101 protein-coding genes, 1 tRNA gene and 3 pseudogenes (1 of these 105 running past the window's edge) are annotated in these 115,343 nt (G+C 37.0%); 44 read left to right on the forward strand and 61 right to left on the reverse strand.

Features of this window, described 5'->3' with window-relative positions; all coding sequences use genetic code 11:
* From opcA to STA7437_RS14845, 8 genes are all read right to left on the reverse strand, one after another.
* Window positions 1-297, reverse strand: partial view of a glucose-6-phosphate dehydrogenase assembly protein OpcA gene (gene opcA, locus STA7437_RS14810; protein ID WP_015194203.1) — the start only. Its footprint begins 1,062 nt before the window's first position; only the first 297 of its 1,359 coding nucleotides appear in the window; the start codon lies at window positions 295-297; the stop codon falls past the left edge of the window.
* A gap of 103 nt (window positions 298-400) precedes the next feature.
* Window positions 401-1,930, reverse strand: a complete 1,530-nt coding sequence (gene zwf, locus STA7437_RS14815) for a glucose-6-phosphate dehydrogenase (protein ID WP_015194204.1) — start codon at window positions 1,928-1,930, stop codon at window positions 401-403.
* Between the two features lie 74 nt (window positions 1,931-2,004).
* Window positions 2,005-3,153 carry a transaldolase gene (gene tal / locus STA7437_RS14820; protein WP_015194205.1) on the reverse strand — a complete coding sequence of 383 codons (1,149 nt, stop codon included), beginning with the start codon at window positions 3,151-3,153 and terminating at the stop codon, window positions 2,005-2,007.
* 52 nt (window positions 3,154-3,205) lie between these two features.
* A complete protein-coding gene (fbp, locus tag STA7437_RS14825) occupies window positions 3,206-4,276 on the reverse strand; it encodes a class 1 fructose-bisphosphatase (protein WP_015194206.1) in 1,071 nt (356 codons plus the stop codon).
* A 372-nt stretch (window positions 4,277-4,648) separates the two neighbouring features.
* Complete coding sequence (locus tag STA7437_RS14830; protein ID WP_015194207.1) at window positions 4,649-4,861, reverse strand: hypothetical protein; 213 nt, start codon at window positions 4,859-4,861, stop codon at window positions 4,649-4,651.
* A gap of 51 nt (window positions 4,862-4,912) precedes the next feature.
* A complete protein-coding gene (locus tag STA7437_RS14835) occupies window positions 4,913-6,034 on the reverse strand; it encodes an FAD-dependent oxidoreductase (protein ID WP_015194208.1) in 1,122 nt (373 codons plus the stop codon).
* 23 nt (window positions 6,035-6,057) lie between these two features.
* Window positions 6,058-7,455: a YcjF family protein gene (locus tag STA7437_RS14840; RefSeq protein ID WP_015194209.1), complete on the reverse strand. Its 1,398-nt coding sequence runs from the start codon at window positions 7,453-7,455 to the stop codon at window positions 6,058-6,060.
* Window positions 7,456-7,496: 41 nt separating this feature from the next.
* A complete protein-coding gene (locus tag STA7437_RS14845; protein WP_015194210.1) occupies window positions 7,497-8,729 on the reverse strand; it encodes a methionine gamma-lyase family protein in 1,233 nt (410 codons plus the stop codon).
* Between the two features lie 245 nt (window positions 8,730-8,974).
* Here STA7437_RS14845 and STA7437_RS14850 point away from each other — a divergent pair, with 245 nt between their 5' ends.
* From STA7437_RS14850 to STA7437_RS14860, 3 genes are all read left to right on the forward strand, one after another.
* On the forward strand, window positions 8,975-9,808 hold the full coding sequence (locus STA7437_RS14850; protein WP_015194211.1) for an acyl-CoA desaturase: 834 nt from the start codon (window positions 8,975-8,977) through the stop codon (window positions 9,806-9,808).
* Window positions 9,809-10,359: 551 nt separating this feature from the next.
* Window positions 10,360-11,094: a lysophospholipid acyltransferase family protein gene (locus tag STA7437_RS14855; protein WP_015194212.1), complete on the forward strand. Its 735-nt coding sequence runs from the start codon at window positions 10,360-10,362 to the stop codon at window positions 11,092-11,094.
* 112 nt (window positions 11,095-11,206) lie between these two features.
* Window positions 11,207-13,165, forward strand: coding sequence for a PP2C family protein-serine/threonine phosphatase (locus STA7437_RS14860; protein WP_015194213.1), 1,959 nt, complete (start codon window positions 11,207-11,209; stop codon window positions 13,163-13,165).
* Here STA7437_RS14860 and STA7437_RS14865 read toward each other — a convergent pair.
* On the reverse strand, window positions 13,162-14,310 hold the full coding sequence (locus STA7437_RS14865) for a pyridoxal-phosphate-dependent aminotransferase family protein (RefSeq protein ID WP_015194214.1): 1,149 nt from the start codon (window positions 14,308-14,310) through the stop codon (window positions 13,162-13,164). The two genes, STA7437_RS14860 and STA7437_RS14865, sit on opposite strands and share 4 nt — an antisense overlap.
* A gap of 493 nt (window positions 14,311-14,803) precedes the next feature.
* On the opposite strand from STA7437_RS14865, the gene STA7437_RS14870 reads away from it, so the two are divergent.
* Both STA7437_RS14870 and STA7437_RS14875 read left to right on the forward strand, forming a co-directional pair.
* Window positions 14,804-15,487, forward strand: coding sequence for a MotA/TolQ/ExbB proton channel family protein (locus tag STA7437_RS14870; RefSeq protein ID WP_041620058.1), 684 nt, complete (start codon window positions 14,804-14,806; stop codon window positions 15,485-15,487).
* 23 nt (window positions 15,488-15,510) lie between these two features.
* Window positions 15,511-16,107 carry an ExbD/TolR family protein gene (locus STA7437_RS14875; protein ID WP_015194216.1) on the forward strand — a complete coding sequence of 199 codons (597 nt, stop codon included), beginning with the start codon at window positions 15,511-15,513 and terminating at the stop codon, window positions 16,105-16,107.
* A 183-nt stretch (window positions 16,108-16,290) separates the two neighbouring features.
* Here STA7437_RS14875 and STA7437_RS14880 read toward each other — a convergent pair whose 3' ends face one another.
* Complete coding sequence (locus tag STA7437_RS14880; protein ID WP_015194217.1) at window positions 16,291-16,872, reverse strand: globin family protein; 582 nt, start codon at window positions 16,870-16,872, stop codon at window positions 16,291-16,293.
* Between the two features lie 121 nt (window positions 16,873-16,993).
* Between STA7437_RS14880 and STA7437_RS14885 the strand changes: the two genes are divergently transcribed.
* The 3 genes from STA7437_RS14885 (at window position 16,994) to STA7437_RS14895 (ending at window position 19,310) form a co-directional block, all read left to right on the forward strand.
* Window positions 16,994-17,650 carry a HEAT repeat domain-containing protein gene (locus STA7437_RS14885; RefSeq protein ID WP_015194218.1) on the forward strand — a complete coding sequence of 219 codons (657 nt, stop codon included), beginning with the start codon at window positions 16,994-16,996 and terminating at the stop codon, window positions 17,648-17,650.
* Window positions 17,651-17,796: 146 nt separating this feature from the next.
* Entirely contained in the window at window positions 17,797-18,339 is a 543-nt protein-coding gene (locus tag STA7437_RS14890) for a phycobiliprotein lyase (protein ID WP_015194219.1), read from the forward strand.
* A gap of 161 nt (window positions 18,340-18,500) precedes the next feature.
* Window positions 18,501-19,310: a COP23 domain-containing protein gene (locus STA7437_RS14895; RefSeq protein WP_015194220.1), complete on the forward strand. Its 810-nt coding sequence runs from the start codon at window positions 18,501-18,503 to the stop codon at window positions 19,308-19,310.
* Here the strand turns inward: STA7437_RS14895 and STA7437_RS27135 are convergent.
* The 7 genes and pseudogenes from STA7437_RS27135 to psb32 all read right to left on the reverse strand — a co-directional run.
* Window positions 19,296-19,595 (reverse strand): annotated as a pseudogene (locus STA7437_RS27135) (zinc ribbon domain-containing protein); the annotation flags it as partial. The gene STA7437_RS14895 and the pseudogene STA7437_RS27135 overlap by 15 nt on opposite strands.
* Window positions 19,592-20,188, reverse strand: coding sequence for a reverse transcriptase domain-containing protein (locus tag STA7437_RS27860; RefSeq protein ID WP_083856864.1), 597 nt, complete (start codon window positions 20,186-20,188; stop codon window positions 19,592-19,594). The gene STA7437_RS27860 and the pseudogene STA7437_RS27135, both read right to left, overlap by 4 nt.
* A complete protein-coding gene (locus STA7437_RS14910) occupies window positions 20,189-20,521 on the reverse strand; it encodes a P-II family nitrogen regulator (protein WP_015194221.1) in 333 nt (110 codons plus the stop codon).
* Window positions 20,522-20,623: 102 nt separating this feature from the next.
* Window positions 20,624-21,754 (reverse strand): sodium-dependent bicarbonate transport family permease, encoded by a 1,131-nt coding sequence (locus STA7437_RS14915; protein ID WP_015194222.1) that lies wholly within the window; start codon window positions 21,752-21,754, stop codon window positions 20,624-20,626.
* A gap of 394 nt (window positions 21,755-22,148) precedes the next feature.
* On the reverse strand, window positions 22,149-22,358 hold the full coding sequence (locus STA7437_RS14925) for a hypothetical protein (protein ID WP_041619468.1): 210 nt from the start codon (window positions 22,356-22,358) through the stop codon (window positions 22,149-22,151).
* Between the two features lie 307 nt (window positions 22,359-22,665).
* Window positions 22,666-23,350 (reverse strand): annotated as a pseudogene (locus STA7437_RS27705) (ATP-binding cassette domain-containing protein); the annotation flags it as partial.
* Between the two features lie 285 nt (window positions 23,351-23,635).
* Window positions 23,636-24,361 (reverse strand): photosystem II repair protein Psb32, encoded by a 726-nt coding sequence (gene psb32 / locus STA7437_RS14935; RefSeq protein ID WP_015194224.1) that lies wholly within the window; start codon window positions 24,359-24,361, stop codon window positions 23,636-23,638.
* Between the two features lie 379 nt (window positions 24,362-24,740).
* On the opposite strand from psb32, the gene STA7437_RS14940 reads away from it, so the two are divergent.
* Window positions 24,741-25,340 carry a hypothetical protein gene (locus tag STA7437_RS14940; RefSeq protein WP_015194225.1) on the forward strand — a complete coding sequence of 200 codons (600 nt, stop codon included), beginning with the start codon at window positions 24,741-24,743 and terminating at the stop codon, window positions 25,338-25,340.
* A 49-nt stretch (window positions 25,341-25,389) separates the two neighbouring features.
* The gene (locus STA7437_RS14945; RefSeq protein WP_015194226.1) at window positions 25,390-25,596 is read left to right on the forward strand and encodes a hypothetical protein; all 207 of its coding nucleotides are present in this window, start codon (window positions 25,390-25,392) and stop codon (window positions 25,594-25,596) included.
* A 164-nt stretch (window positions 25,597-25,760) separates the two neighbouring features.
* Here the strand turns inward: STA7437_RS14945 and STA7437_RS14950 are convergent, their stop codons facing one another.
* From STA7437_RS14950 to STA7437_RS14965, 4 genes are all read right to left on the reverse strand, one after another.
* On the reverse strand, window positions 25,761-26,672 hold the full coding sequence (locus STA7437_RS14950) for an MORN repeat-containing protein (protein ID WP_015194227.1): 912 nt from the start codon (window positions 26,670-26,672) through the stop codon (window positions 25,761-25,763).
* A gap of 118 nt (window positions 26,673-26,790) precedes the next feature.
* Window positions 26,791-27,900, reverse strand: coding sequence for an energy transducer TonB family protein (locus tag STA7437_RS24970; protein ID WP_015194228.1), 1,110 nt, complete (start codon window positions 27,898-27,900; stop codon window positions 26,791-26,793).
* Between the two features lie 479 nt (window positions 27,901-28,379).
* On the reverse strand, window positions 28,380-30,269 hold the full coding sequence (gene ftsH2, locus STA7437_RS14960) for an ATP-dependent zinc metalloprotease FtsH2 (protein ID WP_015194229.1): 1,890 nt from the start codon (window positions 30,267-30,269) through the stop codon (window positions 28,380-28,382).
* A gap of 313 nt (window positions 30,270-30,582) precedes the next feature.
* Window positions 30,583-30,837, reverse strand: a complete 255-nt coding sequence (locus STA7437_RS14965; RefSeq protein ID WP_015194230.1) for a DUF1830 domain-containing protein — start codon at window positions 30,835-30,837, stop codon at window positions 30,583-30,585.
* A gap of 609 nt (window positions 30,838-31,446) precedes the next feature.
* Between STA7437_RS14965 and STA7437_RS14970 the strand changes: the two genes are divergently transcribed.
* The 3 genes from STA7437_RS14970 to STA7437_RS14980 all read left to right on the forward strand — a co-directional run bounded on the left by STA7437_RS14970 (window position 31,447) and on the right by STA7437_RS14980 (window position 36,573).
* The gene (locus STA7437_RS14970) at window positions 31,447-32,022 is read left to right on the forward strand and encodes a pentapeptide repeat-containing protein (protein ID WP_015194231.1); all 576 of its coding nucleotides are present in this window, start codon (window positions 31,447-31,449) and stop codon (window positions 32,020-32,022) included.
* A 142-nt stretch (window positions 32,023-32,164) separates the two neighbouring features.
* A complete protein-coding gene (locus STA7437_RS14975; RefSeq protein ID WP_015194232.1) occupies window positions 32,165-34,120 on the forward strand; it encodes a DICT sensory domain-containing protein in 1,956 nt (651 codons plus the stop codon).
* 572 nt (window positions 34,121-34,692) lie between these two features.
* Window positions 34,693-36,573, forward strand: coding sequence for a hypothetical protein (locus STA7437_RS14980; RefSeq protein ID WP_150109074.1), 1,881 nt, complete (start codon window positions 34,693-34,695; stop codon window positions 36,571-36,573).
* A gap of 302 nt (window positions 36,574-36,875) precedes the next feature.
* Here STA7437_RS14980 and STA7437_RS14985 read toward each other — a convergent pair whose 3' ends face one another.
* The 3 genes from STA7437_RS14985 to STA7437_RS25540 all read right to left on the reverse strand — a co-directional run bounded on the left by STA7437_RS14985 (window position 36,876) and on the right by STA7437_RS25540 (window position 38,434).
* On the reverse strand, window positions 36,876-37,805 hold the full coding sequence (locus STA7437_RS14985) for a nucleoside hydrolase (RefSeq protein WP_015194234.1): 930 nt from the start codon (window positions 37,803-37,805) through the stop codon (window positions 36,876-36,878).
* A 30-nt stretch (window positions 37,806-37,835) separates the two neighbouring features.
* On the reverse strand, window positions 37,836-38,207 hold the full coding sequence (locus STA7437_RS14990) for an ArsR/SmtB family transcription factor (RefSeq protein ID WP_015194235.1): 372 nt from the start codon (window positions 38,205-38,207) through the stop codon (window positions 37,836-37,838).
* Between the two features lie 65 nt (window positions 38,208-38,272).
* The gene (locus tag STA7437_RS25540; protein WP_015194236.1) at window positions 38,273-38,434 is read right to left on the reverse strand and encodes a metallothionein; all 162 of its coding nucleotides are present in this window, start codon (window positions 38,432-38,434) and stop codon (window positions 38,273-38,275) included.
* Window positions 38,435-38,577: 143 nt separating this feature from the next.
* On the opposite strand from STA7437_RS25540, the gene STA7437_RS14995 reads away from it, so the two are divergent.
* A tRNA-Phe gene (locus STA7437_RS14995) sits at window positions 38,578-38,650 on the forward strand.
* A 283-nt stretch (window positions 38,651-38,933) separates the two neighbouring features.
* A complete protein-coding gene (mfd, locus tag STA7437_RS15000; RefSeq protein ID WP_015194237.1) occupies window positions 38,934-42,452 on the forward strand; it encodes a transcription-repair coupling factor in 3,519 nt (1,172 codons plus the stop codon).
* 16 nt (window positions 42,453-42,468) lie between these two features.
* On the opposite strand, the gene STA7437_RS24975 is transcribed toward mfd, so the two are convergent.
* Window positions 42,469-44,031, reverse strand: a complete 1,563-nt coding sequence (locus STA7437_RS24975) for a serine/threonine protein kinase (RefSeq protein ID WP_015194238.1) — start codon at window positions 44,029-44,031, stop codon at window positions 42,469-42,471.
* A 598-nt stretch (window positions 44,032-44,629) separates the two neighbouring features.
* Complete coding sequence (locus tag STA7437_RS15015; protein WP_015194239.1) at window positions 44,630-45,118, reverse strand: DUF4079 domain-containing protein; 489 nt, start codon at window positions 45,116-45,118, stop codon at window positions 44,630-44,632.
* 157 nt (window positions 45,119-45,275) lie between these two features.
* Here STA7437_RS15015 and STA7437_RS26225 point away from each other — a divergent pair, with 157 nt between their 5' ends.
* Entirely contained in the window at window positions 45,276-45,422 is a 147-nt protein-coding gene (locus tag STA7437_RS26225) for a hypothetical protein (protein WP_216087049.1), read from the forward strand.
* A gap of 46 nt (window positions 45,423-45,468) precedes the next feature.
* On the opposite strand, the gene STA7437_RS15020 is transcribed toward STA7437_RS26225, so the two are convergent.
* The 3 genes from STA7437_RS15020 to STA7437_RS15030 all read right to left on the reverse strand — a co-directional run bounded on the left by STA7437_RS15020 (window position 45,469) and on the right by STA7437_RS15030 (window position 48,688).
* Window positions 45,469-46,824: an IS701 family transposase gene (locus STA7437_RS15020; protein WP_015191746.1), complete on the reverse strand. Its 1,356-nt coding sequence runs from the start codon at window positions 46,822-46,824 to the stop codon at window positions 45,469-45,471.
* 151 nt (window positions 46,825-46,975) lie between these two features.
* On the reverse strand, window positions 46,976-47,182 hold the full coding sequence (locus tag STA7437_RS15025) for a hypothetical protein (protein WP_015194240.1): 207 nt from the start codon (window positions 47,180-47,182) through the stop codon (window positions 46,976-46,978).
* Window positions 47,183-47,791: 609 nt separating this feature from the next.
* The gene (locus tag STA7437_RS15030; protein WP_015194241.1) at window positions 47,792-48,688 is read right to left on the reverse strand and encodes an AraC family transcriptional regulator; all 897 of its coding nucleotides are present in this window, start codon (window positions 48,686-48,688) and stop codon (window positions 47,792-47,794) included.
* A 274-nt stretch (window positions 48,689-48,962) separates the two neighbouring features.
* Between STA7437_RS15030 and STA7437_RS15035 the strand changes: the two genes are divergently transcribed.
* Both STA7437_RS15035 and STA7437_RS15040 read left to right on the forward strand, forming a co-directional pair.
* Entirely contained in the window at window positions 48,963-49,445 is a 483-nt protein-coding gene (locus STA7437_RS15035) for a response regulator transcription factor (RefSeq protein ID WP_051036065.1), read from the forward strand.
* 383 nt (window positions 49,446-49,828) lie between these two features.
* Window positions 49,829-50,053, forward strand: a complete 225-nt coding sequence (locus STA7437_RS15040) for a CsbD family protein (protein WP_015194243.1) — start codon at window positions 49,829-49,831, stop codon at window positions 50,051-50,053.
* A 143-nt stretch (window positions 50,054-50,196) separates the two neighbouring features.
* On the opposite strand, the gene STA7437_RS15045 is transcribed toward STA7437_RS15040, so the two are convergent.
* A complete protein-coding gene (locus STA7437_RS15045; protein WP_015194244.1) occupies window positions 50,197-54,642 on the reverse strand; it encodes a PAS domain S-box protein in 4,446 nt (1,481 codons plus the stop codon).
* Between the two features lie 448 nt (window positions 54,643-55,090).
* Here STA7437_RS15045 and STA7437_RS15050 point away from each other — a divergent pair.
* Window positions 55,091-55,558, forward strand: a pseudogene (locus STA7437_RS15050) (RNA-guided endonuclease TnpB family protein); the annotation flags it as partial.
* Between the two features lie 49 nt (window positions 55,559-55,607).
* On the opposite strand, the gene der reads toward STA7437_RS15050, so the two are convergent.
* The 7 genes from der to STA7437_RS15085 form a co-directional block, all read right to left on the reverse strand.
* On the reverse strand, window positions 55,608-56,969 hold the full coding sequence (gene der / locus STA7437_RS15055) for a ribosome biogenesis GTPase Der (protein WP_015194245.1): 1,362 nt from the start codon (window positions 56,967-56,969) through the stop codon (window positions 55,608-55,610).
* 168 nt (window positions 56,970-57,137) lie between these two features.
* Window positions 57,138-57,305, reverse strand: coding sequence for a DUF29 domain-containing protein (locus tag STA7437_RS26230; protein ID WP_150109075.1), 168 nt, complete (start codon window positions 57,303-57,305; stop codon window positions 57,138-57,140).
* Between the two features lie 494 nt (window positions 57,306-57,799).
* The gene (locus STA7437_RS15065; protein WP_015194246.1) at window positions 57,800-58,753 is read right to left on the reverse strand and encodes an asparaginase; all 954 of its coding nucleotides are present in this window, start codon (window positions 58,751-58,753) and stop codon (window positions 57,800-57,802) included.
* 42 nt (window positions 58,754-58,795) lie between these two features.
* Window positions 58,796-59,299, reverse strand: coding sequence for a CGLD27 family protein (locus STA7437_RS15070; protein ID WP_015194247.1), 504 nt, complete (start codon window positions 59,297-59,299; stop codon window positions 58,796-58,798).
* Window positions 59,300-59,325: 26 nt separating this feature from the next.
* Complete coding sequence (gene rsfS / locus STA7437_RS15075) at window positions 59,326-59,742, reverse strand: ribosome silencing factor (protein ID WP_015194248.1); 417 nt, start codon at window positions 59,740-59,742, stop codon at window positions 59,326-59,328.
* Window positions 59,743-59,821: 79 nt separating this feature from the next.
* Window positions 59,822-60,406, reverse strand: coding sequence for a bis(5'-nucleosyl)-tetraphosphatase (symmetrical) YqeK (gene yqeK, locus STA7437_RS15080; protein WP_015194249.1), 585 nt, complete (start codon window positions 60,404-60,406; stop codon window positions 59,822-59,824).
* A gap of 171 nt (window positions 60,407-60,577) precedes the next feature.
* Complete coding sequence (locus STA7437_RS15085) at window positions 60,578-61,840, reverse strand: glycosyltransferase family 4 protein (RefSeq protein WP_015194250.1); 1,263 nt, start codon at window positions 61,838-61,840, stop codon at window positions 60,578-60,580.
* Between the two features lie 402 nt (window positions 61,841-62,242).
* On the opposite strand from STA7437_RS15085, the gene STA7437_RS15090 reads away from it, so the two are divergent.
* Both STA7437_RS15090 and STA7437_RS15095 read left to right on the forward strand, forming a co-directional pair.
* Window positions 62,243-62,746: a hypothetical protein gene (locus STA7437_RS15090; RefSeq protein ID WP_051036066.1), complete on the forward strand. Its 504-nt coding sequence runs from the start codon at window positions 62,243-62,245 to the stop codon at window positions 62,744-62,746.
* Between the two features lie 54 nt (window positions 62,747-62,800).
* Window positions 62,801-63,691 carry a hypothetical protein gene (locus STA7437_RS15095; protein WP_015194252.1) on the forward strand — a complete coding sequence of 297 codons (891 nt, stop codon included), beginning with the start codon at window positions 62,801-62,803 and terminating at the stop codon, window positions 63,689-63,691.
* On the opposite strand, the gene STA7437_RS15100 is transcribed toward STA7437_RS15095, so the two are convergent.
* The 3 genes from STA7437_RS15100 to STA7437_RS15110 all read right to left on the reverse strand — a co-directional run bounded on the left by STA7437_RS15100 (window position 63,650) and on the right by STA7437_RS15110 (window position 66,083).
* Window positions 63,650-64,135 (reverse strand): ATP-binding protein, encoded by a 486-nt coding sequence (locus STA7437_RS15100; RefSeq protein ID WP_015194253.1) that lies wholly within the window; start codon window positions 64,133-64,135, stop codon window positions 63,650-63,652. The genes STA7437_RS15095 and STA7437_RS15100 overlap by 42 nt on opposite strands.
* A 157-nt stretch (window positions 64,136-64,292) precedes the next feature.
* The gene (locus STA7437_RS15105; protein WP_015194254.1) at window positions 64,293-65,267 is read right to left on the reverse strand and encodes an anti-sigma factor antagonist; all 975 of its coding nucleotides are present in this window, start codon (window positions 65,265-65,267) and stop codon (window positions 64,293-64,295) included.
* Between the two features lie 156 nt (window positions 65,268-65,423).
* Window positions 65,424-66,083: a DUF3318 domain-containing protein gene (locus STA7437_RS15110; protein WP_041620067.1), complete on the reverse strand. Its 660-nt coding sequence runs from the start codon at window positions 66,081-66,083 to the stop codon at window positions 65,424-65,426.
* A 137-nt stretch (window positions 66,084-66,220) separates the two neighbouring features.
* Between STA7437_RS15110 and STA7437_RS15115 the strand changes: the two genes are divergently transcribed.
* Together STA7437_RS15115 and STA7437_RS15120 are read left to right on the forward strand one after the other, a co-directional pair.
* Entirely contained in the window at window positions 66,221-67,201 is a 981-nt protein-coding gene (locus tag STA7437_RS15115) for an undecaprenyl-diphosphate phosphatase (protein ID WP_015194256.1), read from the forward strand.
* Window positions 67,202-67,210: 9 nt separating this feature from the next.
* Window positions 67,211-68,542 carry a TIGR03279 family radical SAM protein gene (locus tag STA7437_RS15120; protein WP_015194257.1) on the forward strand — a complete coding sequence of 444 codons (1,332 nt, stop codon included), beginning with the start codon at window positions 67,211-67,213 and terminating at the stop codon, window positions 68,540-68,542.
* A gap of 112 nt (window positions 68,543-68,654) precedes the next feature.
* Here the strand turns inward: STA7437_RS15120 and STA7437_RS15125 are convergent, their stop codons facing one another.
* The gene (locus tag STA7437_RS15125) at window positions 68,655-69,443 is read right to left on the reverse strand and encodes a biotin transporter BioY (protein WP_015194258.1); all 789 of its coding nucleotides are present in this window, start codon (window positions 69,441-69,443) and stop codon (window positions 68,655-68,657) included.
* 214 nt (window positions 69,444-69,657) lie between these two features.
* Here STA7437_RS15125 and STA7437_RS15130 point away from each other — a divergent pair, with 214 nt between their 5' ends.
* The 3 genes from STA7437_RS15130 (at window position 69,658) to STA7437_RS25895 (ending at window position 72,718) form a co-directional block, all read left to right on the forward strand.
* Window positions 69,658-70,638: a J domain-containing protein gene (locus STA7437_RS15130; RefSeq protein WP_015194259.1), complete on the forward strand. Its 981-nt coding sequence runs from the start codon at window positions 69,658-69,660 to the stop codon at window positions 70,636-70,638.
* An 89-nt stretch (window positions 70,639-70,727) separates the two neighbouring features.
* Window positions 70,728-71,945: an ATP phosphoribosyltransferase regulatory subunit gene (locus STA7437_RS15135; protein WP_015194260.1), complete on the forward strand. Its 1,218-nt coding sequence runs from the start codon at window positions 70,728-70,730 to the stop codon at window positions 71,943-71,945.
* 155 nt (window positions 71,946-72,100) lie between these two features.
* Entirely contained in the window at window positions 72,101-72,718 is a 618-nt protein-coding gene (locus STA7437_RS25895) for a response regulator (protein ID WP_015194261.1), read from the forward strand.
* 77 nt (window positions 72,719-72,795) lie between these two features.
* Here STA7437_RS25895 and STA7437_RS15145 read toward each other — a convergent pair whose 3' ends face one another.
* Entirely contained in the window at window positions 72,796-74,778 is a 1,983-nt protein-coding gene (locus STA7437_RS15145) for an ABC1 kinase family protein (protein ID WP_015194262.1), read from the reverse strand.
* Between the two features lie 140 nt (window positions 74,779-74,918).
* Window positions 74,919-76,511 carry a S8 family serine peptidase gene (locus tag STA7437_RS15150; protein WP_015194263.1) on the reverse strand — a complete coding sequence of 531 codons (1,593 nt, stop codon included), beginning with the start codon at window positions 76,509-76,511 and terminating at the stop codon, window positions 74,919-74,921.
* Between the two features lie 228 nt (window positions 76,512-76,739).
* Between STA7437_RS15150 and STA7437_RS15155 the strand changes: the two genes are divergently transcribed.
* Complete coding sequence (locus STA7437_RS15155; RefSeq protein ID WP_015194264.1) at window positions 76,740-76,955, forward strand: DUF4327 family protein; 216 nt, start codon at window positions 76,740-76,742, stop codon at window positions 76,953-76,955.
* Window positions 76,956-76,962: 7 nt separating this feature from the next.
* Here STA7437_RS15155 and STA7437_RS15160 read toward each other — a convergent pair whose 3' ends face one another.
* Entirely contained in the window at window positions 76,963-78,186 is a 1,224-nt protein-coding gene (locus STA7437_RS15160; RefSeq protein WP_015194265.1) for an FHA domain-containing serine/threonine-protein kinase, read from the reverse strand.
* Between the two features lie 44 nt (window positions 78,187-78,230).
* A complete protein-coding gene (locus tag STA7437_RS15165; RefSeq protein ID WP_015194266.1) occupies window positions 78,231-80,294 on the reverse strand; it encodes a serine/threonine phosphatase in 2,064 nt (687 codons plus the stop codon).
* Window positions 80,295-80,444: 150 nt separating this feature from the next.
* On the opposite strand from STA7437_RS15165, the gene fabG reads away from it, so the two are divergent.
* Window positions 80,445-81,140, forward strand: a complete 696-nt coding sequence (fabG, locus tag STA7437_RS15170) for a 3-oxoacyl-ACP reductase FabG (protein ID WP_015194267.1) — start codon at window positions 80,445-80,447, stop codon at window positions 81,138-81,140.
* A 37-nt stretch (window positions 81,141-81,177) separates the two neighbouring features.
* Here the strand turns inward: fabG and STA7437_RS15175 are convergent, their stop codons facing one another.
* Window positions 81,178-81,900, reverse strand: a complete 723-nt coding sequence (locus STA7437_RS15175; RefSeq protein ID WP_015194268.1) for a DUF1997 domain-containing protein — start codon at window positions 81,898-81,900, stop codon at window positions 81,178-81,180.
* A 115-nt stretch (window positions 81,901-82,015) separates the two neighbouring features.
* Here STA7437_RS15175 and STA7437_RS15180 point away from each other — a divergent pair, with 115 nt between their 5' ends.
* On the forward strand, window positions 82,016-82,675 hold the full coding sequence (locus STA7437_RS15180) for an SDR family oxidoreductase (RefSeq protein ID WP_015194269.1): 660 nt from the start codon (window positions 82,016-82,018) through the stop codon (window positions 82,673-82,675).
* An 84-nt stretch (window positions 82,676-82,759) separates the two neighbouring features.
* Complete coding sequence (locus tag STA7437_RS15185) at window positions 82,760-83,425, forward strand: glycoside hydrolase family 24 protein (RefSeq protein ID WP_015194270.1); 666 nt, start codon at window positions 82,760-82,762, stop codon at window positions 83,423-83,425.
* A gap of 179 nt (window positions 83,426-83,604) precedes the next feature.
* Here STA7437_RS15185 and STA7437_RS15190 read toward each other — a convergent pair whose 3' ends face one another.
* Window positions 83,605-83,997 carry a hypothetical protein gene (locus tag STA7437_RS15190; RefSeq protein WP_015194271.1) on the reverse strand — a complete coding sequence of 131 codons (393 nt, stop codon included), beginning with the start codon at window positions 83,995-83,997 and terminating at the stop codon, window positions 83,605-83,607.
* 97 nt (window positions 83,998-84,094) lie between these two features.
* Window positions 84,095-85,540 carry a pentapeptide repeat-containing protein gene (locus STA7437_RS15195; protein WP_015194272.1) on the reverse strand — a complete coding sequence of 482 codons (1,446 nt, stop codon included), beginning with the start codon at window positions 85,538-85,540 and terminating at the stop codon, window positions 84,095-84,097.
* Window positions 85,541-85,904: 364 nt separating this feature from the next.
* Between STA7437_RS15195 and hemL the strand changes: the two genes are divergently transcribed.
* The 3 genes from hemL to STA7437_RS15210 all read left to right on the forward strand — a co-directional run bounded on the left by hemL (window position 85,905) and on the right by STA7437_RS15210 (window position 89,425).
* Window positions 85,905-87,206 carry a glutamate-1-semialdehyde 2,1-aminomutase gene (hemL, locus tag STA7437_RS15200; protein WP_015194273.1) on the forward strand — a complete coding sequence of 434 codons (1,302 nt, stop codon included), beginning with the start codon at window positions 85,905-85,907 and terminating at the stop codon, window positions 87,204-87,206.
* Between the two features lie 119 nt (window positions 87,207-87,325).
* Window positions 87,326-88,861 (forward strand): bifunctional aminoglycoside phosphotransferase/ATP-binding protein, encoded by a 1,536-nt coding sequence (locus STA7437_RS15205; protein WP_015194274.1) that lies wholly within the window; start codon window positions 87,326-87,328, stop codon window positions 88,859-88,861.
* 138 nt (window positions 88,862-88,999) lie between these two features.
* Entirely contained in the window at window positions 89,000-89,425 is a 426-nt protein-coding gene (locus STA7437_RS15210) for a DUF29 domain-containing protein (protein WP_015194275.1), read from the forward strand.
* Between the two features lie 88 nt (window positions 89,426-89,513).
* On the opposite strand, the gene STA7437_RS15215 is transcribed toward STA7437_RS15210, so the two are convergent.
* Window positions 89,514-90,341, reverse strand: a complete 828-nt coding sequence (locus STA7437_RS15215; RefSeq protein WP_015194276.1) for an NAD-dependent epimerase/dehydratase family protein — start codon at window positions 90,339-90,341, stop codon at window positions 89,514-89,516.
* Here STA7437_RS15215 and STA7437_RS15220 point away from each other — a divergent pair.
* Window positions 90,340-91,641, forward strand: a complete 1,302-nt coding sequence (locus STA7437_RS15220) for a recombinase family protein (protein WP_015194277.1) — start codon at window positions 90,340-90,342, stop codon at window positions 91,639-91,641. The two genes, STA7437_RS15215 and STA7437_RS15220, sit on opposite strands and share 2 nt — an antisense overlap.
* On the opposite strand, the gene STA7437_RS15225 is transcribed toward STA7437_RS15220, so the two are convergent.
* From STA7437_RS15225 to STA7437_RS15250, 6 genes are all read right to left on the reverse strand, one after another.
* On the reverse strand, window positions 91,638-91,946 hold the full coding sequence (locus STA7437_RS15225; RefSeq protein WP_015194278.1) for a hypothetical protein: 309 nt from the start codon (window positions 91,944-91,946) through the stop codon (window positions 91,638-91,640). The two genes, STA7437_RS15220 and STA7437_RS15225, sit on opposite strands and share 4 nt — an antisense overlap.
* A 220-nt stretch (window positions 91,947-92,166) precedes the next feature.
* The gene (locus tag STA7437_RS15230; protein ID WP_015194279.1) at window positions 92,167-92,622 is read right to left on the reverse strand and encodes a GatB/YqeY domain-containing protein; all 456 of its coding nucleotides are present in this window, start codon (window positions 92,620-92,622) and stop codon (window positions 92,167-92,169) included.
* A 199-nt stretch (window positions 92,623-92,821) separates the two neighbouring features.
* Window positions 92,822-93,439, reverse strand: coding sequence for an aminoacyl-tRNA hydrolase (gene pth / locus STA7437_RS15235; protein ID WP_015194280.1), 618 nt, complete (start codon window positions 93,437-93,439; stop codon window positions 92,822-92,824).
* A gap of 10 nt (window positions 93,440-93,449) precedes the next feature.
* Complete coding sequence (locus STA7437_RS15240) at window positions 93,450-93,668, reverse strand: DUF2811 domain-containing protein (protein WP_015194281.1); 219 nt, start codon at window positions 93,666-93,668, stop codon at window positions 93,450-93,452.
* Between the two features lie 472 nt (window positions 93,669-94,140).
* Window positions 94,141-95,673, reverse strand: a complete 1,533-nt coding sequence (locus STA7437_RS15245; protein WP_015194282.1) for a bifunctional ADP-dependent NAD(P)H-hydrate dehydratase/NAD(P)H-hydrate epimerase — start codon at window positions 95,671-95,673, stop codon at window positions 94,141-94,143.
* Between the two features lie 123 nt (window positions 95,674-95,796).
* Window positions 95,797-96,858, reverse strand: coding sequence for an ABC transporter ATP-binding protein (locus STA7437_RS15250; RefSeq protein ID WP_015194283.1), 1,062 nt, complete (start codon window positions 96,856-96,858; stop codon window positions 95,797-95,799).
* 284 nt (window positions 96,859-97,142) lie between these two features.
* Here STA7437_RS15250 and clpS point away from each other — a divergent pair, with 284 nt between their 5' ends.
* Together clpS and STA7437_RS15260 are read left to right on the forward strand one after the other, a co-directional pair.
* Entirely contained in the window at window positions 97,143-97,436 is a 294-nt protein-coding gene (gene clpS / locus STA7437_RS15255) for an ATP-dependent Clp protease adapter ClpS (protein ID WP_015194284.1), read from the forward strand.
* Between the two features lie 4 nt (window positions 97,437-97,440).
* Window positions 97,441-97,728 (forward strand): DUF2103 domain-containing protein, encoded by a 288-nt coding sequence (locus tag STA7437_RS15260; protein ID WP_015194285.1) that lies wholly within the window; start codon window positions 97,441-97,443, stop codon window positions 97,726-97,728.
* A 154-nt stretch (window positions 97,729-97,882) separates the two neighbouring features.
* Here STA7437_RS15260 and STA7437_RS15265 read toward each other — a convergent pair whose 3' ends face one another.
* Complete coding sequence (locus STA7437_RS15265) at window positions 97,883-99,226, reverse strand: Mur ligase family protein (RefSeq protein ID WP_015194286.1); 1,344 nt, start codon at window positions 99,224-99,226, stop codon at window positions 97,883-97,885.
* Between the two features lie 78 nt (window positions 99,227-99,304).
* Complete coding sequence (locus tag STA7437_RS15270; RefSeq protein ID WP_015194287.1) at window positions 99,305-101,524, reverse strand: cation:proton antiporter domain-containing protein; 2,220 nt, start codon at window positions 101,522-101,524, stop codon at window positions 99,305-99,307.
* 534 nt (window positions 101,525-102,058) lie between these two features.
* Between STA7437_RS15270 and STA7437_RS15275 the strand changes: the two genes are divergently transcribed.
* The 5 genes from STA7437_RS15275 to STA7437_RS15295 all read left to right on the forward strand — a co-directional run bounded on the left by STA7437_RS15275 (window position 102,059) and on the right by STA7437_RS15295 (window position 106,616).
* Window positions 102,059-102,979: a J domain-containing protein gene (locus STA7437_RS15275; protein ID WP_015194288.1), complete on the forward strand. Its 921-nt coding sequence runs from the start codon at window positions 102,059-102,061 to the stop codon at window positions 102,977-102,979.
* A 202-nt stretch (window positions 102,980-103,181) separates the two neighbouring features.
* A complete protein-coding gene (gene dacB / locus STA7437_RS15280; protein ID WP_015194289.1) occupies window positions 103,182-104,069 on the forward strand; it encodes a D-alanyl-D-alanine carboxypeptidase/D-alanyl-D-alanine endopeptidase in 888 nt (295 codons plus the stop codon).
* A gap of 126 nt (window positions 104,070-104,195) precedes the next feature.
* The gene (locus STA7437_RS15285; RefSeq protein ID WP_015194290.1) at window positions 104,196-104,543 is read left to right on the forward strand and encodes a hypothetical protein; all 348 of its coding nucleotides are present in this window, start codon (window positions 104,196-104,198) and stop codon (window positions 104,541-104,543) included.
* Between the two features lie 67 nt (window positions 104,544-104,610).
* On the forward strand, window positions 104,611-106,122 hold the full coding sequence (gene ycf46, locus STA7437_RS15290; RefSeq protein WP_015194291.1) for a stress-responsive protein Ycf46: 1,512 nt from the start codon (window positions 104,611-104,613) through the stop codon (window positions 106,120-106,122).
* A 143-nt stretch (window positions 106,123-106,265) separates the two neighbouring features.
* Complete coding sequence (locus STA7437_RS15295; protein ID WP_015194292.1) at window positions 106,266-106,616, forward strand: DUF1257 domain-containing protein; 351 nt, start codon at window positions 106,266-106,268, stop codon at window positions 106,614-106,616.
* 63 nt (window positions 106,617-106,679) lie between these two features.
* On the opposite strand, the gene STA7437_RS15300 is transcribed toward STA7437_RS15295, so the two are convergent.
* Window positions 106,680-107,360, reverse strand: a complete 681-nt coding sequence (locus tag STA7437_RS15300) for a phosphoribosyltransferase (RefSeq protein ID WP_015194293.1) — start codon at window positions 107,358-107,360, stop codon at window positions 106,680-106,682.
* A gap of 129 nt (window positions 107,361-107,489) precedes the next feature.
* Between STA7437_RS15300 and prfB the strand changes: the two genes are divergently transcribed.
* Window positions 107,490-108,600, forward strand: a protein-coding gene (prfB, locus tag STA7437_RS15305; RefSeq protein WP_150109076.1) for a peptide chain release factor 2 whose coding sequence is annotated in 2 segments (ribosomal slippage) — window positions 107,490-107,561 and window positions 107,563-108,600 — 1,110 coding nt in all. Because the reading frame shifts where the segments join, the coding sequence is not laid out codon by codon here.
* Here prfB and STA7437_RS15310 read toward each other — a convergent pair.
* The 3 genes from STA7437_RS15310 to STA7437_RS15320 are packed head-to-tail and all read right to left on the reverse strand — an operon-like array spanning window position 108,597 to window position 113,055.
* Window positions 108,597-109,772: a glycosyltransferase family 4 protein gene (locus STA7437_RS15310; protein ID WP_015194294.1), complete on the reverse strand. Its 1,176-nt coding sequence runs from the start codon at window positions 109,770-109,772 to the stop codon at window positions 108,597-108,599. The genes prfB and STA7437_RS15310 overlap by 4 nt on opposite strands.
* 8 nt (window positions 109,773-109,780) lie before the next feature.
* A complete protein-coding gene (locus STA7437_RS15315; RefSeq protein ID WP_015194295.1) occupies window positions 109,781-111,823 on the reverse strand; it encodes an ABC transporter ATP-binding protein in 2,043 nt (680 codons plus the stop codon).
* Window positions 111,824-111,849: 26 nt separating this feature from the next.
* Complete coding sequence (locus tag STA7437_RS15320) at window positions 111,850-113,055, reverse strand: glycosyltransferase (RefSeq protein ID WP_015194296.1); 1,206 nt, start codon at window positions 113,053-113,055, stop codon at window positions 111,850-111,852.
* 316 nt (window positions 113,056-113,371) lie between these two features.
* Between STA7437_RS15320 and gloB the strand changes: the two genes are divergently transcribed.
* Complete coding sequence (gene gloB, locus STA7437_RS15325; protein WP_015194297.1) at window positions 113,372-114,145, forward strand: hydroxyacylglutathione hydrolase; 774 nt, start codon at window positions 113,372-113,374, stop codon at window positions 114,143-114,145.
* A 643-nt stretch (window positions 114,146-114,788) separates the two neighbouring features.
* The gene (rplI, locus tag STA7437_RS15330) at window positions 114,789-115,247 is read left to right on the forward strand and encodes a 50S ribosomal protein L9 (protein ID WP_015194298.1); all 459 of its coding nucleotides are present in this window, start codon (window positions 114,789-114,791) and stop codon (window positions 115,245-115,247) included.
* Window positions 115,248-115,343: the final 96 nt, after the last annotated feature.

Here is a 115,343-nt window from a genome sequence, read left to right on the forward strand (position 1 = left end):
TAATTTTGAACTAGATTTACCAGTAACTTCCATCCCATAAGCTTTCTCGGCAGCTTTGACTGCTGCTTCTGTTCGTGGTCCTGCAATACCATCAATCGGCCCTGTATAAAACCCTAAAGATGCTAACAACTGTTGTGTGCCATCTGGTTCGTAAACTACCAAACTAAAAGTTGCTGCTCTGGTTGCTGCCCCTTCTTCACTGGTAGAAAGCCAAAGTTGACGCAATTCGGCTTCAATTTCTTCAATGGAAACATCTTTAGGTGCTTGTAAGGAAACAAGTGCTTGTGAAGTAGCCATAATTTTAATCTATAACTCGTAACTATTAAATTAGAACTAACAGTTTTAACTGTACAAACATGTCGGCGACACTTATCTACTGGTAACTGAGAATTGATAACTGTTAAAGTCTGCGCCAATGACGACCATCGCGTTCAAGTAAAAATTCTGCTTCAGTTGGTTGCCAAGTTCCAGCTTCGTATTGAGGAATTAAACTCGGATCGTTTGGTGCTTCCCACGCATTTAAAATTGGAGTAACAACTCGCCAAGCTTCTTCTACTTCATCGGCACGAGTAAATAAAGTTTGATCCCCCAACATACAATCTAAGAGCAGACGATTATAAGCATCTGCGGTTGCCATCCCAAAAGAAGAACCATAGCTAAAATCCATGTTAACTGTTCTAGTTCTTAAATCTGGTCCTGGCATTTTGGCTTCAAATTTGAGAGAAATGCCTTCATTGGGTTGAATTCTCAAACTTAAAACATTAGGATTGGCTTGTTGTGCTGCGGATTTAAAAATCAAGAGAGGAACTTCGCGGAAATGAATCGAAATTTCTGTTACTTTCTTGGGCATTCTTTTACCCGTGCGTAAATAGAAAGGTACTCCTTTCCACCGCCAGTTATCTACCATTAGTTTTAAAGCGACAAAGGTAGGGGTAGTTGATTCGGGATTGACACCCTCTTCTTCTCGATAGCCTTTGACTGGTTTTCCTTTCATCCAGCCTGCGCTATATTGACCTCTGATTGCCGATCGCTCTAAATTATTAATATCTGCAATATGGGTTGCTTGTAAGACTTTGGTTTTTTCGTTGCGAATGCTGTCAGCATCTAAAGCGTTGGGGGCTTCCATCGCTGTAATCGCAAATAGTTGTAGGAGATGGTTTTGTACCATATCTCTCAATGCCCCTGAAGATTCGTAATAACCAGCCCGATCTTCTACACCAACGGTTTCGGCTACAGTAATTTGAACGTGGTCGACAAATTGACGATTCCAAAGAGGTTCAAAAATAGCATTACCGAAGCGAAATACTAAAATATTCTGAACGGTTTCTTTGCCTAGATAATGGTCGATCCGATAGATTTGTTCTTCTTTGCAGACTTTTTGTACGGCACGATTAAGAGATTTGGCGGTGCTTAAATCTTTTCCGAAGGGTTTTTCAATTACAAGACGATGTTTGATCGGATCTGCCAACATTCCTGTTGCGCCGAGATGTTTTAAAGCTGGTTTGAAAAAGTTTGGCGAGACGGAAAGATAAAATACCCGATTCCCTCTAGTTCCTCTTTTGCCATCTAATTCTGCACAAAAAGCTTTCAGTTTTTCGTAGCTTTCTTGTTGATCCATGTTGCCGGAGCAATAGTATAAACCTTGAGCAAATTCGTTCCAAAGTTCTTCTGAACCAATCCCATCGCCGAATTCTTCTACTCCTTGACGAAGGTGTTCGCGGAAATATTCATGACTCCAATCTCTTCTAGCTACACCGACAACGGTAATTTCTGAAGGTAATCTTCTTTCTTTTTTCGACTGATAAATCGCAGGAATAAGTTTTCTTTGGGTTAAATCGCCCGAAGCCCCAAAAATTACCAAAATTAAGGGTTCAGGGCTTCTTTCTTGTTGTAAACCCACTCTGAGGGGATTTTCTAAGATGGTTACCATTGCCTACTACTCTTGCTCCTGTGCTGGCTGGAATGAATTGGTCAGGGCGAACAAAAGTCCGCCCCTACCGATGGTTATACTGCTGCTAAATGTTTAACTTTGTCTTCTAAAGAAGAAATTAACGATTCAAAGGGTTTAATAAATTTATCAATCCCATCATCGAGTAACTCATCCATAACTTCACTAAGATTAATATCTATATCAGGATCGGCTAAACTCTCAATCACTTGATAAGCCTGATCGACATTACTTTCAATGCGGTTGGCAGGATCGCAGTGATCGGCACAAGCATCAATAGTTGCAGGAGGCAAAGTATTAACTGTATCCATCCCCACTAATTCATCGATATACATCACATCACTGTATTCAGGATTTTTCGTGCTTGTAGAAGCCCAGAGTAAACGCTGTACTTTTGCCCCTTTAGCTGCTAAAGCTTGCCATCTTTCACCACCAAATATTTCTTTATACTTTTGATAGGCAATTTTGGCATTGGCGATCGCGACTTTTCCTTTTAGTTCTTGTAGTTTGGCTTTTTTCTCTAGTCTGTCTACTCCTTTGAGTTTTTCATCAAGGCGATCATCTATATTACTGTCAATGCGACTGAGGAAGAAGCTGGCAACTGAAGCAATTTTACTAATATCTTCTCCTGCTGCAGAGCGTTTTTCTAAACCACGGATATAAGCCCAAGCTGTTTCAATGTAACTATCGACAGAAAATAGTAGAGTAACGTTAACATTGATTCCTTCGCTAATTGCTTGCTCAACTGCTGGTAAACCTTCAGGAGTACCAGGAATTTTGATCATCACGTTAGGGCGATTGATAGTAGCAAAGTAACGTCTAGCTTCAGCGATAGTCTTTTCCGTATCTTTGGCAATAGTTGGGGTTACTTCGATACTGACATAACCATCTAAACCATTGCTTTTCTCATACACAGGTAGAAGAATATCGCAAGCATTACGAATATCTGTAAAAACTAGATTTTCGTAGATATCTAAAACAGATTTACCCTCTTTGATCCCTGCTTCGATATCAGCATCATAAACTTGATTTCCTGCGATCGCTTTTTCAAAAATTGCTGGATTGGAAGTAATCCCAGAAATGCCTTTTTTTTCAATTAGTTCTTTTAATTCTCCTGATTCAATCGAAGCACGATTGAGGTTATCCATCCAGATACTTTGACCATATTGGTTTTCAATTTCTAAAATGCGATTAGTTGCTACCATTATTTTCTCCTAAGTTGTTTGTTGCTAATTTGCTAATTGGTTGTTCTAGTAATTAAGAACTAACTAAACTGATTCCTTCTGACTTTCTTCTCATCCAATCAGCGATAAAAGATTCTACCAACTCCACATCTTCCTTACTACCAATGAACAAAGGAGTTCGAGCGTGTAATTTTTTGGGGACTATATCCAACAATCTTTCTGTACCTGTACTTGCTTTACCGTTGGCTTTTTCCATCAAAAAGGCTAAGGGTGCAGATTCATAGAGAAGACGTAATTTGCCTTCTGGATTTTTGTTAGTACCAGGATAAAGAAATACGCCTCCTTGCATTAAAATTCGATGAAAATCTCCCACCAACGCCCCGCTATAACGAGCGGTGTATCCATCATGACGATGAACATAACGAATATATTCTCGAATCGATTCTTCCCACTGCCAGTAGTTTCCTTCGTTGACGCTGTATACTGGACCGTGTTGAGGAATAGTAATATTTTCTTCGGCTAAAATAAATTCTCCTAAACTGGGATCAAGAATAAAAGAATGTACTCCCTTACCTAGAGAATAAACTAAAATTGTCGATGGCCCATAAAGAATATAACCCGCAGCAATTTGTTTATCGCCGTGTTGTAACAGATCCTTGGCTTGGGGATCAAAATCATCGCCTTCTTGTTGACGAATCGCAAAAATTGATCCCACATTAAGGTTAATATCTACATTAGAAGAGCCATCAATCGGATCGTATAGCAAAGTATATCTACCGATTGGGCAGTTTTCAGGAATATAGTACGGTTGCTCCATTTCTTCTGAAGCTAATCGACAGACTAAACCACTTTGCTTAAATACGGAAATAAACACCTCATTGGCGTAAACATCCATCTTTTTGACTGACTCGCCTTGGACGTTGGTTTCTCCAGTAAAACCCAAAGCCCCCGCCATTAAACCTGCACGACTTAGACGACGAGAAATCAATTTAGCTGCTAAAGCGATGCGGTTCATAATCGCACTAATATCTTGTGCTTCGGCAGCAGTAAAAGTAGAAAATTGTTGCAGTACGTGTCGAGATAAGGTGGTACAATCCCGATCTAGACTGTATTCTGGGATAATAATTTGCTCTGGGTTTACCATGATTGTTAACCTCCCTGGCTTGGCTGATTGCACTGAGTTGCAACTAAAGCTTGAATAAGTAAGTACAAATTCCTATAATGCTAGTTTGTCTCAGTCGCATCCCTCTACTCATCTATCTTAGGGATGGATTTAACGACGGAGTAATAAGCTTAAGACGAGCTTCAGGTTATGAAGACTGTTGTTATTATCTGCTACGTTTTATTTGATGATTCTGTAATGAAAACCACAAATATTTGGTTCAGCTAAGAGTTTATAGCTGATTAATCGTGATGTTTGGCTGGTTAGGGTTAATTGTTAGAAATTAATAAAGAAATTATCAAAAGGCAAAACCTAGAGACGCGACATGTCGCGTCTCTACTCTACTGGTAAGTGCTATTCAATTGTGATCGATTGAGGTTGATCTTGGTTGCTTTTGTGATTGCTATTATTGCTATCAAAATTACTAAATCCTTGTTTATTTAACCAACTGGCAAGAGGTTCGTCATTAAGATCAAGTCTTAATAGTCCAGAACAAAAACCGCTAGTAAAAGCAAGAGGTTGTTTTAGTAGTTCTTGAATTACAGGAGATAGTTCGCTCAAAAACATAATCTATCTTTTAGGTAAATTTAGAATGGTAATGCTGTTTTACTTGAAATTTTAACGCTTTCTCGTCTCTAAAAAGCGATTCATAAATTTTCGGTCGATATAATCTTTCAGATACCATAGTAAAGGAGATTGCCAACCAATTAATCCCCAAGAAGCGATCGCGTTTTTGTCTCCAGTGCCGATTAAGGCTAAGTAGTTTTTTTGTGGAGTGTAGGTTTTAAGTGGTCGCTTTAATATTATTCTACGCCAATTTTCAAATAATGGTCGTCCCTGACGTACGGCAAAGACACCTGCTTTAGGACGTTGATAATTTTGCATTGTTGCTACATCTCCTGTCGCAAAAATATGCGGATGGGAAACAGATTGCAGAGTATCTTTGACTAAGATAAAACCTTTTTGATCGGTAGTTAAACCAGAATTTTTAATCCAAGTGGGTGCGGAAGCTTGAGTTACCCAAAATATATAATTACAATCTACAACTAAACCAGAATCACAAATAATTTGATGAGCTAAAACTTCTTTAACGTTTTCCTGTAAATGTAGTTTGATTCCTCTGGCAATTAAAATTTTTTTTAATCGATTACTTACCCAATCATTATGACTTGATAAAAGTTTTTCTTCTCGATGAAATAAATGAATTGTAGTTTGATTGTTTTGTTCTTTGAGCAAACGAGCCTGCATATTTAAAGCTAATTCAACTCCCCCTGCACCACCACCAACAATTGCTAAAGAAATTGAATTATTTGGATGGGTAGTTAATAATTCTTCCCAAGCTTGTAAAAATTGAGGAACAGGTTTAGCAGGAATTACATATTTTTTAGCTCCAAGTATATTATTTGTTTGAGGAGTACTACCGATATCAATTGATAGGTAATCGAATTTAATTGGAGGATTTTCTAAACAAATTACTTGTTTTTGATCTAAGTCTAAACCTACCGCTTGATCTATAATTAAATCTGCTTCTGCCAACTCAGATAAATGTTGTAAATTAATATGAGTTTCTTGATAAGAATAAAACCCAGCCACATGACCAGGTAACATCCCCGAATAAGGAGTTTGTTTAACATCACTAATTAAAGTAAGTTTTACTCCTGAAATCGGATTTTGTTCAAATAATTTTAACGCGATCGCATGGCTGTGTCCACCACCAATTAAAACTAAGTTTTGAGTCATAAAATTGACTTAATTTTTGCAAATCAACCTACATTTTTAAACCTTTCTTTGGCAGACTGAAAAGCTTCTCGCATTACTGATTGAATTTTTTCGGGATCGGGTTTTTTACCACCCATTAAATCGCCAAAATAAACACAAGCACCTTCACCCAATGCCCAAGTATAAGCAGCAGCCCAAGAAGCAGCAATTACACTACCAAAACCAGGAATAAATTTAATCAATTCTCTACCAACAGCTTGCGCGACAAAACCTCCAGCGATCGCACTAACAATTCCGCCAGCTTGGGATGGAGTGATAGTTTGTCCATATAATTTGCCCAACAAACCTACCATTGAGACTTGTAGGGCAGTTAAAACAGGCATTGTCGCAAACGGAAGCGGTACGGCTGCTAAAGTAGCTGCAATTGTCGAAAATGCCACCAGATAACGTCTAGCGACATCTCGATACAAATTGCCGATTTGTTCAGTAGCAGTTTGATCTAATAATTGAGAAATAGCGTTAGCTTCTGCTTCAGGAAGTAAATCTGCGATCGCGTCTCGTAAAGCTTCTAAACCGTAGAAAACGGGCTGATATTCATCTTCTTCTAAAGTAAAATCAATCAAAACAGAGCGGTCGCATAAATTAGCAAAAGCTTCTTGAATAGCTGTAAAAGCTCGCTTTACTTCGGCAACATCTGGAGGATAGTCAGGATGATTAACTAAATCGGGCGGATAAACCTCGTGAAGACAGGTAACTGCTAATAAACAGGGAATATTCGGATATTTTTGGCGTAATTGTTCAGCAATTTGTTTTAAAGTATCGGTAGCAAAATCATTAATTTTAACTGTAAGAATTAAAATTTTGGCTCGATTAGTTTCTTGGCGAAGATCTCCGCTCAATTCTTCAATAATGGCTTGAGTATCTTGAGCAACATCTCCTAGCCCAACAGTATCAGTAAAAATTAATAAAGGCAGTTCGCTGGAAGGATAAGCATATTGCTGAGTATGTTGAGTATGGGGGCGAAATCCCTGTCCTACAATCTCAGCCGAAACGCCTGTTAATCCTCGAATAATCGAACTTTTGCCTGCTTGAGGTTTACCAATCAGTAAAGCCTCGGTTGTAGGTAATTTGGCTCGAACCGTTTCTAAAATTTCTGTTACTTGAGCCTCATCCACACTAAACCATTTAGTCAAAGTTTGATTAATCTGCTCTAAAGGGATATTTTTAGTAATTTTTTGGGTCTTATTATCAAAATTAAACCATTTAGTCAAAGTTTGATTAATTTGCTCTAGAGGGATATTTTTAGCAACTTTCTGTGTTGCCTCATTCCAGCTATGAGCAGCCCAAGCTGCGAGAGCATTTGGGGAGATTTTAGCACGAGATTGAGACTCGGTAGATTCAAGAGATGAAGAATCGGGTTTAGGATTAGGGGAATCAGTCATAAATTCTGAATCTTAAATTCTGAATTCTGATTTCATCTTAGTTAAAAATTGACACCTACTGCTTCAATTGCAGCTTCAAGTGCGATCGCAATTTGAGTCCAATGAGTACCACCTTGACAAAATACGATATAAGGTTCTCGCAAAGGGCCATCGGCAGAAAATTCAGAAGTACTCCCATCAATAAAAGTTCCTCCAGCCATAACTAACTTACTCTCATAACCAGGCATTTCGGCAGGAATGGGTTCTAGGTAAGAATCAATTGGAGAATACCTTTGAATCGCTTTACAAAACGCAATCAGTTTTTCTGGTGAACCTAATTGAATAGCTTGAATTACATCTCGACGAGGTTCTAGAGGCAACGGATTGACAGGATAACCTAATTGCTCAAAAACATAAGCAATTAAATGACTTCCTTTGACCGCTTCACCCACCATTTGAGGAGCTAAAAATAAACCCTGAAACAACAACCGATTTTGATCGAGGGTAGCACCGCCACTACTACCAATTCCTGGTGCGGTCAAACGACAAGCTGCTGCTTCTACCAATTCAGCTTTTCCTGCTACATAACCACCACTAGTAACAATTGTTCCCCCCGGATTTTTGATCAAAGAACCCGCCATCAAATCCGCACCTACAGCAGTGGGTTCTCGCTCTTCGATAAATTCTCCGTAACAATTATCCACGAAACAAATTGTCTCGGGATTTTGTCGTTTAACTATTGTGATAATTTTTTCAATGTCGTCAATTGATAAACTTTTACGCCATGAATAACCACAAGAACGTTGAATTAAAACCAAACGAGTTCGCTCTTTAATGGCTGTTTCCAAATTTTTCCAATCTATATTTCCATCTAAAGTCAGGTTTAACTGGCGATATTCAATGTTAAACTCAGCAAGAGAACCATGATGGTTTCCTCTTAAACCGATTACTTCTTCGAGGGTGTCATAAGGTGCGCCTGCTACAGCTAACATTTCGTCTCCTGGGCGAAGCACGCCAAATAAAGCACTGGCGATCGCATGAGTTCCTGAGACAAATTGGATTCGGACTATTGCTTCGTCTGCGCCCATGACGTCAGCAAAGACTTTATCTAAAGTATCTCGACCAAGATCGTCATGTCCATAACCACTAACACTAGCAAAGTGATGGACTCCCACACGGCGGTCGCGAAAAGAGGTTAATACTTTTTTTAAGTTTTGCTTGACCTGGGTGTCAATTCCAGAAAAAATCGGTAATAAGGCTTTTTCTGCTTCAAAAAGCAGAGCTTGGGTGTTCATAAGTGAATGGAGATTTTAAATTTTGTTGCCAATCATCTATCGAAAAACATTTGCTTTATTGCTGTCAATAGGTTTTAGTTTGGTAATAAATTTTCTTCAATTCCATCAGACACCATTTCAATCAGCATAAAGTAAAAGGTAAAAACTTAATAAGTATTTTTTCCGTTTTTACTTTTTGCGTTTATGTTTTTTTGTGTTGGTTTTAAAACACAAATTTTGCATAAAGTACAGATTCAGGTTAATAAATGACAGTTGCTACATCAGATCGACTTCCTCCAGATTGGCTCAACATTAGCTATTTTGGGCTAATACATTTAGTCGCCTTATTAGCTGTTTTCCCCCAAAATTTCAGTTGGGGAGCAGTCGGAGTTGCTTTTCTTCTTTATTGGTTAACGGCAGGGATCGGGATTACTCTTGGATTTCATCGGCTAGTTACCCATCGCAGTTTTGAAACTCCTAAATGGGTAGAATATATCTTAGTTTTTTGTGGAACTCTAGCTTGTGAAGGAGGTCCCCTTGATTGGGTTGGAGCGCATCGAATTCATCATAAGCATTCTGATACAGAGTTAGACCCCCACGATTCTAATCGGGGTTTTTGGTGGAGTCATATCGGTTGGATGATGTGTGAACATCCCGTCAATCAGGAAATTCCTCGTTATACCAAAGATATTGCTGATGATCCTTTTTATCAATTCTGTCAAAAATATTTAGTTCCTATTCAAGTTGGTTTAGGCTTACTTTTATATTTTATTGGAGGTTGGTCTTATGTCATCTGGGGAATTTTTGTTCGTCTGGTAGTTGTGTTCCACGTTACCTGGTTGGTCAATAGCGCAACTCATAAATTTGGCTATAAAAGTCATGAATCAAACGATAATTCAACCAATTGTTGGTGGGTAGCGTTACTTACTTTTGGGGAAGGTTGGCACAACAACCACCATGCCTACCAATATTCTGCGCGTCATGGTTTAAGATGGTGGGAAATCGATGCTACGTGGATGACGATTAAATTACTTGAATTTTTAGGATTAGCAAAAAATATTAAATTACCACCAACTCAAACTAAACAAACTCAAGTTTAAATTTTAATTAAATCAAAACTACAAGGTAATAGATCTTGACTGAACAAATGTTCTCATCATCTTTTACCTTTTTTTTTGACACAAAAATTACTCAATTTTTCTTTAATAAATAGAATTTAAAAATTGATTTCTTTCAAAAATAAGTATTAATTTTGACGAAAATTAGACATTGAAACTTATAGCGTTGCTCGGATTCATGAAGTACACCCAATACCTGCGGACTGGCTTAAAACTAAAAATTTTGTACCTCACTAGCAGAAGAATCGCTCTAAATAAATTTGACGTTCAAAAAACTCTAACTAAATAATTAATTGGGTAAAAATTGCTTAAATAAAATCTTGTTCATTAATTCTTTTAATAGGACTTTTTTTGAAAAAAGATTAATAATATTTTATTTTTGGATAAATTAACAAGCTTCTAATTGCTCAGGACAAATTAACAACTGTCCCTCAGATAGAAGACACTTTAGAAAAAAAAAATTAAGGTAGAAATATACAAATATTAATCAGTACATTACATCTAAAGCAAAAAAAATTGCAGTTAATTAATTAATGAATCAGTCTTTGTCGTCTCAACAATCTCTTTCCAAACAACAATCAGATTCGATTAACTCTCGTGTATCTCCTTGGTTAGCTCGATTACTATATCCGCTAGCGCGATATCTCGTTTTACCTGTCTTTTTTAGCCAAATTGAAGTAATAGGGCAAGAAAATATTCCTAAAACTGAGCCTGTGATTGTTGCTCCTACTCATCGTTCTCGTTGGGATGCTATGATTATCCCTTATGCAGTTGGGAGATTAGTCAGTGGCAGAGACTTACGCTTTATGGTTTCTGCTAACGAGGTTAAAGGTGTACAAGGATGGTTTATTAGACGAATGGGTGGATTTCCTGTTGATACCGAACACCCAGGAATAGGAAGCGTTCGTCATAGCATTAAACTACTGCATAAAGATGAAATGTTAGTCATTTTTCCAGAAGGAGGCATTTATAGAGAGAATATAATTCATCCTCTTAAGCGTGGTGTAGCTCGGATCGCTTTAGAAGTAGAATCAGAGCAACCAGGAAGTGAAATAAAAATTTTACCTATTAGTATTAAATACGACCAGCCCTATCCTAGTTGGGGGTCAAAGGTAATAGTAGAAATTGGCTCACCTCTCAATGTAGCTGATTATTTAAGTGATTCTTTACGTCAAAGTTCTCAGAAACTTACCAATGCACTCAAAGCATCATTAGAAAAGTTGCACAAAGTTGAAGATGAATGTAGATTCGCATCTTCTGAAATATAATTTGATAAAGATCTCAGACGTTACAATTCTTGGCGTAATAAACTGGTTAATAAGCCAATGATATTGGTTCAACCTCTGGTAACAATTGAGTGAAATTATCAGCGCAAAATTTATGAAGCGCGTTTCCCAATTCCAAGTATCTATGTCAAACACGGAGCAAACAATTCAATGCTCGAATCCTCATTGTCTAGCTGTTAATTCGATAGATAATCAATTTTGTCATCGATGTAAAACGCCGATAGTCAAACGTTATCTGTGGGCAATAACAGATGCGGTCGCGCCTGAGCAAATTGGGCAACTAATTGGCGATCGCTATTTGGCATTAGATCGAAGAGTATTTCTTGATACTCAACCAGGAAAATTACCTCAAACTCCAGAGGACGTACCTAAAACGATTATTGCTTATCTACAACTTTTTTCGTATGTGCCTCACCTTCCTCAAGTTTATGGACAACTCGATGGTACAGATATTTGGTTGCTAGAATATGGCACTGTACCAACGGACGAACGAGGAGAATTATTACATCCTCAATTGATACCAGAAATCACTGAAGTGTGGGAACAAGCAACTGCTTTACAACAGTTAAGTTGGTTGAGGCAAATCGTTAATCTTTGGCAACCTCTAGCTAGCAAACAGCTAGTTTCTACTCTGCTGAATGCTCAATTAATTAGAGTGAATGGACTATTAATTCAGCTTTTAGAATTAGAACCAGACCAGTCAGCTACTCCCCAGTTAAAAGATTTGGCTCAATTGTGGTCTGAGTGGAATCAAACTGCATCTGAACAAATTCAAGAATTTTTAACACAACTTTGTCTTCGTCTTCAACAAGGAACGATTAATCAACCAGAACAAATAATCGCTCTTTTAGACCGAGCAATTCAATTATGTAGTTATACTTTTGATTATTCTTATCGGGTAGTTGCTTGTACTGATTCAGGTCCTAGTCGAAATAATAATGAAGACGCTTCCTATCCTCCCAACGAAACGCTGATTAATGTTGGCAATCAAGAAACTTCTTTAGCCATTGTCTGTGATGGAGTAGGAGGACACGAAGGAGGAGAAATTGCTGCTGAACAAACTATTAAGTATCTTAGAGATCGAGTTGCTGAATTATCTTTAGGTAAATACGATACCAATCCGCCTAGTGTAATCCAGAAATTAGCCAATTTTACTAACGCAGCTAACGATATCATTAGTAATCGTAACGATAACGAACAACGTCAAGAACGACGACGCATGGGAACAACCTTGGTCATGAGTTTAGCTCATCATCATGAAATGTACCTAGCTCATGTAGGGGATTCTCGGATTTATTTGATTACTCCCGAAAGTTGCCATCAAGTTACTGTAGATGATGATTTAGCATCGAGAGAAGTACGCCTCGGCTATGCTGTTTATCGAGAAGCTCTACAATACCCTTCTGCAGGAGCTTTAATCCAAGCTTTAGGAATGAGAGATTCTGGTTCTCTTCATCCTAATGTCCAACGATTGATTATAGATCGCGATTGTGTCTTTTTGCTTTGTACTGATGGCTTAAGTGATTTTGACCGAGTAGAACAATACTGGCAAAGTACAATCTTACCACTGTTAAAGAATTCAGACCAAAATAATCTCATCAAAGCTGCTAAAGCGTTAGTAAAAATTGCCAATGAAAAAAATGGGCATGATAATGTTACGGTGGCTTTAGTTCATTGTCAGATTCAACCTAAATCAGAAACAGAAGCAGAAGCTATTTCTTGGGCAGAGGTAGAATCAGTAGTTGGAGAATCGCTCAGTTGGTCTGAAGTTGCTGCAACTGATAGTTCTTTGCCTGAGACAGAATCATTACAGCCTACAGAAGCACAATTTACTGAACCGCTTCCGCAGCCACGCAAATCTAAAAAACTACAGCTATTATTGTTAAGCTTGATTATTTTAATTGGAATCGGGGTGTTATCTTCTTTATTTGTACTGAAATTAATGAATGAGGCAGAAGATTCTAAAGAACTTGGGCCAACTATTCCTGAGCGAGAAATGACTAATCCTGAGCAGGAAATAACCACTCCTCGTTCTAAAAATCAGAACTTTTAAAAATATAAAACTTGCTTTAAAGCATTAAGTAAAAGAATGACATTTTCGGGGCGACTGTTATATCCCATTAAGCCAATTCGCCAAACTTTACCACCTAATTCACCTAAACCACCAGCAATTTCAATATTGTATTCGTTTAGTAGTTTACCAGCGATCGCTTTACCATCAACTCCATCGGGAATACGGACAGTAGTTAAGGTAGGTAAACGATATTGTTGCTCTACATGACAAACTAGGTTTAATTCTGCTAACCCTTGCCACAGTAACTCAGCATTAGTTTGATGTCTTTGCCAACGCTTTTCTAATCCTTCTTCAGCTACTAGACGTAAAGCCTCTCGTAAACCGTAATAAAGGTTAATTGGGGCAGTATGATGATAAACGCGTTCACTTCCCCAATATTTACTCAACAGCGACATATCTAAATACCAGTTAGCCACAGGAGTACGACGGCTGTTTAATTTATCAATTGCCTTGGCACTCATGGTAAAAGGTGAAGCACCAGGAGGACAACCCAAACCTTTCTGGCTACAACTATAAGCCAAATCGATCCCCGATTGGTCAATCGATAAAGGTACACCTCCCAAACTGGTAACTGTATCAACTAAAAGTAAACAATCGTACTGTTGGCATAGTTCCCCCAACCCTTCTAAAGGTTGTTTCACTCCTGTGGAAGTTTCCGCATGAACTAAAGCTAAAATTTTTGGACGATGAGTTTCTAGCGCAGTTTTGATTTCAGCTAGATCAAATACTTGTCCCCAAGGTTTGCTGATGGTACGAACATCCGCACCATATCGACTTGCCATATCTACCAAGCGATTGCCAAAATAACCTTTGACCCCGACTAAGACTACATCTTCTGGTTCAACTACATTGGCTAAAGTTGCTTCCATCGCTGCGCTACCAGTACCACTGACCGCAATAGTTAATTCATTCTCAGTTTGCCAAGCATAACGAAGTAAATCTTGAATTTCATCCATCACAGCTAAAAAAGTAGGATCGAGATGTCCTACTGGTGGAGTACTCATGGCAGTTAAGACGCGGGGATGGACATTGGCAGGCCCAGGCCCTAGTAAGACACGAGGCGGTAAATCTAATTGAGCGGTTTGACGACGAAAGCGATCGCTCTTTGAGCTTGTTGAAATCATGGTTTTAATTAAGTTTCATTTTTTTTGTTTCCTTTGCTTAGTTTAAAAGAATCGCTTGCCTTTATTAAAACTAGTCTTCAAAATCTGTAATTTATTTAGTTATTATTTGAATTAACCTTGTTAATAATTTTGATTTACTAAAACTTAAAAATCAGTTAAAGATACAGTCTAGCTTGTAGACATTAAGCAAAACACGTGTTAAAAATAATCCCAACTGAACTGATAAAAGATGGAACTTGAAGTCAATAAAATCTTTAATAATTGAGTCTAGCTTGAACCAGAAAAAATTATCGATATTATAGAAGAAAAACAAAACTAAAAGATCTGTTAAGTAATACTCAAGAACCTTGCGAAACCTCAAAGAGAGAATACTATACCTCTATTTTTTACAATTATTAATCTATATTTACTGAGGAAACAACCAAAAAAATTTGAAATAATTGAAACTGTTTGATCAAAATTTTTTGCACAACAAATGGAGGGACAACAAACCGTGAATTTTGCTGAACTTATTGCCAAAGGTGGAGTAACAATCTGGCCACTATTATTTCTTTCAATTCTTTCTGTAGGAACGATTTTAGAACGACTCTGGTTTTGGTCAAGAGTTTTGATTCAAGAAAAATTAATTATCAATCGCGTCATGGAAGCAGCGACTCTTAACTGGCGTTTAGTTGAAAAAATTGCCCGTGAATACAAAAATCATCCTTTAGCAAATTTTATCTATTCTCCTCTACAATTAATTAATCCCGAACCAGAAGTTTTTCACTTAGCTTTAGAAGCTGCTGCTGATGATGAGTTGGCTCATATGCGTAAGGGAGAAAAAGTTTTAGAAGCTGTGATTGCTCTTTCGCCTCTATTGGGTTTATTTGGTACAGTTTGGGGTTTGATTCAAGCTCTTAGTTCAATTAAACTTAGCGATCTTGGTACTGCTTCTACTTCTGGGGTTACTTTAGGAATAAGTGAGGCTTTAATCTCTACCGCAGCAGGTTTGTTAGTTGCGATTATTAGTCTAGCTTTTTATCGTCTTTTTCAAGCTTTTTGGGCAAATCAAGTCAGAATTTTTCGTAAAATTGGCAGTCAACTAGAATTAATTTATCGGCAGAAATGGTTGGAAGCCGAAACTGAAGGATTACCAGTCGATTTTCACTTAGAAACTGATTCTAGTTTGGAGCGATAAGATTTAAATTTATTTAAACAATTATGACAATAAAAAAAACTAATACACGCCATCCATATCCTACTCATCTTCCTATGCGTCGAATGCGACTCTGGCAAGATGAATCAGTTCACCAGGAAACCAGAATTGAGATTCTTCCTCTGATTGATGTCATTTTTTGTATTTTGACGTTTTTTATTTTGGGTGCAGTCGGTTTATCTCGTCAGCAAGCAATTAATCTCGATTTACCTAGTGCTAAAACGGGTAAAGCCCAAATGCGAGATATGTTAGTAGTTAGTTTAGATGATTTGGGTCAAATTTATGTCGAACAACAGATCGTAACCAAAACGCAGCTATCGCAGTCGATTAAAAATTATCATCAATCCAATCCAGAAGGGTTAATGGTACTTCATGCTGCTAAAAACACTACTTATCGTGAAGTTGTAGAGGTATTAGATGTTTTAAGAGAGGTAGGAGGCGATCGCGTGGCTTTAGCTACTCTTCCTGGAGATTCTCAAGCAACAGAAACACCTACTAATTTTGATACTAACCCAAATCCTTATTTACCAGGTCTTCCAGGTTTACCCAGTAATTATAATCCTTATTCTATTCCTAATCCTCCTAGTCCACCTAGTAATTAATTTGATTAACAGTTACCAGTTATCAGTTTTTTACTTTACTCCTTCGCGATCGCTCAGGACGCTTCGCGCTTTTTACTTTACCAATAACCATCAACCATTAACAAACATCAAGCAAATGAACTGTATCTCTAAAAATTGAGAAACACAATAGACGCAGTTAACTTAAGCGAAAAAAAATATTTTTTAAGCAGCAGTCAGAGAAAAACCTTTCATTTTATTAATTAAATGCTCGAAATAAGGAGCTAATTGAATTTTCTCTTGTTCCTCGAACTGCTGCAAACTATAGTATTTCAATTTTTCTAGCCCTAAAACCATAGCCTCAAGAGGAACTTTTAATTCTTGATACAATTGTTCCATATAACCTAAGCCAGTTGTACTAGTATATTCAACGGATTGCCCCGCTATACCATAGGTAATACAACGCAAAAAATGCCAGAAATCTCGCCAGCAAGCTTCTGCTCTAGCTGGAGGGTATAAATCTCCACCAGGTTCGGTAATTTGAGGATAAGCAGCTAAAACTTCGGCTCTTGCTTGAGATACAATTTCTTCAACTCTATCTCTTAGCAGTTGAGCTTGAGTAGTGGAAGTAGTAAGCTGTGGAGTAAGAGTCTGAATTTGCTTAATGTCTTGATCACTAAGATATCTGCCTTGATCGTCGGCTTGTTGAAAAATTTCGATAACTTCGTTTGAATATTGCTTCTGCCAATCAGCAAAACTGACAATTCGAGACTTTTGAATTAATTCCTTAATGCGATCGCTAAGCATTTTTTAATCTAATTACAATTTTTGATCTATTTACATCAAAGATCATCCCAAATGCAGTTATAGTTAACTGCAAATGTAAAGTAAGGTAAAGTAAAAAATTTCTTTTTCCCTCAGAAAATATATGGATTTTAATTTGATTCAAGAATATTTAAGTAATTCCGATTCTCAAAAGCGGATGAAAGCAATTACTGAACTAAGAAATTATGAAACAGACATTGTAGTACCTCTGTTGAAAGAAAAAATCAATGACAAAGAATTTTTAGTTCGTTCTTTTGTGGCGATGGGACTCGGAAAAAAACGCAATGCAGAATCTTTTGCAGCGTTATTACAGATGATGAAACTCGACCGAGATCCTAATGTTCGTGCTGAAGCTGCTAATTCTCTTTCTCTTTTTGGCACGGTTTCAATACCTCATTTAGTATTGATGTTTGAACAAGATGATCATTGGTTGGTTCGTCGCAGTATTCTAGCAGCCTTAGCTGAATTAGATTGTCCACAAGAATTATTAGAAGTTTGTATTTGCGGTTTACACGGAGAAGATCAAACTGTTCGAGAGGCTTGTATTGACTGTTTAGTTCGTTTCGCTAATACTTCCAAACAAGAAGAGGCTTTAGCTCAACTCTTGGCTTTAGTAACAGATCAATGGTGGCGTACTCGGATGCGAGTAGCAAGGGCATTGGCAAAATTTAACACCCCTCAAGCACAAGAAGCTCTTAACCAACTTAAACAAGACGAAGATCATCGAGTAGTGGGTGCTGTGTTGGAAAGTTTAATTTAGTTAATTGATCTTAAGATTAAAGACCGTACAAATGCCTAAGCTGATCTAAAGATCGTGTTATATTAAGAAAAATTAAGAAAATTGGGACGCTCCTTTACAGAGGTAGCTAATCATGCATCAAACTTATTAACAGAGGTTTGCTCTCTATGACATCAGTGGGAATGACAACAAAAACATTAGAATCTTTATCGCTTGAATTTTTTCAACAATCAGCAGGTCAATGGCAATCTCAGCGACGCTACTACACACTCAATAAGGAAACAGAACCTCAAGAAGTTGAAAGTTTAATTACGATTAAATTTTTAGAACAAGGTACACCAGAACTAATTGAATTAGCCAAACTGCATCAGCTAGATAATTTGGAAGCTTTGGTTGGTGGAACAAAAGTAACCTGGTCAAGTAATTATACTGGTACAATTCGCAAACCTTCTAACGGTTCAACTGTATTTGGAGTATGGGAAAATAAACTATATCGCGATCGCGGTTTTGCCACTACTGAACCGGTCGTTGCGACTTATTACTTTACCAATCCTCAAACTATGTGTTTGCGTACCGAGTACAATGGTTCAGTTTTTGAAGAAGAAATTAAACTAATTGGTCAAAGTTATCGTACTAGACAATCAATTATTTCTCGTGCTGGACAAGAATTAATGATCGGTCAATACTTAGAAAAACGTCTCGAAAATTAATAACACTGAAACATTTATTTAATATTTCCGTCATAATTGCTGAAGTAGATCCAATAAGCACAATGACGGATATTTTTTATTAACATCTAAATTAAGTTAATAAATAGTTCTAGCTCATTAATTATTTAGTTATTCATTTTAATATTTACAAAAGGGATATTATGTCGCCACAATTAACGTCTTTACTCCAAAAAAGCAGTTTAGCTTTATCTTTAGTGGTAATGTTTAGCGGAGCTAATGCTTATGCGTTACCAGCTTCTAATAGCAATAACTTAGACAATTACAACTTTAAAAAACTGTTTCAAGTAATCAGTCAAAGTAATACTCAACCACCAGAAGTAATTATTGATGAGAATGGAAACTCTGGTTCTTCTAGCAGTACCAGAACTACGAACAGTACCTATTCAACCAGCAGCGATACTAGATTTAGATGTGAAATGGTTAACGGTGAATATACAGTAATGTATTATCCCGAAAGTCGACCTGATCAAGCTTATCCTTGGGCAATTCCAAGTCAATTGGGTGGTGGTTGGACTCCACAAAATAGATGTAATGAAATTACTAGGCGGTTAGAATCATATCGTCAAGATGGCTTGCTAGAGTTAACTACAGGCATTGAAAACGGCTATGATACAATTTGCGTGACTACTCAAGTAGACCCAACTGATTGCAAAATTGTTTTAACTGTACCACCAGGACAAGACCCTCAAATTACCCGCGACCAAGTTTTTGAAAATCTTTTAGTTGCTGATGATGGTCAACAAACTCAAGGTGTTTATACTTATACCGATAATGGTGGTGGAGATATTCTTAATCAAATTGGCAATGTTATTGGTGGCGGTAAGAAACCAGTTGCTTCGCCTAAAGATATTGATTTACGTCCCTTCTTAGATCCTGCTGATGGTGGTACAGGAACAAGATTAAGACAAACCTCTAATTCTAATTCTCAAAAACCATCAATTTTTAAATAAAGAATTTCGATGCAGGGGAGCAGAGGCAGAGGTCAAAATGAGGCTGATTAAACCATGTCCAAATTTTTTGTTTAAGATATTAATTGCTGCGTTGTGGTCACGACAAAGATTAACTCCACACTCACAGCTATGAGTTCTAGTACTAAGACTTTTCTTGACTCGTTTACCACAACTACTGCAATCTTGACTTGTGTAATTCGGATTTACTGTCACTAACTCTCGTTGAAAGACGTTAGCAAAGTACTCTAACCATTGTCTGAAAAATGACCGGCTAGCATCAGTCACTCACAGAATGTTTTGAAGTTGTCCTCTGAGGGAATACTTCTGAATTTTCCGTTTGATTGGACTTTAAAGTGCCATCCTAAAAAATCAAATCCATCTGTCGCAGCCGTTATTTTGGTTTTACTTTCGCTAATCTCCATTCCGCATTGGGCTAAGAATTCTTTGATTTGGTCAAGTATTTGAGTTTCATTGTCTCCAGGTTTGAGTATAAATACCATGTCATCCGCGTAGCGGATAGACTTATGTATTTCCTCTATACCGTTGAGAGCAACGTTGGCTAGTAACGGACTTATTACTCCTCCTTGGCATGTTCCCTGTTCGGGGTATTCTGGGTTAATCCCTGCCTTTAGACATCGGGCTATCCCGTTTCTAATACCCCGATCGCGGGTGAGTACTTCGAACTTTATATTCGAGTTGGTGTCGGAAACGCTGGGTTGTCCCGACGAGCGCACGTTGCGACTGCCTTTACCGCTAGTCTCAAGTACTGTATAACCGGTAGCCCCAGCTTGGTCGATGATCTTGGCGATCTTTTTCAGCAGCACTTTTTCCGTGATGATGACGAGCTTGCTGGCTTGTTGGGTCTGCGTCGTCTCGATTTAACAGCCCTCTGGTCCACAGAAACTTTGCCCGTACAGTACCTCTGCGCTACAGATATAGGCAATGCCCGCATAATCCTTGAAATATTTCAGTGCGACCCGATCCGCAATATCCTCAGCTATCTCCCGATTTTCGGTAAGTATCTCGAACTTTACATTCGCCTCGGTGTCGGAACTGCTGGGTTGCCCCGACGAGCGCACGTTGCGACTGCCTTTACCGCCAGACTGCATCACCGTATACCCTTTAGCCCCGCATTCCTCGATGATCTTAGCGACTTTTTTCAGCAGAACCTTTTCCGTGACGATAACGAGCTTGTTGGCTTGCTTAGCCATGTTGGTTATCTCCTTAAATTGGTTATCTTCTTAAATGATGTACATTAATCTACTTGGTTTGCCAGGTCAAGAGAGAGGCGACATACTGCTATCCGTCTGGGATTAGAGTCCGCCGATCGCCTGGGCTAGCCCGATGAAGAAAGGTATACACACGCCGATCGCAATTGGCGTACCGATGGCTGTCGAGGCACCAATGTAAGCTGAGGGGTTTGCCGACGGGATACCGGCTCGTAACGTGGGTGGGCCTGAAATGTCTGAACTAGAGGCAGCGATGACGGCTAGGATCACGACACCACCCATGCTGAATCCCACGGTGTAGTGGGCAATCATGCCGAGAGCGAAGGCGATGCACCCATGCAGAAATGGTGCTACCACACTATACACGACATACCATTGGGCAACCTTGCGCAGTTCGCCAAGCCTTGACCAAGCCTCTATACCCATGACCAGCATCAAGATCGAAAGCAAGCCTTTAAAGGCAGGATCGTAGAAGCCTTCATAGACAGTTTCTGGCTTGGTGAATATGCCAAGAGCGAGACCTAATAACATTGCCGATAAGGCAGGACCCCGAAGACTTTCCTCCACGATAGGCCATATCTTGACGCGATTATCCGCATCCCCATTCTGCTGGCTGCGATACTCCTGCCGAGTACTGGGATAATCCTCCTGAGCGGGATAATCGCCTACCGCAACGGGCTGCTTGCTGAAAGACTCCTGCTTAATATATTGGGCTGCAGCACTCTTCTTTCTTTTGTTGAGATAAATGTTGGCTACAACAATCGCAGTTACGAGTGCTGGGATATCCATGAAGGGATAGAGTGCGCCAGCCCATGCCTCGTATTGGATGTTTTGTTCTTCCAGTACCGTCAGCCCAGCAGCCATAGTAGAGCCACTCACGGCACCAAACAACCCCCCAGTTGCGATCGCATCCACAACTTTGACATTTGGCAGCTTTGCCAATGTAGAACGGGCGATAAATACAACAAGAATCCCTACTATTACAGCACAGGCTACGGGTAACACCATATCCAACAAACTGGAATTGCGGATTGCAATTCCCCCGGTCAGACCGATTTTGGTGAGCAGCATGAAGACGATGATCGTACAAATCGACTCTGGAATTATCAATTCGCTACCGAGAGCAGCAATGATCATTCCACCAATCAAAAAAGCGAGTGTTGGGGACTGCAACTGGAGAATGAAGTCCTTTACGAAAAGGGACAAGAAATCCACGAATACCTCCTTAGAACTCCTCTGATGAGGAGTATAGTAATTTTAAATATTATTGATTTAATTTTTTTTCCATTAGCTAGGCAAAAGCTGACCAATAGTTAATCTATTCCGAAGGGGAATGAACTAAACGAACTATCAGACTCAGGGTATAAGCCTTCTAGATATCTAGTTTCAGAATTTGGCGCGAGGCTGGTTAAATGCTCGGTATTCCTTGAGAGACTATGGGACGCGCTATAGAGTGCATACCATACAATAGCCACTAGAAGACCCACCCCAGTACCCCAACAGAACGCCCAAATATGGGAAGGCTCTAGAGTAAAACGCAGGTGGCGATCGCTATCGTAAAAATGGACAGCCCACCCTTCGTCTGTAGATGGTTTCGCCTTTGTTTTATTCATGATGGTGTTGCTGTATTTTTAAAATAAATAGATTTAAATCTACCAGTTTCAGGCATCTGTTCGGGACTAATATCAGCTGTTTCTACTTGTTCTGTAGTTGCTTGACTCCCAGGTTCGGGAGGATTCCCACCAGCTTTGAGAAATATAGTACTGGCAGCGGATACATCTACCGTATGTAAAAATTTTCTTCGGGAAAATTGGTTCATAAAATCTCCTAGCAGCTACACTTAAATATTTTTGGACTGCCTCATAAAGTTAAATTGCAAGGGAAAATCGAATGCTACGAACGACTTCTCACTGTATTCATAGAATTAAACAAATCAAACAAATAAAATCATTGATTTGTATCTATGCATAATATAATACACTGAAAGTCTAAAAAAAATCTAAACAGATTAATTACAATTATCGATTTTTAGCTTTAAAATTTTTTATCAATATTTTGAAAGTATTGACAGTAGTTAGTAAAGAAAACTAAAACTTTGTCTGTTTCAATCTATTAAAGCTCTATTGCTAGAGAACTTTAATCAAAGCTAGGGTAAAGCGATCGCCATATTCCATAACTTTCCCTAGTTCTAAAATCAAAATTCGATCTGCTCGTTGTATGGTTTTGAGGCGGTGAGCGATAATAATTGCAGTACGATGTTTGAGTAATTGCTCGATCACCCGTTCAATTAATACTTCCGTTGTCGGATCGAGTCGGGAAGATGCTTCATCCAGAATTACCAAACCAGGATTTTTGAGAAATACACGGGCAAAGGCTAGCAGTTGAGCCTGTCCCGCAGAAAGCCCACTACTATCGGAATTGAGGAGAGTATCTAAACCTTGTGGAAGCGATCGCAACCACCCTGTAAGTCCTAATAACTATAGCGTCGATAAAATCTTTGCATCGTCAATAGTAGAATCAAAAGTTGAAATAATTCGCGGATACGGTAGATACTAGCTTCAATTTGCTGAAGTTGTTCCAATTCTTCGCAAATGCGCTCGATGGGTTGACTGAGTAGATTAGTGTAGTAAAAGATCAGATAGGCAGTGCCAATAGTAATCCTTGACGTTGCCAGAGATAAGCAGCAAGGGCAAGAGCGATCGCATTACCAATAGTAAACAGTCCTACACTACCAGACCAGAGTAAGGTACTGGTAAAACGAGCCTGATGATAGAGATGAAGACATTTATTTCTAATGAACTGTCCTATACGGATAGCTTCATTTATAGCTTTGGACTGTTGTTGATTGGCTTTGACTTTAAATTCGTAAACTAACAACTGGTTCGACCTTTGATCAAAGTGTTAATATCTACAATACTCTTAACCGTCATAAACAAAATTGTCCTGATTCATGAGGGGCTGTGGGCTGAATTAGTTTCAACCCGATAGCAACGCCCCGTCCCTTCAGCTGAGGTCTTCTCAGGACGTAAAGATAAAGCTCCTAAAACTCCTCTGCTTCTTTTCCCCTTGTCCCAACTAAATTAAATTCAATTGGTATTAATTACCAGGAAAACCCACGTACCAAAAATAGGTAACCATAGGAATTACGGTAGCTAAAAGTAATAAAACTACAACCCAAACAGTAGCACTACCAGCATCGGTATCTTCTGCTTTAGTAAAAGTTCCTTCTACTTGAATCTCTTCGGTAATGGCAGGTGGACCGGGATCAGGTTTGCCAGATAATAAAGCAACAAGGCGATCGCTTGCATCGAGTAGAGCTTGATTATATTTATCACCTTTTCTAAGATTGTAACCAATCGTTTCATTAATTACGCTTTGAGCAATTTCTGGACTGACTAATTGTTGTGCTTTTGACCCTGTACGCAGAGCAACATTATTAGTTAAAGTATCCATTACCAAAAGAGTTTGATTTGCTTGTGCTTCAGAAGTGGAATACCAAGTTGAAAATAGTTGATCTGCTAGAGTGTCAATCGTTTCGCCATAATCTAAACGACGAATTGCTACCATTCTCAATTCTTGACCAGTTTGTTTAGCTAATTGTTGAAAATTGTTGCTTAGTTTCCCTTGAGTAGCTAGACTAATTTCATCTGCTTGATCTACCATCCAAACATCTTCAGTATTAGGACTGGGTAAATCGTAAACTCCTGTGGCTAAAACAGGTGTAGCACAAACAAAAATAGCAAACAGAATTGATAAGATTGGTACGATCCAATTAGCTAGGGATAAAAGATTATGTGAGTATTTATTAGAGTAGGATTTCATGTTGAATGCTATGTAGCTCGTTAATCTCAAATTTTAACAGTACTTTTAATTGTTATTGATCAGAAGTAAATAGTAGCAGCCAGATTAAATTTTTACACCCATTAACAGTTGCCAGTTACCAGTTAGGAAAAATTAATGCCTATCTTTTGAGGGATGAACGAGCAAAATATTTGCGTTCCAATGAACTTAAGTAGATAACCATCTTAATTAATCATTCTCCAAATTGTGAGAATGTAGTTTAAACAGTCTGACGTGAAAGTAACTTAATCAGAACATAGTAACTACTTTCATTCCTGGTGGTGAAATTTTTTTATTGTTGAGTGAAATCAAATCATTTTAATTATTGAGCAAAGATTTAAATTAATTAGAGAAAAAAGCAATGTTGAGTAGTATTACTTGGGAAATTCGTTGGTTTCAGGAGGGTCAAATTCCTAGTGAAGTAGAACACTGGTTTAAGGAGGATTGTCTTGGTAATCTTGATTCCTCCCCAGAGACAAGAATTGATCGCTATCTTTTTTTACCAGAGTATAAAACTGTTAATCTAAAATTACGCGAAGAAAATCTTGAACTTAAAACACTTCAAGCGCAACTAGAGGAAAGACAATTTGCTCAAGGGTGTTGGCACGGTAAAATCGAACAATGGACTAAATGGGTTTATCGGGATCTAACTCAACAAAAAATTATCCCAATTCAAGTTGCTCGTCAAAGACCTTGGCTTTCTATCTATAAAAAACGACAACAACGCTATTATAAAAATATTTCTGCTGAAATTACTCAACTTTGCTTTGGTAATTCTCTCTGGTGGAGTCTGGCTTTTGAAATGGCAAATATAGAAAGTCAGCAATATTCCGATTTTTGTGAAGGGGTTGAATTATTTAGTCAATTTTATCCAGGGTCTTGTCTATCAAGGGAGCAATCTTACTCTTATCCTTATTGGTTATCACAATTAGACAGTCAAACTACACTTTGCCAGACTTAACTAACTTTACTTTAAAAATTTACTAATCTTTAATTTTGGATAGATTCTCATGATTAACTACCAATTCGATCAACCCAATTCTATAGAAACACCAATTCCTACCCCAGAACCCCAACCAACACCAGCACCAATTCCTCAACCAGTACCTACCCCAGAACCTCAACCAGTACCTACACCAATTCCTCAACCAGTACCTACCCCAGAACCCCAACCTGTACCTACACCAATTCCTCAAACAATTCCTGAACCCAAATAATCAAATTGGAAAATCAGAATTTCAGTATTAAGGTGCGTTATATGAAATACTTTAAAGTTGGCTGAGTAATGAAAAGTAGAGGAAGTAGAAGAAGTAAAAGTATTAATTTGTAGCGTTCATTTTTGGATTTCAGATTAGAAAAAAAATGATGCTTAAAAAATCTATCACTCTTGATACTCGTTATTGACCCAACTTCCTTCTACTTTAGTGCCATCAGCAAAAGTGTAAGAACCGCTTCCATGTTTTTGACCGTTTTTAAATTGTCCTTGATAAGTATCGCCACTGGAATAATCACAAACAGCTTCCCCATTTAACTGTCCTTGACTAAATTCACCCTCACAGCGATCGCCATTGGCAAAAATATAAGTTCCCGTGCCATTATATTTGCCGTCACTAAATTGCCCTTCGTAACGATTACCATTTTTTTCTACAAAAACCCCAGTACCCGCAAATTCTCCCTGACTAAATTGTCCTTGATAGCGATCGCCATTAGCAAAAGTATAGATTCCTTTTCCTTCAGGTTTACCATTAACCAGTTCTCCTTGATAGCTGTTCCCATTCTTATAAGTGCATTTTCCTTGACCATTTAGTTGAGCATTGCTGACTATTCCCGAACAACTATCTCCGTTGCCATAGACAAAAGTACCTTCACCACTGGGTTCACCGTTACTAAAAGTTCCTTGATAACGTCCCCCGTCAGCAGTAATAAAAACTCCTTTGCCGTTTGCTTGACCGTTGTTAAACTCTCCTTCATAGCGATCGCCATTGGCATAAACTCTTACCCCTTGACCGCTAAACTGGTTATTATTAAACCCTCCTTGATAACGACCACCATCGGCAAAAAGATAAACTCCTTGACCTTGTTTTTTGCCGTTAACGAAATCACCTTCATAGCGATCGCCATTACCATAAGTACAAGTTACCTTACCATTGAGATTACCCTCACTTATTTTCCCTTGGCACTTACCGCCATCAGGTAGTGGAACTACTTCTGCTAAGGTTGTAGAATTACCAGCTAATCCCAAAGTAGAAGTCAAAGCAAAAATAATTGTTAATTTACTGATAAATTTATTCATATGACCTACAAATTGATTGATAAGTGGTAACTGTTGATGGTTGATTGTTAATTGTTATTAGTAAAGTAAAAAGTAAAAAACTGATAACTGATAACTGGTCACTGATAACTGTTTACTCCTATTGCTGTTGGTGTCGTTCGATCCGGTCCCGAAACTTACGTAACATTTCGTCTTCCCGTTCGGTTTCTGAAGTGGTTGGTTGCTGTTGTTGCTGTTGGACTTGAGGCGGTTTTTCTATTTCTGTTTGTTGTTGTTGTTCTAACTGTTGCTGACGCATTCTTGATTGTCTTTCTTGTTCAAGTTGTTCTTGACGTGCTTGCCTTTCTTGCTCTAATTGTTGTTGACGAGCTTCCTCTTGTTCTCGACGTTCTTCAGCAAGTCTTTCTCTTTCTAATTCTTGTTGACGTGCTTGACGGTCAAAATCAGACCCTGCAACAGTAAAGTTAATATTTACTTTAACTGAAGCATTACTACCATTAGAGGGAGAACTAAATTTCATTTGTCTTGCTGCTAAAAGAGCTTGACGATTTAGCTCGCTATTGCTATTTGCCGTATCTATAACAGCACTAGTAACATTTCCTTCAGCATCAATGTTTAGTTTTATTCCTGCACTACCTTCGATTCCATTTAACGCTGAGGGATATTCTGGTTCACAATTACTAACGCAAGTAATTTTTTCATCGGTACTGGGTTCAGGACGAGGAGGCGCACTACTATTTGCTGCCACTGCTCCTGGAATACCTATACCACTGCCTGAGTCAGATGAACCAGAGTTTGTACTATTTCCTGCTATAAAATTCCTACTTAACGAAGAAGTTGAGGAAGTATCTTCTATAGCTCCAGAAATGACTGGTTGCGATGGTGCTGGGGTGGGAGATGTTAAAACTCTTTTAGTCGCAGGTTGGGGTTTTGGTGGAGTTGGTTGAGGTTTGACTGGTTCTGGTTGTTTAACAGCAGGTGGTGGAGTTGGTTGAGGTTTGACCGGCTCTGGTTTGGGAATTGGTTTTGGTTCTATTTTAGTTTCTGGTGGCTTAGGTTTGGGTTTTTCTACAACAATTAAATCTACAGGTTTTTCTTTTGCTTTGGGTGGTTCAACCGACCAATTGGGCAAGGTTAATGCTAACAACCCATGAAATAATACTGAACCTGCAAAACCAACCGTTAACAATTTTTTAAGTTGCCGTTGTTCTTGCTGACGTTTTTGGAAACAAAAGTTAGAAGTAGACATTTAAAGTCCTTTTGCTACTCAGATACTGTTTAAGATGCGATTACGAAGTAACAGCAAAGCGTTCAGGCTGACGCGGACACGAAGTATGCACTGAAAGCGACCGCGTTAGTTTTGATTAAATCGCAGTTTAGCTTTAATAGTTGACAATTTTTTTTATTAATTTTAAAAAATAGTTATGCATAATTAGCCCTATTTTGCTAATTAGTGGCATTAGTTGGATATTACCATAAACTAAATATTTTCAGCAAGCCGACGAGCTTAACTCAAAATTTAAATATTTCTTAGATTAGATGCAAATAAATAGCAACAAGCTGTTGTAAAATACCTTAAAACTAGAACAGGTGAAGATTACCAATTTGCGACAGATACCCGGAGCGAGAATCGCGATCGCTGTAACCGAAAAATAAATCAATAATTGAGCTAAAAAAAAGGGATGAATTTATTTTCATCCCCTAAATTATTTACTAAAAAATCAAGAATTATAACTGAGGAACAAACTGCTCTTTTTCAGGTACTTCAGTGTACTCAGCTACGATTTGACGAAACTCTTCTCCGTCGATAGTTTCTTTTTCAATCAACAAATCAACTAAACGATCAATAACTTCACGATTTTCTCGAATAATTTTACGAGCTAAATTGTGACCGTGTTCGCTAATCTGACGTACTTGATCGTCAATGCGAGAAGCAACTTCTTCGGAATATTCGGCACGGGACATTAAACCTGCACCGAGGAATACTTCTCCACCTTGACCTTCTAAAGAAACAGGTCCTAAATCACTCATTCCAAAACGAGTGACCATTTGTCTTGCCATTTCTGTGACTTGTTGTAAATCACCACCTGCACCAGTGGTAACTTCGTCATAACCAAAAATCTCTTCCTCAGCAGCACGACCACCCATTGCACCAGCAATTCTTGCCATCAACTGGGATTTGGTGATTAAACCTTGGTCTTCATTTGGAGTAAACCAAGTTAAACCCTGTGCTTGTCCTCGTGGAATTAGGGTAACTTTTTGTACGGGGTCGTGGTCTTTAATCAAAGTACCAACGATCGCATGACCTACTTCATGATAAGCAATCAATCGCTTACTCTTGCCATCTACTAAAGGAGTTCCTTCCATACCAGCGACAACGCGGTCAACCGCATCATCAATTTCTGCCATAGTGATCGCTTCTTTTCTTCTTCTAGCAGTAAGAATCGCTGCTTCATTGAGAAGGTTAGCTAAATCTGCACCAGAAAAACCAGGAGTACGGCGAGCGATCGCATCTAAAGAAATTTCAGGAGCTAATTTTTTATTGCGAGAATGAACTTCTAAAATTTCTAAACGACCTTTAATATCAGGATTGTCGACAATTACCTGACGGTCAAAACGACCAGGACGCATTAAGGCAGAGTCAAGTACATCAGGACGGTTAGTAGCAGCAATAATGATGATCCCGGTATTGCCTTCAAAACCATCCATTTCAGTTAGTAATTGATTAAGAGTTTGTTCTCTCTCGTCGTTACCACCACCAATACCTGCACCTCTTTGACGACCGACGGCATCAATTTCATCGATAAAGATTAAACAAGGTGCATTGTCTTTTGCTTTCTTAAATAAATCGCGGACGCGAGATGCACCGACACCCACAAACATCTCGACAAATTCCGAACCCGAGATACTAAAGAAAGGAACTCCAGCTTCTCCTGCGATCGCTTTGGCTAACAGAGTTTTACCTGTTCCTGGAGGGCCAACTAATAAAACTCCTTTAGGAATCCTTGCACCTACGGCGGTAAATCTTTCTGGTTGTTTTAGGAAAGTGACAACCTCTTGTAATTCTTCTTTGGCTTCATCAATTCCCGCTACATCATCAAACATTACTCCTGTTTTGGCTTCCATTTGGAAACGAGCGCGAGATTTACCAAAATTCATCGCTTGACCTGGGCCACCAGGAATATTGCTGGAACGACGGAATAGAAAGAATAAAGCAGCAATTAATAAAATTGGAAAAACTAAGTTACCCAATAAGCCCCAAATAGCACCATCATTATTGACAGGATGGTAATCAAAACTAATGTTTGCTTCTCTTAACTTACTAATTAATTCAGGAGAATTTCCTGGTAAGTCTACTCGCAGTTTCAGCAAACGATTATCTAGTTCGGGATCGATCGCTTGAACAATCGCAGTTCTGCCATTTTCGTATAATTCGACACTCGTTACCTTGTCAGCATTCAGATACTCTAAAAAACGACCGTAAGTCATGCGAGTATTAGCTGTATTCCCGCCTAAACTTTCTGTAGCTGGTGCAAATGTTCCCTGCCACAAAAAGAAGCCTACCACTAACAAGGGTAAGGTCCAAAGTAAAAGTATTCTCCAAGAAAATTTTTTCATAGGCTCCAGTTTAGTTTTAATTAATTTCTTATTAATGCTTTTTTTTGTTTTAGCTATACATTTAGTCTGAAAAATGCACTTAATTTATTTTTTGTCAAGTTATTTTTATCTTTAGGTAGATTGAGCTTAATTAAATTTAACGTAATTCTCATCTAACAATCAACCCAATTTCAGAAAGGATGCCAAATTTCATCGCTACACCGTCGCTTTTAGCTTAAGGGTTGGCAATAACTGCATCTGTGCATTGAACAACTATGCGCCATCAATGAGCATACATTCAGAAAGCGTCTGCCTTTTCTTTAAGGTTAAAATTCTAATTTAATTTTATGAACTCAAGATGTTCACACCTAATCCGTTCAGAAAGAATAGCACTAGAAAAGCTATTGGTATAAATTTCTAATTCTGCTTCGGCAGGTGCTTCAAATAATAAACGTTGCTTTGGAAAAATTACTCTCTCAAGATACCAGTCGGCAACATTAGAAATTCGACCTATTTGTACTTGGTCGCTATGGTTGATGTAACAACAAAAAATTTTTTTGGAGCAGTTAGGCGGACAGGGGCAAAACATAGCAATTTAATTTATCCTTGAGCGGGTAAGAGAGCTTACGTCACCGCATAAGTCCATTAGTAAGGGAAACCTGAACGGGCTATGGTGAGTCCAGGAATCCCTCACTTTTAGTGACGGGAGCGTCAAATGTGTTAACACTCAAACCTAGTTGGCTTGAGTGTATTTTTTTTTATATGCCAGCCGTTTTATAAAGTAAGTTGGCTAACGGTTTTTAAATCGATGTAAACAAATATAAACTTTTGTTACACGAGACTGAATATTTTTTAGATTTTCTTAAGATTGTGGCTCAAAACCAATTTTGACGCTTCGTTAAAAGACTTTTGATGGCTAGTTACTTACTAAAAAAATCTTAAGAAAAAATTAAATTTGTCAAGTAGAATCAGATAATGTTACAAATTTTGTTACAATAATTAATAAAAGTTAACAAAAAATTATGTATATTACCACTCAAATTATAACTGCCGTGTTCGGAAGAAGCGCGATCGCTTAGTATTGATGACTTATTGCTTTTTATCTCCCTAAACTAACTTCCTTTTGCCCCAGCATCAAAGTTTAAAAATTGCTTACAGTTTGTTCCTAAGATTATTTAGGTCTATTAGCTTGAAGTAAATGTATAATTCACAACCAAACCAGCACAGTACTAATATGATTGACGCTTCCCAACTTATTGAATCATATAGATCAGGAAAGCGCGATTTTAGTCAAATAGATCTTAAGCAAGTTCATTTAAGCGAGGTTGATTTAACTGAAATTAAGTTGTGGCGGGCTAATTTAACTGAAATCAATCTTAGTTTTTCTGTTTTACATCAAGCCAATTTAAGTGAAAGTAATCTAATCGGGGCAACTCTTTGGCAAACTGACTTAACCAAAGCTTGTTTAAATCAAGCTCAACTAAGTCGTGCTTTTTTGATCCGTGCCAATTTGGAGCAAGCTAATTTATCTCAAACTCTTTTAAATGGTACAGAACTTCGGCTAGCTTGTTTAAGAGGTGCAGATTTAAGAGGTGCAGATTTAAGTGAAGCCAATCTTAGCTATGCTGACTTGCGAGGAGCTAATTTAATAGGGGCTAATCTAGACCGCGCTATTCTTACAGGGGCTAATCTAGCTCAAGCTAATCTGAGTAACACTAACTTAGAAGGAACAATTTTAGAGCGGGTAAACTTAAACCAAGTCATATTAATCTAAATATAGATTTAAGCAAAATTTGACGTGCTGGCAATGAGGCAATTGAGAATGGGGACTATCAGTTAAGTAACGAAATTTTGTAGTCTTAACCCTATGGATCAAAATGGAGAGTTATTGCCAGTAAATTATGGCGAGGAGCAAAATGAACCTGACTAATTCCCTTCTATGGGACTTAGTGACAGAATATTCTCATCTTCGTCCCCAAATATATTTTAAGTCTTCTTTGTTAGCATTGGCTCGGGCGATGGAAGATCTGGTGTTAGCTAGCGATGATGTACCTTTAGTGATTGCTAATTTTCAGCAGGAACGCTTTTTCCGTCAACAAGAACGTCGTTTCTATCGTATTGCTCAACAAACAGACCAAGTTTATGTACTAGCTGTACCCGATCAAGAATCGAGTTTTTCGTTGGTCAATTCTGGTTATGAAACAATTCCTTTAGCTCAAACCGATGTTTTGGCTGGAGAAAAGTATTTAGTGATTATTGCACAGCAATATGCTGCTTGTTTGGTAGGTCAAGAAAAGCTTTCTTTAAAAGAATTAAATGAAATTAGAAACCCAGTAGAACAGGTTAAAAGATTTGAGGGATTCTGGACTTTTGATCGCCGTGTCGCCTGTAGTGCTGCTGACTGGTTATTGGGACATATTAAAAATTATCGTCCTGAATTAACCGAGAAGTTAGAACGAGCAAGAGAATTTTACAATCTAAACCAAAATGTATCTAGTAAACCTTTTCTGTTAACAAGTCAGTCGATTGATCTTGGTATTTTTACTCAACGGCTAGTTACTTATTTACAAGCAGGTCAATATAAATTACTTAAAGCTTATAAAGCGATCGCGGTAGCAGAACGAAAGGAACATTTAATTAATAAAATTGCTCAAGCACAGCGAAAATCACTTAATCCTGAAGAAATTATTCAAATTACTGTACGAGAATTAGGTCAGTTGTTTCCTCGCTGTCGCTGTTTGCTTTATCGCCTTAGTCCTGATGATAGGGAGGTGCAAGTTGAGTATGAATTTGTACCTTTGGGAATGCCTTCTTTGTTAGGTCAAAAGTGGTCAGTAGCAGACGATCCTATTTTTATTGTTGCCCAAACTCAAGATTCTGCTTTAGTTATCAATGATGTTAATAACAATATTTATTTACAAGGAAATCCGATTTTAAAGGAGAAAATTGAACGAGCAGCTATTCATTCTTGGTTAATGGTTTCTCTTCGCTACCAAGGAGTGCTGTTAGGAATGTTAGAGTTGCACTATGGAAGAAAGGGACAATGCCAATGGCAAGCTGAGGATATTGCTCTAGTCGAAGCTGTAGCTAATAGTGCAGGAGTAGCATTAACTCAAGCCAGTGCTTATAGCAACTTAGTCAATTTAAATCGTCAATTAGAAGCAGTTGAAAGGATTCAAAGTAATCTGATTGCGATTGTCGGACACGAATTACGTACCCCTTTATCAACGATTCGCATCTGTCTTGAAAGTTTGGCAGCAGAACCAGATCTGCCTTGTGAATTAAGAGAAGCGATGTTAGATACAGCTTTAACTGATAGCGATCGCTTGGGTCAGTTAATTCAGGATTTTTTAACTCTTTCTAAGTTGGAAGCAGGAAAAGCTTATCGTACTATAGAAGTATTTCAATTAGATTACGTTGTTAATTTAGCAATACGTCGGATTCAAAGTAATTTTAAAAATCAAACTCTTCCTAAAATTAGGGTAGAATTATCTGGTCAATTACCTTTAGTAGTAGCAGATGTAGAAGGGTTAGTCGAGGTAGTTACGAAGCTACTTGATAATTCCTGTAAATTTACACCAGCTAATGGTGAAATTTTGATTACTACTCGGATACACAAAGAAGAAATACTTCCTCAAATGTTAGAGGTGATTGTTGCTGATACGGGCAGAGGTATCGAATCGAGTCAACTTGAACTTATTTTTGACCGCTTTTCCCAATCAGAAAATTATTTGCGTCGCAGTGTTAGTGGAGTAGGATTGGGATTGGTTATTTGTCGTCAGATAATTAATGCTATGGGCGGACGAATTTGGGCAACAAGTGAGGGAAGAGATCGAGGTAGTCAGTTTCACTTTACTATTCCAATTAAATAATATGCCAGCGAGCAGTATCGGCAATCTGATTTTCAAAGTGGGCTGCAACTATTTTCAACAGATCCTGAAGTTAGGAGTATTAGTTTTGATGATAAAAATGCGATCGCTAGATTCTAAAAACTTCAAAAAGCTTATCCTGGTGCAGACATAGTATGCAATCAAATGAAAAATCACTCAGAATTGGTTCGTTTGTAAGCGGAATAGTTTTACTATTTATATTATATGGTTTTATTAAATTATTAATTAGTCAAGACCCAGGCGTAGTTCTTTTCAGGCAATATATTGCGCTTTTGCGGATGCCAATTATTGCAGGATTAATATTTTTTCTATTTCCAATTATCTCAAAAAGCTCTAACCTTTTTCAAAATTTATTTGTAATGCGTGGAACAAGGCAGCTGTTATCAGTGCTATTTTTTTCCACAGTAACAGCCTTCATGATTACGTCTTCTTTTGAGTTTATTGTAGAAAACGCGCCATATCGGTTTGGTATTGAATCTATATCTCAAATAAATCTAGAGAGTTTAAGCATACTCAAAAAAATTATTGACTTAGTTATTTCATTAGTGCTTCTATTGCCTAAATGGCTACGTTCAAATTCTGAAATAATTTTACTTGCTCCTACGTGGTTAATTACCATTTGGCTTTCTGCACGAGAACCAGACTTTCGCGATCGCAAATATCAATTAAACTACATCTTTGCCGTATTAGTCGGATTAGTTTTAAGTTTATTATTAGGAATACTTTTAAATACAGAGATAAATATCAAGTATCTTACAGACTTAGATACCATAGGAGCAAAACCAGGTTATACTTCTGAGTTTTTATTGCTGATTATTAGTGGTTTTATAGTCTATGTTGTAGTCTTTTTTCTATTTAATCCCCAAAATTTAAGAAATCGATTCAACCCAAAAAATAACGATAATACTAATAACTTACTATTAAATAAAGCTTCTGCACTGTTTTATGTTTTATTGTTAATTTGGCTCTTTACAGGAGTTTTTAGTCTAGCAACTTTCTTGGTGGACAAATGGCATCTTCCTGTTGTGTTAATAGTTATTTTATTTTCTGGAGCTATGTATTTAATCTGGTATGTAGATAACTTTTTTAGATTAGATACAGTAGAACCAGATCGAGTTTTGGATCGGATAGATGACTTTACTAAAATAATTAATAATCGGCTTAAAATTCAGGATAAATGGATTCAACAGGATGAACAAAAGAACAAGCGCACTTTAGTTGTTATTGCAACCAGTGGTGGTGGTATCCAAGCTTCTGGTTGGACAGCACAAGTTTTATGTGGTTTACAAGAAGAGTTAGGAGTTTCATTTACCCAATCAATTGGTTTGATTAGTTCGATATCTGGTGGTTCTGTGGGGACTATGTTTTTCCTAGATCGGTTTAACGATACACATCATTGTCCTACTCCAACAACAAATGGACAACTTGGTCAATTTGAAAATCAAACCCTCAATACTATTTTCAATAATGCTACTACTGATTGGTTAGATGCCATTGGTTGGGGACTAGCTTACCCTGATATGATCAGAGGATTTTTTGGTATTTCATTAGGAAAATATAGCGATCGCGGATATGCTCTAGAATGGGATTGGCAAAGAGATCTGACACAACCACAAGCAACACTAGCTAGTTGGCGAGAAAAAGTTCTAGCAGGAAAAATTCCTATTCCAGTTTTTAACGCTACGTTGGTCGAAGATGGTCGTCGTTTCTTGATTTCGCCAACAAAGTTGATAGATGGAACTCTTGAAGATTTAATTCACTCTCAAAACTCAAACCCAAACCCCCAAGATCCCAAAGCGTTAGACTTTCATACTCTATATAGAGGATATGATCTCGATGTCACTACCGCAGCTAGACTGTCTGCAACCTTTCCTTATGTCTCACCTGTAGCGAGAAATGATAGCAAAGATGGGCTTACTCATAACTACCATGTTGCAGATGGAGGCTTTTTTGATAATGCTGGTTTATTTACTGCTATTGAATGGCTGGATACACACCTTGATTCTTTAGATGTTGAACGGGTTTTATTAATCCAAATTAATGCAATTCCAGGAGAGAAATTAAAGGCGAAACAAAAAGGTGGTCTTGGCTGGTGGATGCAATCGATTGGACCGTTAAAGACACTGTATAGCATTCGAGATTCAACACAAATTGCTCGAAATAGTCGAGAAATTGAACTAATTAAAGATAAGTGGCTCAGTAATCTGGCAAATAGACGCACAGTAGACTTTAGAACTTGTTATATTGGTTTTCCAGAAGGATATAACCCACCCTTATCTTGGAGGTTAACTGGTAAACAAATAGGTGATTTAAAAGAAGCTTGGAGTCATATAACTCAAAAAGAAAGTTTTAGAGAACTCAAACAATTATGGAGAGAATCAGGCAAAGATAGACACGGACGAAAAAATTGGAATTTTCCTGAAACTTTTACATAGAGTTTTTTCTCTATACTAGAGCGATCGCACACCCACTAATCCAACTCAATAAACACGCCTGGTACACAAGAAACGGCTAAACGTGCTTTTTATCTTGAAAGATTTGTATAGTCTAAGAGTAGCCGATGAAATCGCTTTCTCCCGTCAAACAAAAGTAATTTATGAGAAATTGCCGAGAATTAAGCGTCAATTACGACAAATGACTGATGTAAAAAGTTATTAAAGTTTTTTAGTATGGGTTTAGATACTTCTCGAACACTTCCAGGATTTGCACAGAAAATGATTCTCGTGTGAGTCCTGTTTTATTTAAGTGCTTTTAATTGCTTCAAAAGGTAATCATAAAAACGCTGCTTATCTACTTTCGTCATCACTTGAATGGTTCTACCACCTTGCTTTAGAATAGTTCTTCCTTGACTTGTTCCCTCTGTAATAATGTCGGTTTCGTAAGTCTCTAAGTGATAAAATTCTGGACGAGCTAGGTAGGCAGTCGCTAAAATATCCCAACAATAATAAGTTTGGGGAATTGCCAGAGCATAACACAATCCAGCTAGATCTGAAAGAGGATACTGACGCTGTTTAGTTAATAAATGAATAAACTCAGGAGTAACAGGAACGGTATTAGTTAAATCCAACGGACAAAGTATAATCGCAATTGACGTTTCCCAAATCTTTTTAGCTGCAATGGGATCCCAAAACACATTCCATTCTGCTGAACCATCATGTTCTAAAGCAAAACCTTTCTCTACATTGCCCCCTACTGTTAATGCGCCTCCCATCCAAATAATTGCTTCAATTTTCGCGATTATTTCTGGTTGAAGTATGATCGCTTCTGCTAACGTAGTTAACGGCCCTGTCACCATTAAACTCACAGGTTGAGAGGCTGCTTGTAACTGATTAACAATAAATTCTTGTCCTGATTCGGTTACTAAGCGACTTTCGCTCTGTTCTGGTTCATTTAAAATTGGAAAATTATCAATAATCGTACAATCACGCCTAAACTCTGGCGGAAATGGATTGATTCCTCGTACTGTGCTAGCAGCAACAGAAATGTGTGATTTTCCCATCAAATCTAAAATCTTACGGGTGACGCTTACCGCAGCACGAGGATAACAATCAGCAGGAGTAACCACAATTCCAATTGGTTCGACTTCCGCCATTGTTAGTAAAAGTATAGTGGCAAGAAAATCATCGATCGCACCATCATGATCCATTAAAACCAACTTTTTAGACATGGTTTTTGATAGTCTTTTCCGTTCTTAACTCTACTCTTCAGTTTCAGATTCGTCTAGATGTTCTACTACTGAATTATAAAGATCGAGGACATGATGGTCTTGAAGATCATAATAAACTTTTCTGCCTTGCTTTTGATAACTGACTAACCGAAGCGATCGCAATGTACGCAGTTGATGAGATACTGCTGATTCACTCATCTCCAAAATAGCTGCCAAATCGCAAACACATAGTTTTTGTTTGGCTAAGACAGATAAAATTCGCAGGCGGTTAGCATCTCCTAATAAACGGAAAAACTCCGCCATGCGTTGTGCTTTTTCTTGGTCTAATTGGTTGATGCGATTCGATTCAAGAGCATGGACTGTTTCACAAGTAGGTACGGTAGGTGATTGAATTTTTGGCATTTTTTGACCTAAAGATTGTTAATTTTTGGTTTTTCTAGCCTACCGAATCTGTGATCTCATTGCATTTAACAACCACATCCTTGATGTCCACAACCCGAACCATCGGTATGACCATTGGCACAGGCTTCACAGCAATAATATTTACCATCTTTTTTGACTGCATCTTCTAACGATACTACACAAAGACAGCGATCGCAGGCACACTTCATTGAGGTAACAGTACTCATGGTTTTTCCTTTTATTTAAGATATTTTTATTATATTATATCTGAACATACGTTCACGTATTCAGAAGAAAAATAAATTTTTGTTTAAGGCTTGCAATGAGTTATTAATTTTGTTATCTTAGTTAAGCATTGAAAATAAGGTTTGCTGGGATAGCTCAGTCGGTAGAGCAGAGGACTGAAAATCCTCGTGTCGGCAGTTCAATTCTGCCTCTCAGCATTTATTTGTATACCAAATAATTATTTTGTACTGTACATTTAATAATGTAATTGTGCTGCCATCATCAGTATCTTGTAGTAGAGACGTAATATGTTACGTCTCTACTGAAAATCGCGGTAATTAGTGGATTGACTTATTATTTTATTATTATTGTTGGCCTGTCAGTAGAGCAGCTTAATTTTATTATTCATCCGAACTTGATATAAAAGGATTACACTAAATCTATTGAAGATTCGTTCCGTTACTCAATTTTATTGTTTAATTTTTTTGCAGCAAAATTGCTATGGCATTTTCTTCTGTTGTTCGCGCCATTACTAAGTCTAATCTGACTAAAGAATTATCATCGAAACTTAGTCAAACTAAGTCTTTATTGATTAATGGTGTTCCTCGTCTGCCTAAAGGAATTGTGGCATCTAGTTTGGCACAAGCAGAAGGCAATAATTTGTTAGTTGTTTGTCCGACTTTAGAAGAGGCAGGGCGTTGGGCAACACAACTGGAAACGATGGGATGGCAGACGGTTAATTTTTATCCAACTTCAGAAGCTTCTCCTTACGATCCTTTTGATCCTGAGTCAGAGATGATTTGGGGACAGATGCAGGTTCTTTCAGTAATCGGTAGGGGGCAAGGTAAAATAAACACAAAAAATGGTAATTTTGCTATTGTTACCACAGAGCGATCGCTTCAGCCTCATTTACCACCACCAGAGGTTTTTCAAGCTTATTGTCTGACTCTTCAGCAAGGTATAAGTTTGGAGTCTAAGAAATTAGATGTATCTTTAACTAGATTGGGTTATGAAAGAGTTTCTTTGGTAGAAACGGAAGGACAATGGAGTAGAAGAGGAGATATTGTTGATATTTTTCCTGTTTCGGCGGAATTACCTGTCAGATTGGAATGGTTTGGTGATGAATTAGAAAAGATTAAAGAATTTGACGCAGCAACACAACGTTCTTTAGATCAAATCGAACAATTATTGTTAACGCCTACTTCTTTTGCGACGATTATTGCTAATACTATTTTAGGGGCAGGTAAGAGTTTAAATAGTTATTTATCGAGTGAAGAAATTGAGGGATTAAATCAAGGTATTCTGCCCGAAGGTATGCGTCGTTTTTTAGGAATTGCTTTTGATCATCCTGCTTCTTTATTAGATTATTTACCTCAAAATACGGTAATTGCAATTGATGAAATAGAACAATGTCAAGCTCATAGCGATCGCTGGATTAAGGAGGTTGAAGAGGATTGGCAAGGAAGTGATAATTTACCAAAAATTCATTGTGTTTTTGCCAATTGTTTAAGTAATATTCAAGAATTCACTCGTCTTTATTTATCAGAAATAGCAGAAGAAAATCCAAAATTACCTGTAGCTAATTGGGAGACAATTCCTGTTATTAATCTTTATAGTCGTCCTCTGCCAACTACTCCTCATCAGTTTGGAAAATTAGCAGCAATTTTAAGAGGAAAAAAAGAAATTTATAGCGGAATTACTTTAGATAAATATAAAACATGGTTGATTTCTGCTCAACCAACTCGTTCAGTTTCTTTATTACAAGAACACGATTGTCCTGCTCAATTTATTCCTAATCCTCGTGATTATCCAGCCATTGAAAAGCTACATATTCAAGATACTGCTGTTGCTTTAAAATATTCTGGTTTAGCAGAATTAGAAGGGTTTATTTTACCTACTTATAGAATTGTTATTGTTACTGACCGCGAATTTTTTGGACAGCATACTTTAGCTACGGCTAGCTATATTCGCAAGCGTCGCCGGGCTGCTTCTAAACAAGTAGATTTAAATAAATTAAATCCAGGAGATTTTGTTGTCCACAAACATCATGGCATTGGAAAATTTATTAATCTAGAAACTATTTTGCATCGGGAATATGTCACTATTCAATATGCCGATGGTTTACTGAGAATTCCTACCGATTCTTTAGATTTAATTTCTCGTTTTCGCCAGGTAGGAAACCGTCCCCCAGTCTTAAATAAAATGGCGGACAAAGGATGGACGAGAACTAAAAATCAAGTCCGTAAAACTGTTAAGAAATTAGCAGTGGATTTATTAAAACTATATGCGAAAAGAGCAAAATTAACAGGTCATGCTTATCCTGGTGATAATCCCTGGCAACAAGAATTAGAAGATTCTTTTCCCTATCAACCAACCCCCGATCAACTTAAAGCCATCCAAGATGTAAAACTAGATTTAGAAAGCGATCGCCCTATGGATCGTTTAGTTTGTGGTGATGTGGGTTTTGGTAAAACTGAAGTAGCTATCAGGGCAATTTTTAAAGTAGTTACTAGTGGTCATAAACAGGTTGCTTTTTTAGCGCCAACTACTATTTTGACGCAACAACATTATCATACTCTCAAGGAAAGATTTGCTCCCTATCCAATCAATATTGGTTTATTAAATCGTTTCCGAACTAACTCTGAAAAGAAAGAAATTATGCAACGTCTAGCTACAGGAGAATTAGATGTTGTGGTGGGAACTCATCAGTTATTGAGTAAAGAAGTAAGTTTTAAAAATTTAGGTTTATTAGTAATTGATGAAGAACAGCGTTTTGGGGTCAATCAAAAGGAAAAAATCAAAGAATTTAAAACCTTAGTAGATGTTTTAACTCTCTCTGCAACTCCTATTCCTCGTACTCTTTATATGTCTTTGTCGGGAATTCGGGAAATGAGTTTGATTACCACACCACCACCTTCCCGTCGCCCGATTAAAACCCATTTATCTCCTTATAACCCTGAAGTTGTTCGTACCGCCATCAGAAATGAATTAGATCGAGGCGGACAAATCTTTTATGTCGTTCCCAGAGTCGAAGGCATCGAAGAAGTAGCAGCGCAAATCAGGGAAATGATTCCAGGCATCAGAATTGCGATCGCTCATGGACAGATGCCCGAATCGGAATTAGAATCAACCATGATTACTTTTAGTAATGGGGAAGCAGATATCCTCGTTTGCACCACCATTATTGAATCGGGTTTGGATATTCCTCGTGTCAATACCATTATTGTTGAAGATTCACAAAAATTTGGTTTATCGCAACTATATCAATTAAGAGGTAGAGTTGGACGCGCAGGCATTCAGGCACACGCTTGGCTACTTTATCCCAATAAACAAACTTTATCCGATCCTGCCAGAAAAAGATTACGAGCTTTACAAGAGTTTAGTCAACTTGGTTCTGGTTATCAACTCGCCACCAGGGACATGGAAATTAGAGGGGTTGGTAGTTTGCTCGGTGCAGAACAATCAGGACAAATGACAGCGATCGGTTTTGATCTTTATATGGAGATGTTACAAGAATCAATTAAAGAAATCCAGGGACAAGAAATTCCCCAAATCGATGATACCCAAATCGATCTCAACCTCACCGCTTTTATCCCTGCCGATTATATTCCCGATTTAGAACAAAAAATGTCTGCTTATCGGGCAGTAGCTGCCTCCTCATCCAAAACCGAATTAAAACAAATTGAAGCAGAATGGCGCAATCGCTATGGAGAAATTCCCCCTGCTGCCCAACAACTGATCCAAGTCATGGAATTAAAACAAATTGCCAAAGCGATCGGTTTTTCTCGTATCAAAGCTGAAGGAAAACAAAATCTAGTCTTAGAAACGCCAATGGCTGAACCTGCTTGGAAACTTCTAGAAGAAAAATTACCCGAACACTTGCGATCGCGTTTTGTTTATGCACCAAAAAAAGTAATTGTACGCGGTTTGGGAATTGTTAAACCTCAAAGACAACTAGAAAGCTTGATTGAATGGTTAGGAATGATGCAAAATGCTTTATCAGAAACAGAAGCTGTTTAATTGACCATTAACTAAATTATTTCACCTTACTTCTGGTTACACGAACCTTCGCTCTACCTCTATCAATAGATTTAGATTTTTTGAGTGGTTTGATTTTTTGCACCCTTTTTAGCTCTTTTGGGTTCTTAAAGATTGCTGGTTGTTTATTGGTGACACGAACTGAAGAAGAAGTAGAAAAAATTTGAGGTTTAGCTCGTTGTGTTTGAATCGAAGGGTTAGTCTTGCCTGAACTAAAAATAGCTGGCTTAGATTTAACTGATGTCTTGGTGTTCACAAAAAGCTGAGGAGTTGCAGAAGAAGGAATGGGTTTCGGTGCTGGATTTTCTTGTTTTAAAGAAACACTTTTTGCTGCTTGATATTGAGCATTGCTCTGTTTATCTATCTTAGATTCTGATTCGACTAGAGCCAAATTGGTTTGAGGTTCACTTCGAGGGTTTGATTCTGAAGAAGATACTAAATTGACAGGTAATTTCTGTTCAGGAACTAATTTTTGGCTTGGTATTGATGGTGACTGGGATGATGAAGATTTTACTCGAGAAGATTCATTGGCGAGGGAGCTATTGTTGTTTATGATTTTTCTAACTTGGAAGCTTTCATTAGTAAACATAACTGTCAATAAAATTCCCAGCCCAAAGACTGCCGTTCCCGTCAAAAGAGCTATTTTTCGGCGATAAGTCCCAAAATTACAGAACAACGCCGTTCCCAGAATCGGATTTACCAGTTTGCTCGAAGTTGATTTTACAGGAATGCTCGTTTTATTGAAATCAGTAGTTAATTGAGCTAACCACTCCGATACACAACTGGGGCGACTGTCTGCTTCTAACGCCATTCCCCACATTACAGCCTCACTAACTGTCTGGCTCAACTCAGGGCGAATTTGGCAAGGAGGTTCTAAAATGCAGCCGTGAACCCTTGATATTGCCGAAGGTGGAGTTTTACCCGTCAAAAGAGTATAAAGAGTAGCAGCCAAACCATAAATGTCAGTTGCAATAGTTCTTGGTGAGTCAATTAGATACTGTTCGATAGGTGCGTAGCCTTCAGAAAGCAGATTCTTTTGATTATGTAACTTTTCGCTGTTCAACTCCCGCGCAATGCCAAAGTCAATCAATATTACTTGCTGGTTATCTTGAGATAGAATCAAATTTTTCGGTTTGAGATCTTGGTGTAGTAGCAAAGCTTGATCGTGAACTGCGCTTAATGCTTCTCCAGCTTGTTTGATATACTCAATGGCGGTAGTTTCGGTTAATAAATTGCCATTACTAACAATTTGAGCCAGAGTCTGCCCCCGAATATAGTCCATGACAATATATGGATATCCGTTTTCGACAAAAAAATCAAGTACTCGAACAATATTGGGGTGAGAACATTTAGCTAATCTTTTTGCTTCATTTTGAAATCGCTCAACCGATTGAGCCAAATTAGAGTCTTGTCTCCACCAAGGAGCGAGTATCTTAATTGCTACCTCTTGCTCTAAAGCTAGATTAGTAGCTTGATAAGTAATACCAAACCTTCCTCTTCCCAATTCTTGTTTGAGATAATATTTACCATTTTGTAAGCTTTGACCAATAAGATTAATCATTACTGAGCGTTACTCTGAAACAAAAAAAGTATTTTGATTCAACTTTGTTCTTAAAGTTTTACAAGCACAGAATACTAGGGCGTGTCATCACTTAATTACTCTATTGTTATGTAACACTTTTGTTGTGTTCAAAGCATATTACAACACCTTTCATCTTTTTTACAAGCCTTTCAGGATTAATTCGACGAAAACTGTTTTTATGATGACAAATAATCTTTAGAGCTTTTGCTAAATCTAATATGTAAGTGTTTACTACCTTGATCTAGACTAGTGCAGTGCAGTATCATTTGTCGCTCAGAGTCTCATAGGGTGGGCAAATCTTTTAACCTGAAATGCTTTTTTTCTTTTTAATTTTTGCCCACCTAAAAATCTCATTATTCTCCAACTCTGCCCGAAATTTTTGAAAAATCAAAAGATTTAACCTTTCTTTCTCCACAAACACGAACCCATCTAGAAAAACTTGAATATTCCCATAAATGAGGACAAGAAACCAAGCCACGTTTGACACCGAAACAGCATTCTTTATGGTGGGCAATACGATCTAACTCAAACGCTTTCTCAATTTTGTCAATTTGCCCACCCTACTCATAATTAACTTTTAAATTGCTAAACCTAACTTTAAACCTAAAATGGCATGAAGAAATAAAATACATAAAGCAATACTTCCCACATAGGCATGGATAGTCCGCATGAGAGCTTTATTTCCCACAAAACCAGAAGCAGCAATCACTGCATTGAGCGTCAGTAAAACTATCACCACCGAACCAGTCCAAAAATGAGAACTTTCTAAAATTGGTTGATGCTGCATTACCAAAGACAAAACTCCACCTGTATAACCAGCAGCTAAAAATAAATACATTAAAGGTGCAATTTTACGATGATCTGCTTTGCTTTTGATCGCTTCATCTTTATTAGTCGTTGCTAAAATTCGGCTACGCCATCCAGCTAACCCTACAAAACTTCCCATCACAAATACGACAATTGCCATCATCAAAGGATGTCCCCAATGCACAATTGGTTCTGGTGTATCAAGACTGCGAAACCAGGCAGCAATTGGTTCTAAAAAATTACTTAGTTGTTCTCCCATCTCTTTTGCTTAATATTTCGTAACAATTTATTATAATCCAGACCAGTCTTGATTTTTAGCAACCGATGGCACAGATATTTAGGCGATCGCGCTAATTTCGTGTTGAATATATTAAAAGTAGAGTTGTCGCGAGTATAATTTTTGGACAAATTTGGCAATGGCAAAGATATCAGCTAATAATACGTTAGAGTTATTTAGTCGTATTCCTAGCAATTTCATCTCTTCAACCGCAATAGAATTTGCTCAAAAGATATTAGAAATTAATCAAAATAAATTATTAGAGTTTCACAAAAAGTTATTATGAAAAAGCTATTTTTAGCAATGTTTGAATTAAGCTCGACTTTATCCAATCAAGCAGCATAAATAGCCAGATCTCTCAAACGATTGAATAAAGAACGAGGGACTTTTATGATGTCAGTAGGTTTAGATGATATCGAAAAAGTGCTAGCCCACAGAAATCGGCGTACTAAAGCTAAGGCATCAGAAAAAGTAGGTAGAGATTTAACATACCAACTTTTTTGTCTAGTAGTCCAAGTAAAATTGGCTTGTAAACGATGAGCCAAAAGAGTAACTAGAGAAAAAAGTCCTAAAATAAGAGGGGTGGTGCGTGCAATTGCTAAATCTGACCACTGACGTTGAGTTTCCATACCCAAGTGTCTTCTAGCTTCTTCAAAAGTTACTTCTATTTGCCAACGACGCGAAAACCATTCAAGAATCTGTTGAGATTGATATCTTTGATTGGTACACAACAGAGCTTGTGGTCTAAATTTATCTAAAGGGTCGCGGACTAAAACCCAGCGAATTGGCACAACAGGTAGTCCAGTATGATACCAGACAGCTACCCCAGTTGACATTTCAACTGGGCGATTTGCTTCTCCATACCAATTAGATAGTGTAATTTTTGACCATTGTGTATCAGCATCAATGAGAATTTGTTCCAAGTTAGGCAATCTTGTTCCTTTAAGACGAGGACGACCCATAGTACCTGTAGGTCTTGATGGAGCAGGTTCATAAAGAGCAGCATCCAAGCGTAAACGGGTAATCATTGAAGTAGAAGTAGTTTGGCTCACTGAGGAAAGTAATTCTAGACAGGTAAAACTACTATCTGCCACTACTACCAGTTCTCGATTCCAAAGCCATCGTCTAACTTGAAAAATCATCTGTCTTGCCCAATCAGTTAGTTTTTTGTGTCGATGTTGTAATTGCTGATGATAACGCTCAGACGGAGCTAGTGTTGTAAAAAACGGTAATCCCCAAACCTTTTTTGCCCAAGGGATTTCCACAAGCAACATCATTGACAACCAACGTAAACCACTAACCTTAACAAAGTGACTATGACTTGACCTGACTGGGTCGCGATAAATACCTTTAGCTTTTATTTTCTTGCCTTTTCGACGTTCTATCGTATCGTCTATTCCACAGACAACTATGCCACAAGGAATAAATGTCATGACTAAGGTTGTTAGTAGTATTTTGCTTGCTTGAAGGTTTGACCAAACTGCACGATTTAATACCCGATGATAATTCTGGAAGTTAGACTCAGCAGACAATCCCATCACTTCTAATATTGAAGTTACAGTTCTTTTTCCTGTGGCTAAAATCGCACCAATTAACATGATTTGAACGTAGTTCCAAACCTTTTTAGAAAACAGACCAGCAAAAGGTAAAAGAATACTAATAATTTCAACGGGTAAATTAAAACTCATGCTTCGAGCCTAACGATACACTCAAAAATACTGTATCGTTGTTCGACCTCACTTTTCTCTCACAATGGATAAAGTCGAGTTAAGAGGATGTCTGAAAAGTCAAAATAAATGCGGTCAGCCTTCGGCTGGCACTGCGTGATCGCTATAGATATTAATAAACTTCCGAACGACTTAAATTAAGCAAATTAACTTTATAAATTTGATAAAATTGTTCAATTAACTGTTCATCGATTTCAGTCTCGAATACAAAATGACCTTTATGGGCAATAGCTGAAACTCGATAACGGGGACAAGAATGACCAATGGCAGCAATTCGACCATCATTAGTGTACCAGATATGAACTTTCACTTTTGCCATTAATAAACCTCTTTTAAATCAAAGTACGATTGTTAACTAAAGCTTGTCTTGGCAACATTTAGTTTTATTTGATGTGACCAAAATCATTTGAGTACTTAAAATAAATAACCTTCCTATTGTTGAAAAACAATTCGTCATTTGCCGTATCTCAATGTAAAGTTTGTTTGACAGTTTTTTCTAGCTGCCAGAATTGTTTCCACCTTATAAGAAATTAATCTCTTCAAAAAGCTTGAGTAGATATTTGTCTACAAAATTAGTAACTATACAGGTATAGCAACCGAACTATAGATTAGGACAGAACATTTAAGGTAGAAGCACAACTTCGCATCCTTCAGGATCTAGGATGCGCCCCGCCAAAGCGTTTATTTGTCATAAAGCGATCGCTATAAAGATTAGAGACTGTATTCAAGAAATCGCTCACGCCAGTCTAGAGTTTTTCAAGCATTATATGTCTTGAATAAGTGAAAGCCCCGTCTGTCTTTTTAAGTTAGGGTAATGTTTACCTAATGCGACTAAAGAGATTAACTAAGCTAAGTATCTCGATCAACAACTCTAATCGATAACGCTTGGTTAAGTCGAACACATTCTTGCAATTTAAACATTTTCTTGCTACAAAATACGAAATTGTTTAGGGGAAAGATCTGTATGTTTGCGGAAGTGCCTGGCAAAGTGACTAGGATTAGCAAAGCCACATTCAATTGCAATTTCGTTAATGGTTAGTTTACTCTGCTTTAACAATTGCTTCGCTTTCTCAATTCGTTGCTGAATCATGTATGCATGAGGAGTAATACCAGTAGATTTCTTAAACAATCTACAGAAATAATACTGACTCATTCCTAATTTATCGGCAATATCTACCAACCCGATATCTTCACTAAGATTTTCATTAATATATTCGATAGCCTTTTTTAATCTATTGCTTGGCAATCCAACTTCATAGTCTCGAATTGCTTGTTGGATAGTACAGTGTTGACGCAGTAAATGAGCGGATAGTGCTGTCTTGAGTCCATCAATATAGAGTTGACTTTGAGTGACTGCCTCAATCTCTAATTTTAGCAACGAGCCAATCTGATGAATTATAGGATCATGTATCGCAAATGTAGGCAGTAGCTGAACTTTTTCGGAGTTAACTGATTCATAAGCAATATGAGCTATCAGTTGCGGTTCTATGACAATTACAGTGGCGGATATTACATCATGCCATCTACTTTGATGAGATACATTGGCTGGGACAATTGCTATCTGTCCATTCTCAATTTGTTCTATCTTTTTTTGGTCTTCTAGAAAACGTTCACAAAATAATAATTTCTGAGGATGATGAATAGCAATTATGTGTTTATCTGATATATGTTCGGGTATTTCTCCAGGAGGCTGTTGATGGGATTGGACTTCTAACCCATTCCACCTTAGTTGTTGACTGGTAAGCAAGGGAGGATCTGATAAGATTTGTAGTAATTCTTCTTTTTTTTGGTAATTTATAGCCAACAATTTTTCTCGTTGCCCCATCTCACCAAAGCTCCTAGATTAACTAACTAAATTTAACGCCGTGTGCTACTAACTAAGAAGAAATCCTGCATAAAGTCATGAGAGACTAATCAAGATTTTTAGCTCAAAATGGTTCAAACCTATGATACTGAGAGTTTATCATTGTTGTATCAAGCGTTAATTTAATTTTTGTTATTTCACAAAAGAGGCAAACCGATGAAGCGATTGACTTGGAAAGATACTCCTAGATCGAGCGGGAGTTATTTTTTTGGATGGTGTCGGTCAAGTCCAATTAATGACTCCACAAGCTGCCACATCGTTGCAATCTTATTTCCCGAACCATAATGGTTTTAGTCAACTCCCAGAGCAATTAAATTCATGGGTTCGACATCAAATTACTCAATTTAATACAGAGCATTATCTTGCTTCTCCTTGTTTACCTCTTCGTCTACAACTGGGCGATCGCAAATTAACAATTCGTTTAGTAATTGACCGACCTGGAGAACAATATTTGTTACTTTTAGCTCTTGAGCAAGTTTTTTCAATCTTAGCCTCATTAAAACTGATTGGATTGAGTAAGCGAGAAGCTGAAGTTTTGTCTTGGATTATTAAAGGAAAAGTAATCGGCGCGATCGCTAAAGAAACGCAGATCCGCCATAGTACGATACGCAAACATCTAGAGAATATTTATAGCAAATTGAATGTGCAGAATCGAACAGAAGCTGTTACCGTAGCATTAGAAAAGTTAGGATGTTTGCATTCAGCATCACTTATTTAGCTATTTTTTAGGTCTTAAAAACTAATAATTATTCCTGTTAATTTATTTCTCATATTCATCATCAGGCAACACAATTTACAGTAGTTTTCAAATCGGTAGACCAAACTAAAAACAAATAAGCTGTTAAAAGTAATAAATTATAAAAGATATCTTTATGAAGAAATTTCAATACATTGAAGTGAAAGTTAAGAGCGTTTTCTGAAAAAATAGTATTTAATACATTTTCTATCTTGAGTAAGATGAATTAGGAGCAAGAACCATTATGACAATTTATCATCAAAATTATTTCCTTGAAAAAATAAATCTTGCGGTAGAGTAAACTTGAAATCATAATTGCTAATTTGTAAATGTAAATAACAAACACATTAAGGTAATTATTAATTATGGGTCTTCAAGATAAAGGCGAAGAAATTAAAAATAAAGCTGAAGAACTTAAAGATAAAGCTCAGGCAAGAAGCGAAAGAATTGAAGGAAGAGTTCAAGAAATGATGGGTGAACTTGATAACGATCCTCAAGATAAAGCAGAAGGTCAAGCTAAACAAGTTAATGCGGGAGCAGAACATACTCTCGAAGATATTGAAGAAAATATGAACAAAAAAACTGACTAAGTTACTAACTTTTAGTTTAATTTTGTTGGGTCAAGTATTTTGCCAGAAAACTTTTTATTTGTTTGTTGGGCGGTCTAGATTAGCGACTACTGGAGCTACTAGACCAATTATTTTATGGAAAAAATAATCAAAAATTAGAGTTATTAATCTGGATTATTTTGAGTTTGATGACTTACCAAAGATATTACGGCTCGAATTAATTGCTCTGGTTCAAGGGGCTTATTAATATGCCATTGATAACCTTTAGATAGAGCTTGTTGTCGGTCTTCCTCTCTAGCATAAGCAGTTAAAGCGATCGCGTTAACCTCTCCGCCTTTTTCTGGAGGTAAAGCCCGAACTTGCTCGATTAAACTATAACCATCCAGATTAGGCATACCAATATCACTGATTAACAGATCAGGTTGAAAAGATTCCAAATTAGCTAGTACTTCAGTGGTGGAAGCAACGCTCAAAACTTCTGCCCCATATTGAGTTAATAAAACTGTTAACAGGTTACGAGCATCAGGTTCATCGTCAACAGTCAGGATTCGTATCCCAGTCAAGTCTAGTTCCTGCGTTGATAATGTTTCAGACTGATTTAATATTGGTTTGGAGTTGAGCAAAGGTAATCGCACAGTAAACGTTGCGCCTTGTCCATCCCCTTTACTATCAGCCCAGATTGTACCGCCATGAGCTTCAACGAGATAACGTACAATTGCTAATCCTAATCCTAATCCACCATACTTGCGTGTGGTGGAAGCATCTTCCTGGCGAAATGACTCAAAAATATAAGGCAAAAACTCAGGTTTGATGCCTTTACCAGTATCGCTAACGATAATTTTTGCATATTTAGCCTTAATAGTTGATGACTGACTAACGACTAAAGATAACTGAATATCTACTCGTCCATGATTAGGAGTAAATTTAATCGCATTTGACAACAGATTCCAAATAATTTGCTGGAGTCGAGCAGCATCGCCGAATACCTGACCAATTTGAGGAAGTTTCACCTCTAGATGAATCGATTTAGCTAAGGCTGCTGCTCTGACAGTACCAATTGCTGCCTCAATTACCAATGCTAGATTGACTGATGCCATCTTCATACTGAGTTTACCACGAAGAATTTTGGCAACATCTAGTAGGTCATCAATCAGTTGAGTTTGAAGTTTAGCATTTCGTTCAATGGTTGCCAATCCCTCAGTCGTTTTGATCGAATCAAGTCTGCCAGTTTGTAGCATTTGCGCCCAACCCAAAATTGGATTGAGTGGCGATCGCAGTTCGTGGGAAAGAATTGCCAAAAATTCATCCTTGATGCGGTTGGCGCGTTCGGCTTCCTGTCGTGCCGATTGTTCTCGCTGTAGTAACTGTTCTCGCTCTTGTTCTGCTTGTTTGCGCTCACTTAAATCCAAGATAAATGCTACAGACTCTTCTCGTGCTTCTCCTACCAAGGAATAGCCCAACAAAATTGGAACTCGGCTACCATCGGGGCGGAGGTATTCTTTTTCATAGGGAGTACAAGCACCTTTGAGAAGGGCTTCAGCGATCGCTTGTTGATCTAGCGGTAAATATTCTGGGGGTGTGATGTCAATCCAGCGAAGTTTACCTGCACGGAGTTCTTCTCGCGTATAGCCAACAATTTTCAGTAGCTTGTCGTTGGCTTCATAAATGTTGCCATAAATATCACCATAGAGCATCCCAACTACATTCGCGTCCACAAAACCTCGTAATTTTGCTTCATTAGCTGCAATAACTTCTTCAGCACGTTTCGCGTCGTGAATATCAACACTACAACCAAACCATTTTTCAATGATGCCCAACTCGTTACGCTGCGGTAAAGCGCGGAAGCGATGCCAGCGATATTCACCGTTTTTCTGGCGGTAGCGTCCTTCACCTTCATAAGGTTCGCCTGTAGTATAACAGTGTTGCCAATGGGACAGAATTCTTTCCGTGTCGTCTGGGTGTAGAGTACTTGTCCAACCAAAGCCTTTCACCTCTTCTTGACTTTGCCCGGTGTACTCGTACCAGCGTTCGTTCATAAATACAATTTCTCCTGTTACTGAACAAACCCAAACCAGGGCTGGAGCAGCGTTAGCAATGGTACGAAATTGTTCTTCACTGATTCGTAAGGCTTCTTCGGATTTTTTGCGGTCATCAATGTCTTCAGTCGTACCGTACCAACGAACAATCTCATTATGCTCAGAGCGACGGGGGAAAGCGCGCGAGCGCACCCAGCAATAGGAATCGTCTGTGAGTTTAATTCGATATTCAATATCGTAAGCTACGCCCGTTTTGAAGGAATTCGTCCAAGCTGCGACTACTGCGGATAAGTCGTCTGGGTGAATAACTTGCATCCAACCTTTGCCCAATGACTGCTCACGTGTTAGTCCAGTTAGTTCAAGCCATCGTTCGCTCAAATCAGTAATATCACCAGCAGGATTAGCTGTCCAAGGTACTTGTGGATTGAGTTCTATTGTGTAGCGTAGATGTTCTTCAAATTCTTTGCGCTCCGTAATATCGACGGCTGCACAGGTAATACCAACGATCGCATTATGGCGAGCTTTAATCGGATCAATTGTCAAATCGTAATAAGTGGTCTGTTCATTTCTAGTAACCTTGACCTCTTCACGTAAACCGATACCTGTTGCCAGCACCTGTTGCTTTAGTTGAGTCAAAGAAGCAGCCGTATCTGGAGAAGCTAAATCTTCATCTCGTTTACCGATTACCTCTGCAATTGAATAGTTATGAGTAGGATTATAAATCCAGGTGTAACGCAGTTCGAGGTCTTGGTTGAACAGGGTAAGAGGCGCGCTTTTGAGGGCAACATTAAGTCTTTCGGTGGTTTGTTGAAGAGCAATCTCGGTTTGTCGTAACTCAGTTGTATCTGTAACCGACACTCCCACCCCGATTACTTCACCATTAGCTAAACAAACGGGATAATAGTTGGCGATGGTACTGCGAAACACACCCGGTCTGATTTCACCGCTAAACTCTAAATTAAAAACAGGCTCTTGAGTTGCCATGATTTCAAGCAGCATCGGGGCAAACTTTGATGCCATTAAAGGCATTACTTCCGCTAAGGTTCTTCCCAAATGTTCACTTAAGGGTAGTTCGTTCAGGCGAGCTAAGGCTTCGTTGGCATAAAGAAATCGCAACTCGCGGTCAAATAAAACCAGAGCAATGGGAGATGCAGCTAAAAATCCTTGGAGAGTAGCTTCGCTGCGCTGGCGTTCTAGTTCAGCTTGTTTGCGCTTAGTAATATCTTCGGCAATGCCTGTAAAACGATAAATTTTCCCTGTTTCATCTTGAAGAGGAAAACAACGATCGCGTATCCAGCGAATGCTACCATCAGGTAAAATAATTCGATACTCTTGATCAAATTCTCCTTTGGCTGCTTTTTCTTGAAAGGCAAAAGCGATCGCTTCACGATCATCAGGATGGATGTAGTTCCCCCAAACTAATGGATTTTTATACAATTCTTGAGGGTCTAGTCCCCATAACCGCTCATAAGCAGGGCTGACATAGCTGACTCGCTGTTCCAATTCTTCTCTGATCCAAAACACCGCATCAATGTTTTCTGCCAACTGACGAAATTGTGCTGCACTTTCCCGCCAAATTTCTGCTAATTGTGTGTTTTTTAGACTCTCACGCAGTTTTAACTCTACCTTTTGACGTTCTAAACGTTCAGATTCTACTTTTTGAGCAAGTTCGGACTGTTGAAGGGCAATACCAAGCTCAATTGCTAATTCTTGAACTAAATCAACTTCTAACCGCTGCCACTGACGAGGAGCAGCACAGTGATGAACAATCAGCATTCCCCACAACCGCTCTCCTACTACAATTGGGGCAACTAAGTTTGCTCGCACCTGCAAATTTGCTAGTAACTCAACCTGAGCGGGCGCAATCCTACCATCGTGGAGATCTGATTGAACAGTGACTAATCCTTGATGAAAAGATTCAAGATAGTTTTCGCTCAAGCAAGAAGCGGATAGTGAAGTAGACAACAGAGAAGTCCATTGATCAGCAACTGATTCTGTAATTACCTCACCCCAACCATCTAAATCTAAGCGAAAGATCAAACTGCGATCGCTTTGGAGAAACCTCCTTACCTCTGTCACTGTGGTTTGCAAAATTTCGTTCAGATTGAAAGTTTGAGCAATCTTTAGAGTAATTTGAGCGATTAATTGCTCTTTTTCGATCCTTCGTTGTAATTCGCTCCGTAACTGCGCTGTTTCGATAACTCTATTAATTGAGTGATCGAGCCTTGCAGGAGTTATTTGTTCCTTAACTAAATAATCCTGTGCGCCTGCTTTAAGTGCTTGAAGGGCGATCGCTTCCTGACTTGGTTTGCTCATCATGATCACAGGCAAACAAGTCTGTTGAATCAGCGATTGTAATCGAGCCAAAAACTCTAAACCGTTTAAATCGGGCAATTGAGCATTCAGCAAAATCAGATCTGGTTGGTGCTGCTGCCACAGTTCGAGTCCTTGCTGTCCCCGACTTGCTTCCAAAACAGTGTAGGAATAGGCGCGATTTTCCACTAGGTAGCGTCGGTATTTCCGAGCTTCAGAAGCGTCATCGACAATTAAAATAGTGCGTGGAATTTGAACCATGACTAAAGTGTAATAGATAAAAAACAAATCAAAATGTCAGCCCAAAGCGATCGCGAATGTCAATCAACTAATCACTCTTTCTAACTTGCCCGTCAATATTCTAGGTTTGGCAGGTAATCAATCAATGGATGAAAAAATTATACAGAATGCATTTGCAGCAGAAATAAATTACTTCTTCTACAAACTAAATATTTGAAAAACAAGTCGATTATTAACTTTAGGGTAGTAATATTGACAAACTTTTAAGCGATCGCCTGATTTGTTGATCTTTAAGTCACGAATGGAAATTTTAATTGAAGCTGAATTTTATTTTTAATGGGAAGAAAACTAAACAGTTATCGAAATAGTTAAAAAACTCAAAGAATCGCACTTCATTAGGCATTACTTAAATATTTAGAATTAGCGATAAATATCTCTTCGATCTCACTACTTTTTCAAACTGGTATTATTTTTTTTGCTGATGTCCCGTAAGATAGTTAACGAAAACCAAGTAATTGTGGTCGAAAATCTGGCAGTAAAGAACATGGTCAAAAATCATAACTTGGCTAAAAGTATCAGCGATGCTAGCTGGGGAATGTTTTGTACCATGCTCAAATACAAAGCCGAAGCCGAGGGTAAACTCTATCTAGAAGTAGGTCGATTTTTCCCATCGTCTCACTTGTGTTCCGATACATTACTGTCATTACCAAAAATGGATTTGTCGGTGCGTGAATTTGATTGTCTGTGCGGAAAAAGACACGCGCGAGACATCAACGCAGCGGTAAATATAAAAAATGAAGGCTTACGGATTTTATCGGTGTTGGGAACCAGCACTGCTGCCCAAGGAGGCAATGTAAGACCAAAACAGTATGGGCGTAAGTCCACTGCTGTCGAGGCTGTTGCCCTTGAATTGGGAAGCCCACACTCTATCGCGTAGCGATGAGTGTTGGGTAGTTCACTGTGACCAAATTGGAAAAACCATAATCTTAAACTTTGGTTGCCCGATTGGCAGTATTTCTTTCAAGATCACGGACTTTTTTGCCACGCCAAAATAAACGAATTGGTGTACCAGAAAAACCCAATTGTTCACGGAATTGTCGGTCGATATAACGGCGATAACCTTCATTAAAACGCTTTGGATCGTTGACAAATAGAGCGATCGCAGGAGGTTGAGAACTAACCTGTGTACCGTAGTAAATTTTTCCTTGTTTTCCTTGACGGGTAGTAGGAGGAGTATGCCAGCGAACAGCTTCTTCTAATACTTCATTAATTACCGACGTACTCACACGACGACGATGTTCACCTACAGCAGTATCAACTAGATCCAGGATTTTTTCTACTCTTTGCCCTGTCATAGCACTGATAAAAATACTTTCTGCCCAGTCCATAAAATAAAGACGGTCTTGAAGCATTTTTTGATATTGATAGATAGTATTAGAGTCTTTCTCGACTGCATCCCATTTATTAACGACAATAACTGCTGCTCTACCTTCTTCAATAATGCGGTCTGCTAGTTTTAAATCTTGTTCGGTAACGCCATCGAGGACATCAATTACAAACAAAACTACATCAGCACGACGAATGGCTTTAAAAGCACGATTAATACTAAAAAATTCTGCCCCGTAATCAACATTTTTCTTGCGACGAATTCCAGCAGTATCAATTAATCGATAGGTTTTTTCATCTCTTTCTACTAAAGTATCGATCGCGTCTCTGGTTGTTCCTGAAATCGGACTAACAATTGCCCGTTGTTCCCCAGTTAGGGCATTAAGAAGACTAGATTTACCCACATTAGGACGACCAACAATTGCTACTTTAATTTCTTCAGTTTCAGAAATTTGATCAACAGATGGTAAATGGGTAATCAACTCATCTAATAAATCTCCTGTACCACTACCATGAATGGCAGAAATGGGATAAGGTTCACCTAAACCCAATTCCCAAAACTGAGCAGCTTGGATTAAACCTTGTTCGACTGATTCGCATTTATTAACTGCGAGTAAAGCAGGGACATTTTGTTGTCGTAACCAATCAGCAATTTCGCGATCGCCCTCGGTGGGGCCAGTTTGTCCATCAACAACAAAGATAGCTACCGCAGCTTCAGCTAAAGCTGCCATTGCTTGTTGACGAATGAGGGGTAAAAATTCGGTATCATCGTCAAATACTAACCCTCCTGTATCCACAACCTGAAAATCTCGGTCACGCCAAAAGGCTGGTCGATAAGTGCGATCGCGGGTTATACCTGGTTCGTCGTGAACAATTGCTTGTTGATCTCCTGCAAGGCGATTAACAAACGTAGATTTACCGACATTAGGTCTGCCAATAATAGCAACAATAGGTAACGGCATAATATTGATTATTTTTACGAAAAGTTTATATATTAGAAAGCGATTTTACTATTTTCACTTTAATAAAAGCTATATTTTTTCTGGGATAAAATTATCATCTAAAATTTGTTGTAAAGAATAAGGACATTGAGAAGGGATATTTGCTATTTTTGATTTTAATATTGCTTCTTACCTTGCCCTAGCATAGATAGTTTCTAATTCCTGTTCGGCATAATTGCGTAACGTTTTAGAATCTAAATATTGTGATAATTCAAAGCGAAAGTTACTAATTTCTTCTAGCCAGAGAAAATAATCTTGCTCGTATAATTGGCTTAAGTTTGATATTTGAGTAGTCACCTAACTTTTATGATTGGGTTGAATCAGAAAATCTTGCCATATAGCGTTTCTCAGATTAATGAGATACAGTTCATTTTAATGGTTGAGCGTTGATAGTTGATAGTTGAGACCTACGGTAGTGCGCTTCGCTTATGTTATATGGTTGATTATTCATCCTTCATAATTAGTAATTAGTAATTAGTAACTGGTAATGGTGTACCTCACCAAGAGCGAAAAAGGCTATATTTGATTATATCTTGGCGATTGAACTTGATACTAAACTTGACATTATCCATGCCTAAAGCCTTGGGAATTTTTGGTTCACAGACTCATTGGTTGCCCGTCCTAGTCAGGCTTATCCCCATCTCTGAAGCCAGGAGTTTGCGCTCTCGGTTTTTTCTGTCAAATATGATGAGAATCTTTTGAGATTCTTTAAACAATCATAATTTCGGTGGAGAAAGGCAGAGGGAAAAAAGAATTAAGATAATCAAATCTTATGATCGACGTCGAGGAATTTACACCATCGATATTTCACCACTAACCGTTAACCGTTTGTACTTACTTAGTTGCATGAATTTTTCTGCTAAATTTTCTGCTACTGTCGGACTAATCCAACCCATTTGTTTCAGAAGATGGATCGCGATCGCGTATTTAGCTCGTTTTGAACCATCTGCGACTTTGATTGCTAAACCCATTCCTTCTCCAACTCTACCGACACATTGAATTCCTTCTGCACCAGATTTACTAACTAATTCTCCTTCAGATAAACGCATTAACTCGGTGTCAAAAGCACCTTCTCCTGCAATCATGTTGGGATGATAAGTCATTGCTCTGACAATTCTTTCCAAATCAAGATTAGAGCCAGACGCTAACTTGGCGTAGAGACTAGCCATTTGTCTTAATTGCATCGAGTAAGTGGGTGCGCCACAATCATCTCGCGCACTAATTAATTCTTCTCCAGGCATTCCTAATAATTCAGCAATTTTATGCAGAATTAACTGTTGAATGGGACTAGAGCGACGTAAATAGTTATTAACTGGCCAATTACGTTGATGACAAACAGCTAACATTCCTGCGTGTTTACCCGAACAATTATGTTGTAGAGGACTACTTTTCCCTTCTGGTATAGGACACTGAAGCAAACTAGAGTCGAGATCGGCACGCCAAAGCACATTAAATACTTGTCTAGATTGTTCGATTGTGCCTTGATGAGAACTACAGATAATAGCTAAATCTTTATCAGACAAACCATATCGCTCTAAAGTCCCAGTTGTAGTTACAGCTAGAGCCTGAAAAGGTTTGAGTGCTGAACGAATAAAAGTTGAAGTTTCACAATTTCCTGCTACTAATAATACTCGACCACGAGCATCACAGACTGTTGCCTCGATTTGATGAACAGATTCAACAATCCCTTCTCGTAGCAAATGAATTTCTAATTTTGGTGTTTGAGTCCGTTGTCCTCTGGTCATGCAATTGCGCCCTTAAGATTTTGCGCCAGTTATAAAAAGAGTTTATCCCAAAATTCGCCAAATTAAACCATTAATTAGCCCCAAACTAGCTAAAAGCAATAAAGTTTTTTGCAGCCGTTGGATAATCGGTTTAATCTCATAAGTGACGATCAGACGATCGCGATTAAGCATCGTGATTGGTTTTGACCAAGTTTGACCATCATACCAACCAGACTCTTCATAAAAAATCCGTTCTTGGTATAAGCGATCGCTAATGTAAGACCAGCCTAAATATAGTCTTAACCAGACCAAAATGATGAATAAACTTCCTCCTAGACTGGTAGAAATAATAAATTGAGGTAGCTGATCGACAGGAGAAAAACTAGCAGCAGCTATTGGTGAAGCAATCATTCCACCCCAAAATCCTACCCAGCCTAGCTTTTTACCGTAACTTACCAAATTTAAAGTTGCCCAACAAAAAAACCAGGAATCTTTTAATTCTTCGTATTCGTGGATTGGTTGTTGTTCTTGTGGTACTGGACAAAAATCAACAGCAGACTCCCTCATGATCCTTTCAAATGATTCCAACAATTTTACGATGCTAGATACTCAATCCTTTGGGCATGACCCCAAAATGCCTCTAGATTATAATATTCTCGCTCTTGAGGCAAAAAGATATGTACAATTACTTCGCCGTAATCTTCTAAAACCCAGCTTCCTTCGGTTTTACCAGCAACTCTAACGGGATAGTGATTAAAAGTTTCAGCAACTTTTGTTTCTATGGCATCAGCGATCGCTCTTACCTGAGCTTTAGAAAATCCAGTCACAATTACAAAATAATCAGCCAGATAAGATACTTCTGCTACTTGCAAAATGACTAGATCTGCGCCTTTTTTATCATCTGCTGCTTCCGCTATTTTCCAAGCCAATTTTTGGCTATCAAAAGTATAGTTAGTGTTACTTTGTTCAGTGGTTTTTTCGTTCAATTCATATTGATGTTGTTTGCTCATTTAAATTCAGATTAATGATCTTGGCAATTATTCAAATCTCGATTTAAAGTTGAATGTCATAACTGATTATCTCAGGTTATCATTTTGTTTCTAAAAATTGCTTCTCTTGAATTAAAGCCCAATTACGAGTTAGAATCACCCGTGGGTGGATAATTTTTATTCGACTTACTAAATATCTTAGAGAATAATCACAAGTTTGTCTTACAGCTTTATAAAGATTTTCACGAGCAGTCAAACGAATTACTTCTAGCTCTGGTGTATTACCACGCAATGGTTCTATAGCATCGGCAACAAATACGACACAACTGAGGGGACTCATGCCAGGAAAACCCAAGGTATGATGGCGAATAGCTGCCAAGATTTCTGGATTTTCAATCCCAAATTCTCGTTGAGCCACAATTGCTCCAACCTCAGCATGAAGTAGATGAGGAGAGTTGGTTAAAATTTCATCAGTTTCAACTCCATGCTGTTGAGCCAAAGACAATAGTTTGTCTGGAGGAAAGAATTTAGCTAAATCGTGCATTAAACCTGCTAAAGCAGCTTCTTGTTCGTTGACTTGATGCAAACGAGCTAATTCAAGACAGGTTTGTTCTACTCCCAAAATATGTTCAATCCGCTCAGCAGAAACATGATCGGCTAACCAAGCCAAAACGCGTTCGCGCATAAATTACAGTTTATCAATCAATTTATTTAAATCTTAACCAAATTGCTCATTTTCTGGTTAATCTCCTGTTTCCTATTCCCTATTTCCCCTCAAGCTTTTGCGGTCGCAAAAAAAATTGCTGTAAAAAGCGAATAATTATAGTAGCGTTTTGATTAATTGAAGACAAATAAATCAGACTTCGGATTTTGGGATTAAAGATAAAATACGGTTAGGAATTACCGAAGCAAATAGTTGTTCATACTTATCTAAAGCCAGTTCAAACGAGTAGTTTTGTTCAGCGAAAGCTCTGCCTTGTTGTCCTAATCTTACAGCGCGATCGCGGTCTTGGTATAATTCTTGAATAGCTTGGGCTAAAGCGATTGAATCTTCAGGTGCAGTCACAATTCCACCACCACTTCTTCTGATCGCACTAGCAGCAGTACCTGTAGCTGCAACGGAAGCCACAATTGCTCTCCCACTAGCCAACAAAACTTGAATTTTGGAGGGCATATTAAAATCTAAAACATTCTTCTTTTGTACTACTAAACCAACATCAGCACCAGCCAACATATCTGGTAACTTTTGTCTAGGTTGAAAAGGAAGTAAACGAACATTGTTAACTTGATGTTTTTGGCAATATTGTTGCAGTTTAGCTAAAGCTTTTGGTTCACCGACAATAACGAGCGCAATTTCTGGGCAATGTTGTAAACGAGCAGCAGCATCAATTACAGTTTCTAAACCTTGAGTCAAAGCAATATTACCCGAATAAAGAACTACAAATTTATCTTCTAGTTGATGTTCCCGACGAAACCAATTATTTTCTCTCACTAAAGGTTTAATAAAATTGATATCAACCCAATTAGGAATTTCAACTATTTTTTCTAAAGCAACTCCTTTATTAGTAATATTTTTAGTAAAACCATCAGCAATTACACTAATTTTAGTAGCTGTTTTATAAGCAAATTTTTCTAAGGTTTTTAACACCTTAATCATAGTTTGATTATTAATTAAACCAACATGAACCGCAGCATCTGGCAAAATATCTTGTAAATTTAACACGATTGGAGAGCCATAAATTCCACTAACAATTGCTGCTGGAACACATACTGGTAAACCTGGAACGGTTAATAAAATAACATCGGGTCGCCAACCATTCAAAGCTTGAATTAAACTTAAGCAAGCAAAACTAACTTCAAACCCAATTCTGCTCAAAAGATTACGTTTTTTACTTGTCCAAATATAACAACGTTGAACTTTTACTCCATTAATAACTTCATTACAAAAAAGCTTCCCTTTGTATTTGGCAGCAATTTCTCCGGCAGGATACCAAGGCATAGCTGTAATAACTCGTACTTGATGACCTCTTTTGACCATACCTTCTGCTAACTCAGTCATTAAAGGCGCAATTCCAATTGGTTCGGGATAATAGTTGTAAGAATAAATAAGGATTCTCATAAGGAAGCGGACTGTTTTTATTGTTAATTAAAAGTTATTAGTAATATTATTTAGACAAGATTATCTAGAAAATTTTTTTTGAATCAATAACCGTTATCTCATCGGCTTACTTCAAGTAGTTGGCTGTTTTGTTAATTAATTATCTTTCTCTATCAAATAGGTAAAAGCTCCAATTTGGGTGAAGTTTTCCTAAAAGTTTATTGAAGATTTGATAAAGTACGTAAAAATACTTGATATAGCAATTCTTAGACTCACGAGGTACACCATTACCAGTTACCAGTTACCAATGAACTATCAACCATTAACAATTAACCAAAACCAGAAGGTTGAATGTACTTCACAACTATAAGAAAAGCTATAGGTATTTGTTTGTTTATAGATAAACTAGGGATTGATCCAAAAATGATTAGTTTAAGGAAACTCTTATTTTCTTTGCTGTTGAGTATGGCATTGTTGATAACTTCTTGCGCTCAACAAGCTCCTTCGCGTTTCGATCAAGCTCAACAAGAAAGTACGGCAAGAAATTCTAGTGCAGTAGTTAAAGAATCTGAAGCAGGCAGTAGTTTTAATCGCTTTTTTCCTACTCCTAGTAATGGTTATGAACGAGTTTATACTCAGGAGAAAAAAGGTTTTGCTGAAGCTAAATTGAAAAAAGACGGCAAAGAAGTCGCAGTCATGGCAATTTCTGATACTCTCAATAATCCGAGTGCTTTAGCCAAATTTAAATCAAGCACTGCCAAAATTGCTGGTTATCCTGCCGTAACTCAAGGTAGTAATGGTACTGCTGTTTTAGTGGCTGATCGTTTCCAAGTCAAAGTTTTGTCGCGGGATCCTGCTTTTACCGAAAGCGATCGCCAAACTTGGTTGAGTAAATTTGATCTGCGGGGTTTATCTCAATTGCAGTAATTTCTGAATAGAACTTAGCTCATTGTATAAATTTAGTTTGATAAGGAGAATAGAGTGAGCAAGCCAATTTTTGAACTGGTAAACGAATTACCAACCAATAATCTAACCACAATGATGTTAAAGTCTCTAGATTTTGTTGCTCCTGGAGAATGGCAAAATTTGGTGGGATTTGAAAATACAATTCGTGCTGTTACTGGAGAAACAGATGAAAGTATGATTCAACAGATTGGCGATCGCGCAGTCTGGCTTTACAATGATAAATCTCAAGGTTATCAACGAGCTATGTGGCTTTACCAAACGGTTGATAGTGCCGATAGTGCTTTAGGTGCAGCAGCTTTGGCTAATAAGGTAGGAGATAAAATTCCCTTGGTGGGAGGATTATTAACCAAAATCACTCCTAACCCTAATAAAGCTCAATCAATTGATCTTTGTTTGAAATTAGTAGTTGAATTGGTTGCTTTTTGCCAAATTAATGGTATTCCAGGAGATAGCATTGGCGATTTTGTCGCTTCCTTAGCTGATTATAGTGGTGAATCTTTAATGCGGATGGTAGCTTTAGTTTGTATTGATGGTTTAATTCCTCTAGGGCCTGATTTTCTGCTCAAAGCTCAATCTACTCTTGCCAATCTTAGTCCTCAAGAATTGAATCAAAATCCTACTTTTAGTCGTGTTAAAGAGCTTATTCCTGGTGGAAATACGAGGGGTCAATTAAATTTTATTGGTGATAGCTTTGATTCCGTCAAAGGATGGATGAGTAATCTGGTTACTGAAAAAAACCTAACTCCAGAAAAAGTCTTTAGTAGACTACAAAATTTCCTTGAATTTTCTGACAATAAACTTGATTATGTAGCTGCCTTTTTAGACATGAGTACTAATTATTATGAACATACTGGTACTCAAACTTTAGCAAGACGCTTGATTGAACGTGCTGTGGCGGAAATTTAAATCTTGCATCGGGTAACGTTTGCGCATTACTAAGCAGTTACCGCGATCGGGGAGGTTAAGATATTGCAAATCATCCGTAAGTTTTTTCATAAACTGAAGCCCTCTACCTCCCTCTTTTTCCAAAGAATTAAGGTCATTTTCTAGGCTGTTTTTTAACTGGGCTTTCAAATCAAACGGTTGACCTCGGTCCCAAATCCGCATCTCTAGAAAATTGGGAAATAATTTTATTTCTAGATCAATCGGTGTATTTTTAGGAAGATTTTGATGAGCATGGCGAACGGCATTGGTAAAAGCCTCGACTAAGGCTACTTCACATTGCCAGCCAGTTTTTTGTGGTAAGGCAGGAAAAATTACTCCTTCAAACCACTGTAAAATTTCTTTAAGTGCTTCTAACTCGGTTTTGACCTGAAGGTGAAACTGTCGAATTACTTTTTCTCTTGTCATTCAACTAAAAATTGAGATTAGGCTAGAGAGGTTTATTCTATTTTTTATTCATCCCTCACACTAATTATATTTTCGCTAAATCAAGTCAAAAATGCTACCAGTAAAATATTAAATATCATAAAGCCCATTGCTGAAACTCAGCATGAGCTAATTTTTTTTAAACCGCACCACTATTTTTATCAAAGAGAATACTAATAGTTCTAAATATCAGTTGCAGATCGTACTTCAAACTCCAATTTTCTTGGTAACGTAAATCAAGTTTAATGACATCTTCAAAATTCCTTACTTTCGATCTGCCGTTGACTTGCCATTCTCCAGTCATACCAGGTTTAACATTCAGACGTTGCCACTCTGGTATTTGATAAGTTTCTACTTCATCAGGGGTAGGTGGGCGAGTACCAACTAAACTCATATCTCCTTTTAAAACATTCCAAAATTGAGGAAATTCATCAAGACTAGTACGACGCAAGAATCGACCGACTTTGGTAATTCGAGGATCATGATCATTTTTAAAAAAAGCACCACTAGCTTGATTTTCAATTTTCGCTTTCATTTCTTCAGCATCAATACACATGGAACGAAATTTCCAGATGGTAAATCGTTTACCTAACCAACCACAACGGGTTTGCTGGAAAAAAATTGGTCCCGAACTATCAAGTTTAATGGCGATCGCGATTGGGACAATTATGATCCCAGTCATAATTAAACCAACTAAAGCCCCCATAATATCGAGCGCTCTTTTGATCCACGATTTAATTGAAGGATGTGTTGCTAGTTGTTGGCGTTCTGACCATTTTTCTACAGCTTGAATGTTAAAAATTTCTGACAATCCTGTAATTGAAAAAACAGCCATCACAGGTGGTTGAACCTGGTTTAGAATCAACTCTTGATTTTTTTCTCTTGCTGTTTTGAAAACACTAACTAAAGCACCTACTCCACTACTATCAATAAATTTCGTTTCACTAAAATCAAGAATGATTTGTTGAGTAGTAAGATTTTGTTGTAATAGTTCCAAGCAAGTTTGTTTAAACGCCACTGCTTCTAAAACAGTTAAACGTTCTGGTAATTGAACTGTCGGATTGTTTTGCAAGTAAGTTATTGAAAAATCTAATTTTGGAGTTTGATGAGTCATGTATCTTTCAAGCTATTGATCAATATCAGGATTGTTTATGACATCTATAAATCTTATTGTCCTAATTATTTCCTCATAATTTAACTAAGATTAGGTAAATTGATCATAGAGTTGTTGTGAAACAATCAAAACCCGAAGTAGTTGAAAAATTTTAACTTAAAGACGAGTATCTCCTCTTGCAATTGGTTCTTCGGGAGACTTCATGCGTGCTTTAGCTTTATTGGCACTACGTTTTAGAGCTTGTAGACGTTCTTCGTATTTTTTGCGTTGACGACGATTAGGGGTTTGTTCAATCAGAGTTTTTAAAGCACTACCCATACTTTTATAAGCATTAGGAAGAGTATAACCAAAACGAGTAGCTAGAGCGATCGCTTTATCATCAGCTTCAATCGCGTCTTTAATCGTTTTTTCACTGTTATTTTTCTGCCAAAGACGATAACCAGAAACCCCACACAGCGCTAAAGCAAGCAATAGCAACAAGCCATCTTGTACCCAAAGTTCTCCTACAGCACCACCTAAACCAATCGCCAGGGCTGCCATTTCCCATCCTTCTCTAGGAATTGTATCGCCTTGAATTCTTGCGACTTCATGCCAAAATAGTAGATTTCTTTGGTCAATCGCCAGATTTTCCCATTTAGCTAAATCGATTTGAATTTCAATCTCATCTTTGCCAATCTCTTCGCAGCGAATTAGAGGAGGATTGACTTCAGTTGTTCCTTCGACAATTACCCAACTTTGTAATTCTGGTGGTAAGAGGGTTTTTAATCTTCTTAATTCATTGATTTCGGCTCTAGCAGAAGAGGTTGCATAACTCATATTGTCTACCGCAAGATTAATCTTAATATTTTGCTGTTTGGCTGTTCTTATCATATCTAAATTTAACTGTTTCCTTAATGCTTGGGTTATGGTTAATGACCAGATAAACTTAATAAAGATTTATATAGACAAAAAATATGACCAGATTGAGACAAAAGAATTTAATTTCTTTAGGACTGTTTATTTTTGGTTTGATTACTAGTCTTGGGTTGGCTACTATCATCAATTCTGGTATGGTTGTCGCTCAAGCAAAACCGAGTCAAGTCAATGATTTATCTCAGCTTAATTTGGTTCAAGCGATTGTTTTAGGATTTGTTCAAGGAATGACGGAGTTTATTCCCATTAGTAGTACGGCACATCTTAAAGCAATCCCCGTGTTTTTGGGGTGGGGAGATCCAGGAGTTAGTTTTACTGCTGTGATTCAATTGGGCAGTATTGTAGCTGTATTGTGGTATTTCTGGTCAGATTTAAGCAAAATTGCCGTGGGAATGGTTAAAGCGATTCGTGATTCTGATTATCAGTCACAAGATTTTTGGTTAGCATTAGGAATTACAGTAGGTACTATTCCAATTGTGATCGGTGGATTATTAATTAAAGCTTTGATTCCTGATTTTGATAATTCTCCTCTTAGAAGTATGACTGCGATCGCTATTGCCTCGATCATAATGGCTTTGTTACTAGCTTTATCCGAAAAAGTTGGAACGCAGCGACGTAATTTTGAGAAATTAACCGCTAGAGATGGGATTTTAATGGGTTGCGCTCAAGCTTTGGCTTTAATACCCGGTGTATCTCGTTCTGGTTCAACTTTAACTGCTGGTTTGTTGATTAATTTGGAACGAGCAACAGCAGCTAGATTTTCTTTTTTATTAGGACTGCCAGCAATTACTTTAGCAGGATTAGTAGAATTAAAAGATGCTTTAGATCAAGGTTTGGCTGATTCAGGATTCGTTCCTTTGTTAGCAGGAGTAATTTCTTCAGCAGTATTTTCTTATCTAGCGATCGCTTGGTTGATCAAATTCTTACAAAAAAGAAGTACTTGGGTCTTTGTTTGGTATAGATTAGCCTTTGGGGTATTTATTTTAGTTGCGATCGCTTTTGGGTGGTTATCTAATTATTAAGAATAGTTTATGAGTCAAGCTTCGATACAACCAGCTAAAATTACCAGAATATTACCAGATTCAATCGCAGCAGAAATCGGTTTTGAACCTGGAGATGCGATCGTTACTATCAATGGTACTCATCCTCGTGATTTAATTGATTACCAATTTTTATGTGCCGATGAATATCTAGAATTAAAAGTACTTGATTCACGTGGTAAAACTCATCAAATTGAAATTGAAAAAGACTATGACGAGGATTTAGGACTCGAATTTGCTACTGCCTTATTTGATGGTTTAATTCAGTGTAATAATCGCTGTCCTTTTTGTTTTATCGATCAACAGCCTCCAGGCAAAAGAGACAGTCTTTATCTAAAAGATGATGATTATCGTCTCAGCTTTCTCTACGGCAGTTATTTAACTTTAACCAACTTAACTGAAAGAGAATGGCAAAGAATCGAACAGATGCGCTTATCTCCTCTATATGTCTCGGTTCACGCTACCGAACCAGAAGTGAGAATTCGTCTACTCAAAAATCCTCGCGCTGGACAAATTATGTCTCAGTTACAATGGTTTCAGGATAGACGTTTACAAATTCATGCTCAAGTTGTAGTTTGTCCTGGTATAAATGATGGCACACACTTAGCAAAAACTTTATTAGATTTAGCTTCTTTTCACCAAGAAGAAATCCCCGCAGTCGCTTCCGTAGCAGTTGTTCCCGTCGGATTAACTCGTTTTCGTCCCCAAGCAGATCAATTAATTCCAGTCAGTAAAGAAAAAGCAAAAGAAGTAATCGCGCAAGTACAACAATTACAAACTCAATTTAGAAAGCAGTTTGGCAGTAATTTCGCTTGGTTAGCAGACGAATGGTTTTTAATCGCCAGAGAAGAATTACCATTCGAGTCAGATTATGAAGATTATCCCCAAATTGGTAATGGAGTAGGTTCGATTCGTTTGTTTATTAAAGATTTTCAAAAAATTGCCAGTCAGATGTTACCATCCAGCATTGCTCAATCTCGTCATCTAAGTTGGGTAGTAGGCAATGCGGTGGAATTAGCTTTTCAACCATTAGTACAACAATTAAATTCAGTTACAGGATTAGTAGTCAATTTATTTCCCCTCCGAAGCGAATATTGGGGGCAAGCAATTACAGTCACTGGTTTATTGACTGGACAAGATTTAATCACAGGATTGACAGGAAAAGATTTAGGAGAAGGAATTTTATTACCTTCTTTAATGTTGAAGCACGATGATACTAGGTTTCTTGACGATCTAACTGTAGCTGAAGTGAGTCATAAGTTAGGAGTAGAAATATTTCCTGTTACTGGTGTAGAAGAATTGCTTGAAAAATGTATTTTATAGCAAGTTTAAATTATTAAAACTGGGACAAGGAGAAAAACAGCAAAACCTCTTGATTTCATTTGCTTGCTAACCGAAAACTTTCTTCTTCCTCTTTGTGCTTCTGCGAGAGATTCTAAGAAAACATTAACTTACGCATCACCAAAGCGATCAAACTAACAGCACAAACCACAGCTATTTGTCCTGGTAAAGGATAAATTGAATAGGCTAAAATGGCTTGCCATAAAGATTGATTGCCATTTAGATTGGTTAGTAAGTCGAGTACAGTCAAATAAGTAATACCAGTCAAATGAATTACCACAAAACCGATTAGACAACTCAAAGCTAGAGAATTGAGGCGAGCTAAACTTTGATAAGCATAAAAACCACATAGCCACGCACCAAAAATAAATCCTAAAATATAACCAAAAGTTGGCTGTTGCAAATATTGCCAACCTCCACCGCGCTCAAAAATAGGTAACCAGGCTAAACCTAAAATTACATAAACTATTTGGGATAGTAAAGCAGCATTTTTTCCTCCTAAACAGCCTGTTAATAAAACTGCTCCAATTTGATAGCTGACGCCAAGGGTTTGTATTTTCATTCCCCCTACCCACGACCAAGGGGCATTGATAGTATAAGCTTGAACAAAAGTACCCCCGATAGTTAAAATTAAGCCAACAGTTGCCCAAAGGATTATTTCTGGAGGCGAAACTGTATGAGCTTGATTTGGTTTATCCAATTCTAAATCAAGTCGATTGTGTAACCATTGATTTTCAACTTGTAGCTCTTCAATCGTTTTTTGTTTTTGCTGAACCAATTGCTGTAAATGTTCGATCAAAAATTTAACACTAGGAGGAGTAACATCCCATTCATAATCAGTGATGTCTGCATTTGGTTTGGCAAGCTGTTTAAGATCTGACATAGACTGAACTAGTTTAGAGCATTTTCCAGTGTACTCGCTCAAATTAAGTAATCCCAGTTCTTAGTTAACTAAATTTTGGAAAAAACTAAATCAGATCAACTTAAGTTGGTTATAGCTGTTAGTTCAAGCTTCTTTCAGGGAACTCTAACAATATAACTTCTTATTTATTAAATAGTTTTAATTAACCTTGCTCTCGTGTTAGGTGTAATACTTTATGGATTTTGCTATTAAACATGGACTTTTTAAATTTAAAATTACAGATTATCATGCTATTCTCGGAGTTCCTCTAGACGCAGATGCTAAACAAATTAGGCTTCGATATTTAAAAATAGCTCAAACTATACATCCAGATATCTTTAAAGGAAATTCAGAGCAAAAAAAATTAGTTAATCAAATATTATCAAAGTTGGTCAATCCAGCTTATGAAAACTTATCCAGAAAAACTGCTTATGTTGAGCATCAATTAGTATTAACTCAAGTAGGTAAACAAATCGCCGAACAGAACAAGAAAATTCATCCTGTTAGTCAATTAGCTCAAGAATTATTGGAAAATCGTGGAGATTTAGAGCTTACGTATCATAAGTTTTTAAAAATTGTGAGCAATGAGCAATATCAATCTTTAGACCAAATTACTGATAAGATAGCTCAAATTAGTGAACTCAATTTAGTTTACTTAATGCTCAAACAAGCTCAAGGAATAAATAAAGAAGAAATTTCTCCAGCTAAAATTACTCAATCTCAACCACAACGACAACCACAGCCAACATCTCCACCTCCAACCAATATTCAACAGCCAACCCACCCACAAACGGAAGAAATAACTCCTCAGTCTAGAGTTGCTTCTTATCTTCGTCGCGCTCAAGAATATATCGATAAAAAGAACTTTACTATGGCTGTCTCTGAACTACGAGATGGGTTAAAAATTGACCCAAACAATAGTACTTGTCATGCTTTACTAGGACAAACCTATCTAAGTCAAGACCAGTTGACGATGGCAAAAGTTCATATTAACAAAGCTTATCAACTTGATCCCAAGGATATAGTGGCGATCAAAATGAAACAAGTATTAGATAAGTTGACTAAAAACGATAGTACAAATCAATCTAGTGCTGCTCGTACTCAAGGCAGTCAAGCTGAAAGTAAATCAGGTAACGGTAATATTTTTGGTGGTTTGTTTGGGTCAAAAAAAAAGTAAGATAAATTTGGTTATTTGTCCTTTTTACGAAGTCAAACAATGAGCGAGGACTAATGACCAATGAATAATAACCAGTAACTAATGACTAGATGATTCATCAACCACCAGCAGGAGCAAGAGATTTACTTCCTTTAGAAGTAGCACAAAAAGGTTGGATTAACGATCGCTTGCAACAAGTTTTTCAGCGATGGGGTTATCAACGTATTGTTACCTCTACTTTAGAATGGCTTGATACCCTCACCGCCGGCGGTGCTATTCAACCATCAACTGTGATTCAGCTACGGGATGAGTCGGAAAGAACTTTAGGTTTGCGTCCTGAATTGACTGCTTCAATTGCTCGTGCTGCGGTGACACGCATGGCTGGTAATACTTATCCTCAACGTTTATGTTACCGCGCCAACATTTTCCGTAATCCACCGCAAAATCATCACGGTCGCCAATTAGAATTTTATCAAGCAGGAGTAGAGTTACTCTTTGCAGGGGGTTTATTAGCCGATGCAGAAATTTTATTGTTACTGGCTAATTGTTTAAAGGATTTAGGTGTAGAAAATTGGCAGATTATCTTAGGACAAGCGGAGTTAACGCGATCGCTTTTAGCTTTATTTCCTGAATCATTGAGAAAACAAGTCCGTCATTGTCTGGCAAATTTAGACCGTGTAACCTTAGAGAAGTTACCTCTTGAACCGACTTTAAAAGAAAAAGCTTTATTTTTATTTGATTTAAGGGGTAAACCTAAAGAAGTTTTAGCAAAAATAGCTAAGTGGGAATTAGATCAATCTGCTCAAGAAATTGTTGACAATTTAAAGTCATTAGTTGATTTACTTGCTAATAGTTCTGACTTTCCTATTCCTTTGACTTTAGACTTAAGCTTGTGGCAAACCTTTGATTTTTATACAGGTATTGTGTTTGAAGTTGTCAGTTTTAACCATAATCAATCCTATTTATTAGGTAAAGGTGGACGTTATGACCAGTTATTAGGACTTTATCATCCTCAAGGAATTAGTTCTCCTGGGATTGGTTTTGCCTTAAATATTGAAGACTTGCATTCTTGCTTGTTGCCTACTAATAAGTTACCCCAACAAACTGCTGCTAGTAATTGGTTAGTAATTGCTCAAACTCCATCAGCAGCGAGTGCAGCTTTAAATTATGCTCAAAAACTACGTAATTCTGAACAATTAGTCAGAGTAGAATTAGATTTGGGCGAACGTTGTCCTGAAGAAATTAGAGAATATGCTCGTAACTGTCGGATTAAAAAGTTAGCTTGGCTTTCATCTGAAGGAGAAGCAAAGATCGAAACTCTTGGCTAAAAAGATGGGAGAAAAGGAGAGGGGGAGCAACCTAGTATTAATATTGAGTAAATCACTTCTGCATCTGTTGCACCTTTACACCTCTACCCAAATCATTAATAGGAAATAGCGAAAAGTTGGCTAACTTAATTCGCGATCGCAACTACTTATTAGTCATGAGAATTCTGCTGGTTGAAGATGAAAAGCGTATTGCCCAAGCATTAGCAGAGACATTAAAAGATAGACAATACATCGTTGATATTGCTACCGATGGTGAAATGGGTTGGGATTTTATTGAAACTCTCAGCTACGATCTAATTTTGCTCGATATCATGCTGCCCAAATTAGATGAAATTAGTTTGTGTAAACGTCTGCGACAAGCTGGGTATTTAACACCAGTGCTAATGTTAACCGCCAAAGATAGCAGTAATGATAAAGTAATCGGATTAGATGCAGGTGCAGGCATTAATTTAATTCCTGTTACAACTAATATTTACAGTCATCTTAATGATTTAGACCGCGATTTTTGGTTTTGGAAACTTCATTTTCAGGGTTCATTTTTTGCTGCGATCGCTCATGCTTTTACACGTCGATTTCATACAGTTTCAATTGCTTCTACTATTGAACCTTTATCCTTAAGAGGTCGTGAAGATTTAATCAGAGGAATTAAACGAATTATTTCACGTTATCACCAAACAGATATTCAGGGAATGATTAAGCGAGTTGATCGACAATTTTTCCAAGGGAATCTGGTTAATTTGGTTAAAAAAAGTAATTATCTAATTAAAAAATAAACTGTATAAAAATGAGACAAACAGGATTGTACCTCTTTGTCTCTCAAAAATTATTTCAAAGTTTTAGCACTCAGTAGTTAACGCATAGCTGCTGTGGGTAAAGATGATTGTATATTTTGAGGAGTTCTAATACTATGAGAACTAGTTTCCAGTAACAAATTTCTAATCAATCTAGCTGCCATTTTTTGTGCCAATCTTTCAGCAACCGTTTGACCTAATTGATGAGTTTCTGGCTTAGTGATAATTTTAGTCACAACAGAGATTAACCGTGTCGGATCGAAACCAGGAGTTTTTTGCAAAAGTGCGATAATATTTTTGAGATGCTTAACAGTATAAGACTCTTCCTGTAACTCTGAGGGGGTTTCCTGGATAGTTAAACCCACCTGTTGACGAAAAGCTGTTGAGAGGTTATACCAAGTTCTTCTTCCCAGATTATCGATCGCATTAACTAATTCATCCGCAATGCGATCGCGAATAAATGCGCCTCGTTCCGAAAACAGAAAGTCTACTACTTGGTCAATAATTTTATCAAAATTGTAGTCTCTCGAATCATTGGCATTGCGCATCAAGTTTTCTAGACGATGCCAACGAAATCCTTCTTCTTTAAATAATAAATCTTTTAATGAAGCTCTTAATTCTGGGGCTGGATCTGTCAGTAAACGTTTAGCTACATAAGGATAAGCTTTAGAAAGGACTTTAAAATCAGGTTCAATACCGATCGCAATCCCTTCTAAGGTTACCATTGAACGAATAATCAAAGCGTAATAAGCAGGTACGCGGAAAGGAAACTCATACATCATTGCTGACATCTGATCGGTAATACTTTTGAAGTTTAATTCGGCAACGCTAGCACCCAACGCATTACCAAACACATTAGCTAAAGCAGGGACAATTGGGGTCAGATCTGTATCAGGAGTCAAAAAATCTAATTTAACGTAATCACGAGATAATGCCTCAAAATCTCGGTTAACTAAATGAACAACTGCTTCAATCAAACCATACCTTTGATAAGGTTTAATTCGGCTCATCATGCCAAAATCTAAATAAGCTAGTCTGCCATCAGGCATTGCTAGTAAGTTACCTGGATGGGGATCGGCATGAAAGAAACCATGTTCTAGTAACTGTCGCAGCGAGCATTCTACGCCTACTTCCACTAAATGGGTTGCATCGATTCCTTGTGCCTGAATTTCTTTGATATTAGTCAGTTTAGTTCCACTTACCCACTCCATAGTAAGAACTCTTCTGCCTGTATACTCCCAGTAAATTTTAGGAATATAGATTTCTTCCAAATAACCATAGAGTTTTCTAAATCTTTCTGCATTGCGCCCTTCTTGCATATAATTAATTTCTTCAAAGATGCGCTCTGCCAATTCATCAGTAATAGCAACTAAATTGGAACGAATTTGCTTAAGATTATGCTGCGCCCAACTAGCAATGCTACGCATGATATAAATATCAAGGGTAATGCGACGAGTTAAATCGGGACGTTGGACTTTAACTGCTACTTCTTCTCCTGTTTTTAATCTTCCCTTATAAACCTGTCCCAATGATGCAGCAGCAATTGGTTGAGGAGATAATTCTGCATAAATTTCATCTGGAGTTTCGCCTAATTCTTCTTCAATGAAACGAAAAGCTACTTCATTAGGAAAAGAAGGTAATTGATCCTGTAACTTGGCAAGTTCATCTAAATAAACTGGCGAAACTAAATCTGGTCGAGTAGAAAGAGCTTGACCTACTTTAATATAAGCAGGACCGAGTTGAGTTAAAATTTCTCGCAGTTGAATTGCTCTTTTTCGCTCATTTTTCAGCGAAATACCTCTAAATTTGTCCCACCACAAACCCAAAGTATAAGCAGCAAAAGGCAACAAAATATTGATTAACCTTCCTAAAACCAGGAAAGGACGCTGACGATATTGAGCATTAATGCGATCGGGGTTGTAACGCCAGTCTGCATCTGGCTCATCATAGCTTGATTCTAAGTCTTCGTTTCCATCGATAGAGAGGGAAAAAGACTCAAGTTCCTCTAAGGAAGATGTTGGAGATAATGTCTGTTGAGGCATAAATATTTAGACTGACGTTAACAACTTTTGTAAACAATTGTAACAATTTAACAAGTAATTGTTTCTTTGATTAGCTTAACGATTAATTTACCTTGATTGGAGTTAGGAATTACCGATCAATTTTTTGTAACGAACAAAAATTAAAACCGATCTGATTTTGGTACAGTCCACCAAGCTAAGGCATAAGGTTGAGTAGGTTCATTAACTTGACGACGATGATAAACCCGAATTTTATAACGTCCAGATGAGGGGATTTTACAAAATATATGTTCGACACTATCTTCCGAACTAATTGAAGAACAAACATTACGCAGGTTACTTTCTTGATCGAGTGGGATCAAATAGAGGTCAAGATTATTTAAACCTCGATCGCGAAAATTTTCTCCTACATCGTATTTTTGGTTGTTATTGCGGTCATTTAACTCAACCATGCGGTTCCAAGCTAAGGTAATTGAAACAAAGCTATCTTTAACTAAAGGTTCAGCTAAAATATAATCGCGATCAGAATTTACTTCTACAGTACGGTAATCCCAACCCTTTGCAGGAACAGCCTCTTCAGGAGCAAATTGACCTGCACTAAATTGTTGATAAGCACGGAACGCATTAAGATGTCCAGTACCCATTTGAATATCTAAAGGAATACGAGGATTGGTATAAGCATCCGATTGCAACCAATTACCATTTTTTTCCCCAATGGTAGTTCGTTTCATACCTAATAATAAACCGTCTCCGCGATCGCGCAATTTATCAGCCGAATTCAGCAAGACAGCTTTCATAACTTCGTGACGACGCGAAGCTAGACTCCAGTTTGGTAAAGCTTGATTCAAATTGCGATCGCCGTATTCTTGTAATAAAGCTACTGAAGCAGTGATATGAGGTGCAGCAAAACTTGTTCCACTTACTTTCTCAATTTCTCCTTTTTGATTATGCACCAAAATATTACTTCCAGGGGCAAGTAGACCAATCGCACGTCTTTGTCCAACATTAATTTCTTTTTTAATAATGCTACGACCAATGCCTATAGGTAAATCACTAAGATTAGCAAAATCTACCTTAGTAAAAATTCCTTTGCGCTTAGTTGTATAAGCAGTAGTTATGCCATTAAAATTATCTGTTGGAATGGGAATTCCTCCCGTACCTTGATTACCAGCAATAACATAAAGCGTATTATGAACTCTGGCAGACCAATCAATACATTCTGTCAGTAAAGCTTTGCCATCTAATTTAGCGTTTTCTCTAGGATCGCGTTCTAAAGACTCACCAAAACTAAAATTGATCGCTCGCACATCTCCACTATTTTGCAGAGCAATGTGTTGAGTAGCTAAACATTCTTGGGGTTGTCCCCCATCTTTGAGAGAACCAACTGCTGAAGCGTACAACTTTGCCTCGGGAGCAACTCCTGGCAATTGTTTATCCTTGCTAATCATGACTCCAGCGACCATAATAGCGTGGTTATCCACATTGCTATTAGAACTAGCTACAACATTACGATAAAAAACTCCTTTAGGTGCGATCGCAGCATCTTTAGCACCACTTTTATCTAAACCAAATTTTCCAGGTCTGCCAATTTCTACCTGACCAATACCAATTTTGCGTCCTAATAAATTATAAGGAGATTGATGTAAAAGACGAGCATTGATCCCAAAATCTCCCACCGAACTATCCAAGGCGCAAACAGGTAAAATCAAGCCAAAAATAAAAAAACTAGAAGTCAGCCATCCTAGCCGTGTCATAGATGCTATTTACTCTTAATTCAATAAAGCTATACTTTTATAGTAATTACCGTACCAAATTAACAAAAATACTTGCGTTAATTTAAAATCTGCGTTACAAGTATATAGAGAATATCCCTGCCATATCGGAACTCCCAATAATAGCAAATATGTAAGAGTTAGGGATACTAGACTAAACAAAGATTAATTTTAAGTTAAATAAATTAAGACTGACTAAGAGCAAACTATATGACTAAACAAGTCGCTCATCCTATGATGAAGTTGCAGCGCAAAGTTTCTTCGCTGATCGATTCTCAAATTATTACCCCAGAAGACAGCATCGGCAAAATTGCCATGTTACTTGGTAATGATTGGAATTATTGGAAACAAGAACTATTAGCTTTTGATTTTTCTCTCAAAGACCCAGTCAAAGAACTTTTGATGGTTGAAGACTGGGATGAATAAAATTGAGTTAGAGGCAATCTGCTAGTGCTTCTGATAGACTTTGAGCCGTTTGATAGCGGTCGCGATAATCTGGCTGACAAGCTTTTTCTAATAATTGACTTAGTTTTGGGGTTAAGTTGGGAATGCTACCCACATCAAATTCATACTTATTACTTTGATAACGAAAATACTGCATTGGAGTTTTTCCGGTTAGCAGAAAAATAATCGTTGTGCCAACTCCATAAATATCTGATTGGGGGCAAGGCTTACCTCGATATTGTTCGGGTGCGCTGTAGCCTTCTACACCGATGCGTGTATCTAAAGAAGTGCCTAATTCTTTGACTGCACCAAAATCGAGTAACATTAGACGATTATCAAGATTACGTAGGATTAAGTTGGCGGGTTTGACATCTCGGTGGACTAAAGGAGGTTGCAGATTATGCAAATAGGTCAAAATATCGCAAACTTGAATCATCCATTCGATAGTTTTTTCTGGAGTTAAAGCACCTCTTTGATAAACTAATTGTTCTAAATTATGACCATGAATTAATTCCATAACTAAATATTTGCGGTCTTTTTCCACAAAAAAATCATAGTACTTGGGGATGCCAGGATGATTTAAAGACTTAAGAATGCGAGCTTCTCGTTCAAACAGTTCTCTTGCTTTAGCAATTCGTGCCATGTCTGCATTCATTTCTTTAAGAACTAGTAACAAAGGAGCTCCTTTAATAGTTTTGTTTTTGTCCCAAACCAAATAGGTAATTCCCATTCCCCCTTTGCCTAAAGTTCTTAGCACTTGATAGGGACCGATAAAATGTGTGTGATCAACCAAAGGTTGACCGCAGTGAATACAAAAAATACTGTCTGGAGAATTACCTTGATGAGTACAAGGATTGGGAGATACAGCTTGATTTGGTGATTGATTTTCTGGTTGGCCCGATTTTTCAGCAGATTCCAATTCAAATCTAAACAAAGGTCCATTTTCTGCCAAACGAATTAAATCGTTAGATTGAAGCAATTGTTCAGAAACTAAAACATGATTCACAAAAGTACCATTAGTACCTCTACTAATTAATCGCCAATGTTCTTCTTCCTGGATTAACTCCAAATGCTGTCGTGAGACTTGAAAATACCCCTGAAGCACAATGTCATTGTTTTGGGAACGACCAATCCTAATGACTGACTGATGGAGAAATTGCCACTGTTGTGTCGGTTGATTTGTCTGTGGCTCTAAAAGCGTAAGAATGACCATATTTGACAATTATTTTAGTTGTCAGTGGACAACTCTGATGAATTTTAAAAATGAGGTTTTAATTTAATTCTGACTAAAACGCCAGTAATATTATCGTGACCATTATACTGGTTAGCAAAATCAATTAATTGAAATAAGCCTTCTTCTAAATTAGACTTAGAACTAATTAAAGGGGTTAAATAAGTCTCCCAGTGGTTTTCTAATAAATTATTGTCCGACAGACCGTCAGAACAAAGCAAAATTAAGCAATCTTCTTGAATTTCCAAATATTTAATTTCCGGTTTAATATGACGGTTTTCTCTTGGTCCCAAAGCTTGAGTAAGTTGGTAAGCATCAGGACGACCATAGGCAATTTCAGGTTCAACCCCTCGATTAATTTCTCTTTGTCCGACTTCGTGGTCTTGAGTCAGTTGTTCTAATCCTCTTTGCCTAGTAATACGATAAATACGACTGTCACCAACATGAGCGATCGCTAAATTAGTATCTTGTAACAAAGCCATCACCATCGTCGTACCCATTCTGCTATTACCAGAACGAGAATGATCAAGATTTGTTTGATAAAGAGTTTGATTGGCAAGTAAAATTCCGGCTTCAATAGTTTTAGCGCCAGGTAAATGATCCGTGAACCAATGAGTTTGAAAATATTCTTCTAGGGCATGAACTGCCATCGTACTAGCTACTTCTCCTGCTTCATGTCCTCCCATACCATCGCACACTATGTATAAACCTGAAACCGAAATAGTTTTTTCAACTGCATTTTCTTTTTTCTTGATTTCGGTTTTAACCCCAAAAAAGTCTTCATTATGATCTCTTTGAGTACCTAGATCTGTGCAGCTAGCATCAATAACTTCAGCTAATTGCATTGGTAGCATTAGAGTTGGTTGATCTTCGGCATCGTTATGAGAAATTAGTTCCTCGTCTTCTTCGTATTCATTAAAAAGCTCAAGTTCATTCTCTTCAAAAACAATCAGTGAAGGTTCTAATTCTCGAGTTTGATCGACTACTGAAGCTTGAAAATCGAAGTTTTCCAGCGCAAGCTGCTGAAGACAAACAGACAATTGTTCTACTGTATTAATTGCTCCTTCGATAACTTGTTGAATTAACTCTTCTAATGATTGATTCGGTTGTCGCCCTGATTCTTGAAGCCAAATTTGCCAAGTTTGTACTAAATTTTGAAGAGTAGGTTTGGTATCTGGTGGATTCAAGTATAGTTGATGTAAACAAACCGATTGATCTTCATCTAGAAGCAAGTTTTCTTTCATCAGTAGACTTTGACTACAACCAACTTCAGTCAATGGCATCCAAAGTTTTGCTAGTTCATTGAGAAACCATAAAATTTGTTGAAATGGTAACTCGGGATTATTCCATAATTCTGTCAGTAATAACCAATTGGAACGATTTGGTAAAATAACAATTGCTTCTTCATTGTATTGCCAAGCATCATAAATTTGGGGAATAGCAGGAGTAAACTTTTGTAACACCAAATAAGGTAGTGCTTGAGTGGGAACTCCAATTAAATTCCAGTATTGAGCTACTGAGCGATAAGAATTATTAACATTGTCAGCTAATTCGGCAAACAACTCTGATTGTTGTTCTTGTAAGGTTGCTAAAGCTGTTTTTTGTTCTATTTGTTCGTCAATTACTGCTACTTCGATTACAGATAAAGTAGAGTTTGATTGATTAAAGTTATTTAAATCTTCGATGTAATTTGTATTGATGCGATAACGGTTTTGGGGATCAAGATAAAGTTGCTCGGTTTTAACCAAGTCAGACGAAGTCCTGCTTTGTAAAGGCGTATTCTCTGTAGTCTCTGTAGATTCAAGATTGGAAGCAGATGAGGTTAAATCAGAAATTTGTAGAGTTGAATTGTTATTAGCAGCAATCAGTTGTTTGTTGCTGTTATTTTCTAATTTTAGTGGTTGCAGTTTGGTAATGATTGCCCAAAGATGAGTTTGAGAAGCAACTGTATCATTGAGGTTTGTTGGTATTTTAAAAGTAGAGTTACTATTAGATTCAAGCTCACAATTAGATTGAAGAGGAGTTCCACAACTTTGACAGAATTTGTTAGTATCTGGGTTTTCAAACTCACATTGGGGACAAATCAACATAGTGAAACTTCCTTTAGATTTTTCTAACTCTAGTTTTAATTTTTGCAAGCAATATTTTAAACGAGACAATATTTAAAAAGCTATTAACTTTGTTCTTGAACACAAAAGATTGTGACAATAATAATCTAGAAAATTGCATTATGAAAAGATATGGAAGATAAGCAAGTTTTATTGACAGGAGGTACTGGTGGACTAGGGTTAGGGGTTACACCAGCCATCTTAGCTCATCAAGCTAGATTGACAATCTCTTATGTAGAAGACAGTAGTGTAGAAAAATTAAGAAAACAATTGTCTTTTGCTGATTTTGAACGTATTCGTTTTGTTAAAACAGATTTAAGTGATGAAGTTTCAGTAAAAAGATTAATTAACGATTTAGGAAGAGTTGATATTTTGATTCATTTAGTAGGCGGTTTTGTGATGGGAAAAACCCATCAATTTGAGATGAGTGAATGGCAAAAATGTTTAAATCTAAATTTAACCACAACTTTTTTGATTTGTAAGTATTGTTTACAAAAAATGCGTCATTATAACTATGGTAGGATTGTCACAATTGGTTCAAGGGGTGCAGTGCAACCTGCTGCTAATTTGTCTGCTTATTGTGCAGCTAAAGCAGGGGTAGTAGCTTTAACTAAATCAATTGCAGAAGAAACTAAAGATTTTAATATTACTGCTAACGTAATACTTCCTAGTGTGATTGATACTCCAGCCAATCGCAAGGCAATGGGAGAAAACCAGGCAAATAGATGGGTTAAACCAGAGTCATTGGCAGAGATAATTTGTTTTTTGGCTTCAGAAGCAGCAGGAGAGCTTCGTGGTGCTGCCATTGAAGTTTATGGCAAAGTTTGAAAAAAGCGTTTTCAATGTTTTTGTTGAGAGTTGATGGTTAATTAGTTACTGGTTTAATAATTTCTAATTTTCTTCCCTGTTTAGAAGGAAGAGGTAAATCAAAGCGTTCGTGAAAATCTTGCTGAACTTTATAGGTTAAACGAGGCGAAATTTGTTTGACAATTTGTTGTAATAAGCGATCGCCTGTGCTTTGAATCACAGAAGCTGGTATTTTATAAATAAATTTGGGAAATTGTACCATAACCATCAAATCAAGATGCCAAATTACTTGAGTAATAACTGAAGGTAATTGAGCTTGTAGTTGTTTTGATACTCTAGATAAAAGACTTGCTGTAGCAACTTCTGTTAATTCCATTGCAGCTTGATAGTTAACTGCGTAACCAGGAGGTTGATAATTAGGAACAGGAATAGTATGAATCGTATAAACTCGGTCGACTGGTGGATTTAAAACTAAAGCAATTTTCGGTTCTACTTCATAACCAAAAGAGCTAAAATTACCGATGGTCAAAGTATAGCCATTATTACCTATCTGCTCAACTTTCATTGGGTGGGCGCAGCGACAAAACCAATCTTCGTGAGCATTTAAGTATTTAGCAACATCTTCGGCATGACTATACATATCCATAGAGCCTGCAAAATGTGCTTCAAAAAGAAAAGGTTTTTGTTCGATTGTACTATCAGTATTAAGTAGGAAATTTGGTGAGTGAACGGTTAATTCTTGCCAGCTAAGTTGAGGGTCATTAATAAATTTTGACTGCATACAATCCTTAGGGTACTGATTGACACTCGTTTCTATTGATATTTTTTCTACAATAAAAGAGTTAATTATTAGCTAAACACTTTTGAATTTTAAAAGGTGTGATTTGGAACGGATTATGAAAGCATTAGTAGTTGGAGCAACAGGACAAACGGGTAGAGCAATTGTTAAACAATTAACAGAAAAAAATATTGCTGTAAAAGCATTAGTACGTAATTTAGAAACTGCTCAAGAAATACTTCCTCCAGAGACTGAATTGGTGGTTGGAGATGTTCTTAAACCAGAAAGCATAGAACGGGCATTAACTGATTGTAACGTTTTATTGTGTGCCACTGGTGCTAAACCCAGTTTAAATCCTACAGGTCCTTATCAAATTGATTATCTAGGTACTAAAAATTTAGTTAACGCTGCTAAAAATAAAGGAATTGAACATTTTGTCATTGTTTCTTCTTTATGCGTCTCAAAGTTTTTTCATCCTCTGAATTTGTTTTGGCTCATCTTAGTTTGGAAAAAACAAGCTGAAGAATATATACAAGCAAGTGGTTTAACTTATACAATTGTGCGACCAGGCGGACTAAAAAATGAGGACAACTTAGACCAAATTGTCATGTCATCAGCCGATACTTTGTTTGATGGCAGTATTCCTCGTCCGAAAGTTGCACAAGTTTGTGTCGAAGCTTTGTTTGAACCCACAGCGAAAAATAAAATTGTGGAAATAGTAGCCAAACCTGATGCCCAACCTCAATCTTGGTCAGAATTATTTAGTCAGGTTGTTTAACAATCATCAACAAATTAAGTGATAAGTAGCCGAGAGAAAGCAACTTTAGTAATAATGAAGTATTGTTAGCAACTTGTGGGATTAATGCTGCAAAAAACTAATTTCATAGCCAATCTTGGGATAAAATTAAGTTTAGTGATTGGCTTGTTCTTTGTTTTATTCAATTTACAAGGGTATTTCTCTCCAAAGCGATCGCTTTTTTTCGATTCAAAATCTTATTCTCCTACAATTACTGGAACTCAACCTTTAGTTATGCAAGGAGGAGATCCTTATATTCGGGCTTTGATGCGTACTATTACTGCTAGTGAAGCTAATGTTAACCAGCCCTATCATGTGATTTATGGAAACAAATATGTTGAAGATCTCACTCGTCATCCTGAATTGTGTGTACCGATTGTCGCTGGTCCTAATCTAGGTAATTGTACTACGGCAGCCGGACGCTATCAGATGTTGGATTTTACGTGGGCAGAAAAAGCTAAAAACTATCATCCAGATCCTGATGGTTTATTGTGGTGGAAATCTTATAGTTTTGAACCTGAATATCAAGATGCAGTAGTTTATGGCTGGTTAAAGGATTCTCAAGCTTGGGGTGCAGATATTCCTCAATTATTAAGACAAGGAAAAATAGAAGAAGTATTGAAATTATTATCAGGTACGTGGACAAGTTTGGGTTACGGAATTGAAACTAATTCTATGAGTAAGTATTTACCGCAGATTTATCAAAATATGTTGCAAGAAGAGTTATCTTGATTTTCAAAATAAATCAATACTTACCACTAATACCAACTTAAAGAAAGCTTTTATCATATTGGTAAGGTACATCAGTTACTAATTACTAATTATTAATTACTAATTATGAGGGATGAATAATCAACCATATTTATAGCAGAATTTTTATGTACAATAACTGCTTGAACTTTGAGAAGACCTTACTCAGATTGGGTTGCTTCTCTTACTGTTGAATTATTTTTTCTGTTTCTTAGTCGATTTTTTTCTTGTTGATACTGTTGTAACCAAGGAGATGTTTCTTGATTTACCCAAGGAGATTCTTGTTGGTACTGTTGTAACCAAGGAGATGCTTCTTGATATAACCAGGGAGATTCTTCTTGATGTACCCAGGGAGATTCTTCTTGATGTACCCAGGGAGATTCTTGTGGTTTTTGAGCAAATAAGTAATTAAATTTATTGATAGAGTTAGGATAAATAGTATTCGTAACTTCAGTGTTTGAAATCCCGACACTATTATTTAATAAAGATAAAGTGGGTTTTACTTCTAAGCAAAGATTAGTCAAGAAAGAGATAAAAATTAAATTTTCAATCACTATAATAATTTCCGCAAAATTGCTGAACTAATTCGTAGGATAACATTGGATTCGCTTGAAACAAAATTTTGAGAATCAAGAATACTTTTCATGATGGTTATTGCTTCCATTGATTACCATCAGGCATAGTTGCGTCCTGAAGTTGTGCATTGGTTAAATTTGCTCCTTCTAACTTAGCGTTAATCAAAATCGCACCTGTTAAATTTGCTGAAGTTAAATCTGCTCCTCGTAAATCTGCACCACCAAGATGAGCATTGCAGAGATTGGCACTGCGTAGGTCAGTATTAACGAGATTTGCTCCAATGCATTTACTATTGAGATGTGCTTCGACTAAATTCGCATTAGATAAGTTAGCTGCAATTAAGTTAGCTTCTTTTAGATTTGCTCGATGAAGATTGGCTTGTTGTAAATTAGCTCGACTTAAATCTGCATTAATCAAATTAGCTTCTTTTAGATTAGCTTTGCTTAAATTTGTTCCGCTAAAATTAGCATTTTGACCGTTAATTCGGGTTAAGTTTGCTTGTTGTAAATTAGCTTGACTCAAATCAAGATTGCTCAAATTAACATTTTTTAATTCTGCTTCAATTAACTTGGTTTGTTCAAATTTAACCAGGTTTAATTTAGCTCCCATTAATTTTGCTTGACTTAAATTAGCTGCGGTTAAGTTAGCTTGACTGAGGTTAGCAGCAATTAAATTAACTTGTTGCAAATTAGCATTTTGTAATTGAGCTTTAATTAACTGCGATCGCTCTAAATTGGCTTGATAAAAATTAGTATAGGTTAAATTAGCTGCTTCAAATGTAACCCCATATAAATTAGCTTGACATAAATTGGCATAACTGAGATTAGCCTGACTTAAATTAGAATTTTGTAAATTAGTTTGAGTTAGATTAGCTAAGGAAAGATTCGCTTGAGTAAGATTAATTGGACGTAGATTTTTGCCTACTAAATTAAGCCCAGTCAGATTTATTTGTTGAAATTCTCTCAATCCATTTTCATACAAAAGCAAAAAATCTTTGCTAGATAAATGCTCTTTTTTGAATTGAAATATTTTATGGCAAATCAACCAAAATAGTAAACGTTCGATTTTAGTTTTATTTGTGTCTAAACTTTCACACACTGGTAATTCTGGTTGAATACTTGAATGAATTTGATTTGATAAAGATTGATTGGGTAAGTGTGGTTCAAGCCAATTAAGTAAATCACTAAGGTCGCTTCTTTCTTCAAAATCATCTGAGCCTTGTTCAATGATAGGTTGATAAAACAAGTTGAATTGGTCTTGATGAAAAGATATTTGTTCTAACTGTTGTTGCAGATGGTCGAGATATTGTTCTAATCGATTATCAATTCTATTATTGTTAATTAAAAATTCTCCTAACTGTTGTTGTAAGCAATCAATTTTTTGTTCTATTGCTGAAATAATACTTAAAATTTCTTCTAAATCATTAATATTAACTAAAGAATTCAAAATTTCCTGAATTTGAGTTTCAAGCAGTTCAATTTTATGAAGAATAAAAGCGATCGCATTGTTTGGTTCGATCATAATATGTTGTAAGTTAAAGCTAAAAATTATTTTTTCAATAATGACCAAGCAAAGTCACTATTTTAGCGAATAAGTTACTTAATCAGAAGCTTCCTATTGAAAATTGGTAAAATAAAACACGGCAAGACTGACCTCATGTCAATTGACATAAGATTCTGGTATAGCATAGTTGTTTCAAAATAAATAAGTAATTTATCTTTTCGTAATGTAGAAAAATCTTTGTTGTGGATTGCCAAAACTAGATTTAAAAATATTCAGATTAAGCTTTAGTAAATGCTATCAGACGTAGGATAATAAAAAATCACTAAACCAATCTTCTATCTAGAGATACAAATCATTTATTTAGATTATAAGGAGACAGTATTTGGTTAGCACAACTTCCTTTAAAACTACTAAATCAGAAGAAATTTTTGCTGCTGCTCAAAATTTAATGCCTGGCGGTGTTAGCTCTCCTGTTAGAGCGTTTAAATCTGTTGGTGGACAACCAATTGTTTTTGACCGCGTTAAAGGAGCTTATATTTGGGATGTAGACGGTAATAAATATATCGATTATGTCGGAACTTGGGGACCTGCTATTTGCGGTCATGCTCATCCCGAAGTAATTGAAGCTCTTCATCAAGCTTTAGAAAAAGGCACTAGCTTTGGCGCACCTTCTGTACAAGAGAATATCTTGGCAGAAATGGTTATTGATGCAGTTCCTAGTATAGAGGTGGTTCGTTTTGTTAATTCAGGAACCGAAGCCTGTATGTCAGTGCTGCGTCTCATGCGTGCATTTACTGGTAGAGATAAGATTATCAAATTTGAAGGTTGCTACCACGGACACGCAGATATGTTTTTGGTTAAAGCGGGATCTGGAGTAGCTACTCTAGGTTTACCAGATTCTCCTGGAGTACCCAAATCTACTACTACTAATACTTTGACTGCTCCTTATAACGATTTGGAAGCGGTTAAAGCCTTATTTGACGAAAACAAAGACGAAATTGCTGGGGTAATTTTAGAACCAGTAGTAGGTAATGCTGGTTTTATTGTTCCTGATGCTGGATTTCTGGAAGGATTACGCGAAATAACTCAAGATAATGGCTCATTACTCGTTTTTGATGAAGTAATGACTGGATTTAGAATTGCTTATGGTGGCGCACAAGAAAAATTTGGCATCACTCCTGATTTAACTACTTTAGGAAAAGTGATTGGTGGCGGTTTACCAGTAGGTGCTTATGGTGGACGTAAAGATATCATGTCTATGGTTGCACCAGCAGGACCTATGTATCAAGCAGGAACTCTTTCTGGTAATCCTTTGGCAATGACAGCAGGAATTAAAACTCTGGAATTGTTGCAAAGACCGGGAACTTACGAACAATTGGAACAAATTACCAAAAAACTAGCTGATGGCTTGCTTCAGGTTGCGAAAGAAACAGGGCATGACGTTTATGGTGGTAATATCAGTGCCATGTTCGGAATGTTCTTTACTGGTAATTCGGTTCATAACTACGACGATGCCAAAAAATCTGACCTGAATAAATTTGCTCGTTTTCATCGTGGAATGTTGGAAAAAGGGATTTATCTTGCTCCTTCTCAATTTGAAGCAGGATTTACTTCCTTAGCTCATACAGACAATGATATTGAGCAAACTTTGGCAGCAGCTAAAGAGGTTTTGGCTGATTTATAAATAAAAAGTTTTTGGGTTTCTAGAATAAGGTAGGCTTGTGCCTGCTTTTTTTTTGTTTTTTCTTTTGAAAGAGGTTGTTGTACGATAGATTCGGTCTATTCCTAATCTCAATGCTTTCTATGAATCAAATTAATATTGCTGCTCTAATCGATCAAATGCAACAGCCATCATTCTATCCTCATGCTGTTACAGAATCAATAGAATTGGTGCAAACTCACGTCTCTTATATTTTGTTGACAGGAGATTACGCTTACAAACTAAAAAAAGCTGTTAATTTTGGTTTTTTGGATTACTCGACTTTGGCTAAAAGAAAGCATTTTCTAGAAGAAGAGATTAGTATGAATCGTGTAATTGCGCCTGAACTTTATTTAGAAGTTGTCCCGATTACTAAGACTGGAGATAACTTTAGTTTGGGTGGAGAAGGAGAAGCAGTTGAATATGCTTTGAAGATGCGTCAATTCCCCCAAGAAAATCTTTTTATTAATCTGTTTGAAGCGGGTAAATTATCGATTGAACAGATGGAAGAGTTGGGCAAAATTGTGGCTCAATTTCATGCTCAAGCTGCTACCAATGATTATATTAGTAGTTTTGGTACGGTAGCCAAAGTGAGAGAAGCTTTTGATGAAAATTATCAACAGACTGAGCAATATGTAGGTAGAGTTCAAACTCAATCACAATTAGCAGAAACTCAAGCTTTTACTGATAGTTTTTTTGCCGAGAGAGAAGATTTATTTCAAGCCAGAATTGCCGAGCATAAAATTAAAGAATGTCACGGAGATTTACATTTAAAAAATATCTGTTTGTGGCAAGATAAAATTCAACTTTTTGACCGCATTGAATTTAATGAACCTTTCCGCTTTGTAGATGTTATGTATGATGTTGCCTTTGCAGTGATGGATTTGGATGCCAGAGGTAGAAAGGATTTTGGTAATGCTTTTTTAAATACTTATCTTGAACAAACTGGTGATTGGGAAGGTTTACAACTATTGCCTTTATATTTAAGCAGACAAGCTTATGTGAGGGCAAAAGTCACTTCTTTTTTACTTGACGATCCTGCGATTGACGATAAGGTTAAACAAGAAGCAAGTCAAATCGCAGCAGATTATTACAAACAAGCTTGGGAATACACCCAACCAACCCAAGGAAAATTGATCCTGATGTCTGGTTTATCGGGTTCGGGAAAAAGTACCGTTGCTAAAGCAATAGCGAGGAAAACAGGTGCAATTCAAATTCGTTCTGATGCTGTACGCAAGCATTTGGCAGGGATAGCTTTAGATGACAAGGGTAGCGATGAGATTTACAGTTCCGAAATGAGTCAAAAAACTTATGATCGCTTGTTAGAATTAGGTATTATGTTAGCTAAAGCAGGTTTTACAGTAATTTTAGATGCTAAATACGATCGTATTTCCTCAAGAGAACCTGTAATTGCAGCAGCTAAGACCAATCAAATTCCTCTCCAAATAATTAATTGTACTGCACCGTTAGAAGTTTTAAGCGATCGCCTTAGCAGTCGTAGTGGTGATATTTCTGATGCAACTGCTGATTTATTAGCTAGCCAACAGGCAACAGCAGAAGATTTTACTGAAGCGGAACAAGTTTATGTGACTACGGTGGATACTAGTAAGAAAGATTGGGAAGAATCTTTGAATATTTAGGCGGTTTACTTTCAAGCATGATCAATAGAAAAAAAGCTTTTGATAAAATTGAAGCAAATTCAGAAAGTATTAAACGCTGAAGATTTAGCCTTTGTTTTACGTATCTAATAGCGTAGTGCAATTATCAAAAGAAAACGAGTGAAAACTATCAGTAAATATGACAGCGACTATTATGAATGGTCGCAAGAACAATCACGTCTATTAAGAGAATGTCAGTTCGATCTCTTAGACGTGGAAAATCTGGCAGAGGAGATAGAAAGCTTGGGCAAAAGCGATCGCCGTAAGGTAAGAAGTTTGTTTGTCAGATTATTAGAACATCTTCTGAAAAGACGTTATGTCAGGATACAGGAGTGTTATAGGGGATGGGACGTAGAAATTAGAAATTTTTCACGGGCTATCTTCCGCATACTAGAGGATTCTCCTTCACTGAAAAACTATCTCAAAGAAATAGCTGATAAATGTTACAAGGAAGCAATGAGTTCGGTTGAGGAAGAATATGAATTGTATGACTTTTCTGGTGGTTTAAATCTTGAAGATGTAATAAATGATTTAATCGAGGAATAAGAAATAACTAGTAACTGGTGTACAGACGTTTCATGTTCCCGAAGGGTGCGAAGCAACGTCTCTACTGGTTATCCCTTTGCTTTGATAATTAAAACTCAATTTGAGGATGAATTAATTGTAAACCTGCGGTTTTAATTTTTTGATTGACTAACCTGACGTTAAAAGAAGGGGATGAAGATACATTTCCGTCCCAATTAAGAGATGCTAGATTATGGGTGGTAAATAAACGATGATAAAATTCTTGTTTGGTGAGTGGTTCATCACTACTAAGATTGTATATTCCCTGTAATTGTTGTTGACAAGCTAATGCGATCGCTTGCACAATATCATCTAAATGAACCCAGTTGGTATAATCTTGACCATTTCCAGGACGAGTTGTACCTGCCCAAGAACGAAAAATCTTGATTAATTCTCTTCCTTGTCCATAAATCCCTGCTAATCGCAAAATACAAGTATTTAATTGCTGATTCTGGGCTGATAAGATTGTTTCTTCAGTTTGACACAGAATTTCGCCATTTTGGTTGAGAGGGTTGTGTGGACATTTTTCATCTATCCATTGTCCTTGTTGGTTACCCAAAACTGCATGAGTTCCCGTATAAATTATTTGTCTGACAGTATTGGTTTGTTGTATGGCTGATACTAAATTTTTGGCTGTTTCTAAATACGCTTGTCCATAAGTATCGGGATCTCTTCGTTTTGCACCAACTGCAAATAAAATTACTTCTCGATCTTTGATTACTTTAGTCATAGTATCGCGATCGTTACCTTGAAGGATCACAACTTCTGAGGCAATAGGTGATAGTTGTGATATTTTGGCTGGTGTAGTAGTAGTTAAAGTAAGATGATGACCAGCTTTCGACCAAAGTTTAGCGATCGCAGTACCGACATAACCACAACCAATAATAGTAATTTTCATGAAAGTAATTGCTTATCTTTATTGCGATCCTTTATTAGATTTACCAGAAAGTGACTACAGTTGGGAATTAGTTCCAGATCGAGTGTATCAAGATTTGGGTCAACGGCAGCAATGGGAACAATTAATTTTAGACTGTCAGGTGCAACCTCCACAATATTTATTAATTCGTTCTTTAGAAGAATTAGGAGATACCCTTTCAGAAATATGCGATCGCATTAAACAATTGCAAGCTTTAAATTTAGAAATTATTATTTCTGAATCAAACCAAAATTTCTCACAATTATCTCAATTAAACTCTAACAATTTACCCGATTTATTAACACAAATTCAAGCCAATCAATCCCGTCGTCGTTTACAAAAAGGACACGCTCGTAATCGACTAAAAGCTCTTCCTCCTCCTGGAAAAGCTCCTTATGGTTATCGTCGTGGGCAAGATAAATATCTCATTGATAAAAGTACTTCTCCTATCGTTAAAGATTTTTTTGAAAGATTTTTATTATTTGGTTCTTTGCGTGGCGCAGTAAGATATTTAGAAAAAAGATATGGCAAAAAAATATCTCCTTCGACTGGTCATCAATGGTTAATTAATCCTGTTTATCGAGGAGATTTAAAATATAAAAATGGGGCAATTATTTCTGATACTCATGCTGCAATTATTTCTCGTGAAGAAGCTGCTCAAATAGATCGTTTATTAAGAAGAAATAGTCGTTTACCTAAGCGAACTGCTAGTGCGCCTCGTTCTCTAGCTGGTTTAGTAGTCTGTCAGCAATGTCAAACTCGGATGAAAATTACTCGCGTTAATAGAAAAAATAAACCACAAGAATATCTTTATTTACGCCCGATTAATTGTCCGCTTCAACCAAAATGTTCGGCTATTTCCTATCAAGAAGTCTTTCAACAAACTATTGAATCTATTTGTCAAGAATTACCTCGTGCTGTTGCTCAAGTAAATCTAACTAATTTAGAAGCAGCCAAAGAATCTTTAACTGCAACTATTACTCAAAAAAAAGATATTTTAAGACAACTTCCCCATTTAATTGAACAAGAAATTTTAGACCAGGAAACAGCCCAATTACGTAGTTATAAATTACAAACTGAAATAGCTCAATTAACTCAAAAAATATCTCAATTACCACCTGTTAATTTATTTGCGATCGCTAAAACTGTTTCTTTACCTCAATTTTGGTTAGATTTATCAGAATCAGAAAGAAGATTTTATTTACGTGAGTTTATTAAACAAATTGAAATTATTCGCTTTGGAACTAAAAACTGGTCTTTACAATTAATTTTTATCTTTTAATTATTATGTTCTACTTCTTTTGTATTTAAAGTTTTTTGAATCAAAAATTCATTAACTAATTGCGAATAAGTTGTATAAGTTTTAGTAATTCCATCTTGATAAGTAATCAAAAAAAAGGGAATCTTTGCTACTTGATATTGAGTAGCCAAAGCAAATCCTTCACTAAAGCGATCGCGTTTATCAGCAAAAATAATACAATCTATTTGAGCTAATAAACCAGAATTTTGCAGTTTTTCAAGAACAAAAGCAGATTTTGGACATATTTTTCCATCCAAGTCAATTTTTGCTACTAAAGTAATTCTCATTCAGTTAAATAGTCAGTAGTATTACTGAAATTTTTAGGGTTGTTATGCTTAGTTTAAATAAAATCACTAATTATTCCTACTACCTTCAAGAAAACTTGAAAAAAAAATCCAGATATTTAAAGTTTAGATGAAGAGAATTAAGTAAAAGTTAAATAAAAAACCATAAAAAAAGATGAAGGATCTAAAAATTTCCTCATCTTTAGTATTGTGTTAAACCTAATTAACCAAGCTTGTTTTTGACAATTTCTTGAATTTTTTTCCCGTCTGCTTTCCCTTTTAGTTGTTTCATCGCTACTCCCATCACTTTACCTAAGTCTTGAGGAGAATTAGCTCCGACAGAAGCGATAATCTCTTCTAAAACTGTTGTTAATTCTTCCTCATTCAATTGCTTGGGTAAATAGGTTTCAATAATTGCTAATTCTTGGGTTTCTTTAGTAACAAGATCCTCTCTGCCTGCTTGCTGAAATTGTTCAATTGAGTCGCGACGTTGTTTAGCTTGTTGAGCTAAAAGTTCAATTTCTTGTTCTTCCGTAAGACTATTTTTTCCTTGAGGACGCAAGGCAACTTCTTTTTCTAGGATAGCTTTTTTAATACTACGTACCGTTTCTAAGCGAATTTTATCTTTCGCTTTCATTGCAGTTTTGATATCTTCTCCGATTCTATCTTTTAAACTCATGGGTTTTTATTCCTTTTGTTTGCGTCGGCGATTCATTTATACCGCAAATAATGACGCAGTTTCTTTCTTTGTATGCTTAATGTAGCACGATGTAAATAAATAGTTTTGCCAAATAATTTACGGGAAAAAAAGTGTAACCAATTTTGCCTGAGTGTAAAGACATAACATCTTACGTCTCTACTGATAACTGGTTACTGAATTAAGTGATCGCAACACTACAACCATTGTAAAGACTCATTGCTTTTTCTACGCCCTCTTGAAGACTAAAATTTACTGCTTTGATAGCGAGTTCTAAAACATCAGTAACAACTTTGGTTTCTGTAGGCGCAAATTTACCTAAAACATGACTAATTGTTTCTTTGTTGCCATCAGATTTACCAATGCCAATTCGTAAGCGAGGGAAATTTTGAGTACCAAGATGGGAAATAATTGATTTCATCCCATTATGCCCCCCCGCAGAACCAGATAATCGCATCCGCAATTTTCCGATTGGTAAATCCATATCATCGTAAATGACTAACACCGACTCTGGAGCAATTTTATACCAATCTATCACCGCTCGAACGGCTTGTCCTGAACGATTCATGTAGGTAAGAGGTTTAAGCAAGCGAATTTTACTCCGATTGGGTGCTAGTCCTTCAGCAATTAATCCTTGAAAACGCTGATTTTTTTCCCAGTTTAATCCCCAAGAGTCAGCTAAAGCATCAACCGCTTCAAAACCAATGTTATGTCTCGTGCGATCATATTTTGGTTCGGGATTGCCTAAACCAACGATCAATTGCGGAATAATTAACTTTGCTGTCTTTTCTTGGGTCATGCGTATCTAGCTATTGTTGAAATAAGGTTTCTAAATAAACTCTCGCACAAGCGCGATAATTCTGGGAAGCTTCATTATTCTCTCCGCCACTATTTTGTAGCAAAAATAGCGATAAAGCAGCAGCAAACACGCGGTCTTGATCCCAAGTAGGATGGGTTTCTAGATAGTTTTTGAGAGATCTGTGTAACTCTTCAGGAATTTCTGCCAAAATGCTGACTTCAGCTTTCATATTTACCTCTGTACTCCTGTACTTTGAAGTTTTTCTTCGTCAATACCAAATTAGCTAGTTAAACTAGCTCTAGAAGATACTTCCCCTATGACCACGAAAAAAAAATATAGGTCTCAACCGAACTATTTTCTGCTGAGAGGGGGTAGGTTTGTCAATGCTACAAAATGTTAATAAAGTCTCAAGAACACCAAAACTATTACGAAATAATCAGGCTTTTGATTACTTTTTTGTTGTATAACTTAACATAAACTCAGTGGAATTTAGCTTGCGATCGCTTTTAAACAATAATTCCCCATTTATCTTTTTAAAGTTGATTATCTCGTCAGAGCTTGTGGAAAACTCTGGGTAAAATGTGGAAAACTAACAAAAAGTTTGTGGATTTAGTGGGGAATCTGTGGGGTAAATCAAGAGCAAAAAATAAGAATTAATAATTTTGGTAAGTTGTTAATAATCATTGACTTTTTTAAATTTGTTATTGCCAAACAGAAATTAAATATTGAGATAAAGTATGAGCATCTACTCCCAATTCAGTGCGTTGTTTAGCTGCTAAAATACCTGCTTGAGCGTGCCACCAGGCAGCAGTAGCTACGATGGAAACTTCTTCTTTAAATTCGCTTTCTCCTGCTTCTATTTGTGCCATCAAACCACCAATTAAACCTGTTAACACATCTCCGCTACCTCCTCTAGCTAAGGCAGGAGTACTTTCAGGAATCAGCCAAACTGAACCATTGGGATTAGCGATCGCTGTTCTAGCTCCTTTTAATAATACAATTGCACCACTTTGTTGGGCTGCGGTTTGAACTGCTGTAATTCTGTCACCATCAGTTAATTCTATGTCGGGAAAAAGGCGTTTAAATTCTCCCAGATGAGGAGTTAGAACTGTAGTTGCTTTTCGCTTGCCTAAACTTGATAAAGTGCCTAGTTGTGCCAAGATATTTAAACCATCGGCATCTAAGACGATAGGACATTCAGCTTTTAGTACTGCCTCAACAATTGGTTTTGCTTCAGAAGTTAAACCAGGGCCGCAGGCAATTAGATCATAATTACTAAAATCTTGAGCTAAATCGGGGAGAGATGCGATCGCGCCTGATTCAGTTTCGGGACAACCAATGGTTAAAGCATCGGGTAAATGACTGACTAGGATTGGTTTTAAAGATTCTGGCACAGCAATTGATAACATTCCTACTCCCGAACTTCTAGCACCCAAAGCAGTTAAAAGTGTACCGCCTGCATAGCGATGAGAACCGCAGATTAATAACAGATGTCCTTGTTTATATTTATGAGTTACTTGTGGACGAGGTATAGGTAATAATTTTTGGGCAAGAGTTTTAGTAATTTGTTGTACAGGTGCAGGTTGAGGAATCACTTGCCAAACAATATGAGGAGGAATACCAAAATCTAATCGTTCTACTTTACCAAGATAAGCCAAAGCTTGGTCTTGAAAAAACGCTCGCTTCCACAAACCCAAACAAAAAGTATGACTAGCAACCACTGCCGTACCTAAAACTTTGCCTGTGTCGGTGTGAATTCCTGAAGGCAGATCGATACTAACTACAGACTTTGACCAACTATTCAACTGATTAACTATTGCAGCAAGTTTACCCTCAAGCGATCGCTCGTTACCAAAACCAAACAACCCATCAATAATTAATTCACAATCTTCTAATGTTTCAATCTCTTCAAAAAAAGGGATTTTTAAACTGGCAGCGTAATTAGCATGAGTATTGGTTAAATCTTTTAACTTGCTGAGAGGACGACAAATTTTAACTTGATAACCAGCTAAATGTAACTCTCTGGCAACTACCAACGCATCACCACCATTATGACCAGGACCAACCAAAATCCCGACTTTTTTAATTTCCGATAAAGGATAAAGACTTTGAACCCTACTCGCACATAATCCTGCTGCTTTCTCCATCAATGCTGCTACAGGCATTCCTGCGCTAAAAATTTGTTCTTCAATCTGGCGCATTTGTTCGGCAGAGACTATGATTTGTTCGAGCATTTTGAATATTTAGACTAAAACTGCTTATATAGCGATCCTATCTAAATCTTGAACAATCAACTTACAGCAATTTTTGATTGAGTAAAGACGTTTTATACAAAGTCTCTACTGATAACTGGTTACTCAAATGCGATCGCCCGTTGCCAAATCGAACCAGTGTAGATGAGTAGTTGGTAGGTTTAACAATACTGTATCTCCTTCCCACTTGCGGTCTATGGGTAATAAAATTCTGAGGTTCTGATTAGAATTTGCGACTTGAACACTAATCAAATTCTCTTTTCCTAATTGTTCAACTAGATAAATTTCTCCTGTAACAGTTGTGTCGGATGCAAATTGTGCTAACTCAACATCTTCTGGGCGAATTCCCAACATTATTTGAGGAGGGATAGTAGCTAGAGGTGGCAGAGGTAGATTGGCATCGCCCAAAATAGCAGTATTGCCTTGACATTTGAGAGTCAGTAAATTCATTTGGGGACTACCAACAAAACCAGCTACAAATTGATTAGCAGGATGAGTATAAATTTTACTAGGTGGATCGAGTTGTTGAACTAAACCATCGTATAAAACTGCTACTTTGGTAGAAAGAGTCATCGCTTCGGTTTGGTCGTGGGTAACATAAACTACGGGTTTATTTTGTTCTTTAAACAATTGTTTTAACTGCGCCCTTACTTGTTCTCGCAGTAGGGCATCCAAATTACTCAAAGGTTCATCTAATAAAAATACTTCAGGGTTACGAACTAATGCCCTAGCTAAAGCGACTCGTTGGCGTTGCCCTCCAGACATTTGACCTGGTTTGCGATCAAGGAGATGAGTTAATTCTAATTGTTGGGCAGCTTCAGCTATTCTTTGTTGAATTTCTTCGGCAGGCATTTTTCGTAATTTAAGGGCAGTAGCAATATTTTCTGCTGCGCTCATGTGAGGATAGAGAGCATAACTTTGAAACACCATCGCCATATTGCGATCGCCTGGAGGAATCTTGTTAAGATTTTTCTCTCCCAGAATGATGTTTCCTTGTGTTGGTTGTTCTAAACCTGCAATCAAGCGAAGTAAAGTGGATTTACCGCAACCAGAAGGACCTAATAAAGTTAAAAATTCACCATTTTCTACTGCTAGAGCAATATTTTTAACAGGAATTACTTTGGAACTATATCTTTTTTGGAGATTTTGTAGTTCTAATTTAGCCATTATTAATTTGAATTAAACGTTTAACAACTTAAATGTGTGATTTAACCAAAATTTTTTGAGAATTCTTATGGCAGATAGTATCAAGATATGAGCGTTTTTGGACAATTTTATCGAACACTTTTAGTATTTGCCCGATTGTAGGATTGATTAAGATTTTATGAGTTTAATTTTCTAAAAATATTTTTTGAAGAAAAAATTAAAAAAAGCTAAACTATGGAAAAATCAACAGTTAAATTTTGAATTGCAATTTGTTTAAAATAAGCCTGTCAGCAGGAGTTTGGGAGATGACTGCTTCACCAACGGTAATTAAAGAAAAAGAAAGTAAAGTTGTTAGCAAGCCTTATCCAAACTACAAGGTAATTGTGCTTAATGATGACTTTAATACATTTAAACACGTTGCTGAATGTTTAATGACTTATATTCCTGGCATGACAAGCGATCGCGCTTGGGATTTAACTAATCAAATTCATTTTGAAGGACAAGCGATCGTTTGGGTAGGACCCCAAGAACAAGCTGAATTATATCATCAACAGTTAAAAAGGGCTGGTTTAACTATGGCCCCCCTGGAGGAAGCTTAAACTTATGAGTAGTTCTTCTGAGGGAAGGTTAGTTTGGAATCATTCTACTCATTTACAAGGATTAATTCCGATTTTAGAAAAATTGACTACTTGTCAAGGGATTAAAACTATTACCCCAGGAGAACTTAGTTCTGTTAGAAGTCATTGTCCTAAATTAAAGTTAAGAGTTTCTGTTCCAATTCGTGGTGGTTATAAACTAATTGCCCGTTACGGCAAAACTGTCCAAGAAGTATTTATTATTACTGATTTAACTAAAACTGAATTAGAACATTTTATTAGTAAATTTTTATAGTCAGTCTAAATGATTTGATGGTGTCGATTACAATTAACCGTCAACTATCAACCGAAATATATTTAGGATAAAACAGTAATAAAACTATTATTAGTGCTAAATAAAATTTGGTAAGGGTGAAAGTTAGTTCGCCCCTACAGAATAAAATCAATAATTACAATATTTTTCTACCGACCAAAATTTCTCTTACTTCTAACATTGCTGAATATGTAGGTAAAATATGCAAAGTTTCTTCTGTTAAAGTATGTTCTAAAGCAGTAGTAATTGCACTAGATAAATCCTCTTTAATTATTAGTTCCAGATTTCTGTTACTATTAATTTCTTCCCGACTATATTCTAAACGTAACGCCATATCATAAACGCGATCGCCACTGACAATTAATGTGCCTCCCAGTTTGACTAATTCTTCTGTATCTACATCCCAAATCCAAGATACATCAGTTCCATCGGGAATGCGATCGTTTAAAACTAATAATGTTACTGAAGACTTACCTGTTTTTTTAATCTCATTTACTGCCCGAATCGTTTCATTCATTCCTACAGGATTTTTGGATAGTAAAATACGAATATGTTTGCCATCTATATTCAATTCTTCTGCTCTACCAAAAGCTGCTTTAAAGTTTTTAATGGTGTTAAAAATAGCTTCGGTTTTAATACCAATTTCTTGTGCCAATAATCCTGCTGCTAGAGTATTGTATTTGTTATAAACTCCAATCAAAATTTGTTGCCATTCTCGACTATCAACCGCAGTTTTACTTTTATTAAAGCCACAATTTGAACAATGATAATCTCCTAAATGAGATAAATAAACTCCTTGATAATCTAACAACTGTCCGCAACTGGGACAATAAATAGAATCTACCGCATGAGGAATTGATTCTAAATATAATTCTGGTTCATTTAAGCCAAAGAATAAAACTTTTTGAGGTAAATTTTGTCCTAAATAAGATAAAGTCGGATCATCAGCATTGAGAATAATTACTGTATCTTTTGATAAAGGACTAATTGCTTTTTGCCAACGCTGACTGATTGTATCTACTTCACCATAACGATCTAATTGGTCACGAAATAAATTTAAACCTAAAATGTATTTGGGCTGACAGTCTTTTAAAAGAAGAGGTAAAATATTTTCATCTACTTCTAAAATTGCGTAATCTGCTGTTAGTTTTCCTGTCAAATCTGTATTGTTTAAAAGAGCAGTAATTAAACCATTAATTAAATTAGCACCACTAGAATTATGAGCAACTCGATAACCTTGCTTCTCTAAAATAGTTTTAAGTAATAACGAGGTAGTGGTTTTCCCATTTGTCCCAACAATCAAAATTACACCATACTTCACCTGTTCAAATAACAAAGGCAACAAACGAGTATGAAGACGACGGGATATTTCTCCAGGTAATACAGAAGCAGCACCCAAACGCAGAGACTTGACTATTTCAGTAACGGTTTTAGCAACACCTACAGCTAAACCCAAACGAACTCGATCTACCAGTTGCATCTTGGCTATACTTTGATAATTTCCTCGTACATTGTGCCTTGTTTACTTCGGTATCGGTAGGGTTATTACTTAATTAAATTAATCAAATTGAGTTTGAAGAGAGTTTGTGCGATCGCGCTTTTCTGAAATCAACAGATAATCTTCAGCTTCCAAAATAGTTTCTGGTTTAACTAAACGAATTAATTTTCCTTGTCTTCGTAAAGCTTCTAACTTAATTTGCTCTTGTTGTTGTAGTTGTAATACAGTCTTTCCTACCCACAGAGAAGTTTCGTTTAACAAAATCCACTTAATATTTGAAATCGATAAATTACCTTGCAATAAATCCTGAAAGAGGGCAACTTCTTTGCGTTTTCCTACTACCAAAATGCGATCGCTCATCTCTAATCTAGTGTCTGCTTGAGGATAGTAAATAGTTTCTCCATTCCTTTGAATACTCATAACTGTTACTCCTGTTAACTGGCGAATATTAGCAGAAGCTAAAGTCATACCGATTAAAGGTGAATTAACAGAAATGGTTAACCATTGATTATGAGTTGCCGAAGCCGTTTTTCTAATCTCTTGTGCCAAAGAAGTAAGAGTTAGTTCAGGACGAATGCTAAGATAGCGATCGGTACGAATCTCATCAATCGCCGAATCAATGGTATTTCTGGAAGTACCCAAAGTTTGTAAAATTTCTGCCCCCATTGCCAAAGCTGCTTCAAACTCAGGCTGAATTACTTCTTTTGCACCCATTTGAGTTAAAACATCGATTTCGCTATTAGTATGACAACGGGCTACGATCGCAATTTGAGGCGCAAAAGCAAGCGCGTGTTTAAGAAGAATACGAGTACTAGCAGGATCGGGTAAAGCGATCGCTAATGCTGTAGCCGTTTCCAAATGGGCTTTTTCTAAAACTAAATCCGAATCACCATCTCCAAATAAATAAGGAATTTTTTCTTGTCGTAGACGTTGAATAGCAGCTTCACTATTGTCTATTACCACAACAGGAATAGCGCGATCGCGTAAAATTTTAACAATTATTTGTCCTACTCTGCCATAACCTGCCACTACCACATGATTAGAGATAGTATCAGGTAAGGTAATAATTTTTTCTTGTTGTCTACTTCGTAAATATTGGCTTAACCAAGGCAAATTAAGTAACTTTTCAACCAAACGAGGCGAAAATTTAATACTAACTGGAGTTAATACTAGAGTAATTGCCGTAGTTCCCAATAATAGTAAATAGCTTTCTCGACTCATCAATCCAGATTCAAAAGCTACCAACGCCAAAACAAAAGAAAACTCCCCAATTTGATTTAAACCCAAACTAGCCAAAACTGAAGTTCTAAACGAGTAACCAAATCCCCAAATAATAGGAAAAACTATCATAGCTTTGCCAAACATAATCAAAATTACCAACTCCAAAATTACGCCCAGATTTTGCCAGAGTATTTGAGGATCGATTAACATTCCAATTGAGGCAAAAAACAAACTAGCAAAAGTATCTCGTAAAGGTAAAATTTTAGCTAAAGCTTGGTCAGCATAATCAATTTCCGAAATTGTTAAACCTGCAACAAAAGCCCCCATTTCAATTGATAATCCCAAACTAGCTGTAATCAAAGCAACACCTAAACAAAGAGCAAGAACGGCTAACAGAAATAATTCACTATTTTCTGTTTCAGCAATAGTTTTGATCACAGGAGGAATGATCCAATAACCAGCTACAAATGCAGCCGTAAAAAAAATCACCGCTTTTAAAATAGCCGTTAACAAAGCCGTAACCAAATTACTTGGTTCATTCAAGGCTGGTAAAACAGCTAACATCAATCCCAATGCCAAATCTTGGACAATCAAAATTGCTAACATTACTTGCCCATAAACAGTATTGGTTTCTCCTCTTTCTGTCAGGGTTTTTAAAACTACGGCAGTTGAAGATAAAGAAAGAATTGCCCCTAAAAAAACAGCTTCTGTGATTTGATCTACCCAACCCAACCAAAAAGACACCAAAGCAACTACCACAGTTGTTAAGCCAATTTGTAACAAACTGCCATTGATCGCAATATCTTTTACTCTTTTCAATTCTGTTAGAGAAAATTCTACTCCCAAGGTAAACAGTAGAAAAGCTACCCCAATTTCTGCTAAAGACTTAATGTTCTCAATTTCTTGAACTAATCCAAAACCGAATGGTCCAATTATTAAACCACTAATCAAATAACCCAACAACACAGGTTGACGCAAACGGTTAGCAATAAATCCACCCAAAGCAGATGAACCTAGAACAGTGGTAAGTTCTAGAACAAAATCATTTACTGCTGCCATAATTTATTGAGTCAAAATCTATATGGTTACTTAAAGGTTGCTACTATCAAAAATGAAACTATTTTGTCTCCTCATCTGATACCTTAAGTTTAAGTTCAACTTGCTGAATCGAGATCATTCTTCAACTGTAAAATAGTTTGTTGTTGTTAAATAAGTGTCTCTAACAATAACGGTATCTCCAGCAGTAATTTAATGATTTGTTCTAATGCCAAACTTTTTGACACTCTGCGCTATATAGCAGTTCTTATTTCTATGAGGTATGTCCTAAAATACTGATTTTTGTTGATAGTTGATTGATATAGTCATTTCAATTTAGAGTGAGACAATCTCTTCTTGCTACGAAAGGCTTTCAGCCGAAAAAAATGTTTCATTCTTATTTGAAACAACTATAACTGGTGTACAGACGTGTCGCCGAAACGTCTCTACTGATAACTGATAAATGCTTGATCCTGTTACAGAAGATAAAGTACAAATTGCCAAAAACCCCTCAAGGATGAAACTATTTGATTGTCTGTCTCACAATTTTGCTTAGAGATGAATCCAGAATCGATTGCCACTATTTATGATTTATTTCTATCTATCCTTTTATTTCTTAGTCTCTTTGGTTTTGTTACCTGGTTAATTTCTGCTTCCCAATCTTCTTCTTTTGATCATGCTTCTAATTTTAAAAATAGTTCCTCAAAAATAGTTACTATTTGTTCTTTAGCTTGTTTACTAGAAGATGCACCTCCAACAGCTTTGAAAGGACAATTTTATCCTTTTGCCACTCCTTTAATGACTCCTTTAGCTTGTTTACTAGAAGATGCACCATCAACAGCTTTAACCGGACAAGCTTATTCTTTTAGTTGTATTGTGACTCGCACTTGGCAAGAGTATTATCGACAAAATTTAGGTAAACCAGGAATTAATTATTGGCAATGGCAAAATTTTCCAGAGGTAAATCATGTTTCTCCAGAATTATCTCTACTATTGCAATTACCTCAACCTCAAGGTTCGGCTAAGGCTATTTTAGAAAATCTTCCTCAATCAAATGATTCTTCATTAATTCTCAAACATCACCAACGTTTAGCTTGGCAACAATGGCACAATCAAGCTTTAAGAATAATTGATCGACAAGCTTTAGCAGAAATATATCGAGTTTGTTATCAAGTTTCTTGGACTGTAGTGCAAAATCAACTCGATCCTTTACATGAAATAGTTAGTGATGAATTACAACCTTGGTGGAAAATTTTGGGAGTTACCTCAGCAGCGAATTCTCTACAAGTAGAAACTGCTTATAAAAAACTTTTGAGAAAATGGCATCCCGATCTTAATCAAAGTCCTTATGCTACCGAAATAACTGCTCGTCTCAATATTGCCTATGAACAATATCAGCAATTTCAAGCTTTAGAACTAGAAAATAAAACCTTGTTAACTAAAATACGTCAATGGGTGAAACCTTTTAAATCTCGTTGAGATTTAGAAAAAAACTAAAGCGATCGCTTTATGATTAATTTTGCTCTACATACATATTCTGAATTGTCGAGAGCTACTCAAATAAAATTAATAATCTTGACGAACAAGAATTTATAAATTACAACCTTGGAAAAATAGGAAAGATTGGATTTTTAGTCTTTTCTTTCACTCCTTACACCCATATATTTTGCTTCACTAGCTCATGGTAAAAGTTAGTCATCAGCTACAACACTTGGCGATCGCTACAATTCTAGCATTCTTTTCCGTAAATCTATTAAGTGATAATCGTTCTAGTGCTAACACTGTTACTAGAATAGAGCGTTTAGAACCAGTAGAACTCTATGTACCTCCACCGGAACAAAACACTACTGGAATCTGTTCCAACTATATTCAACCAGTAATTGACAAAATAGTAGAACGTTCTCCTTTCGATCAAGGTAAATGGGGTATTTTAATTCAAACTGCTGATGGTACTACCCTTTATAGTCGCAGTCCCGATTCTTATCTCATTCCTGCCTCAAACTTAAAGATTTTAGTCACTGCTGCTGCGCTACAAAAACTTCATCCTCAAGGCACAATTCGTTCTTCTTCAATTCAAGAATGGATTAATATAACCAATCTTAGAAGCAACAATATCTATGCAGATGTTTTACTCAGCTATCTTGGTGGTTCAACTTCTGTACGACAAGTTTTGACTGCTTTAGGAGTTGATCCAAAAGGCTACCATATGGTGGATGGTTCGGGTTTATCTCGTAGCAATTTGGCAACACCTCGGACTTTAGTGACCACTCTTAGAGCAATGTATTCTTCTCAAGATAAAGACAGTTTTCTTGCTTCTTTACCAATTGCTGGGATCAGCGGAACTTTACAACACCGTTTACGTTATACCAGTGCCGAAGGTACGGTTCATGCTAAAACAGGAACTCTCAAAGGAGTTCGTGCTTTGTCTGGTTATCTCGAACATCCAGAATACGGCACTTTAATTTTTAGCATTATTTCTAATCAACCTAACAGTCAATCTGATCCTGCTTTAGTTAATGCAATTGATGAAATTGTCATTCGTTTAAGCACCATAACTTCTTGCTCTTAATCAAATTTTTGACTAATTGTTAAGCAATATTACAATAATAACGTTATGCTGGCTTACTGTCTTGACAGAATAAAAATAAGCCACTAAATTGTTTTGTATACCCGGGTAAATACTAAAGTTAGTGATATGCAAAACAAACAAAAAGTAACGCTATACATACCACCAGAACTACACAGGAAGTTAAAAATAAAAGCTGCTATAGATATAGAATCTATGTCAACCTTGGTGGAAAAAGCGATCGCTTTTTACCTGCAGTATCCCGACAAGGTAGAAGAGGTAGAAGCAAATAACCTAGGCAAAACCCATCAGGTACATATTTGTCCTGAGTGTGATGCAGCCATGGTGATGAGAGAAGGCAAAATGCTCTCTCTTAGAGAACAACCAGGGGTTATAGCAGAAGAACTACCTCTAGAAGTAAGAGGACAAGTAGATACCTCAGAAAAATCCCACGGGGAGCAACTCGTACCCTGTTGACCTGTTAGGTAAAGTCCCAACGAGGTAAGTGGTCAAAACTGTAATCTAGCAAATTAAGGTCGATGTTATGAAAGAAGAGCTAAATATACTAATACAAGCTCAATATCCGCTTATCTATCTGCTTACTCCTGAAGAAGAGCGGGCCGAGCAAGCAATAGCTAAAATAGCCCAAGCTAATGCCGAACATCGACGAGTTTATGTCTGGACAGTAACTCATGGGATCGTTGAACACGGGCAACCACGTCAAGTCACACAGCACAATACTGTTTCCCCAGAAGCAGCAATTGAATGGACAATCCGTCAAAGAGATGCAGGGATATACATATTCAAAGATTTGCATCCCTTTATCGATGGACCAGTAATTACTAGATGGCTAAGAGACGCGATCGCAAGTTTTAAAGGAACCGAGAAAGTAATAGTCTTAATGTCTCCAGTTCAAAATGTACCGATTGAATTGGAAAAAGAAGTAGTAGTAATAGATTATCCTTTCCCGAATCTTGCCGAACTCAATCAAGTTTTATCCGCTCAACTACAAAAAAGTAAAAACCGTCGTCTCGATACTGAAGCGAGAGAAAAATTACTCAAAGCAGCTTTAGGTTTAACTAGGGATGAGGCTGAAAAAGTTTATCGCAAAGCACAAGTTAAAGCCAGTCGTCTCACTGAAGAAGAAGTAGAAATTGTGCTTTCTGAGAAAAAACAGCTAATTCGTCGTAATGGAATTTTAGAATATATCGAAGAAGATGAGACGATTAATTCTGTAGGTGGTTTAGAGGAACTAAAACGCTGGCTCAGACAACGCTCCAATGCTTTTACAGAAAGAGCTAGAGAATATGGATTACCTCAACCCAAAGGAATGTTGATTCTTGGTGTTCCAGGATGTGGTAAGTCTTTGATTGCTAAAACTACCTCTCGTCTTTGGGGTCTACCTCTTCTCCGCCTTGATATGGGTAGAGTTTACGATGGTTCGATGGTAGGTCGTTCGGAAGCGAACCTCCGCAATGCCCTCAAAACTGCCGAATCAATTTCACCTGTGCTTCTGTTTATTGATGAATTAGATAAAGCTTTTGCAGGTGGTGCAGGTTCAGGGGACTCTGATGGAGGAACTTCTAGCCGAATCTTTGGTTCTTTTCTAACCTGGATGCAAGAAAAAACCTCTCCTGTATTTGTGATGGCAACTGCCAATCGTGTGGAAAGATTACCTGGAGAATTTTTACGCAAAGGTAGATTTGACGAGATTTTCTTTGTAGATTTACCTACACCTGAAGAAAGACAAGATATTTTTAGAATTCATCTTAGCAAACGTCGTTCCGATATTAGTCGCTTCGATTTGGAACAATTGGCTAAGGTTTCAGATGGTTTTTCCGGAGCAGAGATTGAGCAAGCCATAATTGCTGCAATGTATGATGCTTTTGCTCAAGAGAGGGAGTTTACGCAGTTAGATATTATCGCTGCCATCAAAGCTACCCTACCTCTGTCGCGGACAATGACTGAGCAGGTGACTGCCCTAAGAGATTGGGCAAGGCAAAGAGCGCGTCCTGCTTCAGCCTCCATTGCTGAATACCAGCGATTGGAGTTCTAACAGACTTTCTTCTGTATCTTACAGAAGCAAAGGCTAGCAATTGCTAGCAGTTCCTTAAAAAAAAACCGTTTTGTAATTTATTCAAACGGAAATCACGTTAAAACTTAAGTTGTTGTTTACTTCTCTTCTACTGGAGGAATCTCATGTCTCACTTTAGCACTTTACGTACCAAAATCACCGAAGCTGAAATCCTCAAAAACTCTCTTCGTGACCTCGGTATTAACGTTAAAACCAATGCTGACGTACGCGGATACAACGGACAAAGAGTTCGTGCCGACATCGTTGCTGTTTTAGAAGGCGAATACGATCTTGGTTGGTCTCAAAATAGTGATGGTACTTTTGATCTAATTGCTGACCTTTGGGGTGTTGCCAAAAAGCATAATCAAACTGAACTAATCAACTCCATCAACCAAAAATACGCTGTTAATAAAACCTTAACTGAAGTTAAGCAACGCGGTTTACAGAACGCCAATGTCAAATTAGTTCTTCAATAACGAAATTTGAAGCGCGTTCCCAAGCATTGGGGTTGACTTTTTCGCAATGGTCAACCCTTTTTTCTATAGGTCTTTTTGAGATAGAGTTGGTTGAAATTGTTGATTATGAGTTTCTAACATTGCGACCGCATCAGTTAAGGAAACTTGCTCAAAATGATCATAAAAACGACTTACACTAAAAAAAGGATCAGGAGTCGCTAAGACTAAAACGCGATTGCTCCATAATTCTAATTGAGGAATTAAATCTGGAGGTGCAACAGGAGCGCAAAGCCAAATTTCAGCTACTTGTTGTTCTCTAAGATATTGAGCAGCAACTCCCATAGTCATGCCTGTGGCAATGCCATCATCAACAATAATCGCGATTTTTCCTTGCAGATCAAGAGGCAAACGGTAAGAAGCAAATTCTAAAGCTTGGTTTTGTGCCTTATCCTGAGCTTGTACTACAGCTTCTTTGAGTCCACACAAATTAGCATCTCTCCACAATTCTGGCTTAGTCCAAAGAATATTACCCTCACTAGTAACTGCTCCAATTGCCAATTCTCGATTAGTAGGAGTAGTAATTTTTTTAGCTACAATTACATCTAAAGGACAATTTAATTGTTTAGCGATCGGTATTGCTACAGGAATACCGCCACGAGGTAGAGCGTAGACAATTACCTGACGATTAGGTTGTAATTCTAACAACTGCAGATAAACTAGTTGAGCTAGTTCTGCTCCTGCGGTGGTGCGGTCGTGAAATAACATAGTTGAATTTATCAACCCCTATGGTTGCTTGACATCTTTATATTTTCATGATATTTGTTTTTAACTGCATAATATTTGAATCATCAATCAAGAATTTTTTAGTTAGTGAGTAACTACAGTACAAAATCAATGGAAATTTCCGAACTCAAACGAGAAATCGAAACAGTATCGTTACGCCTGGGTAAAACCCAGGACTATCTTTGACGTTCCCGCTCTTAATGCCAAAATTAAAGATTTAGAACAATTAGCAGCCCAACCAGAATTTTGGGATAATCGTCAACAAGCCCAAGATACTCTGCAACAGTTGAACGATCTCAAATCGAATTTAGAGCAATATCATTCATGGCAAACTAGATTAGAAGATACTAAAGCGATCGCAGAGCTATTAGAATTAGAAGAAGATGAAGCTTTAGCTACAGAAGCACAACACAATTTGAATCAGCTACAACAAGAGTTAGACCGTTGGGAGCTTCAGCAACTACTTTCTGAACCTTACGATCATGAAGGAGCGGTTTTAACCATTAATGCTGGTGCAGGAGGTACAGACGCTCAAGACTGGGCAGAAATGCTGTTGCGAATGTACACTCGTTGGGCAGAAAAACAAGGATACAAGGTACATTTAGCTGAATTATCGCCAGGGGATGAAGCAGGAATTAAATCAGTTACCTTGGAAATTGAAGGGCGTTATGCCTATGGCTATCTTAAGGCCGAAAAAGGTACTCATCGACTGGTGAGAATTTCTCCTTTTAATGCTAATGGTAAAAGACAAACCAGTTTTGCAGGGATAGAAGTAATGCCCGCTTTAGATGAGTCGGCTATTAATTTAGAGATTCCTGAGAAAGATTTAGATATCAGCACTTCTCGTTCGGGAGGAAAAGGCGGACAAAACGTTAACAAGGTAGAAACTGCGGTAAGAGTGGTTCACATTCCCACAGGAATTGCAGTACGTTGTACCCAAGAACGTTCTCAATTACAAAATAAAGAAAAAGCTTTAGCTTTGTTGAAAGCAAAATTGTTAGTAATTGCTCAAGAACAACGAGCTAAAGAAATTGCTGAAATTAGAGGAGATATGGTAGAAGCAGCTTGGGGAAATCAAATCCGCAACTATGTGTTTCATCCTTATCAATTAGTAAAAGATTTACGTACAGAAGTCGAAACTGGAGATGTGAATGATGTGATGGATGGGAATTTAGATTTCTTGATTGAAGCTTATTTACGTCAAGAAAATCAATTGGTTTAATCGATATAACTCATAATTTTGGCAGTTCGATTTTCCCAAGTAAACTGACGAGCAAATTCAATATTGGTTGGATATCCTTCGCTTTGATAAGGATAATTGCGTAAACTTTGTTCAATCGCTTGAGCAAAAGCACCAGGATCGTCTGGTGGACACCAGGTAGCTATCAAGGGAGACGATTTGAAAGGTAGTAAGGGAAGAATTTCTGTTACTACCAGAGGAGTTCCTGAAGCAATATATTGGAAAAATTTAACAGGATTGGTGAAATCAGCTTCTTTACCTAATAAATGAGGATGAGCTAATAAATCTGCTGCTTGTAAAAGACTTACTAGTCGAGAACGAGGTAAAATCCAGCCTAAAAAATTAATATTATCAACTTGTTTGGCTTGAGCTAACTCACGATAATGTTGGATTTGAGCATCTGTTCCTCCCGTAATGGCAAATTGAATATGTGGTAATAAACGCGCTACCTCAATCAGGAGATCGATTCCTTTAAAACGATATAATGCTCCAGAATAAACTACTAAAGGTTGATTTTCTTTTGATAACAATTCTTTTCGCCAAGCTTGAGCTTCTGCTGGTTGTCTGGTTAAAAAAGATTGACCGAAACCATTGTGTAACCAAATAGCTTTTGATTCAGGTACTCCAGCTTGAATTAAACTTTGACGAGTTAGTTCTGATTGAGTAATGGCTATTTTGAAATAGGGGCTATTAACGATTTTGTTTTCAAGTGGTTTTGATTGGAAATAATGACTTTCATAAATAGTAGGAATTTTGTTTTGAACTGCTGCTTTGGCACAATTCCAATCTCGTGTATGTAAAACTTTGGTTTTAGGAAAAATATGCAGAGGAAAATAGTATTTACAGATAATAGTACTAGGATTAGTAAATTTATTTGGTAGTGGTAAAGATAGTTTAGGTAGTGGCAAAGTTGCAGTTTTTAAATTACTTTGAATATCATAAAATTCTACTATTTCTTTTGAAGGTAGTTGAGGGCGAAAAGGAAAAAGGAAATTAAATAAATTGAAGTTTTTTTGTTGTTGCTCGGGATAAACTAATACTGTAGGATAGCCAAGATTGGCTGCTGCATCAGCACACTGAACATCATGAATTTCATGAGCAGTATTAGGTTGCAAGGATATTTGATGACTATAAACAAGATAATATTTAGACATAAATAAAATTATTTGCTTGAAATGCTTGCAGATTCAAAATATTCAAGACGTTTTAAAATAGTTAGTCCCGATTGATAACTTTCTTCTATCAATTTTTCTCTTTCTTCTTGATTATCAACTAAATGATCTATTACTAATCTTAAAGAACCAAGCATAGAATGAAGATTAGTTCGCATTTGATGAGAAATATCGTTAAAATTTTCTGAAGATAATCTGGTACTAATATCTTCTGTAATTAGTGATGAATTTTTGTGTTCTTTATCACGAAATTGCATCTGATAAAGATGAGCATAATATTTATTGGCTGCAAGTAATTCTTCATGATTACCAATTTCTACTACTTGTCCACCATCTAAAACCACTATTTGATGAGCTTTTTGAACAGTTGAAAGACGATGGGCAATTACTAAAGTAGTACGATCGCGACAAAGTTCATCAATAGCTTCTTGAACTAATCTTTCTGATACTGTATCTAAAGCACTAGTCGCTTCATCTAAAATTAAAATATCTGGATTACGAAGTAAGGCACGAGCGATCGCAATTCTTTGTCTTTGTCCTCCTGAGAGCATTACCCCACGATCTCCTACTTCGGTGTCTAATCCTTGAGGTAATTGCAGAATAAATTCATGAGCGTTAGCTCTACGGGCTGCTGTAATAATTTCTTCTTCAGAAATATGTTCTAGTCCGTAGGCGATATTGTAGCGGATCGTATGATTAAACAAAAACGTATCCTGACTTACTATACCCATATTCCTTCTGAAGGATTTGATCTCGTAGTCTTTTAAATCAATTCCATCAATAGTGATCCGTCCAGCAGTAGGATCGTAAAATCTGGGTAGAAGATCGGCTATGGTTGATTTTCCTGCACCAGAAGAACCAACTAAAGCGATCGTTTTTCCTTTGGGTATCCATAAACTTAGTTGTTTAAGAACTAATTTTTCATGATCTGGATAAGCAAAATCGACTCCTTCAAATTGAATTCCTTCAATTAAACGCTCAAAAGGTTTAATCCCTCTAGTCTGAAAAGGCTTATTATCTTTTCGTAAAAAATCTTCTACTATATCTATGCTATGAATACTATTAGCAAATTGAGTACGAGCATTATTCAACTGACCAATAAATGGTAATAAACGAAAGAGAATAACTAAATAGGTTAATAAAATAGGCGCAAATTCTTCTAACTGTTGGGTAAATAAATAGCGACCTAAACCAACTAAAAACAAAATAATTATAATACCTAATATTTCATTAATAGGTCCAATAATTGAGGAGATTGCCTGGGATTTTAATTGAGCATCTTCTCTAGCTAAAATTAATTCTTCAATTTGTTGATATTCTGCTTCTTCATTACTAACGCTCTTAACCAAGCGAATTCCAGTTAATATTTCTATGATTTTGCGAGAATATTCACGAGATTTTTCTGCTAAAATCTGCCCTAATTCTTTTGATTTTATGACAAAATATTGATTAGAAAGGGCAATTAAAGATAATAAAACTGTAGTTAATAAAGTAAGTCGCCAAGAAATCAAAATTAATAAATAGACAAAAGTTAGAATAGTTAAAACAGTAATTAATATTCTAATTACAGTCCTAATCGCACTGGCTGTTTTTTCAATTTCTCCATTGATTCGATTGACAATATCACCAATTCTAATTTTAGAATAAAAATCCAAGTCTACATCAAGAAGAATTCTAAGTCCTGAAGTCCTCATATTTCTGACAAGATTTTTAGCAGAATAATTCCCAATTAAACTACTAATAAAATTTGTCACATTTTTAAGAATAATTGTCATAACTACTACAACAATCATGACAATCAACTTTTCTTGATCTTCAAAACGATCAAATAAAGCAAAAAATTTATTGAGTAAAGGTGGTTGTCCAGGAAATTCTAGAGTATTTTTTTCCCCCAAAAAAACTATCAAAATTGGAATGATTAAAGCAGTGCCGACACCATTAAATATGGCACTAGCTAAACTAAAAACAACTGTAGCAACAATTAATAACGGTTGTTCACGAGCAATACTGAGAATAAATTTACGAGAAGACATATTAAAATTGCGCGTATCATTAAAAATTAAATTATCGAAAACTTAGCCAGTATGGGTTTTAATATTTCTGCCATAGCTTCAATGCTATATTGCTTAATACATCTTTTTCTGGCTGCGATTCCTTTAGTATTAGCAGTAGAAAAATCGTTCAAAATTAACTCAAGGGTAGTGGCAATTTGCTCAGGCGAATTAGGTTCTACTAAATAACCTGTTTCTCCCAAAATATGTGGAATATCGCCAACACAACTAGCTAAAATTGGTTTAGCCATTGCCATGCCGTCGGTTAATTTTAATGGGAATTGAGCTTGAGTCGCAGGAGAATCTCTTTGCGGAACTACAATTATATGAGCAGCAGCAATAATCTCTGGCATACTTGCTACAGGAGATTTAGGCAGTTGAATAATCCATTTTCCCCATTTTTGTTGTAGTTGAAGGTCATAATCATCGTAAGGACTACCACCAACAATTACTAATCTCAAATCTGAACGATTCAGTTTTTCTAGAGCAATCAGAACATCTTCTACTCCTTTATATGGTCTTGGTGCGCCAGGAAACATTAAAATCTTATAGTCGCTTAAACCATACTTAGCACGGCTAGCTTCTGAATCGTATTGAGCAGGATTAAATAAAGAGGTATCTTTGCCATTAGGAAGATAAATGCCGCCAAAGCGTTGTTGCAAAAATTGATTATGGATCGTAATAACATCAGCGCGACTGGCTAATTTCTCTATCCACTTTAGGTATAGAGGATGATCGGGATGTTTTAATTGACCTTTTGGTTGCCAAAAATCGCGAGCAATTTGTTTGGGATTAAAGTCATATTTCCATTTGTCTCCACCATGCCAACTTAATTCCCAATCATCAATATCTAAAATTAAAGGACGACCAGTAAAATTTTTTTTAATCAGTGCTAGACCAAAACTACTAGGTTTTAATTTAACGGCATAAATTATCTTGCCATTAATTTGATGAATTAATTTGGATGCTGCCTGAAAAAATCCTGAATGAGATTGACAAGGAAAAGAAATAATCGGAAATGCTGAGTTTGCGATCGCTGAAGATTTTTCACCAAAAGCTACTCCCAACATTTCTACATCATAGTCAAGTTGACGAAGTGCTTGTGCCAAAAGGAAAGGACGTATTGCACCACCCCATCTACCAGCCCCACTACTAGACAGATCGCTGACAACTATAGAAATTTTAGGTTTTCGGTCTTGTGCAGGGAAAGTCATTTCACTTACCAGTTATCAGTTATCAGTTACTACTGACTTTTAGTCAGTAGCTTGTAATCAGAAATATTTTTGAGATTTTCCTCTTTTTAAGAGGAGGCTTGTAACCTATTTCTTTTGGTGAACATTACCCTGCTTATGATAGGCAGACGGGGTTTTCAAGGACTCAAAGTAAATTCGAGTCACAGCCCCTCGGCTTGCGTTCACTTCGTCAAGATATTTATCTCACTTGTAACCGATTAATGTTAACTATCTCCCTAACATAATGGAATATACTTACCTGAAACGTCGAGAGGGAACTTACCTAAAGGAGATAAAAATGCTGATCAAAACAATTCCTGCTTTGTCAGATAATTATATTTTTTTGCTTTACGATCTAGAACAAAAAATCGCAGCAGTAGTCGATCCGGCCGAAGCTGAATCTGTTTTACAAGCTTTACAAAAACTAAAGGTTGAACTAGTAGCTATCTTTAATACTCACCATCATTTCGATCATGTAGGCGGAAATCGACAACTAATCAAACATTTTCCCAATCTCTGCGTTTATGGAGGAAAAAAAGACCAAGGTAGGATTCCTGGACAACAAGTTTTTTTAGAAGCAGGAGATACGGTTGAATTTGCTGGTAGATTAGCTCAAATCTTTTTTGTTCCTGGACATACCCGCGCTCATATTGCTTATTATTTTCCGCCTCTCAATCAGGAAGATACGGGAGAGTTATTTTGTGGTGATACTTTATTTGCTGGTGGTTGTGGTCGTTTGTTTGAAGGTACTCCCGAACAAATGGTTGCTTCTCTTAGTCAGTTAAGACAATTAAGCGATCGCACTCGCGTCTGGTGCGCTCATGAATATACACTTAAAAATCTTCAATTTGCTTTAACTGTTGATAGTCATAATCCTGATTTACAAAAACGATTTACAGAAGTTCAACAGGCCCGTCGTCGCCAAGAAGCTACAGTTCCTTCTAACTTAGGAATTGAAAAATTGACTAATCCTTTTTTACGGTGGGATGATTCAGCTTTACAAGCAGCTACGGGGATGAAACAAGCAGCTAGAGTCTTTGGCAAGTTGAGAGTCATGAAGGATCAGTTTTAAGTTTTAGCAATAGCTAATATGTCACTTAAGTAATTGGCACTAGTACTTATAATTAAAGTTTTGTAAAGTAAAAATAGAAGTTTTTGGCAACAGTTACTATTTGGTAAGCATTTGAGTGTTTTTGAAGATTTTTTAGTCAAAACAAGCCGAATATATAATACGATATCAGACTTTGATGTATATATTTTTGTAATATAAGCGTAAAAGCCTCGAAGCTACGTAGTCAAAAAAACTGAATTTACATTACTAAACATATAAAATTTAAAAGTTAAGTTAAAAAGTTATTAACATAAATTATTCATATTGCTTTTATATTAAGTTGTAAAATTGTGGAAAAAGACAAAACAAATTTAGAGATCAATTCTTTTCTTTGAAAAATTTTCGCTTGTCTTTAATTGAATAATTTTGATTAATTTAACTTTGAAGAGAATGAGATTATTTTAATTGGGAAATTTTGCTAGATTATGTTTTTTTTGTTTACTTAATTTTGTTTCTCGAGCTTATTTTTCCTAATAATTAATTTAAGCTAAAAATTGATTGAACTCTAAGTTGTAATTTTGATAATTTATTCTTGAGAAGATAGTTGAATCAATATGATATGATATATAGTTCTGTCATATTTAATTTTGTTATTTAGAGGACAATGGGCAAGCGCGTACAAGTAGTTTTAAATCAAAATATTAGTAAACTGGGCAAAAACGGAGATTTAGTCGAAGTTGCTCCTGGTTATGCTCGCAATTATCTTCTACCACAGGGTTTAGCCGTAGTAGCAACTACTGGAATTCTCAAACAAGTAGAACAAAGAAGAGAAAAAGAAAGACAACAAAAGTTAGCCGAAAAACAGGAAGCAGAATCTCGGAAAACTGCCTTAAAAACTATTGGTCGCTTAGTAATTCGTAAGCAAGTTGGTGAAAAAGACGCTATTTTTGGTACTGTAACAGCACAAGAAGTAGCAGATGTCATTAAAGAACAAGCTGGATTGGAAGTAGACAAACGAGGCATTAGCGTGCCAGAAATTGGCAAGATTGGTCATTACCCAGTCGATGTTAAATTACACCCAGAAGTTACTGCAACTGTTGAGATTGAAGTTGCTTCTCTCTAAGTTGAGATTTTGAAAATTTGATTATTGAAAAAGGGAGTTGCCAATTACCTCGTATTATCAGCAACTCCTTTGTTATTCTTGATTAGATATACTTAA

Source organism: Stanieria cyanosphaera PCC 7437, assembly GCF_000317575.1.
Classification (GTDB): Bacteria; Cyanobacteriota; Cyanobacteriia; order Cyanobacteriales; family Xenococcaceae; genus Stanieria; species Stanieria cyanosphaera.

Coding starts and splice junctions, on each gene's coding strand:
- STA7437_RS15185 (WP_015194270.1), top strand. CDS start 82,760: ATGCTGCAAAAAACTAATTTCATAGCCAATCTTGGGATAAAATTAAGT.
- STA7437_RS14850 (WP_015194211.1), top strand. CDS start 8,975: ATGACAGTTGCTACATCAGATCGACTTCCTCCAGATTGGCTCAACATT.
- tal (WP_015194205.1), bottom strand. CDS start 3,153: ATGGTAGCAACTAATCGCATTTTAGAAATTGAAAACCAATATGGTCAA.
- STA7437_RS15240 (WP_015194281.1), bottom strand. CDS start 93,668: ATGAAAGCTGAAGTCAGCATTTTGGCAGAAATTCCTGAAGAGTTACAC.
- STA7437_RS15105 (WP_015194254.1), bottom strand. CDS start 65,267: ATGACTCATCAAACTCCAAAATTAGATTTTTCAATAACTTACTTGCAA.
- STA7437_RS14855 (WP_015194212.1), top strand. CDS start 10,360: ATGAATCAGTCTTTGTCGTCTCAACAATCTCTTTCCAAACAACAATCA.
- STA7437_RS14885 (WP_015194218.1), top strand. CDS start 16,994: ATGGATTTTAATTTGATTCAAGAATATTTAAGTAATTCCGATTCTCAA.
- STA7437_RS14925 (WP_041619468.1), bottom strand. CDS start 22,358: ATGAACCAATTTTCCCGAAGAAAATTTTTACATACGGTAGATGTATCC.
- STA7437_RS15160 (WP_015194265.1), bottom strand. CDS start 78,186: ATGGTCATTCTTACGCTTTTAGAGCCACAGACAAATCAACCGACACAA.
- STA7437_RS14840 (WP_015194209.1), bottom strand. CDS start 7,455: ATGACTGATTCCCCTAATCCTAAACCCGATTCTTCATCTCTTGAATCT.
- clpS (WP_015194284.1), top strand. CDS start 97,143: ATGACTGCTTCACCAACGGTAATTAAAGAAAAAGAAAGTAAAGTTGTT.
- STA7437_RS15195 (WP_015194272.1), bottom strand. CDS start 85,540: ATGATCGAACCAAACAATGCGATCGCTTTTATTCTTCATAAAATTGAA.
- STA7437_RS15145 (WP_015194262.1), bottom strand. CDS start 74,778: ATGCCTCAACAGACATTATCTCCAACATCTTCCTTAGAGGAACTTGAG.
- STA7437_RS15285 (WP_015194290.1), top strand. CDS start 104,196: ATGCAAAACAAACAAAAAGTAACGCTATACATACCACCAGAACTACAC.
- zwf (WP_015194204.1), bottom strand. CDS start 1,930: ATGGTAACCATCTTAGAAAATCCCCTCAGAGTGGGTTTACAACAAGAA.
- fbp (WP_015194206.1), bottom strand. CDS start 4,276: ATGGTAAACCCAGAGCAAATTATTATCCCAGAATACAGTCTAGATCGG.
- STA7437_RS14890 (WP_015194219.1), top strand. CDS start 17,797: ATGACATCAGTGGGAATGACAACAAAAACATTAGAATCTTTATCGCTT.
- STA7437_RS26225 (WP_216087049.1), top strand. CDS start 45,276: ATGGCAAAGATATCAGCTAATAATACGTTAGAGTTATTTAGTCGTATT.
- STA7437_RS14880 (WP_015194217.1), bottom strand. CDS start 16,872: ATGCTTAGCGATCGCATTAAGGAATTAATTCAAAAGTCTCGAATTGTC.
- STA7437_RS15315 (WP_015194295.1), bottom strand. CDS start 111,823: ATGTCTTCTCGTAAATTTATTCTCAGTATTGCTCGTGAACAACCGTTA.
- STA7437_RS15070 (WP_015194247.1), bottom strand. CDS start 59,299: ATGAGGGAGTCTGCTGTTGATTTTTGTCCAGTACCACAAGAACAACAA.
- STA7437_RS14845 (WP_015194210.1), bottom strand. CDS start 8,729: ATGAACACCCAAGCTCTGCTTTTTGAAGCAGAAAAAGCCTTATTACCG.
- STA7437_RS15150 (WP_015194263.1), bottom strand. CDS start 76,511: ATGACACGGCTAGGATGGCTGACTTCTAGTTTTTTTATTTTTGGCTTG.
- STA7437_RS14830 (WP_015194207.1), bottom strand. CDS start 4,861: ATGTTTTTGAGCGAACTATCTCCTGTAATTCAAGAACTACTAAAACAA.
- STA7437_RS14860 (WP_015194213.1), top strand. CDS start 11,207: ATGAAGCGCGTTTCCCAATTCCAAGTATCTATGTCAAACACGGAGCAA.
- STA7437_RS14835 (WP_015194208.1), bottom strand. CDS start 6,034: ATGACTCAAAACTTAGTTTTAATTGGTGGTGGACACAGCCATGCGATC.
- STA7437_RS24970 (WP_015194228.1), bottom strand. CDS start 27,900: ATGTCTACTTCTAACTTTTGTTTCCAAAAACGTCAGCAAGAACAACGG.
- STA7437_RS15090 (WP_051036066.1), top strand. CDS start 62,243: ATGATTAGTTTAAGGAAACTCTTATTTTCTTTGCTGTTGAGTATGGCA.
- STA7437_RS15300 (WP_015194293.1), bottom strand. CDS start 107,360: ATGTTATTTCACGACCGCACCACCGCAGGAGCAGAACTAGCTCAACTA.
- STA7437_RS14945 (WP_015194226.1), top strand. CDS start 25,390: ATGATTAACTACCAATTCGATCAACCCAATTCTATAGAAACACCAATT.
- STA7437_RS14985 (WP_015194234.1), bottom strand. CDS start 37,805: ATGTCTAAAAAGTTGGTTTTAATGGATCATGATGGTGCGATCGATGAT.
- STA7437_RS15265 (WP_015194286.1), bottom strand. CDS start 99,226: ATGCAACTGGTAGATCGAGTTCGTTTGGGTTTAGCTGTAGGTGTTGCT.
- STA7437_RS15025 (WP_015194240.1), bottom strand. CDS start 47,182: ATGGCAAAAGTGAAAGTTCATATCTGGTACACTAATGATGGTCGAATT.
- STA7437_RS15085 (WP_015194250.1), bottom strand. CDS start 61,840: ATGAGAATCCTTATTTATTCTTACAACTATTATCCCGAACCAATTGGA.
- STA7437_RS25540 (WP_015194236.1), bottom strand. CDS start 38,434: ATGAGTACTGTTACCTCAATGAAGTGTGCCTGCGATCGCTGTCTTTGT.
- psb32 (WP_015194224.1), bottom strand. CDS start 24,361: ATGAAATCCTACTCTAATAAATACTCACATAATCTTTTATCCCTAGCT.
- STA7437_RS15245 (WP_015194282.1), bottom strand. CDS start 95,673: ATGCTCGAACAAATCATAGTCTCTGCCGAACAAATGCGCCAGATTGAA.
- mfd (WP_015194237.1), top strand. CDS start 38,934: ATGGCATTTTCTTCTGTTGTTCGCGCCATTACTAAGTCTAATCTGACT.
- yqeK (WP_015194249.1), bottom strand. CDS start 60,406: ATGCGCGAACGCGTTTTGGCTTGGTTAGCCGATCATGTTTCTGCTGAG.
- STA7437_RS14950 (WP_015194227.1), bottom strand. CDS start 26,672: ATGAATAAATTTATCAGTAAATTAACAATTATTTTTGCTTTGACTTCT.
- STA7437_RS14990 (WP_015194235.1), bottom strand. CDS start 38,207: ATGCCAAAAATTCAATCACCTACCGTACCTACTTGTGAAACAGTCCAT.
- STA7437_RS15135 (WP_015194260.1), top strand. CDS start 70,728: ATGATTCATCAACCACCAGCAGGAGCAAGAGATTTACTTCCTTTAGAA.
- STA7437_RS15295 (WP_015194292.1), top strand. CDS start 106,266: ATGTCTCACTTTAGCACTTTACGTACCAAAATCACCGAAGCTGAAATC.
- STA7437_RS15230 (WP_015194279.1), bottom strand. CDS start 92,622: ATGAGTTTAAAAGATAGAATCGGAGAAGATATCAAAACTGCAATGAAA.
- STA7437_RS15130 (WP_015194259.1), top strand. CDS start 69,658: ATGGATTTTGCTATTAAACATGGACTTTTTAAATTTAAAATTACAGAT.
- STA7437_RS15155 (WP_015194264.1), top strand. CDS start 76,740: ATGACTAAACAAGTCGCTCATCCTATGATGAAGTTGCAGCGCAAAGTT.
- STA7437_RS15250 (WP_015194283.1), bottom strand. CDS start 96,858: ATGGCTAAATTAGAACTACAAAATCTCCAAAAAAGATATAGTTCCAAA.
- STA7437_RS14895 (WP_015194220.1), top strand. CDS start 18,501: ATGTCGCCACAATTAACGTCTTTACTCCAAAAAAGCAGTTTAGCTTTA.
- STA7437_RS14975 (WP_015194232.1), top strand. CDS start 32,165: ATGAACCTGACTAATTCCCTTCTATGGGACTTAGTGACAGAATATTCT.
- STA7437_RS15035 (WP_051036065.1), top strand. CDS start 48,963: ATGACTCCACAAGCTGCCACATCGTTGCAATCTTATTTCCCGAACCAT.
- STA7437_RS14965 (WP_015194230.1), bottom strand. CDS start 30,837: ATGTTTTGCCCCTGTCCGCCTAACTGCTCCAAAAAAATTTTTTGTTGT.
- STA7437_RS15125 (WP_015194258.1), bottom strand. CDS start 69,443: ATGTCAGATCTTAAACAGCTTGCCAAACCAAATGCAGACATCACTGAT.
- STA7437_RS15045 (WP_015194244.1), bottom strand. CDS start 54,642: ATGGTTCAAATTCCACGCACTATTTTAATTGTCGATGACGCTTCTGAA.
- STA7437_RS14940 (WP_015194225.1), top strand. CDS start 24,741: ATGTTGAGTAGTATTACTTGGGAAATTCGTTGGTTTCAGGAGGGTCAA.
- rsfS (WP_015194248.1), bottom strand. CDS start 59,742: ATGAGCAAACAACATCAATATGAATTGAACGAAAAAACCACTGAACAA.
- STA7437_RS15220 (WP_015194277.1), top strand. CDS start 90,340: ATGAAAGTAATTGCTTATCTTTATTGCGATCCTTTATTAGATTTACCA.
- STA7437_RS15110 (WP_041620067.1), bottom strand. CDS start 66,083: ATGAGTTATGCAACCTCTTCTGCTAGAGCCGAAATCAATGAATTAAGA.
- STA7437_RS15065 (WP_015194246.1), bottom strand. CDS start 58,753: ATGACCAGAGGACAACGGACTCAAACACCAAAATTAGAAATTCATTTG.
- STA7437_RS15310 (WP_015194294.1), bottom strand. CDS start 109,772: ATGTCTAAATATTATCTTGTTTATAGTCATCAAATATCCTTGCAACCT.
- STA7437_RS15165 (WP_015194266.1), bottom strand. CDS start 80,294: ATGTTGATTTGTCCCCAATGTGAGTTTGAAAACCCAGATACTAACAAA.
- STA7437_RS15100 (WP_015194253.1), bottom strand. CDS start 64,135: ATGACAAGAGAAAAAGTAATTCGACAGTTTCACCTTCAGGTCAAAACC.
- STA7437_RS15175 (WP_015194268.1), bottom strand. CDS start 81,900: ATGCAGTCAAAATTTATTAATGACCCTCAACTTAGCTGGCAAGAATTA.
- STA7437_RS15120 (WP_015194257.1), top strand. CDS start 67,211: ATGAGTCAAGCTTCGATACAACCAGCTAAAATTACCAGAATATTACCA.
- STA7437_RS15215 (WP_015194276.1), bottom strand. CDS start 90,341: ATGAAAATTACTATTATTGGTTGTGGTTATGTCGGTACTGCGATCGCT.
- gloB (WP_015194297.1), top strand. CDS start 113,372: ATGCTGATCAAAACAATTCCTGCTTTGTCAGATAATTATATTTTTTTG.
- dacB (WP_015194289.1), top strand. CDS start 103,182: ATGGTAAAAGTTAGTCATCAGCTACAACACTTGGCGATCGCTACAATT.
- STA7437_RS15275 (WP_015194288.1), top strand. CDS start 102,059: ATGAATCCAGAATCGATTGCCACTATTTATGATTTATTTCTATCTATC.
- STA7437_RS15015 (WP_015194239.1), bottom strand. CDS start 45,118: ATGGGAGAACAACTAAGTAATTTTTTAGAACCAATTGCTGCCTGGTTT.
- STA7437_RS14865 (WP_015194214.1), bottom strand. CDS start 14,310: ATGATTTCAACAAGCTCAAAGAGCGATCGCTTTCGTCGTCAAACCGCT.
- ftsH2 (WP_015194229.1), bottom strand. CDS start 30,269: ATGAAAAAATTTTCTTGGAGAATACTTTTACTTTGGACCTTACCCTTG.
- STA7437_RS15030 (WP_015194241.1), bottom strand. CDS start 48,688: ATGGGGCAACGAGAAAAATTGTTGGCTATAAATTACCAAAAAAAAGAA.
- pth (WP_015194280.1), bottom strand. CDS start 93,439: ATGACCCAAGAAAAGACAGCAAAGTTAATTATTCCGCAATTGATCGTT.
- STA7437_RS15320 (WP_015194296.1), bottom strand. CDS start 113,055: ATGACTTTCCCTGCACAAGACCGAAAACCTAAAATTTCTATAGTTGTC.
- STA7437_RS15270 (WP_015194287.1), bottom strand. CDS start 101,524: ATGGCAGCAGTAAATGATTTTGTTCTAGAACTTACCACTGTTCTAGGT.
- STA7437_RS14910 (WP_015194221.1), bottom strand. CDS start 20,521: ATGGCTAAGCAAGCCAACAAGCTCGTTATCGTCACGGAAAAGGTTCTG.
- STA7437_RS24975 (WP_015194238.1), bottom strand. CDS start 44,031: ATGATTAATCTTATTGGTCAAAGCTTACAAAATGGTAAATATTATCTC.
- der (WP_015194245.1), bottom strand. CDS start 56,969: ATGCCGTTACCTATTGTTGCTATTATTGGCAGACCTAATGTCGGTAAA.
- STA7437_RS15260 (WP_015194285.1), top strand. CDS start 97,441: ATGAGTAGTTCTTCTGAGGGAAGGTTAGTTTGGAATCATTCTACTCAT.
- fabG (WP_015194267.1), top strand. CDS start 80,445: ATGGAAGATAAGCAAGTTTTATTGACAGGAGGTACTGGTGGACTAGGG.
- rplI (WP_015194298.1), top strand. CDS start 114,789: ATGGGCAAGCGCGTACAAGTAGTTTTAAATCAAAATATTAGTAAACTG.
- STA7437_RS15205 (WP_015194274.1), top strand. CDS start 87,326: ATGAATCAAATTAATATTGCTGCTCTAATCGATCAAATGCAACAGCCA.
- STA7437_RS14875 (WP_015194216.1), top strand. CDS start 15,511: ATGACAATAAAAAAAACTAATACACGCCATCCATATCCTACTCATCTT.
- STA7437_RS15115 (WP_015194256.1), top strand. CDS start 66,221: ATGACCAGATTGAGACAAAAGAATTTAATTTCTTTAGGACTGTTTATT.
- STA7437_RS15180 (WP_015194269.1), top strand. CDS start 82,016: ATGAAAGCATTAGTAGTTGGAGCAACAGGACAAACGGGTAGAGCAATT.
- ycf46 (WP_015194291.1), top strand. CDS start 104,611: ATGAAAGAAGAGCTAAATATACTAATACAAGCTCAATATCCGCTTATC.
- STA7437_RS15040 (WP_015194243.1), top strand. CDS start 49,829: ATGGGTCTTCAAGATAAAGGCGAAGAAATTAAAAATAAAGCTGAAGAA.
- STA7437_RS14970 (WP_015194231.1), top strand. CDS start 31,447: ATGTATAATTCACAACCAAACCAGCACAGTACTAATATGATTGACGCT.
- STA7437_RS15225 (WP_015194278.1), bottom strand. CDS start 91,946: ATGAGAATTACTTTAGTAGCAAAAATTGACTTGGATGGAAAAATATGT.
- STA7437_RS25895 (WP_015194261.1), top strand. CDS start 72,101: ATGAGAATTCTGCTGGTTGAAGATGAAAAGCGTATTGCCCAAGCATTA.
- STA7437_RS15020 (WP_015191746.1), bottom strand. CDS start 46,824: ATGAGTTTTAATTTACCCGTTGAAATTATTAGTATTCTTTTACCTTTT.